This is a genomic window from Runella limosa DSM 17973 (assembly GCF_000482465.1).
GTDB classification, from domain to species: domain Bacteria; phylum Bacteroidota; class Bacteroidia; order Cytophagales; family Spirosomataceae; genus Runella; species Runella limosa.
In genome coordinates this window covers 1-100960 of record NZ_AXVJ01000055.1, presented here as the reverse complement: position 1 = coordinate 100960, position 100960 = coordinate 1, and the positions used below count along the sequence as shown (strand labels likewise).

Annotated in this window: 71 protein-coding genes and 1 rRNA gene; 27 read left to right on the top strand and 45 right to left on the bottom strand. The window is 45.4% G+C overall.

The window, feature by feature from the left end; all coding sequences use genetic code 11:
- Positions 1–276, top strand: a 276-nt coding sequence (locus K339_RS32655) for a transposase (protein ID WP_037299307.1), incomplete at its 5' end; no start/stop codon positions are given.
- 271 nt (positions 277–547) lie between these two features.
- On the opposite strand, the gene K339_RS37445 is transcribed toward K339_RS32655, so the two are convergent.
- The 10 genes from K339_RS37445 to K339_RS0105540 form a co-directional block, all read right to left on the bottom strand.
- Entirely contained in the window at positions 548–706 is a 159-nt protein-coding gene (locus K339_RS37445) for a hypothetical protein (RefSeq protein ID WP_169731816.1), read from the bottom strand.
- Between the two features lie 4 nt (positions 707–710).
- Positions 711–1238, bottom strand: a complete 528-nt coding sequence (locus K339_RS0105580; RefSeq protein WP_028522734.1) for a hypothetical protein — start codon at positions 1236–1238, stop codon at positions 711–713.
- 215 nt (positions 1239–1453) lie between these two features.
- Positions 1454–3076, bottom strand: coding sequence for a protein kinase domain-containing protein (locus tag K339_RS0105575; protein WP_157607480.1), 1623 nt, complete (start codon positions 3074–3076; stop codon positions 1454–1456).
- A 153-nt stretch (positions 3077–3229) separates the two neighbouring features.
- Complete coding sequence (locus tag K339_RS0105570) at positions 3230–4300, bottom strand: M42 family metallopeptidase (protein WP_028522732.1); 1071 nt, start codon at positions 4298–4300, stop codon at positions 3230–3232.
- A gap of 100 nt (positions 4301–4400) precedes the next feature.
- Positions 4401–5942 (bottom strand): hypothetical protein, encoded by a 1542-nt coding sequence (locus K339_RS0105565; RefSeq protein ID WP_028522731.1) that lies wholly within the window; start codon positions 5940–5942, stop codon positions 4401–4403.
- On the bottom strand, positions 5939–6709 hold the full coding sequence (locus K339_RS0105560) for a class I SAM-dependent DNA methyltransferase (protein WP_028522730.1): 771 nt from the start codon (positions 6707–6709) through the stop codon (positions 5939–5941). Before K339_RS0105560 ends, K339_RS0105565 begins: the two co-directional genes overlap by 4 nt.
- A gap of 20 nt (positions 6710–6729) precedes the next feature.
- Positions 6730–7662 carry a glycosyltransferase family 2 protein gene (locus K339_RS0105555; RefSeq protein WP_028522729.1) on the bottom strand — a complete coding sequence of 311 codons (933 nt, stop codon included), beginning with the start codon at positions 7660–7662 and terminating at the stop codon, positions 6730–6732.
- Entirely contained in the window at positions 7631–8758 is a 1128-nt protein-coding gene (locus K339_RS0105550; RefSeq protein WP_028522728.1) for a DegT/DnrJ/EryC1/StrS family aminotransferase, read from the bottom strand. The genes K339_RS0105555 and K339_RS0105550 overlap by 32 nt, the downstream gene beginning before the upstream one ends.
- Positions 8755–9120, bottom strand: coding sequence for a sugar 3,4-ketoisomerase (locus K339_RS0105545; RefSeq protein WP_028522727.1), 366 nt, complete (start codon positions 9118–9120; stop codon positions 8755–8757). Before K339_RS0105545 ends, K339_RS0105550 begins: the two co-directional genes overlap by 4 nt.
- A gap of 171 nt (positions 9121–9291) precedes the next feature.
- Positions 9292–10659, bottom strand: a complete 1368-nt coding sequence (locus K339_RS0105540) for a Gfo/Idh/MocA family protein (RefSeq protein ID WP_028522726.1) — start codon at positions 10657–10659, stop codon at positions 9292–9294.
- A gap of 78 nt (positions 10660–10737) precedes the next feature.
- On the opposite strand from K339_RS0105540, the gene K339_RS0105535 reads away from it, so the two are divergent.
- Positions 10738–11436, top strand: a complete 699-nt coding sequence (locus tag K339_RS0105535) for a class I SAM-dependent methyltransferase (protein WP_051397824.1) — start codon at positions 10738–10740, stop codon at positions 11434–11436.
- Here the strand turns inward: K339_RS0105535 and menD are convergent.
- Together menD and K339_RS0105525 are read right to left on the bottom strand one after the other, a co-directional pair.
- Positions 11433–13205, bottom strand: a complete 1773-nt coding sequence (gene menD, locus K339_RS0105530; protein WP_028522724.1) for a 2-succinyl-5-enolpyruvyl-6-hydroxy-3-cyclohexene-1-carboxylic-acid synthase — start codon at positions 13203–13205, stop codon at positions 11433–11435. The two genes, K339_RS0105535 and menD, sit on opposite strands and share 4 nt — an antisense overlap.
- Positions 13202–13663, bottom strand: coding sequence for an Lrp/AsnC family transcriptional regulator (locus K339_RS0105525; protein WP_028522723.1), 462 nt, complete (start codon positions 13661–13663; stop codon positions 13202–13204). Before K339_RS0105525 ends, menD begins: the two co-directional genes overlap by 4 nt.
- A 195-nt stretch (positions 13664–13858) precedes the next feature.
- Between K339_RS0105525 and ald the strand changes: the two genes are divergently transcribed.
- Entirely contained in the window at positions 13859–14974 is a 1116-nt protein-coding gene (gene ald, locus K339_RS0105520; protein ID WP_028522722.1) for an alanine dehydrogenase, read from the top strand.
- Between the two features lie 164 nt (positions 14975–15138).
- Positions 15139–17865 carry a M14 family zinc carboxypeptidase gene (locus K339_RS35755; protein WP_084332117.1) on the top strand — a complete coding sequence of 909 codons (2727 nt, stop codon included), beginning with the start codon at positions 15139–15141 and terminating at the stop codon, positions 17863–17865.
- 127 nt (positions 17866–17992) lie between these two features.
- Here the strand turns inward: K339_RS35755 and K339_RS0105510 are convergent, their stop codons facing one another.
- From K339_RS0105510 to K339_RS36955, 10 genes are all read right to left on the bottom strand, one after another.
- Complete coding sequence (locus tag K339_RS0105510; RefSeq protein ID WP_028522721.1) at positions 17993–18460, bottom strand: pyrophosphohydrolase domain-containing protein; 468 nt, start codon at positions 18458–18460, stop codon at positions 17993–17995.
- 81 nt (positions 18461–18541) lie between these two features.
- Positions 18542–19816 carry an HlyD family secretion protein gene (locus K339_RS0105505; RefSeq protein WP_028522720.1) on the bottom strand — a complete coding sequence of 425 codons (1275 nt, stop codon included), beginning with the start codon at positions 19814–19816 and terminating at the stop codon, positions 18542–18544.
- A gap of 12 nt (positions 19817–19828) precedes the next feature.
- Complete coding sequence (locus tag K339_RS0105500) at positions 19829–22063, bottom strand: peptidase domain-containing ABC transporter (protein WP_028522719.1); 2235 nt, start codon at positions 22061–22063, stop codon at positions 19829–19831.
- A complete protein-coding gene (locus tag K339_RS0105495; RefSeq protein ID WP_169731814.1) occupies positions 22060–25236 on the bottom strand; it encodes a lantibiotic dehydratase in 3177 nt (1058 codons plus the stop codon). The genes K339_RS0105500 and K339_RS0105495 overlap by 4 nt, the downstream gene beginning before the upstream one ends.
- Before the next feature lie 124 nt (positions 25237–25360).
- Entirely contained in the window at positions 25361–26575 is a 1215-nt protein-coding gene (locus K339_RS0105490; protein ID WP_028522717.1) for a lanthionine synthetase LanC family protein, read from the bottom strand.
- Positions 26576–26761: 186 nt separating this feature from the next.
- Positions 26762–26890 carry a class I lanthipeptide gene (locus K339_RS37675; protein WP_211243783.1) on the bottom strand — a complete coding sequence of 43 codons (129 nt, stop codon included), beginning with the start codon at positions 26888–26890 and terminating at the stop codon, positions 26762–26764.
- A 40-nt stretch (positions 26891–26930) separates the two neighbouring features.
- A complete protein-coding gene (locus K339_RS36965; RefSeq protein WP_157607479.1) occupies positions 26931–27098 on the bottom strand; it encodes a class I lanthipeptide in 168 nt (55 codons plus the stop codon).
- Between the two features lie 47 nt (positions 27099–27145).
- Positions 27146–27313, bottom strand: coding sequence for a class I lanthipeptide (locus K339_RS0105480; protein WP_157607478.1), 168 nt, complete (start codon positions 27311–27313; stop codon positions 27146–27148).
- A gap of 47 nt (positions 27314–27360) precedes the next feature.
- Positions 27361–27528 (bottom strand): class I lanthipeptide, encoded by a 168-nt coding sequence (locus tag K339_RS36960; RefSeq protein ID WP_157607478.1) that lies wholly within the window; start codon positions 27526–27528, stop codon positions 27361–27363.
- A gap of 67 nt (positions 27529–27595) precedes the next feature.
- Positions 27596–27739, bottom strand: coding sequence for a class I lanthipeptide (locus tag K339_RS36955; RefSeq protein WP_157607477.1), 144 nt, complete (start codon positions 27737–27739; stop codon positions 27596–27598).
- A gap of 247 nt (positions 27740–27986) precedes the next feature.
- Here K339_RS36955 and K339_RS0105470 point away from each other — a divergent pair, with 247 nt between their 5' ends.
- From K339_RS0105470 to K339_RS0105455, 4 genes are all read left to right on the top strand, one after another.
- Positions 27987–31184, top strand: coding sequence for a ligand-binding sensor domain-containing protein (locus tag K339_RS0105470; RefSeq protein WP_028522714.1), 3198 nt, complete (start codon positions 27987–27989; stop codon positions 31182–31184).
- A gap of 136 nt (positions 31185–31320) precedes the next feature.
- Positions 31321–31737 carry a globin family protein gene (locus K339_RS0105465; RefSeq protein WP_028522713.1) on the top strand — a complete coding sequence of 139 codons (417 nt, stop codon included), beginning with the start codon at positions 31321–31323 and terminating at the stop codon, positions 31735–31737.
- Between the two features lie 3 nt (positions 31738–31740).
- On the top strand, positions 31741–32379 hold the full coding sequence (locus K339_RS32645) for a sensor histidine kinase (RefSeq protein WP_084332116.1): 639 nt from the start codon (positions 31741–31743) through the stop codon (positions 32377–32379).
- Positions 32380–32458: 79 nt separating this feature from the next.
- Positions 32459–33220, top strand: a complete 762-nt coding sequence (locus K339_RS0105455; protein ID WP_028522712.1) for a LytR/AlgR family response regulator transcription factor — start codon at positions 32459–32461, stop codon at positions 33218–33220.
- A gap of 324 nt (positions 33221–33544) precedes the next feature.
- On the opposite strand, the gene K339_RS0105450 is transcribed toward K339_RS0105455, so the two are convergent.
- Positions 33545–34267: a head GIN domain-containing protein gene (locus K339_RS0105450; RefSeq protein WP_051397821.1), complete on the bottom strand. Its 723-nt coding sequence runs from the start codon at positions 34265–34267 to the stop codon at positions 33545–33547.
- Between the two features lie 288 nt (positions 34268–34555).
- Between K339_RS0105450 and K339_RS0105445 the strand changes: the two genes are divergently transcribed.
- On the top strand, positions 34556–35422 hold the full coding sequence (locus tag K339_RS0105445) for a TIM barrel protein (protein ID WP_028522710.1): 867 nt from the start codon (positions 34556–34558) through the stop codon (positions 35420–35422).
- Positions 35423–35663: 241 nt separating this feature from the next.
- On the opposite strand, the gene K339_RS0105440 is transcribed toward K339_RS0105445, so the two are convergent.
- The 3 genes from K339_RS0105440 to rsmH are packed head-to-tail and all read right to left on the bottom strand — an operon-like array spanning position 35664 to position 39209.
- Positions 35664–37862 carry a PASTA domain-containing penicillin-binding protein gene (locus tag K339_RS0105440; RefSeq protein WP_028522709.1) on the bottom strand — a complete coding sequence of 733 codons (2199 nt, stop codon included), beginning with the start codon at positions 37860–37862 and terminating at the stop codon, positions 35664–35666.
- A gap of 30 nt (positions 37863–37892) precedes the next feature.
- On the bottom strand, positions 37893–38285 hold the full coding sequence (locus tag K339_RS32640) for an FtsL-like putative cell division protein (RefSeq protein WP_051397820.1): 393 nt from the start codon (positions 38283–38285) through the stop codon (positions 37893–37895).
- Between the two features lie 21 nt (positions 38286–38306).
- The gene (gene rsmH, locus K339_RS0105430; RefSeq protein ID WP_028522708.1) at positions 38307–39209 is read right to left on the bottom strand and encodes a 16S rRNA (cytosine(1402)-N(4))-methyltransferase RsmH; all 903 of its coding nucleotides are present in this window, start codon (positions 39207–39209) and stop codon (positions 38307–38309) included.
- A gap of 244 nt (positions 39210–39453) precedes the next feature.
- Here rsmH and K339_RS0105425 point away from each other — a divergent pair, with 244 nt between their 5' ends.
- Entirely contained in the window at positions 39454–40575 is a 1122-nt protein-coding gene (locus tag K339_RS0105425; protein ID WP_028522707.1) for a sensor histidine kinase, read from the top strand.
- Complete coding sequence (locus tag K339_RS0105420; RefSeq protein WP_028522706.1) at positions 40550–41308, top strand: LytR/AlgR family response regulator transcription factor; 759 nt, start codon at positions 40550–40552, stop codon at positions 41306–41308. The genes K339_RS0105425 and K339_RS0105420 overlap by 26 nt, the downstream gene beginning before the upstream one ends.
- A gap of 182 nt (positions 41309–41490) precedes the next feature.
- On the opposite strand, the gene K339_RS0105415 is transcribed toward K339_RS0105420, so the two are convergent.
- From K339_RS0105415 to K339_RS0105405, 3 genes are all read right to left on the bottom strand, one after another.
- Positions 41491–43008 carry a RagB/SusD family nutrient uptake outer membrane protein gene (locus K339_RS0105415; protein WP_028522705.1) on the bottom strand — a complete coding sequence of 506 codons (1518 nt, stop codon included), beginning with the start codon at positions 43006–43008 and terminating at the stop codon, positions 41491–41493.
- A 42-nt stretch (positions 43009–43050) separates the two neighbouring features.
- A complete protein-coding gene (locus K339_RS0105410; protein WP_229598697.1) occupies positions 43051–46209 on the bottom strand; it encodes a SusC/RagA family TonB-linked outer membrane protein in 3159 nt (1052 codons plus the stop codon).
- Between the two features lie 250 nt (positions 46210–46459).
- Positions 46460–48931: a glycoside hydrolase family 95 protein gene (locus K339_RS0105405; RefSeq protein WP_028522703.1), complete on the bottom strand. Its 2472-nt coding sequence runs from the start codon at positions 48929–48931 to the stop codon at positions 46460–46462.
- Positions 48932–49099: 168 nt separating this feature from the next.
- Here K339_RS0105405 and K339_RS0105400 point away from each other — a divergent pair, with 168 nt between their 5' ends.
- On the top strand, positions 49100–49972 hold the full coding sequence (locus tag K339_RS0105400; protein ID WP_028522702.1) for an AraC family transcriptional regulator: 873 nt from the start codon (positions 49100–49102) through the stop codon (positions 49970–49972).
- 118 nt (positions 49973–50090) lie between these two features.
- Here K339_RS0105400 and K339_RS0105395 read toward each other — a convergent pair whose 3' ends face one another.
- From K339_RS0105395 to K339_RS0105365, 6 genes are all read right to left on the bottom strand, one after another.
- Positions 50091–51203, bottom strand: a complete 1113-nt coding sequence (locus tag K339_RS0105395) for a hypothetical protein (protein WP_028522701.1) — start codon at positions 51201–51203, stop codon at positions 50091–50093.
- Between the two features lie 15 nt (positions 51204–51218).
- Positions 51219–52016 carry a hypothetical protein gene (locus K339_RS0105390; protein ID WP_028522700.1) on the bottom strand — a complete coding sequence of 266 codons (798 nt, stop codon included), beginning with the start codon at positions 52014–52016 and terminating at the stop codon, positions 51219–51221.
- A complete protein-coding gene (locus K339_RS0105385; RefSeq protein ID WP_028522699.1) occupies positions 51991–52548 on the bottom strand; it encodes an RNA polymerase sigma factor in 558 nt (185 codons plus the stop codon). Before K339_RS0105385 ends, K339_RS0105390 begins: the two co-directional genes overlap by 26 nt.
- Positions 52549–52691: 143 nt before the next feature.
- Positions 52692–54143 carry a DUF1501 domain-containing protein gene (locus K339_RS0105375; protein ID WP_028522698.1) on the bottom strand — a complete coding sequence of 484 codons (1452 nt, stop codon included), beginning with the start codon at positions 54141–54143 and terminating at the stop codon, positions 52692–52694.
- 5 nt (positions 54144–54148) lie between these two features.
- Positions 54149–57403: a DUF1553 domain-containing protein gene (locus tag K339_RS0105370; protein ID WP_028522697.1), complete on the bottom strand. Its 3255-nt coding sequence runs from the start codon at positions 57401–57403 to the stop codon at positions 54149–54151.
- Between the two features lie 2 nt (positions 57404–57405).
- Positions 57406–58866, bottom strand: coding sequence for a c-type cytochrome domain-containing protein (locus K339_RS0105365; protein WP_229598696.1), 1461 nt, complete (start codon positions 58864–58866; stop codon positions 57406–57408).
- Between the two features lie 479 nt (positions 58867–59345).
- Here K339_RS0105365 and K339_RS0105360 point away from each other — a divergent pair, with 479 nt between their 5' ends.
- Positions 59346–60224 carry an AraC family transcriptional regulator gene (locus K339_RS0105360; RefSeq protein WP_028522695.1) on the top strand — a complete coding sequence of 293 codons (879 nt, stop codon included), beginning with the start codon at positions 59346–59348 and terminating at the stop codon, positions 60222–60224.
- A 245-nt stretch (positions 60225–60469) separates the two neighbouring features.
- Here K339_RS0105360 and K339_RS0105355 read toward each other — a convergent pair whose 3' ends face one another.
- The 3 genes from K339_RS0105355 to K339_RS32635 all read right to left on the bottom strand — a co-directional run bounded on the left by K339_RS0105355 (position 60470) and on the right by K339_RS32635 (position 63661).
- Positions 60470–61234: a LytR/AlgR family response regulator transcription factor gene (locus K339_RS0105355; protein WP_028522694.1), complete on the bottom strand. Its 765-nt coding sequence runs from the start codon at positions 61232–61234 to the stop codon at positions 60470–60472.
- Positions 61231–62349, bottom strand: a complete 1119-nt coding sequence (locus tag K339_RS0105350; protein WP_028522693.1) for a sensor histidine kinase — start codon at positions 62347–62349, stop codon at positions 61231–61233. Before K339_RS0105350 ends, K339_RS0105355 begins: the two co-directional genes overlap by 4 nt.
- Before the next feature lie 106 nt (positions 62350–62455).
- Entirely contained in the window at positions 62456–63661 is a 1206-nt protein-coding gene (locus K339_RS32635) for a DUF6600 domain-containing protein (protein WP_051397819.1), read from the bottom strand.
- A 285-nt stretch (positions 63662–63946) separates the two neighbouring features.
- On the opposite strand from K339_RS32635, the gene K339_RS0105340 reads away from it, so the two are divergent.
- Together K339_RS0105340 and K339_RS35750 are read left to right on the top strand one after the other, a co-directional pair.
- On the top strand, positions 63947–64318 hold the full coding sequence (locus K339_RS0105340) for a BlaI/MecI/CopY family transcriptional regulator (RefSeq protein WP_028522692.1): 372 nt from the start codon (positions 63947–63949) through the stop codon (positions 64316–64318).
- Positions 64315–65799 carry a M56 family metallopeptidase gene (locus K339_RS35750; RefSeq protein WP_028522691.1) on the top strand — a complete coding sequence of 495 codons (1485 nt, stop codon included), beginning with the start codon at positions 64315–64317 and terminating at the stop codon, positions 65797–65799. The genes K339_RS0105340 and K339_RS35750 overlap by 4 nt, the downstream gene beginning before the upstream one ends.
- A gap of 71 nt (positions 65800–65870) precedes the next feature.
- Here the strand turns inward: K339_RS35750 and rhaT are convergent, their stop codons facing one another.
- Complete coding sequence (gene rhaT / locus K339_RS0105330) at positions 65871–66923, bottom strand: L-rhamnose/proton symporter RhaT (RefSeq protein ID WP_028522690.1); 1053 nt, start codon at positions 66921–66923, stop codon at positions 65871–65873.
- 267 nt (positions 66924–67190) lie between these two features.
- On the opposite strand from rhaT, the gene thrC reads away from it, so the two are divergent.
- The 8 genes from thrC to K339_RS0105285 all read left to right on the top strand — a co-directional run bounded on the left by thrC (position 67191) and on the right by K339_RS0105285 (position 74023).
- Positions 67191–68492: a threonine synthase gene (gene thrC, locus K339_RS0105325; RefSeq protein WP_028522689.1), complete on the top strand. Its 1302-nt coding sequence runs from the start codon at positions 67191–67193 to the stop codon at positions 68490–68492.
- 3 nt (positions 68493–68495) lie between these two features.
- On the top strand, positions 68496–68963 hold the full coding sequence (locus tag K339_RS0105320) for a GNAT family N-acetyltransferase (protein ID WP_028522688.1): 468 nt from the start codon (positions 68496–68498) through the stop codon (positions 68961–68963).
- Positions 68964–69125: 162 nt separating this feature from the next.
- Positions 69126–69719 (top strand): PspC domain-containing protein, encoded by a 594-nt coding sequence (locus K339_RS36485; RefSeq protein WP_064750948.1) that lies wholly within the window; start codon positions 69126–69128, stop codon positions 69717–69719.
- A gap of 56 nt (positions 69720–69775) precedes the next feature.
- A complete protein-coding gene (locus K339_RS37440; protein WP_169731813.1) occupies positions 69776–69946 on the top strand; it encodes a LiaI-LiaF-like domain-containing protein in 171 nt (56 codons plus the stop codon).
- 12 nt (positions 69947–69958) lie between these two features.
- On the top strand, positions 69959–70975 hold the full coding sequence (locus K339_RS0105305; protein ID WP_028522687.1) for a toast rack family protein: 1017 nt from the start codon (positions 69959–69961) through the stop codon (positions 70973–70975).
- Between the two features lie 144 nt (positions 70976–71119).
- Complete coding sequence (locus K339_RS0105295) at positions 71120–72238, top strand: TlpA disulfide reductase family protein (RefSeq protein ID WP_028522686.1); 1119 nt, start codon at positions 71120–71122, stop codon at positions 72236–72238.
- A 126-nt stretch (positions 72239–72364) separates the two neighbouring features.
- Complete coding sequence (locus K339_RS0105290) at positions 72365–73261, top strand: SMP-30/gluconolactonase/LRE family protein (protein ID WP_028522685.1); 897 nt, start codon at positions 72365–72367, stop codon at positions 73259–73261.
- 18 nt (positions 73262–73279) lie between these two features.
- Positions 73280–74023 (top strand): M23 family metallopeptidase, encoded by a 744-nt coding sequence (locus K339_RS0105285; protein WP_028522684.1) that lies wholly within the window; start codon positions 73280–73282, stop codon positions 74021–74023.
- Positions 74024–74075: 52 nt separating this feature from the next.
- Here K339_RS0105285 and K339_RS32620 read toward each other — a convergent pair whose 3' ends face one another.
- The 4 genes from K339_RS32620 to K339_RS0105265 all read right to left on the bottom strand — a co-directional run bounded on the left by K339_RS32620 (position 74076) and on the right by K339_RS0105265 (position 82576).
- Positions 74076–75569: a TlpA family protein disulfide reductase gene (locus tag K339_RS32620; protein WP_051397818.1), complete on the bottom strand. Its 1494-nt coding sequence runs from the start codon at positions 75567–75569 to the stop codon at positions 74076–74078.
- Between the two features lie 48 nt (positions 75570–75617).
- Positions 75618–80579, bottom strand: coding sequence for a DNA polymerase III subunit alpha (gene dnaE / locus K339_RS36570; RefSeq protein ID WP_084332115.1), 4962 nt, complete (start codon positions 80577–80579; stop codon positions 75618–75620).
- A 216-nt stretch (positions 80580–80795) separates the two neighbouring features.
- Positions 80796–81251 carry a hypothetical protein gene (locus tag K339_RS0105270; protein ID WP_028522683.1) on the bottom strand — a complete coding sequence of 152 codons (456 nt, stop codon included), beginning with the start codon at positions 81249–81251 and terminating at the stop codon, positions 80796–80798.
- The gene (locus tag K339_RS0105265; protein ID WP_028522682.1) at positions 81248–82576 is read right to left on the bottom strand and encodes an AAA family ATPase; all 1329 of its coding nucleotides are present in this window, start codon (positions 82574–82576) and stop codon (positions 81248–81250) included. The genes K339_RS0105270 and K339_RS0105265 overlap by 4 nt, the downstream gene beginning before the upstream one ends.
- 264 nt (positions 82577–82840) lie before the next feature.
- Here K339_RS0105265 and K339_RS0105260 point away from each other — a divergent pair, with 264 nt between their 5' ends.
- From K339_RS0105260 to K339_RS0105245, 4 genes are all read left to right on the top strand, one after another.
- Entirely contained in the window at positions 82841–83830 is a 990-nt protein-coding gene (locus K339_RS0105260; protein ID WP_028522681.1) for a ScyD/ScyE family protein, read from the top strand.
- A gap of 32 nt (positions 83831–83862) precedes the next feature.
- Positions 83863–84450 (top strand): diheme cytochrome c-553, encoded by a 588-nt coding sequence (locus K339_RS32605; RefSeq protein WP_037299294.1) that lies wholly within the window; start codon positions 83863–83865, stop codon positions 84448–84450.
- A gap of 207 nt (positions 84451–84657) precedes the next feature.
- On the top strand, positions 84658–97428 hold the full coding sequence (locus K339_RS0105250; protein ID WP_028522680.1) for a choice-of-anchor D domain-containing protein: 12771 nt from the start codon (positions 84658–84660) through the stop codon (positions 97426–97428).
- Between the two features lie 181 nt (positions 97429–97609).
- On the top strand, positions 97610–99838 hold the full coding sequence (locus K339_RS0105245) for a sodium-translocating pyrophosphatase (protein WP_028522679.1): 2229 nt from the start codon (positions 97610–97612) through the stop codon (positions 99836–99838).
- Between the two features lie 495 nt (positions 99839–100333).
- On the opposite strand, the gene K339_RS38155 is transcribed toward K339_RS0105245, so the two are convergent.
- Positions 100334–100516, bottom strand: coding sequence for an ISAon1 family transposase N-terminal region protein (locus tag K339_RS38155; RefSeq protein ID WP_445508777.1), 183 nt, complete (start codon positions 100514–100516; stop codon positions 100334–100336).
- Between the two features lie 114 nt (positions 100517–100630).
- A 5S ribosomal RNA gene (gene rrf / locus K339_RS0105235) occupies positions 100631–100742 on the bottom strand.
- Positions 100743–100960 lie beyond the last annotated feature (218 nt).

Here is a 100960-nt window from a genome sequence, read left to right as displayed (position 1 = left end):
AAGCAGTCAGGAACTTCCCTAAAAAGTAGAGGCAGATTAGTTAACACTGCTTGCAAACAACTCAGGTCTATTCTCTTTTGTGCAGCTCAATCAGCAGCCAAATTTAACTTGGATTGTAAAGAACTTTATACAAGACTACTGGCTAAAGGGAAATCCAAAAAAGCCGCTAAAATGGCTGTTGCCCACAAATTGATTAGACAGGCTTTCGCTATCGTCAAAAACAATGCTGTATTTCAAAATGACTTTCAGGCTAGCAAAATTGCGCTCGCAAAATAATAGTTGCCTTGTGCTTTGTTTTTTAACACAGTTCATAACCGCAGCGGGGTTTCTCAAAACCCAGTTGCTGCAAAAAGACGCGTCAGAGACGCTGGGCCTTGTTGCCCCCGAATCACAGTTCGGGGGCAGTGCCCGTGCCTGCGGTTTCTCACAACCGCAGCGGGGTTTCTCAAAACCCAGTTGCTGCAAAAAGACGCGTCGGAGACGCTGGGCCTTGTTGCCCCCGAATCGTAGTTCGGGAGCAGCGGTGTTCGTTCTGAAGTTGTCTGTTTCAGGCTGGTTGTTTTGCTTTCGTTTTGACAACCAGCTTCTTAGCGTACTTCTCTTTATAATCTGCAATATGTTTACTGATATCTTGCCTGTCTTTCTCGGTCAGGGGTTTACTTTGAATAATAAAGTCAATACCCTTAGGTTCTTTTATAAATCCCATAGAATTATGATTTAAAATATTTTTCGACTAAAAATCTTGCTGCGTGGGTTTCAATAATCATTCGATGCCCCCCAATGTGATTAGCCCCCAAGGAAGCTTCATAATGGGCTATTAGTTTAGTCTTAGCAGTAAACGCCACGAACCCATCAAAACCGTATTGAAAAGAAAGTTTACAGGCATAAGCAACGAGGTTTCCTGCAACGCCCTCATAGAGTTTATTTTGTCCAATGTTAAAAGGTGCGTTCTCAAGCAAGTTCATGAAAATATGGTCACTTTCTTTACGAACACTCAAAACTCCCTGAATAATATCAGGATTATTTACAATCGTAAGTTTATAAACTTCATTAATATCGTCCTTCAATTCTGCTTTCCAATTGAAGTTCCAACCATTTTTCTTGGCAGTTCGTTTACTGTCTTTGAGCGTAAAGCGAGAGACTTCAGTAGGAAAACTATCTCCTGATATAGTATTTTGGATGGAGTTTGTCAGCCTATCCACAAAGAAGTCTAATAATATTTCTTCCCCTTTTTTCACTCTGTGAATTTACAAAAATTTTGAGAAACTACAAAGTCTTGAGGGGTCGTTACTTACGCCCCCGTGCCTGCGATTTCTCAAAACCCAGTTGCTGCAAAAAGACGCGTCGGAGACGCTAGGCCTTGTTGCCCCCGAATTGTAGTTCGGGGGCAGCGCCCGTGCCTGCGGTTTCTCAAAACCGCAGTTGGCATATCCAAGCAAATAGGACAGATATATTATAATCTCTTCCCGAATAATCTCCAGCACTTAGGATTTTGAAATTGCTCTATAGCATATTCTATAAAACCATCTATGGTATTTGCCTTGCGTGCGTGTATAAAAAATTGTTCATTATACAGTACCTGTATTTCACCTGTAGGCTTAAAACAAACATAATGAGGCCTAGTTAGACCATTTCTGCCAAAATAATCGCTGTCAGAGCCTTCAAACTCAAACCATAAATAGAAATTTAAATATTCATCAGAAATCGGATTATCATAGCGTTTACGATAGGAAGGTATCTCCATGCAGATAAAAGTCCTTAGCCAAAACGCAGGATCATTACCAAATTGGATTGTTAAACAGGGAAACATATAGCTTCCAAAACGGGGCCTTGTATTCTCAAATTTATACTCCAAATTTGAGAATATTTTATCAGCATATTCAGATAACCTTATATTTGTAGGTATGTGAATTTTTTCCATTAAGCTGGGAGCAAGAGAGTTTACTGCCTTGATGATAGATGTGTTTATTTTTTCTTCAAAAATTTTAATAAGCTCAAAATCAGCACCTAGCATCTCTATATTCTCCGCGCGTGCCTTTGTTTTACTAACACTCGAATCTTCCATTTCCTGCAAAATTCTTTTTGACGCTTCATCCATATTGTAATTCTCATAATTTGATGTCACTTGAATAAGTATATCTAAAAATTGTCCTGCATCTTTTGGGCTGGTCTCGGGAGTCCCTGCTATTGCAGTAACTGCTCTGATGATATTTTCATTATTTTTTGATAAACCTTTAGAATAGTTTACATATCTCCAGTGAAGAGGACGTCTCCAATAATGTTTAACATTTTTCTCAGCAACCATCCACATAAATAGCTGACTAAGATGAAAAATATCAATCCAAGTTAGTACTTTTTCTAACCAATTTCTTGCTACATCAGGACTATGCATTTCATTCCCAACAGCTTCACCCACTTCTGTGAGTCTTTCGTCTTCAGGGTCAAAAGATACTCCAAAATCAATTAGTACTGGCTCATCATCAATAACCACAATATTGGGTACTTTAATATCTCTATGTACTACTCCTTCCTTATGTAGCTTTACTAACCCATCAGCAAGATTATAGACTATTTCTTTTGCTTCGTCAAATATTCGATTGGGGTCATAATCTAATTTTTCTTTTCGCTTATGCCACCAAGTATCAAATGGCTGTCCTTGCTTTGATATGTACCAATAGTTATCACCTGAAGTAGAATGAGTCAAAATTTTGATGACATTTTTATGATAATATCTTTCGTCAGTCAAAATTTTTATTTCCCTCTTAAATCTTCTAATTTCATCTTCTGAAGGAGCATTCAAAAGTCTAAAAAAACCCAACTCTTTAGTAGCTATATTTCTTACAGCTATCCCGATGGCTTGCCCGCCACTTTTTGCATTACCTTGGGCTTTCCAGTCATCTAAACCTAATGCATCAAAATGGGCTGTTACTTTCTCTAGTAAATCTTCTTTTTTCTTATTTTCCTCATATTCCATAATAATAACTGATGTTACGCTCAGGTGTAGTATAAGCAAATAATAATAATTGTTTTTTCGTTCTTTGACAATTTGGTTTTCAAGGCTTGTAGTTGGATCCACCCTGTGCCTGCGGTTACTCACAACCGCAGCAGGGTTTCTCAAAACCCAGTTGCTGCAAAAAGACGCGTCGGAGACGCTAGGCCTTGTTGCCCCCGAATCGTAGTTCGGGGGCAGCGCCCGTGCCTGCGGTTTCTCAAAACTGCATTATATTCCTTATTTAATGTATCTAAAGTCCTCGTTTCCTTTGAGTTGAACGAGCACCTCATACATGAGGTTGATTACACTTTGCACGTCATCTTTGTGAACGGTTTCCACGGTGGTGTGCATGTATTTCAATGGCAATGAAATCAAAGCTGAGGCAACTCCTTCGGTCGCATACGCAAAAGCGTCGGTGTCCGTGCCCGTCGAGCGACTTACGGCTTGGCGTTGGAACGAAATCTTTTTGTCTTCGGCAACCCCGATTAACATGTCTAGCACGTTGTTTTGCACCGCAGGGCCGTAGCACAATACAGGCCCGCCGCCGCACTTCATGTCTCCTTGTTCTTTTTTCTTGTACATCGGCGACTGCGTATCGTGTGTTACGTCGGTACAAATCGCTAAATCTGGTTTCAAACGACGCACAATCATCTCAGCACCGCGTAAACCAATCTCTTCCTGAACCGCATTGACGATATAAAGCGTAAATGGCAACGTAATGTTGTTTTCTTTCAAACGACGCGCTACTTCCGCAATCATAAACCCACCCATGCGGTTGTCCAACGCACGCCCTACGTAGTAGCGATTGTTCATTTCAAACAAGCCATCCGAAAACGTAGCAACCGTACCCACGTGGATGCCCATTTCTTCTACTTCTTTTTTACTACTCGCTCCCACGTCGATGGTTAAGTCCGCCACTTTGGGGGCAGCTTCTTTCGCGAGGTCTCGCACGTGAATGGCAGGCCACCCAAAAACACCTTTGACAGTACCCTTTTTTGTATGAAGATTAACCCGCATTGAAGGAGCGATAAGAGCATCAGAACCTCCATTACGAATCACGTAGATGTAGCCATCTTCTGAGATGTAATTGACAAACCAAGAAATCTCGTCCGAGTGCGCTTCAATCACCACTTTATACGGCTGGTCGGGGTTGATGATACCCACGGCAGTTCCGTACGTGTCCACGAGGTAATCATCGATGTAAGGCTTCAAGTAATCAAGCCAAATTTGTTGTCCCGACGATTCAAAACCCGTCGGAGAAGCGTTGTTTAAGTAATTATAAAGGAATTCGGTGCTTTTGTCTGACATGATGTTTTATTTGCTATTTAACTCACTACTCATTTTTATAAATACAAATTTAATGAAGCGCTTGACACTCTCTCGCTGATAGGCCACTTCGATTCAAATTTCACTCTTTTTTTCGTCGGTAAAAGCGAGCGCCTTTCACTACATCTACCAACGTATAATGCTCCCTAACATATTTTGCAATGATTGGAAATTTTTCGTGGCGGTAGTTCACATTGGCAGGAACATAAATGGTTGACACGGGAGCCACCATGGCATCCATAAATAACGCGGGTTTATTTTGGTCTAAATCATCAATTAATTCGCGTTGACGGTGGGTTTGCAAGGGGCTTTCGGTATAAATCCAGTACGAGTGTGGAAGGCGATTGCCCGCTGGCAAGTGTTCATATACAAAAAAACGGTCGGCATAGCCCCAAATTGTCATTGTTTCATTGGGAAAAATATTCGCTTGTATTGCCTTGCGTATCATTGTATCTGACTTAGGCAGCTTAGGAATCGTTCCCAAAGGAAACACAACCACATTTCTGATACCTTCCAAGGCGATTGCCAAAAGGGCAACTGTCCACAAGCTAGAAAACGTTTTGGGCGAAAAGTACAGAGAGCAAAAACTCGCCAGCACGACCGAAGGAACAAACAAAAACAATAAGTAATGGTCAAACGGATTTCCTGCTTGTAAAACGGCGTACAAACTTACCAAGGCCATTCCCACCGCAAGGCCCATCACGGAGCGGGAAACGACCACGTGCCGCGAAGGAAATCGTAAAAACTGAATAACCCCTGTCGAAATTAATACAAGTTGAACTCCCCAAAAAACGCGGGTAGCGGCAGGCTGAAACACAAATCGCCCGATGGTAAGTGGACTGAAACGGTTGCTGGTTTCTAGTTTTGAATGTACGGTAGAAAATGAGTAGTAATAATAACTCCAGAAATAATCATTCCAGAATGTTTCCAGTTGGTCGTAATGATAATAATACCCGTTTACTAACAAAACAGGCAAAATTCCGCCTCCCACCAACGCCAAAAGGCGTTTCCATTGTTGGGTTTTGAGTAGAAAAAAAAGGAGAAAAAGTGCCAAAATCAACCCCATCGGAATGGTTTGAAACTTGGCAAACGGCAAAAGCCCCAGCCACACCCCCAAGAGGAAATAACACCACGAAGGATAAGTGCTGTTTTTCAGTTTAATAACCGCCCAAAAACCTACCGTCAACATCAGAATACAAACGTGTTCTGAATTGTAGGTCATAAAACCAGGCCATAAATGAAACGCTTGGAAGAGCAGCAGAGGAGCGGTAAACAAAAATGACCGTGCCGAAGAAAACCAATGTTTAAACATCAGAAAAACAAACGTCAGCGTCGCGACCCAGAGCATGACCCCAATCCCGTCGGCCAGCGCCCAATCGACTTTGATTCCTGCCATTTCGGCCACCGCCAAAGGAAGTACCGTGAGTGGGCGGCTGTCGGAATAATTGAGTAAGGTCCAAAGCGGGCGGTCAGCGTGCGCTGTACTGATGGCCGAGCTAATCCACGTACTCGTATCCACATCCAGTTCGGTTGGAATTTGATAACACCACCTAATGGCTATCAACACGAGTAAACTACTGACGAATAGGGCATTCCACCAAGTATCAGCGCGTTTTATTGTCATACTTTCTTAGGAGCCATGGTCACAAAAACCGAACTTCCGAAAGGGCCTTTACCAATGATACTTTCTTCGATTTTTACCAACCAATACAGCGTATTATTGATGAAAGACGGCGGAACTGCCACATCAGACGACTCTTTACTGAGGTCAATCCACCCCCGTTTCATCTGAAACCGTTGCCATGCCCGTACTGCCATGATAAGTGGCGATAAAAAGAAACTCCAATAGGTTGCGTAGGTCACTTCTAAATTGGCGGCTTTTGCCAACCTTTGCATGTCCTCTTTGACAAATCTTTTTTGTCCTCCCACCACCACATCGTGTACTCCCGCAAAAGCAGCGTGGGCATTGTTATTGGTAATAAAAATGCCGTTTGGGGCCAGTTTAGCCTTAATAGCGGCTAAAACATCCACAATAACTTCATCCGAAAAATACGTAAAAACGTCATTGCAGATAATAACGTCAAACTTTTTTTCGGGTTTATAAGCCGCAATTTTGGTTAGGTCAAAATACGTCACGTCCAAGCCTCTCGACTGCGAAAACTTGACGCCATCTTCCGAATAATCAAACCCTTCGATGGCCTTAAAACCTTGTTCTTTTAAATGAATCAACATTCCGCCCGTTCCGCATCCTGCATCCAAAATCGTAAGGTTTGTTGGATTCGTAAAATGTTGTTTGATACGCTCGGTTGCCTTCTGGTGCAGCACTTTGTACCACCACAATTGGCGTTCAGCGTTGAACATCCGTTCGTATTCGTCCTGTTTACCTATCATCGCAATCGCGTTAAAAATTCTTATTTTTTTATTTGCGGCTCCTTTGTAATCACCATTTTCTCCACGTACTGTGGCAAGCCGCTTTGGGCCATAAAAATACGGCCGATGTATTCCCCCACAATCCCTAAGCAGGTCAAAATCAATCCACTAAAAAAAGTAAGCAGAATGAGTACCGAATTCAAAATAAAGAACTCAGAATGAATGGCGTACAACACCAAGTCTATCAGTACTGCCAGTAGTGAGAAACCCGAAAAGGCCAAACCCGTGGCTGTCAACAACCGCAAAGGTTTGAGCGAATACCCAAACAAAATGGTCATAAAGAGCGAAGTGAGCTTACGCAAAGTATATCCCGATTCACCTTCCTCGCGGGCATTGTGCGACACCTGCACGCGTCCTACGTTACGGGTGGCTCTAAAAATCAGGCCGTCGAGGTACGGATATGGGCCTTTGTATTTGATAATTTCTTGAACGACAGCTTGATTAATCAACTTAAAACTCGACAAGTACAAATCGTTGGGTTTTTCGAGTAACCATGTAGTCACCCGATTGACCAACCAACTGCCAAAATTTCGAAACCACGAGTGTTTTTTGGTGGCATAAAATGAATATACCACGTCGTAATCGCCCTGTTGAGCCGTTTCAACGAGTTTTAAAATTTCGGTAGGAGGATTCTGGAAATCGTCGTCAATCATCACACAATAATCGCCCGAAGCATGATTCAAACCGCACATGACGGCATTGAACTCCCCTGAATTACGACGCAATGAAATAAATTTCACTTCCGAAAAACGCTTTGCTAATTCCGTACAAACTTGCTCCGAACGGTCGCGACTACCGTCGTTGACCAACACGATTTCGAGGGTAGTTCGGTCCAGCGTTTCCAGTACATGCTCAACGAGTCGATTAATCGTCTGTTCGCTGTTATAGACGGGAATGATAACCGACAGCAGCATGAGGTTGATAGACAGATTGGTTAATGACTTGAACGATATGGCGCGCCTCTTCGTCGGTTAGCGAAGGGTTCAAAGGAAGGCTAATCACTTCATTATGAATTTGTTCCGAAATGGGCAAACTCAAATGATTATATTCCGAATAGGCTTTTTGTTTGTGCGGAGGTACTGGATAATGCACCGTGGCTTGAATGCCATTCTCCATCAAATAATCAATGAATTGTTCCCGTTTGGGATGACGTACCACAAACAAATGCCACGCATCCTCGTAAAGCGTTTTGAGACTCGGAAGTACCAAATCAGGATGCTTTATTTCAGACAAATAAAAACGCGCTAGTTCGCGGCGGCGTTGGTTTTCCGTTTCTAAATACTTCAATTTCACGTTCAAAATCGCCGCTTGTAGTTCGTCCAAACGACTATTGGTTCCTACGTGGTCGTTGTAATATTTGATAGTAGAACCATAATTTCGTAAGCTAGCTATTTTACGTGCCAAGTCAGAATCGTTGGTTGTGATGGCTCCTGCATCTCCCAAAGCACCCAAGTTTTTGGTTGGGTAGAAACTAAAGGCTGCCGCATCCGACAAATTACCTGCTTTGTGACCCTGGTAAATAGCGCCATGGGCTTGGGCAGCATCTTCCACGATTTTGAGGCCGTATTTGCGCGCAATGTCCCAAATGGGTTTCATATCACAGCATTTTCCGTAGAGGTGTACGGCTAAAATGGCTTTGGTACGAGGCGTAATTTTTTCTTCAATCTTACGTGGGTCAATGTTGAATGTTTTGGGGTCTGGTTCTACCCAAATCGGAGTTAACCCTAAAGTAGTAACCGAAAGAATGGAAGCGATGTAGGTATTGGCAGGAACAATCACTTCACTTCCTGCGGGAAAATCAAAGGCTTTAAAAATCAATTCTAAGGCATTAAGTCCATTGGCAACTCCCAAACAATGAGACGTTCCACAGTACTCCGCCCAATTTTCTTCAAACGATGCCACTTCTTTTCCCAACACATACCATCCTGACTCCGCCACGCGTTGCATCGCTTCCGCTATTTCAGCCTGATACGGCTGATTTGTACGTTTAAGGTCGAGGTGAAGTATCATGGTTTTTCAAAGAAATAGTCGTTCTTATCATAGTATTGATTTGACATCACCAACAGCACCGCATCTGGCGTAAACTGATCCATAATGTGCCAATCTCCTGGATGTAAAATGAGTGCTTGCGAAGGCGAATCAAGAATATACGTATCTTCTTGTCCACTGTGACTAACCTGAACCCGACAATTTCCTGCGACCATTATTAACGCATTTGTCGCCGTAAAATGGCCATGTTTTGCACGCTCTTGGTCATCAGGCACGCCGTAGATATAAAAAACTCGTTTTATATCTCCTGGTAAAATTTTCTCAAAAACGGTCAATTTCCCTTCCTCTTCTCCGAAGGTACTTAAATCTATCAATTGGGGCATAATGGGGTAAAGTAATGCTGCTAGATTAAAAGGGCATTAAAATTCCCCTAAATAAACACAAAATTTTTGAATCTACCTTCCTGCTACCGTCGAGTGGCTAAATTTTTACCCTTGACGTAAAAAACAAAAAAGGAGCATTACTGCCCCTAAAACCATTTTTTACCTGTGTTTTTAAACCCGATTTGGGTCTGGATGCACCCACGAGCCTCGGTAGGGTCGAACCAATTTTTTTGTTGCTTCGGTATCACCTACGACCACCCGTTTTTTAGGGTCATATACCAAAGGACGCCCTAATTCCATTGACATATTGGCGAGAATACAACTAGCCGTCGAAATATGCCCTTCTTCAATATCTGCTATCGGGCGGGAATTATTCTCAATAGCGGCAATAAAATCAAGCATGTGCAGGCGCGTCGCAGGGGCGGCATTTAGCTCAATGCGCTCTTCGGTCAAATCTTCGGGATATTTTTCTTTTTCATAAATCACATCTTTATGAATTTTTTCACCCTTCCCTTGTGGAATAAAATCATACGCCATCGTACTGGCCCAAAGCGTTCCTTTTTCGCCGTAGAGCGTAAATGACCACGGATAGTCGGGATTCGCGGGGGTTCCCCACGTGCGATGTTGCCATACGCAGTTCAATTCGTCATACTCAAAAATCGCTGACTGCGTATCTGAAATATTTGATTTACCTTCTTTTTGCACATAAATCCCTCCCGACGATGTAATACGCTTAGGCCAACCCAAATGCAACATCCATCGCACGGTATCAAACATGTGAATACACATATCGCCCATGATGCCATTTCCATATTCTTTAAACGTCCGCCACCAACGAATGTGCGGCAAACCATCGTACGGACGCATTGGCGCGGGGCCTGTCCACATTTCATAGTCAAAGAAGTCGGGAACAGCTTGCACAGGTGGATTTCCGTTGTTGCGCATGTGATAATAGCAGCACATTTCTACGTGCGATATTTTCCCTAACAAACCTGCATCAACAATGTTCTTTTTGGCCTCAATCAAGTGCGGCGTACTTTTTCGCTGGGTACCTACTTGTACTACCTTCTTGTACTTACGGGCAGCCGCTACCATCGCTTCGCCTTCCATTACATCGACACTAATCGGCTTTTGTACATATACGTGCGCTCCTGCCTTAACGGCGTCAATCGCTTGCATGGCATGCCAATGGTCAGGACTGCCAATCAGCACAATATCGAGTTTGTTTTCGGCGAGCATCTTGCGGTAGTCTCCATACAAAGCAGGTGCTTTTCCTGATTTTTGGCGTTGGCTTACCAGCTTACCCGCCGCTTCTAGCATGTTTTTGTCCACATCACAAAGGGCTACTACTTCTACCGAAGCCACTTGAATAAGGCGGAACAAATCACTTTTTCCGTACCAGCCCGTACCAATCAAGGCCACACGGTACGTTTTGGCAAGATTATTCACATTCAAACCACTGGCATCTAGGGTGGATAATGCTATGGAAGCAGAAGTCCCTTGAAGAAATCGACGACGATTGAGCGTAAAATTATTCATTTGTGGAAAAGGAGCGGTTTTTTATTGGATTGCTTGTTTATTGAAATAAAGTACCGCAGGTTTTGCAATTACTGCAATATGCGTCATTTATTTGTCTATTATACCCACAACCTCCCCAAATTGATGCCCACAACCTACATCCCAGCCCTCAAATATCATTTTCTGACTCCTATCTACGACTGGTTTATCCGAGTAACCATGCCTGAAATGGAAGTCAAAAATCGTTTGATTCACCAAGCACAACTTCAGCCTAGTGACAAAGTATTAGACTTTGGCTGCGGTACTGCCACCCTGACGCTACTCATCGAAGAGCAGTGTAACAGTGGCACAGTTATTGGCTTAGATACCGACCCGCAGATATTGGCTATTGCGCGAAAGAAAATCAGTCAAAAAAAGTCAGCAATTACGTTGCTGGCATACGGAGGAACCACCTTCCCTTTCCCCGATTGTGTCTTTGATAAAGTTTTATCTTCTTGGGTATTTCATCATTTGACTACCACCCAGAAAATAACGGCTTTTAAAGAAATCAATCGGGTACTGAAACCACAGGGAGAATTGCACATTGCTGATTGGGGAAAATCAGAAACCGCACTGATGAGGTTTTTATTTTTTGTGTTACAGGTGTTTGATAATTTTTATACTACCAACGATAACGTCGAAGGAAAACTCCCCGATTTAATGCAAAAATCAGGTTTTCAAGAGGTGGAAATTCTTGGGAATCAATCCACCCTGTTTGGGACATTATCTTATTTCAAAACAGTTAAGTGCTCAAGCTAGCTCATTTTTCGATACGCCTCAAAAACGTTTCCATTCATCACGGGGTCGGTAAAAATTTCTAACAATTTGGCTTTGCCATTTTGAACCAAAAATTGCTTCCAAATGGATTCCAATGCGTCTTCCTTGACAGTGCCCGTCAAAACAGCAGCCATCATGTCTTGGTGAGTATTCGTATTATTATCCAAAGCAAAATAGGTCACGCCTGCATCTTCTGCCGCATTACGTGCCGATGTATGGTGACGCGTTTCAAAATATTGTTCCAATTCAGGTTGTGCCGATGGCCCATCAATCAATCTAAAAATATTTCCACCGTTATTATTAAAAAGTACAATGCGTAGGTTTTCAGGAAGATGTGGATGCCAAAGCGCGTTGCGATCGTAAAAAAACGAGACATCGCCCGTCAGCAAAAACACCAACTTATCGGTCATCATCGCCGAACCGACGGCCGTACTTGTGCAACCATCAATCCCACTCGTACCACGATTGGCAAACACTTCAACTTGCGTGCTTGTCCCCACTAAGTTTGCGTAACGCACGGGCATACTATTGGCCAAATGCAAGACGCAATTTTCGGGCAACGAACGCATGATAGAATCAACCAACGTAAATTCATTCCAACGCTTTTCTTGACGGAAAAACTGTGCAAGTTTCCGTTGGGCATTACGGTCGGCTTGCAACCACTTTTCGCGGTATTGAGCACGCTCCTCGCTGTCATCATCTTGATGCACAAACTGCTGGTAATCAATATCCTCCAGCAATTTTTGAAAGAAATAAACTGGCTCTACGGGCACCTGCAACGACAGGGTTTGAAAGGTATCTATCAGCTGCTCAGTGGGTTTGATGTGCCAATGGCGCGCGGGAGCAAACTTACGCAGGAACAGTTTCAGGTTTTTAGAAATAAACGAATCCCCCACGGTGATTAACAAATCAGGCTGTAAATCAGCCAATTGTTCGTGATTTTTTGGCCGCAAACACACATCATGGTGGCGAACAAAAGCATCGTCGGCAGGAATGTTTGAAATAATATCTCCCAACACGGGCACGCCCATTTCTTCGCTAAATTCTTTCAAAACCTTCCATAAAGCCGATTGGGGTGGAAGCTGTCCCACCGCAATCAGTACGCGAGATGTGTTTTCAAACTCCTCTTGCAAACGATGCCACGTTTCGGGAGAAAGGGTCGGTTGCGTTGAAAGTCGCTCGATCAATCGAACGTTGCGGTCGTAGGTAATTTTTTCATTGGCTGTGGGGTAAAACGGCTCCCGAATCGGCACATTGACGTGTACTGGCCCTTTGGGATACGTTTGAGAAAGATTTATGGCCTCGTTGAGTACGCGTTCGATGTACCAATTTGTATCGGGATGGGCATAATCCGCAGGTAATTCAAACGATTTTTTGACGTGCTTACCGTAGAGTTCATTTTGATAAATGGTTTGCCCGTCTTGTTGGTGTATCCATTCTTTGGGGCGGTCGGCGGTCAAAACCAGCAACGGTATTTCTTGAAAAAACGCCTCCACTATCGCAGGAGCAAGGTTATAAGCTGCACTGCCTGAGGTACACACCAAAGCAACCGTCTGGCCGCTGTACTGTGCCATGCCCATACCGACAAAACCCGCCACTCGTTCGTCAGGAATTACTTTTGTTTTTATGTCACGATGACGCGCAAACGCCAAGGTAAGCGCCGCACTCCTCGACCCTGGCGAAATGACTACTTGTTGAACACCTTTACGGGCGCAGAGTTCGGCAATGTTATTGATGGATTGAAGTATCATATCGGTATAGCCGTCGTACTTTTCACTTCCGACATCACAAAAAAACTGCTTATGTGCGAAATGGCTTTAAAACTGGCTAATTTTTCTTGGTAAAAGGCGTGGTAACTCTCCACGTCGGTCGCCACGATTTTAATGAGGTAATCAAACGTCCCTGACACCACACAGCACTCGACTACCTCGGGCATTTGAAGCATGGCTTCGTTAAACTCGCGAAAGTTTTCGTGCTGTTGTTTATCGAGCGTTACGTTACAATAAACCACCAAGCCCTTGTTTAGTTTTTTGCGGTTCAGAATCGTCACGTATTTTTCGATGATTCCTTCCCGTTCCAGTTTTTTGATACGGTCGTGGACGGGTGTAATAGAGAGATTGATTTGTGCCGCAATCTCTTTGATTGTCAGCTGGGCGTTGGTTTGCAGTAGCTTCAAAATTTGCAAATCGGTATCGTCGAGATGAACCATAATAAGGTGGGCGAATATTTTTCGTCTTTCAATCAAAATTCAATTCAATAATAGAAATTATTTATCTTTTTTTCGATAAATAAGTTTTATTTTCTTATTTATTTTTCAATAACAGAAAATATTTTCGTTCGCCGTAATTTTGTATCGTATTCCAAAAATCAACATTCTGACACTTATTCTAAACCAATTACGACAATGATTATCGGCGTACCTAAGGAAATCAAAAACAACGAAAACCGCGTAGCGTTGACTCCCGCAGGAGTAGCAGAATTTCGTAAAAATGGCCATCCCGTTTACATACAGTCAACGGCAGGGGTAGGTAGCGGATTTGAAGATTCGGAATACGAAAAAGCAGGAGCGATTATCCTTCCAACCATTGAAGCGGTGTACGAAATCGCCGAAATGATTGTGAAAGTAAAAGAGCCGATTGCGTCGGAATACGCCTTAATCAAAGAAAATCAATTGTTGTTTACGTACTTTCACTTTGCGTCGTCGGAGCCTCTAACGCACGCAATGATTGAACGTAACGCCGTATGTTTGGCCTACGAAACCGTAGAAAAAGCGGACCGCTCGTTACCACTTCTTGTACCTATGTCGGAAGTAGCAGGTCGGATGGCGATTCAGGAAGGTGCCAAATATTTGGAAAAACCAATGGGCGGACGCGGTATTTTGCTCGGCGGTGTAGCAGGCGTAAAACCTGCCAATGTATTGATTTTGGGCGGTGGAATTGTAGGAACTCAGGCGGCCAAAATGGCGACAGGCTTGGGCGCTAACGTGACGATTGTGGACGTAAACTTGAATCGCTTGCGTTATTTGGAAGATGTCCTTCCTGCCAATGCCGACACTGTGATGTCGAACGAGTACAACATTCGTCAATTGGTTTCACAGTCGGACCTTATCGTAGGAGCGGTATTGATTCCTGGCGCGAAGGCACCACACCTCATCACGCGCGACATGCTTTCGTTGATGAAAAAAGGAACAGTATTGGTGGACGTAGCCGTTGACCAAGGTGGATGTATTGAAACATGTACGCCGACTACGCACGAAAATCCAACGTACGAAATCGACGGTATTGTTCACTACTGCGTAGCCAACATGCCAGGTGCCGTACCTTATACTTCTACCCTTGCATTGACCAACGCGACCTTGCCGTACGCAATCCAATTGGCAAACAAAGGTTGGCAAAAAGCTTGTGCCCAAAACGAAGAATTGAAAAAAGGTCTAAACGTCGTAAACGGCAAGATTGTTTACAAAGCCGTTGCCGATGCGTGGGGCTTGGCATATACTCCCCTTGAGGAGGTACTAAATTAAGAACTGGTGGGTTAATTTTTTATAAATTGAGATTGATGTCTGAAAAGGTCGAACACAGGTTCGGCCTTTTTTATTTTATATGAATATGTATTTGGAAAAGTCATTTTTTATGACAATATTATCATCGTTTTTTACAACGTTATAAACCAAATATCTTGTCCGTTATGAAATCATTTTTATGCTTCGCCATGCTGTTTTTAGCAGCTTTCTGCACTTCTTTTGGGCAAAATCGCCTTAAATTTCACCGCATACAGGTCAACATTGACCCTTATCAATTGGAGAAACTGTTTAACGACGGTCTGGAAATTGACCACTTTAGTTTTGACAAAAAAACGCTAGTGGCCGAAATCTCCGACAACGACCTGCAGGTCTTTCGAAAACATGGAGTAAAAGTAAAGTACTTGATTGAAGACCTTGAAAAATCGTATCAAGCTTTCAATCTTAAAATGGATGAACAAAACCGCAAAATTGGCCAAATGGCCCGAACAAGTGCCGTACCAACTCCCGCTAACTTTGGTACGGGAAGTATGGGTGGTTTTTACACTTTTCAGCAGTTAGAGGCCATTCTTGACAACATGCGGGCACTCTATCCTAACCTGATTTCCTCCAAAGTTTCGATAGGAAATTCTGTGCAGAGCCGCCCCATTTACATGATCAAAATCAGTGACAATCCCGACGTAGATGAAAACGAGCCTGAGCTCATGATGAATGCCCTCCACCATGCCCGTGAACCCATGAGCCTTACCCAGCTCGTATTTTTTATGTGGCACTTACTTGAAAATTACAATACCGACCCCGAAGTCAAGACGTTACTCAATAGCTCAGAACTCTACATTTTGCCTTGCCTCAATCCCGACGGTTACGTCTATAACCAAACCACCAACCCCAACGGTGGAGGAATGTGGCGCAAAAACCGTCGGCTCAATTCGGGTGGCTCGTATGGGGTTGACCTAAACCGCAATTACGGCTATAATTATGCGCTAAACAATACAGGTTCCTCTCCCACCCAAACCTCCGAAACCTACCGAGGTACCGCCGCTTTTTCGGAACCCGAAACCAATGCCGTCAACCTGTTTTGTCAACAACATCCGTTTGTGACTACCATCAATTTTCACTCTTACGGCAATTATTTAATCTATCCTTTTGAGAGTCTCAACCCCAACAATAACCCCGAACAAGCGCTTTTTCAGCAAATTAGCACCTATTTTACCCAAGAAAATGGCTTTGTAGCAGGCAATGCCTACCAAACGGTGGGTTATACGGCCAACGGCACCGCCCCCGACTGGGAATATGGCCAGCAAACAAGCAAAGTAAAAATGTTTGGATTTACCCCCGAAGTGGGTAGTTCGTCTGACGGGTTTTGGCCTGCTTCCACGCGCATTGTTCCGTTGTGCAACAGCACCATTGACATGAACAAGAAAATTTTGCGCGTTTCAACATTCTATGCTACTGCTACCGACAATGGCCCCGCCACTTTTGCAAGTACCAGTAGTACCCTTCAGTATGCGTTCAAAAACTTTAGTCTCAAAAATGCGAGTTATACCGTTAGTGTATCGTCAACGAGCCCCTATGTTACCTCGGTAGCTGCTCCTAAAACCTATACAAACACTACCGTTGGATTTTTACAAACCCTCAATGATGGCATTGGTTTTACCATAGACCCCGCCACGCCGCTCGGCACAGCCATTACTTTCACCATTAGTGTTGATAACGGAATGCACGTTCAGCAACAAACCGTTACCAAAACTTACAACACGCCAAGCTGCTCTACTCCTTCTAGCGTCTCAGTGACTAACCTCAGTAGCTCCACCGCAACGGTTGCTTGGGCGAGTGTCAGTGGCGCCTCTTCTTATACCTTCGACTATCGCCCCGTGGGAAGCAGCACTTGGCAAAGTTCAACTTCGACCAATCTTTCTCGTGCTTTAGCGGGATTGACGTCATTTACGAATTACGAATACAGCGTCAAGGCCAATTGCCCTTCGCTTTCAAGCACAGCTGCGACCTCTACCTTTCAAACTTACTGTCCAGGCAGTAGCAGTGCTTCTAGCACCTGTTTTCCCGCCAAATGTTATTCTGACGCAGGAGGCATTGTAACGGTTGAAGCTGAAAACTACAACACGGCCGCCGCAGGGACAGGTTCGGCAGCCTCACGCTCTTGGTCGTCGTTTTCCAACTCAAGTGCTTCGGGTGGGGTAGCTATGCGCGTAACGGGAACAGGCGTAAACACAGGCACAAGCCTAAACGGCCCTCGCCTCGACTACGTACTCAATATCAGTACGCCAGGCACTTATTACATCTGGGTTCGGATGTCGGCAGGAAATAGTACCACATCCGACGACGCATTTTATGTAGGTCTCAACGGTGTTTCTGTGTCTTCTAACTTTACCAATGGTATCAATAATAATGGAGGTACGTCTTGGACGTGGGTAGGAGCCGTCAGTGCCGTTCGGGTTACGGCCAATGTCACTACCCCAGGCTACAACGTGCTCAACATCTGGATGCGCGAAGATGGCATACGCATTGATAAAATTGTGGTGACCAACAGCAGCAGTTTTACGCCCACAGGAACTGGACCTTCACAGAGCACTCCTTGCTACTCGGCCACAACTCGCTTGGCTGCCGAGGCATTGGATATAAGCACAGACGAAGATGTAAAAGCGTTTCCAAACCCTTTCCAACATACTTTAAAAGTGCAATGGAATCATGCCCCTGAGCCTGTAAAGGAACTTATACTGTATGGTATTGATGGCCGTACTATATACCAAAATGCCACACTCGATGGCCTCTCTGAACTTGAAATTGCGACTTCGCATTTGGCCGAAGGGAGTTATTTACTGCAAGTACAATTTCCGAGTCGGCGGCGCACCATTAAATTGATTAAGAAGAATTAGTTACCCCCTATAAAAAAACATGGCCCCGTTCCAATGGAACGGGGCTAATGCCAAATTACCCTACTCTATTATTATACTTAATTTGACATCAAACTCCATGCCAAACAAGTTTCTTAAACGACATAATTTATTTTTTTAATACACCTTCCAAATCAGCAGGTGAATAAAAAATAGATTTGAGCGTTTTGTTATCGGCGGTACGATACACCAAATACTTTCCTGCATCTTCGACATAATAACATTCCGTACCTTTGTCTTGGAAGTGTTTGACGGTTGCTTGGGCTTCCTCTTCGGTGTTGCAAGCTTTGCTCATATTGGAGCGCTGCACTTCATCAAACAACGCTTTGAACTGTTCTCCCAAACCAAATTCAAGCACTGCTCCCGATAATACATACTGAATATCGGCAAGTGCATCGGCCACCCCAACAATATCCTTTTCTAAAATAGCTACTTCCAATTCTTTTAACTCTTCAGCAATGAGCGCTACCCGCAGGTTGCAACGGTCTTCAGAGGGGATTTGGGGGATAGATAAGATGGGATGCTTGAAGGTACGGTGAAACTCAGCGACTTGATTGAGACAGTCTAATTTTTCCATGCTTGGGGCTCGTGTGTTGTTGACTAACGTTGCCCAAAAGTAACATTTTTTTGAGTAAGGTGGCTAACTTCTCTAAAATACCTACTCAACTAACTCGGACGTTGTTTTTTGAAACTTGCGGAACAAGTACCCAAAAATGGTACGTTCATCCGTAACAATATTGGCTTTACCTAGCATACCAATGTTGAGACGGCCGCGCAGTTTTTGTAAGTCTTCGACTTGTACCCGCACGTTGAACATCCCTTTTTCGTCGGGCGTCAGCGATACCTCTGATACGCTGCCCGTCGCTCCTCCCCACTCATACACAGGATAAGCGTCAAGCTTCATCACCACTTCTTGACCTACTTTTACTTTGCCAATTTGCGATGAATTTACCTGGGCATAGGCGTAAAGCGGCGCTTCTTCGTAAATCATTTTCAGTAAAATCGTGCTCGGTGCTACTTCTTTGTCACCCTCAAAAACAAAGGAAACTGTACCGTTGTGCTTTGCTTTTAACAATAAATGGTTGTCGGACGTCATTTCAAACGTTCCGTAGGTTCCTTTCAATCGCTGCTGTGCCGTCGAGAAACTTCCTTTGAGGCGGTCACCTTCCAGTAAATGGTCGTTGTTGTTTTTGGAAATTTGTTTTTCCAAACCACTTATTTCCAATTCTTTTGAGGCAATGTCGCGCTGGAGTAGGTTACGGTTTTCCAAATAACTTTGGTACGCTATTTCCTGGGCATTTTTGGCACGCAAGGCGTTGGTTTCGTGCTGATTAAGCTCGTTTTTACTCACATCTCCGTTTTTGTATAGTTCCTGATTTACTACAAAAAGGCGCTTCATCTCTTGGGCTTCATGGACCAATTTCTGAAAGTCAGAAGCCCACTTTTGCTCGGCGATGGCTAACTGCGATTTTTTCAACGCAATTTCTTCTCGAATCCGTTGAATATTGACTTCGATAATCTGCCGTTCATTTTGCGTTGCCACTGATTTAAACTGCTCAAAACTTTTCAAATTGGCTTGGGCAGAAGTCAGTTCTGCCGTTAGTGCGGCAATATCAGGAGCACTGATTTCGAGAATCACATCGCCTGCCTTTACTTTTTGTCCACTACGAACGTGTATGCGCTCCACATAGACCGCCGATGGAAAACGATAAATATCTTCGGTCACTTCTGATTTTAGCACAAACGGGGTTTGGATGGTATCGGGCAAAATAATCAGTGCGCCCGCCAACACGCCCGTCAGGGCAAAAATAACGACCCACCAGCCCATTCGGCTGAGGGCTTTGACGCGCAAATCGGCCACGGGCGCGTCGTCAACGTGGTACAAATCTTCGTATTGCGTGGCTTGTAAGTCTTGGAATGCAGGATTGTTCATGGCTGATGCTAATTAATAATCAATGTAGGTTTTCATAAAATCGTAGTAAATACCGCGCTGCGAAATGAGGTCTTCGTGCTGGCCTTGTTCGGAAATCGTTCCGTCGTCAAACACCAAGATACGGTCGGCTTTTTTGAGTGTATGCAGGCGGTGCGCAATCGAAATGATGGTTTTTCCCTCAAAACGTTTGTAGATATTTTCCAGAATGGTACGCTCGGTTTCTACGTCCAACGCACTACTCGCTTCATCCAAAATAATAATGTCGGGGTCGGGACAAATAAACAAGCGGGCAAAACCAATTTTGAGCACTTGTCCGCCCGAGAGGTTGCCCCCAAAATTGCCCACCATTTGGTTGTATCCAAGGTGATTGCCCTTGACAAAATTGTGCAAATCGGCCAACTTAGCCGCTTCTACTACTTCTTCGGTAGAAGCAGCGAGATTGGCGCAGCGGATATTTTCTTTGATGGTATCGTTGAAAATGTACGTATCCTGCGGGAACATGTGTACGTGACTCCGCAGCACTTTGGGATTAATTTCTCGTAATTCAACGCCGTCAAAGCGAATTTTACCTTCGTATTCGGGATAAAGCCCCACCAACAACTTAACAAATGTTGATTTTCCTGCCCCATTTCGCCCCACAATACCGATACGCTCTCCTTTTTTGATTTCGCAATTGATGTTTCGTAGCTGGTATTTTTCTTCGCGTTGACTATACCGAAAGGATACATTTTCAAACTTCACAACTTTGCTCGAACAGGCATTGATTTGTTCTTGGTAATTACTCGTTTCGCGCTCTTCTAAGAAAATTTCATTGACTTTTTCAAAACTCACCGTCAACTGCGTCATCATCATCCAAAGCGTACTGACGCTATTGACGGAGTTCATCAAGGTCATAAAAATTGAAGAAAACGCCATGTATTGACCAATACTCAACTGCCCCGTAAACACTTGGTAAGCTCCCACCCAAAACACCGCGATTTGGCTAAAAATGAAGATAAGGCGCTGAAGAGAGTTGATTAGGATTTGTTTTTGTTCGTCCTGCATCACCGAATTGATAGACTCCCGATGCAAGTGTTTCCACTTTACTAATTTGTATTTTTCGAGGGATAATAACTTGACCGTCTTAATCCCCAAAAGGGTATCCAAGAAGCCTCCCAACGATGCTTGGTTTTTGTGATACACTTTCGAACGAAGGTTTTTGACAATAGGAATGAAGAAAACAGTAGTAACACAGTATGCCAAAAAACATACCAAAGAAATAAGTCCCAGCGAGCCACTAAAGGCAAACAATACGGGGAAATAAATAAGCATGAAAAAGATGTCGAGGAAATTTTGAATAATCATGGGATTCGTGAGCTGACGTATTCCGATTCCCTCCTGAAACCGTGACATGAACTCTTCCCGCTTGCGGCTATCGTAGTATTTTTGTTTGAGCGAGATAAGGCGGTCAAAAAATTTCGTCATAAAATCGACCTCAAACCGAAACCGATAATGCACCATGAGCATACTGCGCGTGTAAGTGAGAACAACTTGCACGACAAACACTAGCCCTAAACCTACTAACAACCCTAACATCAACTTTTTATTTTGGTTGACCAGTACGTCGTCGAGCATGGTTTGGGTAAAAAGCGGCATCACCAACCCGACCAATTCGAGTAATAATGAAAACAATAAGATTTCCCCCAAAACTCGCTTGTTTTCTTTGATAATGGGCCAATAAATCTGGCGAAAAACGGAGGTAGTTTCTGTTTTGTGTTTTTTACCCGCTTCTTCTAATTCTTTGTTTTGAAAAAATGCTTCGGTGGGTTTAAGCTCAAGAACAATACCGCTCCACTTGTTGGTAAACTCTTCTTTGGAATATCGAACTTTGCCAAAAGCAGGGTCCGAAATACGCACGTAGTTATCGTTGGCTTCGTAAATCACCACAAAATGCTGTCCTTCGTAATGGGCGATGCAAGGCAACTGAATCTGCTGTAAATAGTCGTAATCTAGCTCATAACCCTCGGCCTTGAAACCGTAATTTTCGGCGATTTCTAGCAAGGCGTACAAACTCGTCCCTTCTTGGTTTATTTCGGCCAACTGCGTAAACAAATGCTTGACATTATCGACGCCGTAGTGCCGAAAAATGATGGCCAGCGACGTAGGGCCACAGTCCATCGAGGCACCTTGCTGAATATGGGGAAAGCGATCGACTAATCCGTAAGGGCTCATTTTCCCGCCAAAAATGGTTTTTGTGAAGTCTTTCATTGGGCTATTACGTTGGAATCGGCTGTTTTTTTGGCTAATACGTTACGTCCGTAGTTGATGCGATAATATTTATGAAGGTGGTAAAAAACCATGTATTCCACCAAGCGTTGTTGGCTACGAAACAGGCGATTGACATTCATGTGAACCAAGCTCGCCAGCAAGTCTTCCAACGAAATTTGTAACTCCGACTGCGCGTGCAACATCCGAACGTACTCAATCATCAACTGCAAGTTTTCGGTGCGTTGGTTTGACAATTCGTAAAAAAACTCATGTTCGGGATTCGCCAACGCAAATAGTTCTTGGAGGGCAGGTTCCACGTCTTTGTAGCGAGCATCCAGCTGTTTTTTCAACCCAGCATTGTACCCAAACTCACGACCAAAATCGGCGGCGCGTTTTTCAGTAAATTCCATTTTTTGCTTCATATCAAACCCGAATGCCGTCAGTAGGTCGTCGGTAAGTTTCATACCAAAACGCCAGCGACATTCTTCTCCTTCGGAGCCTTCAATCATGGTTAAAAAGCGTAGTACGGTATCGCTATCGAGGTGAAAATAATCTTCGATGGCATCAATCGAATTACTCCCATAACGCTCCAACTCGCGGTTGTACGTATCATTTACGACCGAGGTAATGGTCTTGTTGGCAATGTACGGTGCGAGCGCATCGTGCAACTCTTGCACTACTTGCCCAATATGCGCGGGGTTGGCCAAGTGAAAACGCAAGCGGAAATGCAAGTTCGGGTCGGCGTAGCGAATGAAGAAGAATTTATCAGTCCAACCGTTGGCCTTAAAGCGCTCAGTCAGCGGGTATAGCACCTCGGTCAAAAGGCGGTCGGCGGTTTTAATGCCCGTATAAACCTTATAATAAAGCCATTCTGAGCCTGTAATAAACTTACGGGTGGCTTGATTGGCCTTGGGGAAGCGCAAAGCAGGTGCGGCGAGCCCCTCGGTTTTGTATGATGCGGTATTGTCAAACGCAACCACAAACTGATTGGTATGCCAGCCCCGCCCCGACTGCACCACCGACGAATCGGCACGGTGCAAAAATTCTTTGATATTGAACTGTTCCAGTGATTTTATTTCGTTCAGGAAGGTTTCGGCCAACCATTGGTTTTCTAAATCAACGTACAGTTCATTGTCAAACTGCGTCAAACAGATATGTCTCGGCACCGAATACTGCGCTCTCCACGCCTCAATTTCGGCTTTTAGCGCAGGCCAATGGTTATTTTTAAACGCCGTTACCAACGACTTCACATGTTGTTCTTTGAAATTCCACTGGGCTTCGGCCAACACAATATTGTCGAGTACCAAACGCGGAATAAACATAAACAACGACGAAAAACTACCCGTAAAATTACTGAGTCCTGAGCGCACGTGCTGCGACTGCAAAGCACACAAAAAGTGATACGTATCCAATGACTGAGTACCCGAAAAATTGTGGGCATTGGACAAACGCGGAATGATGATTTTATTCAGTGATTTTGACCGTAAAAAAATTGTTCCGCCCCGTACGCTCAACATCAAATCCGAAAGCGCGATTTCAAATTCAGGCGCCGTGGACGCTTTGCTCAAAAACGGAATTTGGTATTTTTTTAACTGAGGGCGAATGATGACGTTGCCCGTCCGAGCTTCGGGAAGGTGGACAATGTCCGCAAAAATCACCTCGGGCGCGCTGCGGTCTTCGGCGGCGCTAATTTCTTGCAGCAATGCCAACACCGACGCATCTGTATGCCCAAAGCGCCCGACTAAAAAAGTACCCGTTGTACCGCCAAAGGTGTCGAGTACAATTTTCTCCCGCCCTTCCTCACGAATCACCGAAAACATGGCCGTGTTGGTGAGCGGCAACTGCGGCTGACGTACTTCTACCGCACGCAGGTCTTCTTCTTTGAGGCAAATTTCGTACGCACCTGTCAGTTGAGCTTCGGCTACTTTTTGCAGCAAATAGCTGTGTTCTGGCGGAATAGTGAGGGTTTGATTGGATGGCTGGTTACTTCCCACCCACACGCCTTCCACCAAAGGTGAAATATCGTTTTTGGCTTGTCCTCCAGGATACCCAATGCCCACTTCGGGGTCGAGGGCCAATACGAAAGGAACTTCTTCGTCTTCGTATTTTTCATAAAACCGATTACGAAATTCGTCGAGCATCGGGTTTCCTGCGGGCGATAGTTTTAATAAAGTAGGGATTTTGGAAGCTAATTTATTCAGCAAACCACGGTTCAATTGGCCTGAGAGCTCGGGTAAATAGGTATCAATTTGGAACAACACTTTACGGTCAAACGGCGTCGGAAGTTGGCTCAGTAAGGCTTCAACTTTTTCAAATTTGGCGCTACCATAATCGCTCCCCGATTGTTCAATGACCAACAATGCCTGCTGAACCTCGCCCAGAAGGCTCAAAATTGCCGCTAAGTGTTCCGAAGTTTCAATGTCCGCAATCTTTTGAAGCGTCCCGATGATTTGTGCCAAAAAGTCACCGCCTGTAAGTGCAGGTTCTAGCTCGCTCACCAGTAGCTGCGAAGCCACCACCTCTTCCACGTATTCGAGGGCTTCTTGGAGCGTAATCTCTTCCGAAACAAGCACTTCGGCCAGGGCATATAACGGCGCTCCTTTTTGAGCCCGTGCCAGCACCGCCTCCAAATACTCCGACTGCTCGGCACTACTCAAGTGATGAACGCGCATTCCGCCGCCGTTGTACCGATACTCCACGTAGCGGTATTGGCCGTTGATGCTGTACAAACTGGTATTGGGATAAAACCGAAGAAAAGGCTTAATATCAGGGTGTTTTTCAAGGTCTTGGGTGAGCGCACAGAGGTAGTTCATGTCGAGGCGCGTCACTTTGCGAGAAGTGCCGATATTATCTATACGCACAGCTGTGGAGGCAGTGGAAATGGGTAGTGTGGCAAATCCCCCAAACAACCCAAAAGGCGTACAGCGGGTTGAATAGCGAGCCAAGTATTTGATGAGGGAATAAATGATTCGCTTCGATTTTTCGTCTGGTTGCTGCGTTACATCCAATTTTTGTACTTCCTCGTATAGGGCAGGTGAAGCAATGTACAACGCTTCTAAAAAAGCTGGCTGGGTGAGCTGGCGGCTGAGTTTTTCCCAATCAATGTTTTCAATTGCTTCGCTCCCCGCGAGAGGCACTCGTACAAAGGCCGTTGAAAAATAGGTAGTTGACATGACTGTGGCTGATTTTTTAGTAAAATTAGCGGGACTGTCTGCCTGACTCAAAAAAAGGGGAGCGAAGCGTGGTTTTTTGCTTTTAAGCAGTGGCATTTTGCTACGGAAGCGATTTTGCCTGTTTTTACGACAACAACAAAAAGCGTTCCCACGCCCGTGATGCGCCCAAATACGTCAAAAGCGCCATGCCAATGCTCGCCTCTCCGTCGAGCAATGATAAGTTTGATTCGTATCTCTCGCCGTTGTAACTCAAAAAAACGTCGCTGCTTTCAGTCGGTTGGACGTAGTCAAATGTCTTTGAAAGCCAATAGGTTTCCGTTGGTTCCAGCAGGTGTTGTGGAAAAGCTTCAGCAAATTTTCCAAAGAGATACGCCGCCCCCAAAGTTCCATGGCAAAGTGCGGCGTCTTTCATCGCTACACCGCGACCCAGCCGTGCCGATGCTCGAATAATCGTTTGTTCGGCAATTTCAATCCAGAAATCATTTTTGAGTTTTTGCCCCGCCAACAAAAACGTATTGGCAATGCCCAAATCTCCATAACACCAAGCAAGGCGGCTCTCTTGGTCGGTCGCATTGGCCTGAATCACACTCGGAAACACTGATTGCGCACTTTTGTTTCGAACATTCCACATCCACCGAAGCGTCCCCGCAATCAGTTCTTTACAAGGAGCTGGCGCATGACCTTTTTCATAAAGAAGTGTTAAAATGGCCACAATACTGGCGGTTCCGTGCGACAACCCCAAATTGTACAAAGGAGGCGAAGAAGCGCCTCGACGGCCAAAATCATCAAACTCCCAAGTAATGCTACCACTAGGAAAACGAACGGCTACCAGCGATAGCTGTTCGACAATTTGGTCGATGTACGAAGTTATTTTAGGACTGGGGGTTCGTTCTAAAAAATACAAACACACCCCAAGCGCTCCGTGCAAATAGTCAAAATTGCCGTCGGCCAACAACAACATTGCACTTTCAAACAACCCTTCGTCGAGGTCTTCGACAATCGACTGCGGGTCTATTTCATCGTCTTGCAATAAGCCTTCATTGAACAAATGTAAAAAGCCCCACGCTACGCCTGCGATTCCACCCGCAAATGAATGAATGAGCTTTCCTTCTTGAATATCGTTAAGGCTGGATGATACCCGTTCCCAAATGCGGCCATCGTCCTTGATTCCAAAATGGCGGTGATAATACGCCTCAAACAGCGCATACCCCATTTGCCCCCCCAACAGCGACGCGTGCCCGTCGGTTGGTTGGCTCGCAATATGGTGATAGATTCGATCCAAAATAGTTCTACAGTCGGTGGAGAAATCCTCCGAAGTAAGCATATAAACACTTGTCATGGTTAACTTAGATGAGTAAGGCTTAAAATTCATTGAACTTTTTCAGGGTCTAAAATCAATCTTGCTAAACCGTCATAAATCTCTCTTGAAGCGTAGGCAAGCCACCATAAGAACGAATCGTGGTTATAAAAAAGCAGCCATCCCAGAGAAGGATGGCTGCCACATAAGACCGCTAAAAGATAGCTACTACAAGCAAAAACAAGTTTTTTTCTGCGTAAAAGGCACCGCGCCTCCTTGAGCATCTTGAAGTTGGGCCTTTGAAAGCGATACGACTTTGTCGGTTTTCAGGCTGAGTTTTGACAACTGCTTTTTCATTGTTATTGATTTTTTGGCTGTAAGTGAATGGAAAGAAAAATTAGCAGCTCCAAGATGCGCAAGTAAATGAGCACAAATCTGAGTGGCAGTAATGCTTTGACGTAGGGTTTGATTGCGGACGGCCACCTACGACGCCTTGGCTGTTGTCTTTTGACAAGTTTACTACTTTGTCTGTCTTCAAGTTCAATTTTGAAAGTTGCTTTTTCATTGTTGTGTTTGTTTTGTTTTTTGTGTTTAAATGAATGGAAAGAAAAATTAGCAAGAGAACGTTGCTCCAGTGAACGTACATAAGTCACTCAAACAATACACTTTTGAATTAGGGTTTGATTGCGGACGGCCACCTACGACGCCTTGGCTGTTGTCTTTTGACAAGTTTACTACTTTGTCTGTCTTCAAGTTCAATTTTGAAAGTTGCTTTTTCATTGTTGTGTTTGTTTTGTTTTTTGTGTTTAAATAAATGGAAAGAAAAATTAGCAAGAGAACGTTGCTCCAGTGAACGTACATAAGTCACTCAAACAGTACACTTTTGAATTAGGGTTCGATTGTGGACGGCCACCTACGACGCCTTGGCTGTTGTCTTTTGACAAGTTTACTACTTTGTCAGTCTTCAAGTTCAATTTTGAAAGTTGCTTTTTCATTGTTTTGTTTGTTTTGTTTTTTGTGTTTAGATGAATGGAAAAATGAGACACTGTTTCAATAGAACGACTAACCATTTGGCCAGCAGCGACCTACTTGGCAAGAGAGCGTTTTGACCGCAGGCGCACCTCCTTTAATAGCTAGGGTATCGTTTTTAGAGAGCACAACGATGCTATCCGTTTTTAAATGAAGTTTTGAAAGTTGCTTTTTCATTGTTGTGTTTGTTTTGTTTGATTTGCTTGTCGTGATTGACATTGCAAAGGTGGTGGGTAAAACGACGCTGGGAAAAATCAAAAAAGTAAAGCGGTTAAATTCTCCATTGAAACGTTTTAACTCTCTTTCCAACGGTTCATTTGTCGTTTCAATACGGTTTAATTCCCAAAACCCACGACTCGCTTTCTCTTTTTGGGTTTTTACTTCGTAACATTTTAGCTTTAACCCTCTAAAATTGGTCGCATTTATGCCGTTTCGCCTGTCGTCCCTGCTCTTTTTGGTTTTCTTCTGCTGGGGGCAGCATAGGAGTCATGCCCAATTCTCGAACGTCTCGTTTCAGCACCTCGGCCCCGAGCAGGGTCTTCCCATCCACTACATCACGTCAGCAGTGCAAGATACCTCGGGCTTTATGTGGGTGGGCACCATGATGGGAATGGTTAGGTACGATGGAAAACAATGCCGCATTTTTGACCACGAACGGCTCAACCCTCATTCCTTGTCGGATATGCTGGTTCGTGCCGTTTTTATGTCCAAAAACGGTACGCTATGGGTCGGCACCCAATATGGATTTAATCGCTTTGACTTCCGAACCCAGCAATTTGAACGATTTTACTTTAGCCAACACGGCAAGCGCTGCAATTACATTCGCTGCGTTGCCGAAGATACCCAAGGGAAACTTTGGCTAGGCACGGCTTCTGGGCTCCTTGTTTTTGACCCTATTTCCAAAAAATCGGAACTCATCAAACTTCCCACCGACGAATCTTCCAAAACCCAGGTCTATTCCATCAGGAGTATCATGGCCGACGGCGAGACGATTTGGGTGGGTACCGACATGGGGCTGTATCGTTATCATCGTTCGTCTAAGTCGTTTCAGGTATTTTGTAAAAGCGACGAGCTTGGCAGCATCCCCGACAATTCGCTTTCGGCCTTGGCCAAGCACCCCCAAACGGGAGATATTCTGGTAGGATCGCGGAGCGGAATGGTGGCTTCGCTCAGTTTATCCAGTGAGCTTTTTCGGATCATCAAGCTCCCCCTCAAAGAACCCCAAGAAATCAGCCGTATTTTCTTTGACCGTGACCAAACCTTATGGATTTCGACCTTGGGCGAAGGCGTTTTTTATTTTATCAAAAATTCGGACAAAGTAGGGCAGTTTTTATCTGACATCAATACCCCAAGCAGCCTCGGCTCCAACTACGTCAAATCCGTTTTTCAAGACCGTGCGGGGGTTATTTGGTTTTCTACTTCTTACAAAGGGCTGAGTCGGTTCAACCCTTATAACCAGTCGTTTCGCTCGTTGCTCAAAGATGCCAACGTTCCTCAACCCAATGCCAACGCCAGCACCATTAATCGGATTGCGGTCGATAGCAAAGACAACCTTTGGCTGGCCACAAGCGAAGGTTTGCTCTGGATTGATGCAAAAAAAACGACCCACAAACGCTATTTACACGACCCCAACAACCCTTATAGCCTGACCGACAATTACATCAACAGTGTGTTGGTGGACCGCAACGACGGTGTGTGGGTAGGAACTCGTTCGTATCTGCACTATTTTGATACCAAAACGGGCAGATTTACGCACTTCGACCACCTGCCAAACGAAACCAATCCCTCCCCTGCGGAGAATATTACGCGTACCGATTTTGTGGCAGGCAAACTAATTTACGACCTTGCCGAAAGTGCCGACGGGCGCATTTTTATTGGGACAGAAGAAGGTTTGACCATTTACAATCCTAAAACGCGCATTTTCACCAACCATTTTAATGATGCACTGATTCGAAAAGTGCCCCTCAACCGTTTTAACTCCCTTTATTTTGACAGCAAAAACTACCTGTGGATAGGCTGCGGGGTCGATGAAGTCCTTTGTATTAGCCCCGATTTGACCAAAACTGTTTCATACCGTTACGAAGAAAGTAACCCCAAAGGACTACCCGACAATGGCGTCATGGCTTTTGCCGAAGATTCAAAAGGAAATATCTGGATGGGCACCGACAACGGATTGGGTTGTTTAAACCGACAAACGCAGCAATTTACCAACTTCACTACCCGCAACGGGCTGGCCAACAATTATATATCGGCCCTGATTCGCGTAGGAAGCACCCTGTGGATGGGAACGGCCAATGGCTTAACTCGTTTTGAAGAAAATGGCAAGCGCTTTACCTCTTTTGGCTCGGCCGACAACCTGCAAGTATTGTCGGTAGAAACCGAATGCGTCGCCAAAGACAGCCAAGGAAATTTGCTTTTTGGTGGTTTGTACGGGCTGGTGAGTTTTCATCCCGACCAAGTCAAGACCAATTCGTTTATCCCGCCCGTAGCAGTAACGTCGGTCAAAGTGTATGGCAAAGAAGTGTTGCCAACGCTCTACCGTCAGGCCAACATTCCGATTGAGCTAGACTACGACCAAAACGACCTGACGATTGAGGTCGCAGCCCTGAGCTATGACCATTCCGAAAACAATCTATTTTCGTTTTGGCTCGAAGGCATTGAAAAAACTTGGGGAGCGCCCACCCATCAAACCACCCTCAATTACCTCAATTTACAGCCCAACGAGTATATTTTGCACGTACGAGCGGCCAACAACGACGGTGTCTGGAACCCTGTCCCGTACCACCTGCACATCATCATTCATCCCCCCTTCTGGCAGCGTTGGTGGTTTCGGTTGTTGGTCCTTGCTACCCTGATTGGTTCGGGCGTGTATTTGTACCGTTGGCGGGTCAAAGTGATTGAACACGAACACGCCACCGAAGTAAAACTGTTGGAAGAACAACAAACGCTTCAAAATCAATTGAACCAAGAATTGACCGAAAAATTGGATTACCAACAGAAGTTTGAAATAGCCCAAAAACAACAAGCCGAGACGGAACGTAAAACGATTTTACTGGAACGAGAAAAGTTTTTATCCAAATACCAAAACCTTGTTAATCAGCTCAATCCTCACTTTTTGTTCAATAGTTTGGCCGTGCTCGACAGTTTGATTTACAAAGACCACAAACTGGCCTCGAAGTACCTGCGTCAGCTCACAAAGGTATATCGCTACCTCATCGAAAACGACGACCACGAAACCGTGACGCTGGAACAAGAATTACGTTTTGCCCGCGATTTTGTCAGCCTGCTTCACATGCGTTATAGCGACGGGCTACAGATTGACATCCACCTTTCGGAAACTTTAAACCAAAAACGAATTGTCCCAGTAACGTTCCAAAACCTGATTGAAAACGCCATCAAACACAACATTACCGCTTTGGAATCACCGCTGAAAGTGCTGATATATGAAGACAATGATTACCTAATTTTTGAAAACAACTTACAAAAACGAGGAACCGTTGCGACCTCCAACAAACGGGGTCTCAGTGATTTTAAGGCATTGTACAGCTATCTAACCAACCGACCACTGTTTATCGAAGAAACAAACACGCATTTTGTCGTGCGGGTACCCTTATTGGATTAACGGTTCGCCCAAGTTTTTGGGGCAGATTAAGTCGCGAAACCCACGACTCAACTGCTTTTTTTGTAAAGTCCCCATTGAATTTATATAATTTCAGCCACCTGATTAGTACATCAACCCTTGCTCAATTGTTAAAACCATGAATGACCAACAGAAAAGACTCGTCCAAACAAGCTTTGCGCGTATTGTTCCTAAATCTGAATATGCCGCCAAAGTTTTTTATGGTCGCTTATTTGAAATTATCCCCGAAGTACAACCTTTGTTTAAAAGCGACCTTAAAACCCAAGGTATTAAGTTGTTTCAAGTCATAAGTTTTGCGGTTTGCTCGTTAGATAATATGGACGAGTTGCTCCCTTTGCTTCATGATTTGGGGCGCCGCCACGTAAAATATGGCACCAAAAACGAACATTATGTCTTTATTGGAGAATCACTGATTTGGACACTTGATAAAGTACTTAAAGACGATTTCACGCCCGAAATTCGGCAAGCGTGGCTCGATGTTTACAGCCTAATGGCTGCTGCTATGGCCGAGGCAGCCAGCCAAGAAATCACCTAATCTATGAAACCACTCGCTAACCAACCTAACCAATCCTCCCAAATCCCCGCAACACCAGCGAGTGAAGTACCCAACTATGACAGTACCCAATCCGACGTCAGGTACCAGAGTTTAGTGAGCCAGCTAAATCCGCACTTTCTCTTTAATAGCCTTGCTACGTTGGAAAGCCTCATTTACAGCGATCAGCGCCTCGCCGTCAAGTTTCTGAGCCAGCTTACGCGGGTGTATCGCTACTTACTTTCGACCCGCAGCACACCGCTCGTCCCACTCAGCGATGAGCTAAATTTTATTAAAGATTATGCCGACTTGCTCCAAACTCGCTTTGGCAAAGGCCTTACGGTGCTCATCGACGTGCCACCTCAATACCTCGAACGAAAGCTTGTTCCTGCTGTTTTACAAATTTTAGTAGAAAACGCGACCCGTCACAACATCACCGACCCCGATAGTCCATTGACAATATCCATAAAATCAATTGATAACCACTTAATCATAGAAAACAACCTTCAAAAGAAGCAAATTTTAGAACCAAAACGCAACGAAGCCCTCCAAAGCCTCACCGACTTGTATGCTTATTTTTCGAGTGTACCCATGGTCGTAGAGCAAACCCCCGAAACCTTCCGAGTCACCCTGCCTTTGCTGTGATTTTGGTTATTGGTTAACTGGTTGATTGGTTACTGGTTTTTCCTAATTCTCAATTCGTAATTCCCAAGTCCTAACTTATATGAAAGTCCTAATCGTAGAAGATGAAATTTTGATTGCTGAACAGCTCCAACGGATGCTAAAAGACATAGCTCCCCAAACGGAAGTCCTTGACGTACTCCACAGCGTCAAAACCGCCCGTCGTTGGTTTATGCAAAATCCAGAACCTGATTTGCTGTTTATGGACATCCAACTTTCGGATGGCATCAGCTTCGACTTGTTCAATTATTTCGACATCAAATGTCCCATTATTTTTGCCACCGCCTACGACGAATACGCCATCAAAGCCTTCAAAGTTAACGGTATCGACTATTTGCTCAAGCCCATTGACGAAGAAGACCTCATTCGGGCTTTGGAAAAATACAAAGCGCTGAAAAAGAATGCCCAGATGCCAACGGAGCTGCTCCAGACGTTGGTCAATCACCCAGCGCAAAAAGGGAAGTTGTACAAAGAAAAACTCATTGTGCAGCACCGCAATGCCTCCATTCCTATTTCTATCTCCGACATCGCCGCTTTTTACCTCGACCAAGTCATCTATGTCGTTACGCACGACGGGCAAAAATACATTGCCGAACAAAACACGCTTGATGAAGTAGAAGATATTCTGAATCCAATTGAGTTTTTCAGAACGGGCCGCCGACAAATTATCAATCAGCAAGCCATTGAAAGTTATAAAGGAGACGCGGCGGGAAAATTATACCTAAAACTCAAAACCAATCACCTCTCCGAAGTAGAAATTAGCCGCGAAAAAGCCCCCGTTTTCAAGCGCTGGATAGATAGGTAAATAAAAATGTCGAGTGCAGAATGTAGAGTGTCGAACAGGTTAAACGCATTAAAAAAGTAGCCTCAGCGAGGCGAAATCTTAGTAGAAAAAAGGGATAAAGGCCATCCAAAAGCCCCATGGGGGTGACATCTTTCACCGAACGTCAGCCGCCCCGATGGGGATTTGGGGGGATTGGATTCATTTTTCTACTAAGATGTAGCTCCTCTGGAGCAATCAATAGCCATTCTACATTTTAATGCGTTCAACCTGAATGTCGAATAAGAAAATATAAAGTTTAAAGAATAACAAATATTCGACACTCTGCATTCTGCACTCGACACTCAACTATGATTCGCTTTTGACGGAGCTGGCGCCTGAGGTGTTTGAACGAACCGAGGCAGTTCCACGGTAACGCACACTGCTGGCTCCACTCGCTTCTACCTCCATTTTACCATTGACACTCACGCGTACGTTGCTCGCGCCCGATACGTCCAAAAATGCTTCTTTTACGGGAAAATCGTACGCTCTAATTGAGGTAGCACCCGAAACTTCACCTTCGATACGGTTGGCATTACCTGTCAATGTAATGCTAGAAGCACCCGAGGCGTCCATGATTATTTTTTGTGCTTTTACTTGAATATCCGACTTAGAAGCCCCCGAAATATCCAAGTCGAGTGTCCCTAAATCGTTGAAACCCGACACCCTTGAGGTCGTTGCGCCCGACAAGTCCAATCCTTTAAGCGTAGGCATCGAAACCGTTACGGTCACTCGCTTGCGGTTTCTTCCCCAGCCCAATGAGTCCTTGTAGCGAATCCGAAGTTTTCCCGCCGAAACGCCTGCTTCCAAATCGTCAATATCCTGTTTACGGCCTTCCACTTTGACCGAATAATTGCCTTTTGTTACCGAAATTTCAAACGCACTTCCCAACGACAAACGGTCAAAACCTTTTAAATCGTAGGTGCGCGAAATGCGGCTGTCGTCTTGTTTTGGAGTAAATGAACTGGTTACTACGACCAATGCGCTTGCCAACATCGCAAGCATTAACTGACTTCTGAAGATTGTTTTCATGTGGTTACTATTGTTAAAACGGTTGTATTTGGTATTTATCTATAAGATGCACCTAAAACGGCTAACGTTGCATTTTTCTCAAAGTTATTTTTTAATCGTCATACTACTAAGTCGTTTTGGGCGTTTTTAGCACGCTAACGTCTTTGTTTTAGCACAAATTTCTTTTTTTTAATTCATAACACATTGAAATACAACTTAGTATCAAATTGATAAATACTTTTCAAGTAATTATCCAATTATGATTACTTTTGTACGAAGTTCAACCTATCAAATCACCTTTTGTACCAAATGAACCGTAGAACCTTTCTTCAAAGCACAGCGGGTCTTAGTGCTCTCGCCATGCTCGGGTTAGAAGCCCGCCCCAATGCCAAATCTGTAGGATTACAGTTGTACACCCTTCGCAGCGACATCCAAAAGCAGGGAATCGAGAAAATTTTGGCCGAAGTTGCCAAACTTGGATATAAAAAAGTAGAAAACTTTGGGTATAACCAAGGCAAGTTTTTTGGAAAAACACCTACCGAATACAGTAAGATTCTTGCCGATAATGGCCTCAAAGCCATCAGCGGCCATTACATGACAGCCCGCTCTAAGGCATTTGGAGACTCAGATGGCTTGACCAAAAACTGGGATAAAATAGTTGAAGATGCCGCAGCGATTGGGCAAGAATACGCAGTTATCGCCTATTTGATTGACAACGAACGCAAGCCTGAAGATTACAAACAACTTTTTGACCTGTTGAACAAAGGCTCAGAAGTAGCAAAAAAAGCAGGTCTTACGCTCGGCTACCATAACCACGATTTTGAATTTACCCAAAAAATTGACGGCGAAAAACCATACGACTTGTTGTTGAAAAACACCAACGTCATCATGGAAGTTGATTTGTATTGGGTAGCTAAAGCAGGTGAAAATGCCAACGAATACTTCAAAAAATTCCCAGGCCGTTTCCCGCTTTGGCACGTAAAAGACATGGCCAATACCGAAAAGAAAGAGTTTGCGGAAGTAGGCGTAGGCACCATTGATTTTGGCGCGTTGTTCAAGGATGCCAAAAAAGCAGGCTTAAAACACTATTTTGTAGAGCAAGACGTGTGTCAACGTCCACCGCTAGAAAGCATCAAAATCAGCATCGACAACATCCAAGCCGCTAAGTGGGGGTAGTTTTGGTTGCCTGTTTTCAGTTGCCTGTTTCCGTGTTTTTGGTTTCCTGTTTTTGGTTTCGGGTTTCTCTCCGTGCTTTCGGTTTTTCTCCGTGCTTTCGGTTTTTCTCCGTGTTTTCGGTTTCTCAAAACCGAAAGTCGAGGTTTCTCAAAACCTCGTTAATCTAGGCAAATCATACAAAAAAGGCTTGGTAAGGAATCTCCTACCAAGCCTTTTTATTGATGACAGTTCGTCATTTTTTTCACCTCAGCACCAGCGCATACACGCCCCCCTGATTGGTATAAGAAGCCACTTTTCCCCGCCCCGAATATTTGACTTTGAAGCCGTGATTTTCGAGCAGATACAAGGCATCACGTAGCGACATCCCTTTCAAATTAGGCACTTTCGTAGGATCCGTATCGCGGTTGGCCCATGCAACTTTATCTCCCTCTTTTTTAGCTTCCACCCAACCATCTACGTTCACAGGCGCCTCGATGTCCATTTCTTCGGCCACAATCCGAATATCATCCGAATGTCCCGCCCGCAGTTGCTTCTGCATTTCCAATGTTTTATTTTTTTGCTTCGTCAACGGCGGGTGCATTTTTATGTCGTACCCAATGATACGATCAGCCACTTCCTTAAACACGGGCGCGGCTACACTTCCCGCGTACAATTGCTCCATGCTAAACCCGCGCGGACTGTCAACGACAATCAAACAAGTGTAACGCGGCTCGTCGGCAGGGAAATAACCAATAAACGACGTGTTGTATAGCCCTTGCAGGTATCGTCCATTGACCAATTTCTGCGCCGTTCCTGTTTTACCCGCAATTTTATAATGGTCATTTCTAATGTTCGTAGCTGTTCCGTGATCTACCACCCCTTCCAGAATCGTACGCGCTTTTTTGATTGAATTTTCCGACGCAATGCGTTCTTCACTTTTAAACACAGGATATTCCTGAATTACCTTATCAGCATCTTTTACTTGCTTCACAATCATGGGACGCACCCAATACCCGTCGTTGGCAATGGCATTGTAAAAAGCCAACATCTGCAAAGGCGTCAGCTCCGACTCATATCCGTAGCTCATGTAGGTCAGCGAGGTTTTGCTCCAACGCTTGTCCGACGGCGTCCGAACCTTTGGTACAGGCTCGCCTTTCATGTGAATCCCCGTAGGTTCGCGCAAATGAAAACGTTTCAGGTATCCCACGTACTTGTCTCCGTGGGCGTAGAAATAATCTTTCATAATCAAATGCACCCCTACGTTCGACGATTTCTCAAATACCTGCTGTGCCGTAATGCTGCCATGCCCCGTTTTTTTGGTATCTCGAATTATCGCCGAACGGTATTTGGCGATGCCATTACCCGTATGATACATCTTGCTCAACGGTAGTCCTTCTTCAAAAGCCGCCAACATCGTAGGCAACTTAAACGTAGAACCTGGGTTACTCAATCCAGCCAAAGCGTGATTGTAGGTTTCGCTGTAGGTAGAATCTGAGGAGCGCGACAAGTTGGCAATGGCCCTAATTTCACCCGTTTGTACTTCCATCACAATCACCGAACCGTACGAAGCATTGTAGCGTTCGAGCGTATTGCGCAGGGCTGTTTCGGCAATGTCCTGAAAATTCACGTCAATGGTTGTATGTAAATCGTAACCATTCACAGGCTGTATTTTTTCGTCATCGTCGTTTGGCATAAATGTTTGATCGTCCAAGACGCGGTATAAGCCAATACCAGGCGTCCCCGCCAATCGATGATCAAAACTAGCCTCTATCCCAAAAGAGCCATGCCGTGTTTTTTTGTCTAAATCGCCAATGGTACGCTCGGCCAGCGACCCAAACGGGTTATAGCGCTCATAAACCACCGTCAGTTTTCCGCCACGGCTTCGGCCAGTTGTGGCAAATCGGCGAAAAAACGGCCAGCCTTTCCAAGTCCCTTTTACTTTTTTCTTTGCTTTTTTATCATAAACAACCCCCGTAAAAGACTGGTTAAGAATAATATTGTACTCACGATACGTTATTCTTCGTTTCACCAGCCGAATGTTGCGATTTCCTTTTTTCTTATTTTTTTCAAATTCATGGCGTGCAAAAACCATCTCACGGCGGTAGTCTTCAGCCGTTCTTTGTTTAAATAAAGTAGAAAGAAGCGTCGCCACGGAATCAACGCGACTGTAGAAATACGTACTATCCGTGACAGTAGGGTCCAGAGATACTTCAAAGTACGGCAGCGACGTTGCCATCAAACTCCCGTCATTAGAATAAATGTTTCCACGCATTGCCTCAATGGTATCAATGTGCATCGTGGTTGACATGTGCTCAATCCAAGGCTTATTTTTATGAAGGGCAAAATGCTGGATATAAAAAATACGGTAAATTACCACTGCACCGAGGACAATCAGGCCAATAGCCACTATCCACGAGCGGCGAGATATATCTTCACGAATATTTTTGGGTCGGGAAAGCATCGTCTAATTTTTTTTAATGGAAACCTCAAACTACTCTTCCACCACAATCCGCTGTGGTGTTTTACGGCTCTCTTTTATACCAAACACTTCCACCTTGGGGGCCAATTCCGATTGTTTTCCCATCTTCATATAGTTGGCTTTCAGGATGGTGTATTCGGCCCGTAAGTTATTTACCTCTTCATTTGACTTGCGCAATTGGCGCATTTGGCGCTCGGCGTTGATTCGACAAAAGACCATAATTAACCCTAGACATAGCAAAAAAAGGGAGCCGTCGATGTACTTGACGGGAAACTGCTTCCCTCCCATTACATTTTCTACGTTAAACCATGGGCTCAACCATCCCAAGACTTTACTATTGCCCGTTTTGTTTTTTTTATTTGGGCGACCATTTGCATTCGGCCCACCTACTACGTTAACAGCCATAACAGTTTTAATGGTTTGGGTTTATAACTTTTCAGCTACCCGTAATTTGGCACTACGAGCACGAGAATTTTCAGCGATTTCCTCAGGACTGGCTTCGATGGGCTTGCGGGTGATGGCTTGCAATGGTTTGAGGTCGTTTCCAAAAAAATCTTTTTCGACTTCCCCAAAAAATTTCCCCTTGGCAATGAAGTTTTTAACAAGGCGATCTTCTAACGAATGATACGACATCACCACCAAACGCCCCTGAGGCTTGAGCACTTCGGCCGACTGCGTCAGAAACTCTTGTAAAACGGCCATTTCTTCGTTTACCTCAATCCGCAGCGCCTGAAACACCTGCGCAAAGTATTTGTTCTCTTTTCCACGGGGCGCAAACCGTTGCAGGGCCATCTTGAGGTCGGTCACTGTTTCAATCGAGCGATTGGCACGGGCCGCCACAATGGCCTGCGCCGCAGTTTTGGCATTTTGGAGTTCGCCGTACATCCCAAAAATACGGTGTAATTCCTCCACGGTATAGTTGTCGATAATATCGCGGGCCGTTTTGCCAATTCGGGGGTTCATGCGCATGTCAAGCGATGCTTCAAAACGCGTAGAAAAACCCCGTTCTGGGGTATCAAATTGGTGCGAAGACACGCCCAAGTCACCCAAAATCCCATTGACTTGCTTGACACCGTACAGGCGAAGGTACTTTTGAAGGTAACGAAAATTGGCATCCACAAACGTCAGGCGCTTGTCGTTGATGGCTTCGGCATTGGCCCGCGCGTCGGGGTCTTGGTCGAAGGCAAACAAACGACCTTTTTCACCCAAGCACGCCAAAATCGCTTTTGAGTGACCACCGCCGCCAAACGTCACGTCCACATACACGCCATCGGGCTGTATATCTAATCCTTCCAAACACTCTTTCAATAATACTGGGTTATGATACATTGTGGTTTTTAGCTGTTGGGATTCGTTTTTACGAATCAATATACGAACCGCCACAAATTTAACAACTTGTTGAGAAGAGGGACAGTTATTAAACTTTCTTTTTTACAGACACTTAACCAATTCACTGATTGCCAAAAGAATCTGACTTGTATTTTATCGGTAAATTTCCATAAACTGCCGATTATAGCAACCATCATTTTTGTTTTTTAAGTAAGATTGTCCCGTCATACTGTATAAGAAACACATGTTACTCAATCCGAATAGAAAAAACCTACCGCTTGTCATTCATCTTTTGGCATGGTCCCTCATCTCAGGGCTAGTTTTAATGCCTCCCTTTGGTGGACGGCTGGCTGTTCCCGATGAATACTGGGTCAAACAATGGATACTTTTGGTGCTGCTTATCAGTAGTTTTTATTTAAACGCCAAGGTACTCATTCCCAAATTGCTTTTTAAAAACCATACCTTGTGGTACCTTGCCTCCATCGCCGCCGCCGTAATAGCCATTTATTGGACCATCCAGGGTGTGGAATCGTGGTTGAACTTACCTGAGCTTTGGCACAAGGCCGTTCGTCCCGACAAAAAATGGGACGGATTAGCTAGGGGCCGCCGCTTTGACTCATTTACGTTGTTGTACTCGTTGTTGTCGCTAGGAGCAAGTACCAGCTTGACAATGGTTCAAAAATGGCAAAAAGACGCCCGCATCCGCGAACAACTTGAACAAGAAAAAGTGACTTCCGAATTGTCTTTTTTGAAGGCGCAAATCAACCCGCATTTTTTCTTCAATACCCTCAACAATATCTACGCGTTGACGATGCTCGATGTAGAACACGCCCGTGAGGCACTTCATCGGCTTTCGCGCATGATGCGGTATGTGTTGTACGAAACCAAAGAAGGCATGGTAAGCCTGAGCCACGAGATTGCATTTTTACAGGACTACATTCAGCTCATGCAACTGCGCCTGACGGATAAAGTAAAAATAACCTTCGACAAACCCGAGCCTTACCACGATGTGTCGATTGCGCCCATGCTTTTGTTGCCGTTTTTGGAAAATGCCTTCAAACATGGCGTCAGTGCCACACAACCTAGCGAAATTTTTGTAGGTTTGAAACAAGAAGGCGCTACCCTCAGAGTAGAAGTTAGAAATACCCTCTTTTCGGGAAAAGGGCCTACTTTGGACGAGAGCAATGGCATTGGTTTGGTAAATACCCGCCGTCGGTTGGATTTACTTTATCCCAATCGCTATCGCCTCGACATCACCGAGCATACCCCCACCAACGAATACTTGGTGATATTGGTGATTCAAACGCCTAATGTAACGCAATCGCCCCAAACTCCTTCCTATGAACCTAACTTGCATAGCCGTTGATGACGAACCCCTCGCTTTGGGATTGGTCAGTGTATTTATCGAAAAAACGCCTTTTCTGACGTTAGTTGGCAAATACTCCAGTGCCGTAGAAGCACTACAAGGGCTGCATGACCAAAAAGTTGACCTCATTTTTTTGGACATCCAAATGCCTGATTTGACGGGTATCGAGCTTGCTAGGGTTTTGGGACAAGCCCAACAAAATGGCGTTGGCCCGCGCATTATCTTCACGACCGCCTTCAATAATTTTGCCATTGAGGGCTACAAAGTCGATGCCTTAGACTATTTGTTGAAACCTTTCAATTACGAAGAGTTTCTTCGGGCTGCCAACAAAGCCAAGGCGTATTTTGAGTTAATCAACCGCCCCGCACCAGCCCCTGCCGTTGCAGCAGCGCCCGTTGCCGCCGAACCCGAAGAAGATTCGCTCTTTTTGAAGGTTGAATATCAGCTTGTTCGGGTAGCCTTCAAAGATATTTTGTACATCGAAGGGCTAAAGGATTACGTCAAAGTTCACCTTCAGGGAAGCAACAAGCCTATTTTGTCGTTGACGAGCCTAAAAGCTTTGGAAGACAAACTTCCTGCCCGCAAGTTTATGCGGGTGCATCGGTCGTTTATCGTTTCGTTGGATAAAATCGCCAGTCTCACCCGAAATAGCATTCAAATTGGCACGATGACGATTCCCGTCAGCGATCAATACAAAGATGCCTTCAGCGTTTTTTTGAGTAAATGGACGTAGTGCTTTAGAGCTTTGTCAAAGTTTGAAAGAAGACTAAAAAATACCCGTTGAACGGGCGAAAGCAGTACGATAAAAGTTCATCTACCGAGATGATGATTGATTACTGCAAAGTTACGTCAGAGACGTTAAACCACACTGGCCCCGACATGATGTCGGGGCCAGTAATAGTAAACAATCAACAATTAATATCCTGTATTCTGCGTCAAGCTTTTATTTCTATCTACTTCCGACTGAGGGAACGGCAACACGTTGTTTTTCTCCCCAAACACCAAGGTTTGTCCCGCAGGATTTTTTACCGCAGTTAGTCTCGAAGCCATCGCGTTCCAGCGTTTCAAATCAAAATAACGGTGTCCTTCCAAGGCCAATTCCACGCGGCGCTCGTGGCGAATAAACTCCCGCAATGACTCTTTGGTGTTGTATTTTGCTTGGTCAACTGCGGGGAGCTTCACACTCGTCCGAGTGCGAATGGCGTTGAGCGCGTCGTAAATACTCGCATCAGGCCCCGACACTTCGTTTTTGGCTTCGGCGTATGCCAACAATACTTCGGCATAACGCATGTGTACCACGTTCATGTCAGTCAATGGAATCTTGGTTCTATCGTACGGCAATTTCGACAAATCCATGTATTTTTTCTGGGCAAATCCCGTCAGAAGTGGATCGGTATGACTATAATTGGTCGTTTCAGAATCTCCAGGCGCTTTGATTGTCATGCGCAGACGCGGGTCACGGTTGGTGTACGGATTGGCCGCATCGTAGCCAGAACCTGCGTCCGAAATCATTTTCCCGTTCGTCATTTCGTATTCATCCACCAAGTTTTGATAAGGAGCAATGGCGCCGTACCAACCAATTTCCACCAACATTCCTTCGTTTCCTTGGGGGTTGTTAGGGGCCAAATATTTGGTCGAAAACAATATCTCGTTGTTGTTTTGTTGGGTTGTTGTCAAAAAGAGATTGGCATATCCACCTTGATAAATCGAGAACAACTTTGAGTTGATGATTTCGTTGGTGATGGTCGCGGCCTCCGCCCAGTTTTGTTGGTAGAGCCGCACGCGGGCCTTCAAAAATTGCGCACTGGCTTTTACAACGCGTCCCGTGTAAGCCGTGGCGGGCAGTTTTGAAATGGCATAATCCAAGTCTTCCAACACAAAGGTGAGTACTTCCTCTTTGGTGCTTTGTTTGATTTTGGCTTCTTCGGCAGTCTTGGGAGCTACTTTATACAACACGACCCCGCCAAACATTTGTACCAAATCGAAATAGTACATCGCTCGCAAGAACCGTACTTCGGCCGAGTAAATATCTTTGTTGGCTTGCGACACCGCACTGACCGACCCTACATTTTCTAAGAAATAATTACACGCCGCAATTCCCTGATACGGCTGGTTGTAAAGCCCCGAATTGACGTTACTCGGGTTCACAACCCCCAACGTTACGGCCTGATAGCCAAAGTAATTGTGTCGATCGTAGGCATTGTCTGAATAGGCATCAAAAAATGGTTTTCGGTGGCCATAAATCCCATTTTGAAGCGTGCGGTACACCCCCGCCAACGCCATAGTGACGTCGGTTTCGGTTTTCCAGAACGTCGCACCCGAGATGGCATTCAGTGGGTTTTTATCCAAAAAGTCTTTGTCGCAAGAACTCAACGTGCTGAAGCACATCAAAGCTGCGAGGCATTGGGTCATGTATTTTTTATAAAATTTCATTGTTGTCGAACGTTTAAAATGAGTACTAAAGCACGGTATCACCTAAAATTTGATGTTCAATCCTCCCGTAAAAATTTTCAACTGAGGGAATTGCGCAAATCGTCCTGAACCTGCTCTTTCGGGATCGTTTCCTTCGTATTTTGTCCACGTCATTAAGTTATCACCCGAGAAATACACAATCAACCCTTTGGCTCCTACTTTGCTGAGGATGTCTTGATTGAAAGTGTAAGAGAGGTACAAGTTTTTCAAACGCAAATACGACGCATCTTGCAAGAAATAAGTAGAAGTATAACCTGACACCCCTGGGTAGCCCACTTGATACACGGCAGGAACGGTGGTGCTAGGGTTGGTAGGTGACCAAGCGTTTAGGAAGCGCAACGGAGGCGCCGAACCTTGTTGGAATGGCTCGTATCCCCAACCGCTCACTTGGGTCTTGATTCCCTGTACCCCTTGGAAAAACGCCGTTAGGTTAAAGCCTTTCCAGCCTGCATTGAGGTTAAACGAATAGTTGTACGAAGGGAAACGGCTAATGCGTACTCGGTCTTCTGGGCCAACGGTGCCGTTTCCATTCAAGTCTCTGATTTTCAAATCACCTGGCTTGAGCGTACCTGAATTAGGTTGCTTAGGCGAACTGTTGATTTCGTCTTGGCTTTGGAAAATTCCCGCCCACTCATACATAAAGAAGTTGTTGTACGGCTGTCCTATTTCGATTGTCCCTAGGGTCTCGGCCAACAAATTGGTTACTTTGTTGCGATAGCGGTGGAAAAGCACACCCACCCCGTAATTGAACTCATTGATGGTTTTGTTGTGTCTCAATTCCAACTCAATCCCTGTGTTTTGCATTGCTCCTGCATTGACAATAGGCGCGGTAAGTCCTACACTGTTTGGCAAATCTTGGCGCTGCGTGAGGATGTCGCGGGTATCGCGTTTGTACCAGTCGATGGTAGCGCCAAAGAGCCCTTTGAACAAGTCAACGTCTAGCCCAAAATCCAACATCGACGTTTTTTCCCACCGCAAATCTTTGGTCACCAAGCGAGTCAACTGCGCTCCCGTTGTGAGCGAAGAACTCCAAGGATAGGCCGTTAAGTTAAGTACGTCTTGGTAAGGGTAGTTCCCGATTTCTTGGTTTCCAAGCGTACCGTACGAAGCGCGGAGTTTTAGGTTATCAATCCACGACACGTTGTTTTTAATAAAGTTTTCTTCGGAGAGCTTCCATGCACCCGAGCCTCCACCAAAAATCCCCCAACGGTTGTCGATTCCCACGCGCGACGTTCCGTCGTAGCGAATGTTACCTTCGAGGAAATATTTGTTTTTGAAATCATAATTGGCTCTTCCAAACAACGACTGCAAGGCCCATTCGGAAGCACCACCGTTGGTTGTTTGGTTGGTCGGGCCGCTACCGTCAAGCACCATGATGGACGTAGTTGGGAAGTCGTATCTAGCCCCGCCTACGTTTTCGGTGAAATTGTTTTGTTGCTCATAACCCGCCAGTAAGTTCAGGTTATGGTCGGTACCAAATTGGGTGCTGTAATTGAGCGTACTGAAAAACGTTTTCGTAATAGCGCGGGTTTCATTTTGTCGAAGCCCATTGAAATCGGGATTACCGTTGGCCACTTGCACGTAATTTCCTGAGGCATCTGGCTGGTACGCAAACGACTGCGATGGATACTGACGGTTTTTGTATTGTTCATCAAAATACGTAATGGCTCCCTTACTCATCCATTTTAAGTTTTTCAAAATGCTTACTTCAGCAAACGCCTGGGCGTTGACGTTGTACGTTTTGGTGAATTGCCCACCCGTCGCGTACACTTCTTCTACGCTGCGGTTTCCTGTTCCGTTGGTCGTAAAATCGCGGTTAGTCGCTCTTCCACTTCCGTCGGGCAAAAACGGCATCATTGTCGGTGCCGAGGCATAGGCGAGCAGCAACAGGTTGTCGTTGGTCAACCAAGGCGCTTTTGCATCCTGAAACGACAAGTTGATGTTTGTACCAACGCGCACCCGCTTGTGTACTTGCGACGAAAAGTCAATTAACCCGTTGTATCGCTTGTACTTATACCCTTTGGTGATACTTTGTTGGTCTAAGTAATTAAAAGAAGCATTGTAAATCGTCTGTTCGTTTCCACCCGAAAACCCGATGTGGTGATTTTGAATCGGGCCTTTGCCTAGCACATGGTCTAGCCAATTAAAATTGGGGTACTTGTCGCTGTTGGGATTGTTTTTGTACAAATCAATTTGGGCTTGGGTATAAAGCACAGGTTGTCCGCTGCGAAGGCGCGCCGAATTGTACATTTCCATATACGTCGCCGAGTTAGTAATGAGCTCGGGGTATTTCGTAGCTTCACTCACGCCCATGCTTCCGTTGTATTCAATCTGGGTTTTGCCTGCTTTTCCCTTTTTGGTCGTAATCAAAATAACCCCGTTGGCTGCCCTCGCTCCGTAGATAGAAGCCGACGCAGCATCTTTCAGAACGGTCACACTTTCAATGTCTTGCGGCGAAAGGTTCTTGATGGAAGCAATGACCCCATCTACCAAGACCAAAGGAGCTGAAGATGCACCAAACGACCCAAATCCCCTGAGCTGGAAAGAGGCATCGTCGCGGCCTGGCTCGCCCGTACTTTGGATAATGTCCAAACCTGCTACTCGTCCTTGAAGTAAGTTTTGCATGTTAGGCACGGGGCGCTGTGTCAGTTCCACGCCCGATACCGTCGCTACCGACCCCGACAAGTTTACTTTTTTCTGCGTGCCATAACCCACCACTACCACTTCCGAAAGAGCGGAGGCGTCGGCTTGGAGGGTTACATCATAAACGCTTCGGTTATCGGTCAGTACTTCCTGCGAAATATACCCAATGTAACTAAACACCAACGTGGCATTGTTGGCAGCTTGAACACTGTATTTGCCGTTGGCATCGGAGATGGTACCTGTCACCGTGCCCTTTATTTTCACGCTCGTACCTGGCAGAGGCACGCCGCTGGCGTCAAAGACCGTCCCTGAGATTTGTCGGTTTTGTGCAAAAGCCCCTTGCACCATGCCTGCCAACAACACCAGCAGTGCCAATACACTGGCCTTAAAGCCAATGCGTAACCGACGTGTTAGGGTGAAAAAATTTTGTTTGTTACTGTCTTGCGTTGCGTACATCACCCGTTTTTGGGGCAAAGGGGTGCCTGTACTCCTTTCAAAAGGCGTAGAATGAATTGCCATAAGTTAAAATGATTAAAGGTTAAAAATTGGTAAAAGAACAGATGTTAGGGTTGTTTTGCATAGGAAGATTCGGCGAAATGGTTAGACAAATTTAAGACTCACGGGGGAGCGAAAGAATGGAGAAAACCGTAAAATATTTGTACAAATCCGACTTATTTATAGCCTGTTTTTCGTATTTTAGGCATAGTGATAGCAAAAGAGTTGCTATTTGCCATCATAGCAACTCCTTATTTTTTTAATGCTTCGAGCCTTATTTTACAGTCAGTAAATAGGTTTTATTTTTTTGCGTTTTTAATTGCAAAACGTACCCATCGGCCGTCTTTACGGAAGTGGTATTTGTTCCTTGGACAGTCACGGGTTTATGGGTGAGAAGGCGCAATTCTTCGCCGTTTATTGACTTCACTTGGGCTTGGGTCAGGGTATTTTTTTCCCATTGCATCGACACTCCAAACCCTCCGCGCCCACGCAAACCACTGACCTTGCCCGATGGCCAATTGGTAGGTATCGCAGGCAATAAGTGCAGTTTATCTTGGTGACTTTGGAGGAGCATTTCGGCCATACCTGCCGTTCCTGCAAAGTTCCCATCTATCTGAAAAGGTGGGTGAGCGTCGAATAAGTTAGGGTACGTTCCTCCGCCACGGCTCATGATGGTTCCTGTTTCGTTGGTATATTTCAACAACTCCCGAATGAGGGTGTAAGCGTGATTACCGTCCAGCAATCGGGTCCAAAAGTTGATTTTCCAACCTTTGCTCCAGCCCGTTCCTTCATCACCTCGTAGTTCCAAGGTCTTTTTGGCCGCATTAAAAAAGGCAGGTGTTTCTTTCGTAATCTGACGCCCTGGGTGCAAACCAAACAAGTGCGAAACGTGGCGGTGGCGTGGGTCGGTTTCGGGAAAATCTTTCGACCATTCCAACAATTGACCTTTGCCGCCAATTTGCAACGGCAACAGCTTGTTTCGTTTGGCAATCAGCAACTCTCTAAATTCTTTGTCTTGGCCCAACACCGTCGAAGCATCAATGAGATTGGTAAACAAATCCCAGATAATCGACATGTCCATCGTGGTCGCTACCGATACGCCTTGCTGCTTGCCCGCCGCGTCAAAAAACTTATTTTCAGGCGTGGTTGATGGGGCCGTTACGAGGTAGCCATCTTTGTTTGTCACCAACCAATCGAGGGTAAAGAGCGCGGCTTCTTTCATTACAGGGTAGGCTTTTTGGGCCAAAAACGTTTTGTCGCCCGTAAACCGATAATGTTCCCACAAATGTTGGCACAACCAGTTGCCACCCATATACCAGTTGGCCCACACGGGGTCACCCGCACCTACGTCGCCTACGGCATTGCTCAACGCCCAAATGTCGGAGTTGTGGTGCGCTACCCATCCTTTGGCGCGGTAATAATCGTGGGCTGTTTCGTGACCCGTTTTGGCCAAATGCTGAATCCAATCAAGCAGTGGTTGGTGCATTTCCGAAAGGTTGGTCACTTCGGCAGGCCAGTAGTTCATTTCGGTATTGATATTGATGGTATAATTGGAACTCCACGGGGCACGAAGCTCTTTGTTCCAGATTCCTTGCAAGTTGGCAGGCGGCCCACCTGGGCGCGACGACGAAATCAACAAATAACGACCGTACTGAAAATAAAGCACTTCCAAATCAGGATTGTAACGGCCTGCCGTATATGCTTTTAGCTGTTCGTCGGTTGGGACAGGGGTTGTATTGGCATTCAGGGTATCTTTAATCGTCAGTTGACAACGGTTAAAATACGATTGATATTCGCCCTGGTGCTGTTTCAATAAGGTCGCGTATGGCTGCGCGATGGCTTTGGTAAGGAAACCAGCCGCCAGTTGTTTTTCGTCCTTCCCGTCTTTATCGGGGCATTTGTCGTACCCATTGAAACTGGTAGCAGCCACAATGTACAAAACTACTTCGCTGGCCTTCTCAATGTGGATACCTGCGGTGTCAGTTTTTACCGAACCGTCTTTGGCAACCGCTTTGATTCGGTACTGAAAACGCATTCCATTGCAGCCTTCGGTATCTTCGTAAATGACTGGTTGACGGTCTTTGGGGTTATAATAGGATGGGTCCACTTTCGCAGGAGCTTTGCCATTAACGACCAGTTCGGTGTTACTCAACGGTTGTTTTTCAATCCGTAGTTTGGAACGCGTACTAATGTCAAGGTTGAGTTGCTTCGACTTATCGGCACTCAAACGTACCACAAATACATTGGCAGGTGCCGAAACGAAACCTTCCCGAACGTAAGTAACTCCGTCAAGCGTGAAACGGGTAGTGGAAACGGCTTTTGAAATGTCAAGGTCGCGGTAATAGGCAGTTGGCGTGCCATTTGCCAAACGGTGTTTAATCATCAAATCGGCCAACGGCAAGTACGACTCCGTATAAAACCCTTGCATTTTTTTGGTGAGTTCGTTGGCCTTTGAATAATCTTCTTTTTCCAACAACGCCTCGCGAATCGCACTGAGGTACTGGTGCGATTCGGGGTTGACGTTCTTTTTGAGCGGCCCACCCGACCACAGCGTTGATTCGTTCAACTGTATCAATTCTTCATTGACACCGCCAAACACCATCGCCCCAATGCGACCATTGCCCAATGGCAATGCTTCCACCCACCGTTCGGCGGGCTTGGCATACCATAGTTTTTGGCTCGATTGGCCAAAGGTTTGAAAATAACATAAAAAGAGGAAGGCAAAAGATTTCAATAAGTGCTTCATAATGCGTGTAGAGACTTATAGAGTTAGGGCTATGATTAGAAATAGAACTATTGGTTTTACAAAGTACGTGTATTTCTAATCCAGTATAAATTTGGAAATTATCAAGATTATAAGTTATTTTAACTACAAAACAGACATAAATGAGTATTTTCTGCTAACTTTTCTACTATGAAGCCACAGCTTTTACAGGTTGCGATTAGTCCTAATCGCTCCTTTAGCCTTCGTCGCGACACGATTCCAAACATCAACAACCGTTGGCATTGCCATAAAGAAGTAGAATTGGTTTGGTTTCGCCGAGGCAGCGGAACGCAGTTTATTGGCGACAGTATCCGACGCTTCAAACCTGGAGATGTAGTGCTGGTGGGGGCTAATTTGCCACATTACTGGCACTTTGACCACGAAGAGAAAGTTAATTGCCCCAAGGGTAGTGAGTTTTATTCTTCAGTGATTCATTTTACCGAAGATTTCTGGGGAAGCCAATTTCTACAACTCCCCGAGAATAAAATGCTGAAAAATGTGCTTGAGAAAGCCAAAAGGGGTATCTCGTTTTCGGAAGAATTGAGCCAACAAATGGCCCAACAAATAGAAGTCATTTTCTCCACGGAAGGCACCTACCAACTCATCGCTCTGATTCAGTGTTTGTTATTGGCACAACACTGCGACGAGAATGACCTATTATCTTCCCTTAGTTTTCAATACGACGCCTCCGACCTTGAAAATGAACGACTGCACGGTATTTATAAATATACCCTCCAGAACTTTCATAACAAGATAAAACTGCAAGAAATTGCGTCGCTGGCGGGGCTCACGCCTAACTCTTTTTGCCGCTATTTTAAACACCGAACGGGCAAATCGTACTCTCAATTTTTGCTCGAAATACGGGTAGGAAATGCCTGTAAGTTGCTCATTAACACGCCCATGACCATCAAGCAAATTTGTTTTGAAAGTGGTTTCAACAACTTCACTTGTTTCTATAAGCAGTTCAAAGCCATTACAGGCATGAGTCCCTTTTCGTACCAAAAAGCCCACGCAGAACGGTAGAGGGAATGACGAGGGACGAATGACGTATTTAGGCGAGTCCTACGGACTCGCTGGACTCGCTGGTCCCAATTTAAAATTGGGACCCACACGGCCCAGCGTCTCCGACGCAAATCTGGAACTAACGTCCAATTTTTACGCCAAAATTGATAAAGCCGAGTGTACCACTTTGCTGATTGTAGTATTGGGCATTGCTGGTGGCGAACCTAGTTAAGCTAGGTGTAATTTGGGTAAATGAAGGCGTATAATTAAAAAAGAGCGACACACTTCGGTAACCCACTTCTGCCATGTAAGTGAAGTTTTTTAGGCCGCCCTCTTTGACAGCATAATACATATCTCTAGAAGCAATAACGGGGCCGCTAGTGGCCGTAACCCGACTTCCCAAAACTCCATCTGAATCTATGGAGTATCCACCCCAGCCACTCATCATACTGCCAGCATCCAATGGCTGTTTCATCCTACTAACATTGTAACGAACCCCTACACCCAACGAGAAAGTTTCTTTTCCTTTTTTGTTTTTGAGGAACACTTTTGGCATTAATTGAAAATTATAACTGAACGCGCGCACATCAGTTTGCTGGGGCATAAGCATCAACGTATTGCGGTAATAATCGTATTTGGCAGAAGATATTCGATTGTCAGAGAACATTTCTGGTTCCATTTTTTCAACATTGGAATATTGGTACCTCAGCCCCAACGCTTCTATCCCTACTCCGTACCTAAATTTCATTCCCATTCGTTTTCCATTCCACCAATAAGCGTCGTGTACCAAACTCACCCCTACCACCGAACGGGTTCGTAACCAAAGCGAATTAAAAACCGTATATCTTTTGCTCGGTGGGTTGTCCATAAAAACTGAAGGGTCATTGAGTCTAAAGTATTCGTACCGACCAATGGGCTGGTTGAAAAAAGTGTAACTACCCATTCCCAAATGCAAATTAAAAAACGTGTTTTTCTTATACTCTTGCCAGTATTGCTGCCATTTGGGAAGTGGTTTGACCGTTGCACGATAAGGCGCCGAACTCAGCTGAATGTGCCCCAAAGTAGAGTCCTTGGTTTGATTCAGGTCACGCAGGAGCTTGTTCAAGTCCAAACGCTCTAATTTTTGTAAATCTGCGGGTGTTTTCCCGTAAAAAATAACACGGCTCGCGGAACCCGCATTCACAATGAGAGAGTCGGCAGCGAAGGTCAGGTGCGTAGCTGCCAAAAGGCTAAATAGAACGATTGTTTTCATGGTTGTAATAGATTATTATTTGGATCCTGGAACGACAAGGCTGTGCGCCATCAACGACCACACGCCTTTGCCAGCGCGACGATCTAAGGCTCTTAAATCAAATTTTCGCTCCGTACGAAAACGGCGAGTTTCTCGGCTAAACCGCTCTAAAAACGAGGTTTTTAACAAATCATTGACCGAAGGTTTTTCGGGCAATTCGGGTAAATCAATATCGACAATGAGCACCCGTTCTTTGGGTTTGACCTCCCCCCCTGAATCTCCGTCTTCTTTCAGCACAAGGGGACTTTTTTGGGCTTCGCCTTCTTCCTTTTGGGCACGGGAAAACGCTTCACCCTTCTCCAACAAAGAGAGAGACGGGGGTGAGGTGATTACATCGGTTTGAACAGCAACCTCTACAAGCCTACTTGAATCCGCTGGCTCAACGGCCCAAGTATCCTCCACAACTAACTGTCTTTCAATGTATCCGTAGCTTTTATTTTTCTTCAAAAAAGCCTTATTCCGTTGAGTGGCTGCTACTTTTAATGGCTCTACGGGAGGATTAGAAAGACTAGGTTGCGGAGTAATTTTGGTCAAGCTTGGAGGTAATTGGGTCGAAGAATGGGGATTTAACAACCATTTACCCAACAATACTATCCCAATGAAAGCAGCAGCCACCGCCGCCCATCTACCAAAAGCAAAACCACGGCGGGGCGAATTTCGCGTTTCGATACGCTCCCACACGGCATTTTTATCCCAGTCGAGGGGGGCAAAATCTTGCGGCGTTTCTTCGGCGAGCGTATCTCGGATTTTATCGAATAGTTTTTGATTGTGCATAGTCTTTCTCTAATTCAATGACCTTTTTTTGCAGCAATGACTTGGCTTTACTCAACTGAGATTTGGATGTTCCTTCCGAGATGTTCAGCATTTTAGCAATCTCGGCATGGCTGTAGCCTTCGATTTCGTACAGGTTAAAAACCGTTCGGTAGCCAACGGGAAGCTGCGAAACGATTTCCCAAATTTGCGCGGCCGAAAGCTTCTCAATGGTGTTGTCACTAATGGCTTCAATTTCAAACTCAGAATCGGACAACAAGTGAAAATTGGCGCGCTTACGAAGCGATTTCAACGCCTCATTGACCGTGATACGTTTCAACCAAGCTTCAAAAAATGGCACGCTCTGAAAAGTCGCCTTGGCCATATTTTCAAAAGCCAAGCAAAACGCTTCCGAAACTACATCTTCTGCATCGGTTCGCTCCCGCAAGTACCTAAAAGCCAAGCGATAAATAACCGTTGCATAGCCTTCAAAAAGTTGTTTTTGAGCGACTTTATCGTGGTGCTGTGCTTTTTGTATGGTAGCAAGTGTGATCAAATGGCGTGAATTTTGGGCTTATAATAAAAAACGCAGGCGAAAGGTTGCCTGCGTTTTCAAAAAAATATAAAAGTTTTTTCCCGCGCGCGCTGGTCCCAATTTCCAATTGGGACCCACACGGCCCAGCGTCTCCGACGCAACCATCAACTCAAAATTCCCTTCACCAACTTCCCGTGTACATCCGTAAGTCGGAAACGGCGGCCTTGGTATTTATAGGTCAGCTGCTCGTGGTCAACGCCCATCAAATGCAGCAAAGTCGCCTGAAAATCATGGACGTGGACGGGGTCTTTAACGATGTTATAGCTAAAATCATCAGTTTGTCCGTACGAAAACCCTGACTTCACGCCAGCCCCTGCCATCCACATCGTAAAGCAGCGCGGGTGGTGGTCACGACCGTAATCGTTGGCCGCTAATTTTCCTTGGGAATACACCGTACGTCCAAATTCGCCCCCCCAAACGACCAACGTATCTTCGAGCAAGCCTCGGCGCTTGAGGTCAATCAACAACCCTGCCGTGGCTTGGTCAATTTGTTTGCACTGCTTGGCCATGCCTTTGGGCAATGAACCGTGGTGATCCCACCCTTGGTGATAGAGCTGCACAAAACGAACATCTTTTTCCAGTAACTTACGCGCCAGCAGACAGTTGGCCGCATAGCTTCCCTTGTCACGGCTGCCAGGGCCGTACAGGTCAAATACCTCGTCGGGTTCTTGGCTGGTATCCATCACTTCAGGCACGGAAGTCTGCATCCGATACGCCATTTCGTACTGCGCAATGCGGGCGTTCACTTCGGGATCGCCCCACGTATCGTTTTGCAAGCGGTTGAGTTGACTCAAATACCCCAACATCTGCTCGCGGTCGTTTCCGTCGTAACCTTCGGGGTTGTTGAGGAACAACACGGGGTCTTTGCCCGACCGAAACTGTACGCCTTGGTATTCCGACGGCAGAAAGCCATTGCCCCACAGTCGCGCGTACAAAGGCTGGTCTTTGGAAGCATCTTTTGAAACCAACACAATAAACGACGGTAAATTCTGATTTTCAGACCCTAATCCGTAGCTTACCCACGACCCAATCGAAGGTCGCCCAGGCAGTTGATGCCCCGTTTGGAAAAACGTAATAGCAGGGTCATGGTTGATTTGTTCGGTGTAAACCGACTTTATCAAGCACAGGTCATCCACCACCTGCGCCGTGTAAGGCAGCAACTCACTGACCCATGTGCGCGTGGTGCCGTGCTGTTTGAATCCATATACACTCGGCGCAATCGGCAGCGACGCTTGGTTGGCGCTCATGCCCGTCAGGCGTTGCCCCTTCCGAACCGAATCGGGCAAGGCCGCCCCCAGCATCGACTGCAATTTGGGTTTATAATCAAAGGTTTCAAACTGCGAAGGCCCGCCTGCCATAAACAAGTAAACCACCCGTTTGGCTTTGGGCAAAATCGGCGTTGCCCCAAAACTTGGCGTTCCTAACAAGCTACCCAGCGCCATCGCTCCCAAACCTGACGCCGTTCTTTTTAAAAAATCGCGACGGTCGAGTTGTTGGTTCAAGCCCGAAAATTCGGGGGTATGCAATCGAAAAGGTTCATCGTGATGCGGTGTCATGGGCATTAGCGTTTGGTGATGGTAGCATCGGAATTTAAAATGGTATTGGCCACGACGGCGTAGGCTGCCACTTGGGCAGGCTCGAGCGTGGTATCTATTTTTTTCAAGCCTGTTTTTAACCAACCTTTGGTTTTGGTAGAATTGGCTCTAAAGGTTTCGTATTGCGTTGTGTATAATTTATCCAACAACTTCACTTCATTTTCGTTGGGTCTTTTTCCCGTCAACTGTCGGTACGCCCATTCAATCGCTTCGGAAGCCTGTTTTTGGCGAGCCATTTGCTCACCCATCACCCGTGAGGCTTCCACGTAGGTAGGGTCGTTGAGCGTGACCAAGGCTTGCAATGGCGTGTTGGTGCGTTGTCGGCGAACGATGCAACTGCTCCGCGTGGGGGCATCAAACGTCCCCAACGTTGGGTTAGGAACGGAGCGTTTGACAATCACGTACAAACTTCGGCGATAAATGGCATCGGTGGTATCCATTTTGTAGGTCATGCTATTGATTTCCCACAAGCCATCGGGCTGGTACGGTTTTACACTTTTACCCCCAACTTTATTATTCAACAACCCACTGGCTACCAAAGCGTTGTCACGTAGCATTTCAGCCGTTAAGCGGGTCGCAGGGCCTCGTGCCAATAAGCGATTTTCGGGGTCACGCTCGCGCAATTCAGCGGACGTCCGCGAATCTTGGCGGTACGTTGCCGACATCACCATCAATTTCACCAACCGTTTCACATCCCAGCCGTACTCCTGACGAAACGTAACCGCCAACCAGTCGAGCAGTTCGGGATGCGAAGGCAGTTCCCCTTGGTTTCCAAAGTCTTCGGTGGTTTTTACTAACCCCGTTCCGAAGAAATTTTGCCAATACCGATTCACCGCTACCCGCGCCGTTAGCGGATGATTGGCGTCGGTCAACCACTGCGCCAAGCCAAGGCGGTTTTTGGGTAAAGTGGCAGAAAAAGGCAACACCGACGCTGGCGTAGCTGGAAACACTTCGGCGCCAGGCGCGTCGTATTGGCCGCGTTGCAGCAAGTACGAGCGTTTAGGGGTTGGCATTTCTTGCATGACCATGATTTCGGCAATGTGACGCGTGGAATCGCTGAAAGCCGTTCGTTGTTGTTGGAGAACCGCCCGTTCGGCAGCTACTGCCGCATCAACGGCCGACACATAATAGTCTTTCAGCACTGCCCGTTCTTCTTGCGACAGCGAGGCAACAGGTTTATCCACAATGGCTTGCCACGTAGCTTTGTTGGCCAAAATCTCTATTTCAAATGGCGTCAGCGTTCGGTTATAAACCACGACGTCGTCCACTTTTCCCCCTTTAAAACCCAAACCACGCCACCAGCCACCGATTTGTAGCCCCGTTTCGTTTTTGGCATCGTAAAAAATAATGTCTTTGTACAACTGGTCCATCACCGTTTCCATCGCCAGTTCAGTCCCGTCCATGAACAATTTAAAACCATTGGCTTTGGACGAACCGTCGTACGTCATGGTCAACTGCACCCAGCGCTCACGCGGAATGGGTTGATTGCTTTGCCGCGTGATGGCATTGGACGGCGCCGTGTGCGCCATGCAGATTTCGAAGCGGTTGTTTTTGGCGTGCAAATGAAATCCTTTGAAATTGTACAATCGCTCGGCATTGCTTTTGTGAAAAATCACTCCTTCTTTAAAATCTTTGGGAAACCACGCCCAAATCCCGACGGAAAAAGGGTCAGACTTACGAAAAACGCCGACAGGACGCAAGTCGGCGTACGAATCGCCGTTGAGTTCCAGTACTTGACCGCGGGCGGTTTTAGAAAAAACAGGCTTGTCGGCATCGCCCGCGTCGCGTTTCATTTTTCCTTTGTGCGAAGGATTCACGGTATTTCTCAACGAATCTTCAAAGGTGAAAAAACCTTGTAATCCTACCTGCGGCACGGCTTGGGTTTTGAGTTTTTGTGGCTCTCCCGTTCCCAACCACGTCTGAAAAGAAGCGTCGGAAGCATCCACGGTTTTGGCCAATTTGGTTTCCTGCTCTTTCATCGACGACTGCATAAAACGGATTAACTCTTCTTGCTTTTCGGTCGGCAGCAGCAGTGTAGGCGTGGGTAAGTCGTCGTTCCAAGAAATCTGCCCCGCTTCTCGCACATTGTTGAAAAAGCTGTAAAGTTCATAGTAGTTTTTCTGAGAAATGGGGTCGTATTTATGGTCGTGGCAACGCGCGCAGCCCAGCGACAAAGCCATAAACGCATCACCAAAGGTATTGGCTCGGTCCATGACGTATTCCGTTTGAAACTCTTCTTCGACAATCCCACCTTCCATGTTTTGTTGGTGGTTTCGATTGAAAGCCGTCGCAATCAGCATGTCGCGACTTGGGGTATTGCCCGTAGGCCCTTTCATCAAATCGCCCGCCAATTGCTGGTGTATAAACGCATCGTAGCGCATGTTTTGGTTAAACGCATTGATGACCCAGTCGCGGTAAGGCGACATATCACGCAACCGATCAACGGTATAGCCGTGGGAGTCGGCATAGCGGGCAACATCCAGCCAATCGGTGGCCATTCGTTCCCCAAAATGCGGCGACGCCAGCAACCTATCGACTTGTTTTTCGTAGGCATTGGGGCTTTTATCAGCCAAAAAAGCGTCGATTTCGGCAGTTGTCGGCGGCAACCCTGTTACATCCAACGACAAACGCCGCAGCAACAGCTCCTTAGGCGCTTCGACTGAGGGCGTTAGCCCTTCACGCACCAAACGCTGTCCAACAAAATAATCAATTTCATTCACGGGCGAGTAGCCACTCAACCCGTTCAGCGTCGGTACGGCTTTCTTCTCGGGCTTTACAAACGCCCAATGCGGCTTATACACCGCTCCCGTTTTTACCCATTTCAAAAGAATGGCTTTTTCTTCGGCAGTCAGCGTGAGGTGCGACTGCGGCGTGGGCATTTGGTAGTCGGGGTCATTGGATAAAATACGGTGTACCAACTCACTTTTTGCCAAATTACCAGGTTTGACGGCTACTTTACCAGGATTTTCGGGCAAAGAACCGTAGGCGGCTTGGGCCACATCGAGGCGTAGCCCCGCCTTTTGTTTGGCTTTGTCGGGGCCGTGACAGGCAAAACATTTATCCGAAAGCACAGGCTTTACGTGTTGGTTATAATCCAGTTCGGCGGGGAGTTTGTCATAGGCACTCGCCACCTCCTCGGGCACTTTTACCCCGTCAATGGTTTTGGTAGTGGGGAACCAGAAAGGTACGCTGGCAAAGAAAAAAAGGAGTAACCTCATCATAACTATGATTGCGTTTTCGTGGTTTTATTGGTATCGGGCAACGTGAATCGTTGCTGTCCATCTTCTATTTTCAACGTTGGTTTGGCGCGTTTAAGCCGTTCAATTCCTTGCGAAGTTACCTTGGTTTTCCACAAATAGACTACTTTCAATTGTGGATAAGTCGCTAACTGTTGAATACCTTCGTCGGTCACGGCCGTACCGTATAAATTTAGCTGCTCCAATTTCGGCAATTGCTTCAATTCAGCCAACGCCGCATCCGTGATTTGCGTATTTTCGAGGTTGAGTCGATTGAGATTCGTCAAAGCACTCAAGGGCTTTAATTCTTCGTCGCGTACGGGCTGGTTGGTAAGACGCAGACGCACCAGCTGATTTTTTACCCGCTCCAATTCGGTCAATAACGCAGGCTGATACGACTTTACATTCACAAAATTGGCTGAGACATAACCCGCCCCTTGTTGAACAGGCACCACGGTAATCTGTCGTTGCTGAAAATAAGCCACCGTCGAAGCATCGGGAGCTTGGGTTGCTTTGGACAAAATTGTTTGTTCGACACTGACCGAAGTCGGAGCAGGTGGCGCGGCACTATCTGCGGAAGGCATAGGAAAGGTAAGCGGCAAAATCGCCGTTGCTTCCACCTCCGTAGGCTGTTGGGGAGTCAGTACTTCTACTTCTTCCTTAAACGATGCCCCTTTTTTAATCCAATGATGTAAAATCGCTACTTCTTGGCTGGTCAGTTGGCGCTTCCCCTTGGGCGGCATGTGCATTTCGTCGTCGTGCGGCAGCAGCAGGTAACTAAACAGCTTGCTTTTCTGCGGATTTCCCGCCACCAATACTCCCCCGTTTTTTCCTCCTTTTTGAATAAAAGCCTCAGTATCGAGCCGCAGCCCTCCCTTCTTTTTCTTGGCCGAATGACAACTGTAACAGTTCTTTTCTAGGATCGGCACCACTTGGTCGCGGTAAAAAAATGTGCGCCGTACTTGGGGCTGATTGGCCGCCACCAACGAATCTTGTTTTATTACCTCAGGTACTAAAACTGCCGCCGTTGTATCAGATGCCTCCGTAGGTCGATTCCCAAACGACAAGTAGCCTTCGCCGTGCGTGAGGTTTCCGCCGTAATGCCCCGCAACGGTCAACAAAATCACCGTTGCCGACGCCAATAGCCAGCGGTATTTTGCAAAAGCGTAGGTCAAAAAACTCAACGCCGCCGTCGCCAGCCCCGTCCATTGGTGTACCTGCACGGCCTCCGCTTCGTAGTCGCCCGACTGTGCCAATAGCCAGCCAGCCCCGCACGACAACAATGCAGCTACCGCCCCAGCCAACCATGCCAGCGAAATCGCTTCCGTTACGTCCACTTTTCGGACTTTTTGGTACAACATCAACGCAAACCCGAACAGTAAAATACCGATGGGTAGGTGCACTAAAAGTGGGTGAAAACGGCCTATGTATTCGGCAATGGTCATCATGCAAGTTCTTCTGGTTTAGGATACACAAAAGTAAGGCGAAGTTTGCCTTACAAAAATGAATAAAAGTGTCAGCTATTTGTACAAATCCGACTTTTTCAAAGCCATCCGTGTGCCACAATCGTTGATAATAGCCCACGGATACCATCGATTTAACAAGTTTAGAGGAATGAAAGCATCAATCTTCGGGTACAGTACACATATTTCCAGAATCAAAATTTAGAAATACTGTAATCCTACTCTTTACCAAATAAATATTCCCAACAGAATCTATTTTATGCGAATTAGAGGTTAAAATACCTGATAATTTTGGTAAATTTCAAAGACAAAATTGAATTAAAATACGTTTTCTTTGTAACACTTAAAGCGCCCGACACCCATTATAACGTAGCGTTTTTATAAATAGATAGATAGGTTAAAATCACAAAAAGCTCATTGTTCCTTTTATACATGAGCTTTTTTCTTATCTAATCCATACTACAATGATTGACACACTCTACACCTTAAAATTTAGCCTTTTGCACGTTGGCTACGCCTCGCTAGGCACCGATTGGCAATTTGACGGCGTATTAAGCCCTTTTTCTCGGTTGTATTTTATTACCGAAGGCGAAGCTTGGGTTTACCATAATCAGCAAAAGTACCTGCTAAAGCCTGGGTACATGTATCTGATTCCCAAGTTTTCGGTCAGTCGTTATCATTGCGACACCAACATGGAGCAGTATTATATTTCCTTTTTAGATGATTCCGAATCGGGCCTTTCGGTGTTCGACATGCTGCCGTTTGTCTATGAAACCCAAGCGTCGCATTTTGACAAGGAGCTATTCCAGCGCATATTGGATTTGTACCCAGGCCGCGCCATTCTCAAGAGTGACCCAAAAACCTACGATAACCGCGCGGATTTGCTCAGTTTTAATCAAAAATACCCTCCTACCAACGAGCACCATCTTATCGAAACGCAGGGAATTTTACTTCAATTGGTATCCCGATTTATCCGTCCTACCACTGCCTTCGGCCATACCAGCGAAAAACACCGCCGCAGTGACATTGGTTTTGTGCTTCGGTTCATTCACACGCATTTGGACAAAAAGCTAACGGTAGAACAATTGGCTAATCTTCAAGGACTTAATTGCGATTATTTTTCGCGACAATTCCAAAAGGTCTTGGGAGTTCGCCCGTTGGATTACATCATCAATAAACGGCTAGAACGGGCCAAATTATTGATAACGACATCTTCGCTGTCGTTGCAAGAAATTGCCGACCGAGTAGGTGTATTTGACATCTACTATTTCTCGAAACTGTTTAAAAGTCGTTTTGGAATAGCGCCAAGTCAGTATCGGAAACAGGTTCCTGAGCTCGACTAAAACCGTGACTTTGAAGAATGCTAAAAGCAAGCACGGGGGAAGCAAAGCCTCCCCCGTCGCCCATTCACTCATTCTATCTAAAAAGTCTTTAAGTGCATTTGGAAGTAAAGTCTCCCCTATCGGAGGAGATTTAGAGGGGGCTGCCTAAAAATAGAACGGAGAGCGCGACAGAAAAAATAAAAAAGCACCAATGCCCGTTTTGGGTGCTTAAATGGGGCATCTCAGGTGCTGAAAGCGGCTTTGGTTTATTTGCCCAACCATTCCTTAAAATCAGCAATGCGGTCGCCACTCACAAAGACTTCTTGTTTAAAAGCGGGAGCCAATTCTAGCTTTATTTTACCGCCCGAATACGCATGGGCGACTTGAATCGCCGACAAAGAAACGAGTAGTGAGCGATTGACTCGAAAAAAATCATGCGGATTGAGCAACTGCGTAAGTTTGTCGAGGCTGTAATCGACGCTGAGGCGAAGGTTGTCGTGCGTGGTAAGAATTGTAGCTCGGTCTTCAAACGAAAAATAAGCGATTTCACTCGTTTGGATACTCCTTAATTTTGCCCCCACCGTTACCATAAAACGGTCTTTGTAAGTCACTTGGTTTTGCCCAAAAAGTTGGAGCATTGCATTGAGATTTACTTCAGGAACAAGCGGTTGTCGCAGCAGTTTAAATTTATCAATTGCAGCTTTTAGCTCCTCAAAATCAATGGGTTTCAACAAATAATCAATACTATTGGCTTTAAAAGCCCGCAAGGTATATTCGTGGTAAGCGGTGGTAAAAATGACGGGAATCGTCAGCTGAAGTTTTTCGATAATCCGAAACCCTAAATCGTCTTCCAAGTGGATGTCCAGAAATAACAAGTCGGGCTTGGGATGCTGGGGGTTTTCGAACCAATTAATCGCATTTTTCACCGAGGGAATTTGCGCTAACACCCGAATTTCAGGATCGTAACGATGCAGCAAATGAGCCAACCGCTGGGCCGTCAGTTTTTCATCTTCAATAATTAATACGTTCATGTAAGCAATGGTATGGTGGCCCGAAACACCCCGTCTTTTTGGGTGATCAAAACGGGACTTGAGGTTAGTAATTTGTAACGATTGACGATATTGTTCAGCCCTAAGCCCGTTGAAGGTTCGCTTTGGGGACGGGGCTGGATTGGATTCACCACACTCAAATACGTCTCGTCGCAGTGAATAGAAACCAGCAGCGGCTCTTCGGCCGACATTCGGTTGTGTTTGACGGCGTTTTCAACCAGCAATTGCAGCGTCAGCGGGGCAATCGAATACCGATTCGCGACCGATTCAGGAATGTCAATTTTCACGTTCAGTTTTTCATCAAAACGCATTTTCAACAAAAATAAATACGTTTCGATAAACTCAAGTTCTACCTTTAGGCTAACTCGTTCGTTGTCACTTTGTTCTAAAATATACCGATAGGCTTTTGACAACTGCTGCAAAAACTTCCCTGCCAATTCACTGTCAATTTCTACCAAAGAAGACAAAATACTGAAGTTGTTAAACAAAAAATGAGGGCTTACCTGATTTTTCAAAGCATTAAATTGCGCTTTCACGTTTTCCTTTTCTAATCGCTCGGCTTTTAATTGAATATTCTCAAGTTGTTGATAAGCCCGTCGGTTAGAGGCCAAATAAAAGGCTGATAACATCGCCAAAATGGTCAGGCCCATGTTGGCTTTTTTCTTTTGCTGCTTCGTAAAATGATGCGCAACACTGTTTTCGGGCGAGTGATTTGGGGCAAGACCAAAACGTTGTTCGAGCGAATCTTCGGCAAAACTCCACAAACCCCGAAAGCCGATATTGAACATAATCGCCAACACGGTAGCCATCGAAAACATGGCCAATTGGGCAGGAATTTTGAATTCCATCAGAAACCCCCTCCCAAACCAGCTAAAAAAACGCTGCTGCACCCACTCAATGACGTTAATCCACAGAAAGAAAAACAGCACATTGACCGTCACTTCCATCATCCAAAGCGGTAAGCGTTGTAAAATCGGGACTTGGCTAAGGTCATGAATGTTGATATAGACCCGAATTGGTAAATAAACAACTACCACACTCCAAGCGAGTTGGAGTTGTTGGCGTTTGCTGAGAAAGTCAGAAGGAGCTAGATTCATCAAAGTAAAAATACGGAATTAGCTCATAGTAAGGCAACAAAAACGGGCTGAATGTCTATTTCAGCCCGTCGAATGACTCATATCAAGTTGTGAATGCCTTTTTTACTCAATCTCTTATTCTTCGCCCTCCTCCTCGTTCACCTTGGTGCTCTCCCGAAGGCGACGACTGGGTTGAGCCGCGTCCTTGCCATCCTCCACGGTCATTGCGGGGCGTTTCGCTCCGTTCTGTCGAACGGCTAGGACTTTGTCCTTCGCTTCGGCGTTGCGGGCTACTGTCTCTTTCTCCCCCACCCTGCCAAGTACGTTCGGCACCACCGCGCGGCTGTGGTTGGTAACCTCCGCCACGCTCCTGAGGCGCATTTTGCGGTTGTTCATAGCGTTGCTGTGGTTGTTCCTGACGTTGCTGCGGCGGTTCGTAACGAGGTTGTGGTTGTTGATATCGCCCGTCGTCTCTGCGGCTATCGTTTCGCTGTCCCTGTGAGTTACGGTCGTCATAACGAGGGTTATTTTGATAACGATCATTGTAGCGTGGGTTATTTTGCCCCATGCGATTGTCGTACTGCCGTTGGGGGTACGAGCGGTTATTTTGTGAATAACGGTCGTTACGGTTATAATCGTTGCGGCGGTAATTGCGGTACAAGTCATCGGCCCGATACACATTCACGCGGTTACGAGTGATGCGTTCTAAATCGTGGCGGTGAGGGCCAAACACGTACGCGCGGTTGTTGTAACGGTAATAATTATTGAGGTACGACGTTCCACCCCACAAACCAGAGATGCGGTTTCGTGGCACACAGTAGCTATAAACCCGAGGGTTACGGATATAGATGTCGGGAACAAACACCCAGTAGTTGTACGGGATGTTGATGTTAATATTGATGTCCAGCCCCATCCCTGGGCCTAATGGTGCCCAACCGTAGTAACCACCACCCGAGCGCCACGTTACCCAAGCAGGCCCCCATTCATAACCAGGAATCCATACCCATCCATAGTAGCTATCAAACGTCCAGCGTCCGTAGTGAAATGGTGCCCAGCCCCACGGATAATCCGACACCCACGTATTGCCGTATTCAGTCATTTCCCAACGGCCATTGGTACCATAAGGCTGAAAATCAGTATCTACGCGCGGGCGCCATACCCGTCCATACGAAGGATAGTCCATCCAATCGCCATAAGGAGAAAGTTCATCGTAAAACTCATCGTACGATGGTTCGTAGTCGTAGTTTTGAGCCCAGCTTTTTTGGGAAGCGAAGAGCGTCACGACAATACCCAAAGCCAAAAACAGAGCGCGGAAGTTATTGAAAGTCATCATTGTTTTCAATTGTTAAAGGAAGCTGTTGCTTTTGTAATGATAACGAAAAGGTACAGCTTTTCATTTCAATCGACAAGTCTGTTAACAATCATTAAGCAAAATGACGCCATAAATTCTACAAAGAGGTGACCCTCTTACGGGGTCAATGAAATAAGGGCATAGAAATAGAGTTTTTTGTTCAGATGTTCCTCGTGTTTTTAATCTATTTCAAAAAAATTAAAAAATTTAGTTGACAGTCCATTTTTTTATTCTACATTTGTAGAAGAAAATACACATCCATAGAATATGCAACTTTCTAAAGCCGAAGAACAACTCATGGAACACCTCTGGCGGCAAGGCCCCATTTTCATGAAAGACCTGATTGAGGCTCATCCAGACCCCAAACCCGCCGCTACCACCGTTGCTACCTTGCTCAAAAGGATGCAGGACAAAGGCTTTGTGGGCTACGAAACTTTTGGAAACTCTCGACAATATCATGCCCTTGTCACCAAAGAGGATTATTTCGGGAAGCACGTCAAGGGCTTGATTCAGCAATTTTTCGGCAACTCTGCCTCTCAATTTGCCTCCTTTTTTACCACGGCTACCAACCTCTCCGAAACTGAGTTAGAAGACTTAAAAAGTGTGATTGAACAACAAATCAAAAACAAACAACAATGATACTCTACGTGCTCAAATTCACCGTTGTATCGGCTGTGTTGCTGATGGTTTATCATTTTTTGCTGCGCAAAGAAAAAGTCTATGTCTTTAGTCGTTTTTTCTTGGTATTTGGGCTGGCGTTCGCTGCCCTGGTACCCTTCATCCCCATCCAACTTCCTTCTACGGTCGCGCCCGTGCCTACCTACCTCAGCCATGAAACAGCCATTATTTCGCCCAACCTTGCCCCAAAAGCCGCAACAACTTCCCCTGTTGTGCAGCAGACGGTTGAAAAAACAACCACTATTTTCCCTTCTTTGGAGCAACTCATTGGCGGATTATACCTGCTGGTAGCTAGCTTATTATTAGTACGTTTTGTTAAAAATCTTTGGCTTATGCGAAAGAGCATTGGGCAACATCCCGTCGTTCGGCAAGGCCAATTAAGGATTGTTCTTCTTCCCCAAGCCATTACTCCTTACAGTTTTTGGAATTACGTTTTTGTCAACGAAACCGAATATTACCAAGGCAGCATTGAACCCGAAATTTGGCAGCACGAAGAAGCGCACATTCGTCAGAAACACACTTTTGATATTCTTTGGAGCGAGTTCTTCAAAATTATTGGCTGGTTCAACCCCGCCGTGTGGTACTACCGCCACGCGATTGCGCTCAACCACGAGTTTTTGGCCGACGAATGGGTACTTCGCGCCCATCCCAATCCGCCCGTTTACCAATACTTGCTACTCCACCGCCTTTGTCACCACACGCACCTTGCCTTGTCGAGTTCATTTAATTATAAAATCACCAAAACCCGTTTCGCCATGATGCAAAAAAACACAACCCCTCTCCGCGCATTTGGTCTTCAAGCTGCTGCCTTTGTCACCATCTTGGGCGTAGGCATTGCTTTTGCCGACCTTAGTTGGGCGCAAACACCTGCTCCTCCAACTATTCAACCTGCTTCTGGTGCTAAAGCCATCTCTACCCCCGATGGAGCCTCTCCCGAAGTGATTGCCGAATATCAAAAACTGGTCAACAAATACCTCACAAAAGGGGTACACAATGGCAAAGAATGGAGCCGATTAGACCTCCCTAACGAAACCGACCGTGCCCGTTTGGAAGTGCTTTTTAAGTCGATGAGTGAAACCCAGCAGCTACAGCAGCAGTATGCCATGAATCCACCTTTAAAACCATTGCCAAGAATTACGCCTACGGAAAAAGAGTTTGAATCCTACAAAAATCCAAAAATTTACGGACTCTGGCTTGATGGCAAAAAAGTGCCTAATTCGGTGTTGGACAACTACAAAGCGTCTGATTTTTCGCAAGTATTTATCAGTCGCCTTTACAAAAACGCCCAAGCCACGATTGGTTACAAATACAAGTTTCAGCTGGACTTAGAGACCACAGCCTACTACGAAAAAAACCGAGCAGAAACCTTGGCAGATAAGCGTTACTACTTGGGTTTTAACATGGAAAAATGGAAGAAAGAAAACGCCGAGAAAGGAAAATAAACATAACCTCTCAAACAAAAAGTGGCTGTCCCTTAGGTTGGAGACAGCCACTTTTTTTATAAAAACGAGCATTACAAGCTATTCCCAATCCCCACAATAACCACCGAAACGAGCATGGTGAGAATCCCTAGCACAATCGTGCGGAAAGTACGGGGAGAAACGGCTTTCCACTCCTTAAAATACAATCCCCATAAGTTGGCCGTTAGGATGATGGTTGCCATGTGGAGAATCCACGAACTAGCCCCGTTACCCAATTTGCTTTCACCCATTCCGTAGAAGAAAAATTGCAAAAACCAGGTAGTTCCCGCAATTGCTGAGAACAAATAGTTTTTGACGAGGGGCGTGGTGGGATTGAGGTAGTCGCCAAACGATTTGTTGCGGCTGTTAAGAATCATACACCAAATAAAATTGGTCGTCAGTCCACCCCAGAGTAACACCACATAAATCACGTTGTTTTGGTAAAGCGGATTCATCCCCGCAGCTACGGCAGCATCAGCCATGGGTTTTCCAGCTTCGATGCCAAAATTAAAACACGCGCTCAACGTGCCCGAAATAATGGCCACCACCAATCCTTTTCCCACGTTAAACTCCGCCACACTCTTTTGTTTTTCTTCGGTAGAAAGTTCGTTTTCTTTCATCATTCCTGCTTTTCCACAAATAAAAATACCAAGCAAGCACACCGCAATTCCCAGCAACACCACTTGGCCACTGCGCGAATTAATCATATCAATGATAGACACTTTTCCTTCGGTTGGATACACTGCGTAGAAAATAGCAGGAAGCAATGACCCAAACGCCGAACAGAACCCTAAAGTCACGGAGTTGCCAAGCGACATGCCCAAATAACGAACTCCCAACCCATACGTAAGTCCACCGATTCCCCATAAAAGTCCAAAGAAAATGGTCAGTTTAATAACGTCAGAGGAGGTCGCTTTGATGATTTCGGAAAAACCTGGAATGGTTAACCAAGCGGCCAGGGGCGGCATAATGAGCCACGAGAATAGCCCCCCGATAATCCAATAACTTTCCCAAGACCATCCTTTTACTTTTTTGTAGGGCATATAAAAACTACCCGAGGCAAATCCCCCTATTGAGTGAAAAATAACGCCTAAAATAGACTCCATGAGAAAACGGTTTTTGAGTTAGTAAAGAGTTGAAAATTGTATTAATACAACAAATTGTACAAACTTAGATAGCTGCATACCCTCAACTGTCCTTGACTGTCATGTAAAAAGATTTTTTTTACTCCGTTTTACGCACCATGTATTGTAGCTTTTTTGAAGTGCATCAAAACGCAAAAATGAGGAAGTTCTTGCATGAGGGGGATGAGCGGCGTAATTTTGGATTCTCAATTTTGTAAAAAATTAACACGCATCGCGTACCACCTTCCAATGATTTTATACAGTACCAAAAATACACAGCTCAAAGCCTCCTTAGAAGAAGCTGTTTTTCGTAGCCTTCCTGCCGATAATGGGTTGTATATGCCCGAACATATTCCCAGCATTTCACCCGATTTTTTAGCGAATATCGAGCAACGTTCGTTCAACGAAATTGCGTTTGAAGTATCAAAAACACTTTTGAGCGACGACATTCCCGAAGCCGATATTCTGCAAATTGTGGAGCGGGCCTTTGATTTCGATGCGCCAGTGGTACCAATTGAAGATAAAACGTACTGTTTGGAGCTTTTTCACGGGCCGTCGATGGCATTCAAGGATTTTGGGGCGCGCTTTATGGCGTCGTTGATGTCTTATTTTTTGGTACGTTCGCAGCAAGAAATACGCATTTTGGTGGCTACTTCGGGAGATACAGGTGGCGCAGTGGCCCAAGGATTTCACAATGTACCGGGCATCAACGTAACGATTTTGTACCCCAGCGGAAAGGTCAGCGATATTCAAGAAAAACAATTGACCACCTTGGGTGGAAATGTAACCGCGCTGGAAGTGGACGGTACATTTGATGACTGTCAGGCGTTGGTAAAGCAAGCTTTTTTGGACGACGAACTCAATAAAAAGTACAACCTAGCCTCGGCCAATTCCATCAATATTTCACGCCTTATCCCGCAGTCGTTCTATTATTTCAGAGCGTATGCGCAAGTAAAGCATTTAGGCCTGCCAGTCGTTTTTTCGGTGCCAAGCGGAAACTTTGGCAACTTGAGCGCTGGACTTTTGGCGTATCGGATGGGTTTACCCGTGGCGCATTTTATTGCCACCACCAACCGTAACAACGTCGTTCCGAACTATTTGTCGAACGGAAATTATGCGCCTGTACCGTCGGTTGAAACCATTTCCAACGCCATGGACGTTGGAAATCCAAGCAATTTTGTGCGGATGACTCGCTTTTTTGGTGATGAATGGGCAAAAGTAAAACAAGACATTTCGGGTTTTTGGTTTAATGATGACCAAACCAAAGCCGCCATGCGCGAGGTATATGACCGCACGGGCTATTTGATGTGCCCACATACGGCCGTGGCTTATTTAGGTTTAAAAGAATACACTAACCTAACCCAAAAAGAAGTGGCGGGGGTATTTTTGTCAACGGCGCATTATGCCAAATTCTTAAACGTCGTTGAAGATGCGTTGGGCACTGGCGAGGTCGAGATTCCGACACGTTTGTCTGATTTGCTCAGTAAAGAAAAAGTAGCCACCCCAATGACCAAACAGTTTGCTGATTTCAAAGCCTATTTGTTGGGATAAAATATGAACATCATCGTTGCTCGAACTTCTGAACACTACCTTGAGGCGGTCGAACTCTTCAAAGAGTACGCCACCAGCCTTGGCATTGATTTGCAGTTTCAGAAGTTCGACAACGAACTTCAAATCCTTCCGACCATGTACGGCCCGCCTGTGGGCGAGTTGTGGTTGTTGGAAGAAGACAACAGTTTTGTAGGCTGCGCCGCCTTGCGAAAACTAGAAGAAGGTGTCTGTGAATTAAAACGAATGTATATCCGCCCTATCTACAGAGGTAAGCGCTGGGGGCGGGAATTGATGGACGTGGCGCTCCAAACCGCTCAATCGTTGGGCTACCATACCATGCGTTTAGACAGCCTACAACGCTTGGAAGCCGCCGTAAAACTATATGCCTCCTACGGCTTTCAGCCAATCTCTCCTTATAATTTCAATCCAGAGGCGGATGTGGTCTATTTTGAGAAAAATCTCCTTTCCTAGACTTCCACCTCATCCCCAAAATTCTCCATTCATTTTGTCCTTTAACCGTTGGTCGTAAAAAATATTTTATTACCTTGCATTGCATAGTACCTTTGAATCAACAATAAAGCCCCACGGCATACAAACCAACTTTTCACAATCACTTATAAATCAACCATCGCCATGAACAATAAGCCCTTACGTCGAATACAAAGTGAAGCCGTTTTAGGCGGTGTCGCTGCTGGTCTTGCCGATTATTTCGGAATGGACAAAGCCTTGATGCGTGTCATCCTTATCGTCTTAATGATTTTTGCCAAAGGCGTCCCCATTGTTTTACTCTACATCATTTTGTGGGTAGCGTTGCCTGTCGGTGGCCCTTCCACACCCGCTGTGGGACTAGAAAACAACTGGCAATACCCCGATGACATGGCTCCTAAAAAGACCACCAATCGTGGCATCGAGATTGTAGGTTATGGTTTATTGTTGATTGGCGGATTTATGCTTTTCGACCGTCTTTTCCACTGGATGCACCTACAGAAGTTTATTCCAGCGGCTATTTTAATCGGAATAGGCTTGTTTTTGATTTTGAGAAACAATAACACTCAAAATGAAACACCAACTTCCTCAGCAGACAGCGACCGTGCTACGCCTTCGTGGACTGATTCGGCACCGATTTCGTCGTGGCAGCCTCCTGCCTCTAACGAACCGACCGAACCAACAACGCCATCTTCGGACGAATCCAAAGAGGACAAAAGCCCCGATGAGCCAAAAGCCTAATACAGCATTACTCACTAAAAAAGTTTACTTCTTTACACCTTTAAATCTTGATTGCCATGAATTATCGAAGCACTTTCTGGGGAATCATCCTCGTATTAATCGGCGGCCTCTTGCTCATGCGTGAGTTGTTTGATTGGTTTGATTTCGAGCGTTATTTTTTACCTGTTGTGTTGATTGTGGGAGGAGCGTTGCTCATTTTTAAAGATAAAATCAAAAATCTTTCTTAACCCCACTTCGCCATGAAACAATCCTCTAATACCCTCGTTTGGGGTTCTATACTTCTGGCCTTTGGGTTGGTGCTTTTGGCCAAAACCCTCGGTTGGTTCCACATTGACTGGGGTTTTACACTTCGCTTTTGGCCTGTTTTATTGATATTGGCAGGAGGCGTTTTGTTACTTAAACAATCATGGTCTGGGGTAGTAACCGCCATTTTGATTGCCTTAGCAATTCCATCAGCCATCATTAATGGTGCCAATAAAAAGTTTCACGACTGGGACGACCGTGGTTTTGAGTTTAACATCGACGATTTTGATGACGATGATGACGACCACCATAACCACCACAAGGACTACGAAGAACGCTCCGATACCTACTCAAAAGACGGGAAAACCCACTTTTCTGAGCCATTTACCGAAAATATTGCCGATGCAACTTTGAAGTTTGGCGCTGGCGCAGGTGAATTTACCATTGAAGGCACTACCTCTCAACTGGTAGAAGCAGATGCTGAAACGGAGTTTGGTAACTACATCATGACGGCAAAACGAAACGAAAGCACCAAAACTAGCGTGGTGGACTTTGAAATGGAAAGCAAAGACAGCACAGGTCGCAAGAAAATCCGTATTCGTGATTTTGACAATATGGATAACCGCGTAGAAATGCGTTTGAGCGATAAACCTACTTGGACCTTCGATTTGGGGCTTGGTGCTGGAAAAGGAAATTTCGACTTGTCGGCTTATCGGGTGAAAAAAGTAAAACTCGGTGCAGGTGCTGCCGAAGTTGACCTCAAACTTGGTGATAATGTTGAAAACGACGCCCAAATCGACATCGAAGCTGGCGTAGCCTCCATCGAAATTAACATCCCCGAATCGGTAGGGTGTGAATTTAAAATCGACGGGGCGCTAAATTCAAAAGACCTCGACAATTTTGAAAAAATCAGCAGCGGTTTGTATCGCACATCTAACTATAACTCGGCGAAGAAAAAAATCAAAATTTCGTACGAGGGTGGCATCTCTTCTTTGGAAGTGAATCGTTACTAGGCTGGCACAGTGCCGTTGTTAATAAATAGTCTCAAAAATGCTGCTGGTCAGAATGACTGGCAGCATTTTTGTTTTTTGTACCTTTGTAACACACGCAACAAAAGCGGCCTTTTTTCGTTCACTATTGGCAAACATCGCACAACAATGAAACAACTACTGACTGCCTCGGCATTATTGGCAAGCATAACCCTCTTTGCACAAAGCACGCCCAAAGATTTCACCATATCGGGCACGGCTAAAACATTGCAACCCAAGGAAAAAGTGTATCTCGAAATCCCTGGAACTCAGCCGTTGGTTGTGCTAGACTCAGTGACGGTGGGTAACGATAAACGTTTTACATTTAAGCGTAAAGAGCTTGACGAAGGAACTGTTTATCAGGTGAACATCGCTAAAAAACAGCGCTTCATTGTGTTGATTGAAGGCGGCGAAAATATTGAAGTTACGGCGGATGGAACGGAAAATGGCGCTGCGCAAATCAAAGGTTCGGCCAACAACGATAATTACCAGAAATTGATAGGGATGTACAAGGTAATGTCAGAAAAATCGGCCAAATGGCAAGATGAATACGCCAAAGCTGAACAAAAGAAAGACAGCAAGAAAATAGCCGAAATTCAGCAGGCATTTGAAGCAGAAAGCAAGGACTTTACAGCCAAAGTGAAGGCAATGATTCCAGAAATGGGCACATCCCTTTCGGCATTGTTTGCGACCAATTTCCTCAACCCAGAGGTAGAAATGAGTACTATTATCGAACTGGCCCAGAAGTTTGAAAAAGAGCGCCCTAACATGAAGCAAGGACAGATTTTTGTCGGTAATGCCAAACGTATGCGCGGGATTCAAATTGGTGACAGCGCTCCAGAGATTACTTTAAATACAACCCAAGAAAAACCCCTGAGCCTTTCATCCCTTCGTGGAAAAGTAGTTTTGATTGACTTTTGGGCGTCGTGGTGCGGGCCTTGTCGCCAAGAAAACCCTAATGTGGTGAAAGCCTACAATCGCTTCAAGGACAAAGGCTTCGAGATTTTTAGCGTGTCGCTCGACAAAGACAAAACTGCATGGGTTAAAGCCATTGAAAAAGACGGTTTGTTATGGCCAAGTCACGTATCTGATTTGAAATATTGGCAATCGGCTGCTGCCCAAACGTACGGGGTGAACGGTATTCCTGCAACGTTTTTGTTGGACAAAGACGGAAAAATTATCGGTAAAAACCTTCGCGGTGAAGCACTTGAGAAAAAATTAGAAGAAGTATTGAAAGTAAATAATTAAGTCATTTTCTCGCTTCCTACTTCTAAAAAATAAAACATGAAAACTTTTCAGGTGTTCGTCACTTGGAAAGTTTTTTTATTTTGAGTCAAACCTTAATCTTTACAGTATTCTAAAACCAGCGAAACCATGCGCCATTTTTACCTCTCAACTATTCTTACTGCGTTATCTGGACTCGGAGCCCTTGCCCAAACCTCCGACTTTACCCGTGAACATGAGTTTACCAACAACTGCGAAGGGCCATCGGTGGATGGTGAAGGCAATGTCTATGCCGTCAACTACGCCATGGATGGCACCATTGCCCAAATCCCCAAACGCAATAAAACGTCGATTTTTTTGACCTTACCCAAAGGAAGCACAGGAAATGGGATACGTTTTGGCAATGCCAACACTTTTTATGTCGCCGACTTTACAGGCCATAATGTACTGAAAGTCAACCTAGTGACAAAGCAAGTGAGTGTTCACTGTCACGAACCAAGCATGAATCAACCCAATGATTTGGCGATTACGAGCAAAGGGCACATTTTTTGTTCAGATCCCAACTGGAAAGCTGGGACGGGACAAATCTGGCACGTGTCGCCCGAAGGAAAAGCCAAAATTGTAGCTCCCTCAATGGGAACAACCAACGGGATTGATGTCAGTCCTGACGAACGGACATTGTACGTCAATGAAAGCGTGCAACGTAACGTCTGGGCTTTCGACATTGGTGCGGATGGAAGCTTGTCAAACAAACGTTTGTTGATACAATTTGCCGACGGAGGCATGGACGGAATGCGCTGCGACGCCAACGGAAACCTGTACATCACCCGCCATGGAAAGGGTGAAATAGCCGTTGTAGCACCCGATGGAAAAATCGTTAAGACCATCAAAACCAAAGGCAAAAGTGTGTCTAATATTTGTTTTGGAGGCAAAAAAGGGCGAACTTGCTACATCACTTTACAAGACAGAGGCTGTATGGAAACTTTTACCGCCGATGCTCCTGGTAGAGAGTGGACAATGATGCAAGCTTTTTTAGGAAAGAAATAACCCCATTAATACGTTTAAATGCAGAAGTTTAACGCTCTTATCATTCTGATTTTAGGCTTACTGGCAGCTCGTTCGGATGCCCCGCGCGAACAAATGATAACGTTGGGAATGGCTTTTCAAGATTTGAATTCGCAGATTCGGGAGCAGACCCTGACGCCTGATTCCGCTCAATTGCGCTTTCAGGCTATTTTGCGAGAATTGCGCCAAGTAACTCAGCCGTATCGTCAGCAAAACTGCACGGACTCGGTTCGATTTGTGTTTCCATTGCGCGATTACGATTCCAACAACATCGGAGGACATGGATCAGGTTTTCGCCCAAAAGGCTTCAATTTATTTGACCATAAAGTACAAGGAAGCCATCCCGCACACGATATTTTTGTCTATGACCGTAACCAAGATAGCGTTGATGACCAGACAGATAAGCCCGTGGATGTGTTGGCGATGCGCCCTGGTATTGTTGTAGCAACAGAAACTAATTGGTCACCCGAAAGCTTGTACCGAGGCGGAAATTTTGTGTGGATTTATGACCCTTGCCTCGATGGCTTATTTTATTACGCCCACCACAGCAAAGTAATGGTAGAAGCAGGCGATGAAATAACGCTTGGACAAAAAATAGCGGAAGTAGGCCGTACGGGACTCAACGCCGCCAAGGCACGCTCAGGTACCCACCTCCACATGATGTATCTTCAGCTGACTCCCGAAGCGCTTCCTCATCCTGTAAATACCTACGATTGGCTAGCGAGCGCTGAAATAATACGATAAAAAAAAATCGCCGCATGGTGACCCATAGCGGCGATTCTCTTCACGAAACCAATCACTTCTTTACCAATCCACTTAACTCTTTTTGAAGCGTTTTGTTATCAGGAAATTCTTGCGGAATCCAGCGTTCTACAATCTTTCCTTGCGCATCTATCAATACGAACGGATAACCCATGGTGGTTGCGTAGGTTTCTTTTAATTTTTGGGCGTCTTCGTCGGAAGCCCAAAGATGGACAACACTCGGACGGTTTTCGGTCAACGAATGCCAAAGCTCAAAAGACGTATTGGGTGTAACGTTGAGATAAACAAACGTTAAACGACCTTTGTAAGCTTCTTCGAGCGGCTTAAAAATAAGCTCGTGCTGTTTTAAATTAAAGCAAAAAGCAATGCAGATGGGCTTACCTTGAAGACTTTGGAGGGTTACTTCTTTGCCATCGCGGTCTTTGAGTAAAAAGTTGGGGGCGCCCTTTCCTACGTACATGCCTTCTTTGGCCGTAATGCTTTGTTTAAAATACGGAAGGAGCTCGGAAGATGGGTACGCACGTTCAAATTTTTCTAATAAACTATGTGCCGCAGTCATGTCGCTTCTAAATGCCACCGCATAATCAACCCAATGCGTGAGCAAATAAGCACGTTGTTTGGAATACGCCCTCAGCTGTTCGTCGCTTTCTTGATAAGCTAGTTGTAATGCCTCACCCGACAAAATGTAGCGTTGCGCCGAATCTGTTGGGTACTTTTTGGTAATTGGAATCAGGATATGATTTACCAATTCGCGGCGGTATGGCTCACTCATAAGGGCGGCATCGGGCAAGATTTTGAAGTTTTGAAGCGTAAAATTTTCTACCTCTTGGCGCTGCGTAGCTTTGAGTTGAACTCCCTGACTTTCACGGATTTTTTTATCCAATACCAACTGACGGGTTAAATACGCTTCGGTGTTGATGGTCGCTGTGATGTACGCATCAAACGCTTCGCTGATGGGCTGTTGGCTTTTCAATGTTTGAAAACGCTGTAAACGAGCTTGTTGCAGGCTGTCCACCTTTGGCAAGATAATACTGTTGTCGTTTTTGGTAGGTTTATAGCCAAATACGGGCAAGTATTCGTATAAGTTTTCTTTGAAATAATCCCGCAAAAACTCTTGGTAATAGGCATTTGTTCCCTCAAAAGTCAACGATTTGTTGGGATGAATCGTTACCGTTAGCTTATCGTTGGGACTAATAAACAATACCCGATTAAAGCTTTGACTAACAGGCTGGTAGGCCGAAGCCCCCGCAGCAGTTGGGACAATTTGAAGCCGTACCAACTGAGGTTCGGTAAGCTCCACTTCCGCATTGGCTATTTTTTGGTTAGTAATTTCAAAATAACCAATATTTAGAAACTCAACATCGGCCAAACCAATGGCTGGAGAGGGCTGGAATTTTACTTTTTCCGTTACCAGCGACACCGAAAAATTGGTGGCCTCAGGGGCCATTTTGAGGGTAATTTGGGCATTTTGTGCCTTCAGGACTTGTGCAAACAAAAGCGCAAAAAGGCCATAGAGAGGATATTTCATAATGCGTTATTTTCTAGTAAACGAAAAACGGCGGAACTAATTGTCGATTTAATTGACCGAAAAATTCACCCCTCCCATTGATTCTATCAGTTTAAAGAACTCGTTGGTAGGTGCAACTCGGTGCGTTCGTGATTGAAGTTTCACCTCCGTCCGACTTTGATGATCCACCACCGACACCGTGAGCGCGCAGTGGCCAGGGTAGGCTTGGACGGCTTCGTTGAGCTTGGTCACGAGTACACCATCTAGCATATCCAAATCCAGTTGTAGCTTGATTTCTTTGGTGAGTTTTTCACGAACTTCATTCAAAAGCTGCATCGACGTGATTTTAAATTCGTATTGGTCTTCTTGTTTCCAGCGGTTTTGAATTTTCCCTTTGACAAACAAAAAGTGTCCCATTTGGACGTAAGCCGAAAACTTCACAAAATCTTCGCCAAAAAGCGCCATTTCCATCGAGCCCGCGTAATCTTCGAGTTTAAAAATACAGAAAGGATTCCCCGTTTTGGTGGTTCTGACTTGGCTGCTACTCACAATACCCGCTACCGTAATGTCTTTGCCAAACAAGAGCGGGCGGCCACCGATTTCTACGTTGGCCACGGCAGGCATATCTCCTTCTTCGGTATCACTGGTTTCAGTAACTTCGGAAGTGAGCATCACTTTATCAAGGGTACAAGTACAGAAGTTGGTCAACTCCAAGCGATACATATCAAGCGGGTGGCCCGAAATGTAGAAACCAACCACGTCTTTTTCAAAACGTAACCGCTCAATGTCGCTCCACTGCTCTACAATAGGCGCTTTAGGTTTGGCAATATCGGCGCCGCTTCCACCAAAACCACCAAACAACGATGCCTGCGCATTGGACTTATCAGCTTGAACGGCGTTGGCGTATTTGATTAATTTTTCGATTAAGTTTTGTTGTTCGCCGTCGGCAGCCGTAAAATACTGAGCGCGGTGGTATTCCTCAAACAAGTCAAACGCCCCCGCATACGCCAACGATTCGATGGTTTTCTTGTTGACAGTTCGTAAGTTGACCCGAGTCATAAAGTCAAAAAGGTCTTTGAAAGGGCCGTTATTGGTTCTTTCTTCGATGATGCTTTCTACGGCAGCATCACCAGTTCCTTTGATACCTCCCAATCCAAAGCGAATTTCTCCACGTTTGTTTACCCCGAAACGCCGTTCCGATTCGTTGACATCAGGGCCCAGTACAGGGATTCCGAGGGCTTTACACTCTTCGAGGAAGAACGTAATTTTTTCAATGTTACCCAGCGAACTCGTCAAGACCGCCGCCATGTATTCGGCGGGATAATGGGCTTTGAGATAAGCCGTTTGGTACGCCACAAAAGCGTAGCACGTTGAGTGCGATTTATTGAAGGCGTACGACGCAAAGGCTTCCCAGTCGGTCCATACTTTATCGAGTTTTTTCTCATCAAGACCCTTGTTTTTACCGCCGTCGATGAATTTACTCTTCATTTTGTTCAAAACCTCAATCTGCTTTTTCCCCATGGCCTTACGCAAAACGTCTGCATCACCTTTGGTAAAGCCCGCCATTTTCTGCGAAAGGAGCATAATTTGCTCTTGATAAGTACAGTTATGAAGAATAATGTTGTTTCCAACAAAATTATGGATGCCTTCTACGGTAATATCATATACTTTTTCTTTGCCAATCGCCTTGATTTCAACAACTTCATCCCACCGTATTTTAGCGAGGCGAGCTGACTGGTTGAGGGGCAGGTGTTCGATTAATGGCAGTACTGCTTTTAACGAAATACGAGGGCACGTTCGGAGTTTGTTAGGCAAAAGATGCTGTCGGTCAAATCCGTATTTATCCATAAGCCCGCGACCTGAGCCTTTCCAAACTTGTCCTAGTTCATCTAAAAATAACGTGCGTGAAATATTATCGTGTACCTCATGCCCTGATAAGAGGGTTTCTTGGATTTTTTTAGAAACTAAATGGGGTCCTATCAATTCAGCAAACGCTTTGAGGTTGTAAACGCTTACTTGGTAGGCCGTCATTTCTTGGTTACGGCGGTTGTTGTGATAGGTTGATTGATAAGTGACGGAGTAAATTCCCAAACGCAGAAGCAGGGTTTTAACGTCATTGGCCAACCTGGGTGAAATCGTTTTGAAATGATTCAAGTCTTTGCCAATGTGCCCATCACAGTCCCACAGCGAAGCCAAAAAGAAGGCAATGGTCTCTTCGGTTAGGCCAAATACAAACTCAGGAACAAATTTTTCGTCTGAACGGCAGCCACCTTTCATGGTTTTTAGGCCCCATTCTCTCAATTGAGCCACCAATGAATTCGTCTCGTGGTAATGCGTTTTGTCCGTTCCTGCCACCATGATTCTTGTTACGTCCCGAACTTGTTGTAAGGTTCGAGTTTCCAAACGTTCAAACGTGCTGATACTCTCAGTGTAAGCATCCAACAGTTGAGGGTCTTTAGAGACAAAGTCTGCCGTAGCGCCACAGCCACTCAAAGAACCATCGGCAAGAATATAGGCTAAGACACGCAATTTGTCACGGTCATATTCTTGTTCATTTTCAACGAATAATTTTCGGGGAGTAGCAATCACACTTCCTACTTGCAAACTTCCCGCCTGTTGCCAACCTGTTTCGGTCAGAACCTGATGGTCAGGGGTTAGTTTAACTCGACTTCCATTGCGAAGTCGTACTTCAAGCACTTCTTTTTCACCATTGCACACCCAATGAGTAATAGGGGCAGAGGCAGGTAATAAATCGTCGTTTACTCCTTGCACCCAAAACTCGCCGACGCGGTTAGCTAGACTATCAATGCGTACTCGCTCGCCAGTTTTAGCGTCGTGAATGAGGGTGTCGCCAGTGACACAAATTCCGTACGTATCGGCCAAATATTCCTCCATTTCGGGGAGGTCATACTCTACTTTTTCGCGTCCATGTTTACGGTTAATAAAGTTAGGAATGTAGGCAATTGGCCCAGGGCGGTACAGGGCGTTCATGGCGATAAGGTCCTCAAAACGGTCAGGTTTGAGTTCGCGCATGTACTTTTTCATCCCGTCGGATTCAAACTGGAAAACGGCGTTGGTCTCACCTCGTTGGAAAAGTTCAAACACCTTGATGTCATCGAGCGGAATGTAATCAATGTCAATTTTAACCCCGTGGTTGGCTTCAATCATCCTAAGGGCTTCCTTGATAATGGTCAAGTTTCGTAGCCCTAAGAAGTCCATCTTGATTACCCCCGCATCTTCAATGATTTTCCCTTCGTACTGCGTAATCAGCAAATTCGATTCTTTGGAGGTACTCACAGGAATCAAATCCGTCAGGTCGGAAGGGGCAATGATAATACCCGCTGCGTGAATCCCCACGTTGCGGACGGTTCCTTCCAATTTCTGCGCTTCTTTAAGAACTTTGGCCGTTAGGTCATTTCCTTTCAGCATTTCACGCAATTTCTTCAAATTCTCTACCTCGTCGGGCGTCACCACGTCGGCCATTTTTTCAAGGGGTACTTTAAACACCTTGTCCAAGTTCATGTTGTACGTCGGCTTATCAGGCACGAGTTTTACCACGGCGTTGGCTTCTTGCAATGGCAAATCCATCACCCGCGCTACGTCCTTAATCGACGACTTGGCGGCCATGGTACCGTAGGTAATGATTTGGGCCACTTGGTTTTTACCGTATTTCTGTACCACGTAATCAATCACCCGTTGGCGGCCTTCGTCGTCGAAGTCCGTATCAATATCGGGCATGGAGATACGGTCGGGATTCAAGAAACGCTCAAAAAGGAGGTCGTACTTGATTGGGTCAATGTTGGTGATTCCGATGGCATACGCTACGGCGCTTCCCGCTGCCGATCCCCGCCCTGGGCCGATGAGCACGCCCATGTCGCGCCCCGCTTGGATAAAGTCAGCAACGATGAGAAAGTAGCCAGGAAAACCCATGTTTTTGATGGTATTCAGTTCAAAGTTGAGTCGTTCCTCAACCTCTGGCGTAATTTCCTTGTATTTTTTCCGAGCCCCTTCAAACGTCCAATGCTTGAGGTACTCCCACTGATTGAGTACATCGGCGGTGAGTTCTTTCATCTTACCGTTGAACTCAATCATTTGCGAAATACTGTGCTTCCTAAACTCTTCAGGAATCGGGAAATTGGGCAATAAAATGTCTCGATTGAGCTTTAACAGCTCTACTTTATCAACGATTTCTTGCGTATTGTCCAGCGATTCGGGTAAGTCGCTAAACGTTTTGAGCATTTCATCTTTGGTTTTGAAATAAAACTCATCGTTGAAAAACGCAAAGCGCGTGCCTTTGGGCATTGGATTTTCGTCGTCAAAGTCCTTGTTGGTAGGCGTTGACTGTTTATCACCCGTATTGACGCACAGCAAAATGTCGTGCGCGTTGGCGTCGTCTTGCTCTACGTAATGACTATCATTGGAACATATCACCTTGACATTGAACTCTTTGGCGTATTTAAGCAGGGCATCGTTGGCAATAATTTGGTCGCGGATACCGTGCCGTTGAATTTCGACGTAATAATCTTCTCCAAACAAATCGAGCCACCACTTAAACTCCTGACGCCCCGCCTCTTCGCCTTTTTTGATGATGGCTTGCGGCACACTTGCCCCAATGCAACAAGTCGTGGCAATGAGTCCTTTGTGGTATTTTACGAGAAGTTCTTTGTCGATACGTGGGTATTTGCCGTACATGCCTTCGATGAATCCCAGCGAACAGAGTTTGGCCAAATTTCGGTAGCCTTCGGCATTTTTGGCCAATAGCAGTTGGTGGCGGCGAACGTCTTTTTGTTCTTTGGTAAACTGTTTTTTATGGCGGTCTTCCACCAAATAAAACTCACAGCCCACGATGGGTTTGATACCTTGTTTGTGCCCTTCGGCGACAAACTCAAATACGCCAAACATATTACCGTGGTCGGTAATGGCAATGGCGGGCATGTCGTCGGCTTTGGCCTTTTTAAACAGTTTTTTTATATCTGCGGCCCCATCGAGTAGCGAGTATTGGGTATGGCAGTGGAGGTGGGAGAATTGCATATCAACTACATTAAAGTCTTTGTCCTTGGATAGTGTTAGTGCGTTACAAATGCGCGCTTTTTAGGAGTTTGCTTGACAAATATGAACTAGCAAATTCAACACTTATCCAAAGTTACGGTTTTCTGCTAGAAAGCAGAAGGAGGCCCTCGCGAAAATTGTGGTGGGGGAGATTAGCGTGAGGGGTTAGCTACTTGCCATAGGCAAAGAAGAACGACATTAAAATTCATATCGGGAGCCAGTACTATGTTTTAATTCCAGACCAATGCTACGTTTGAACTTTTCCTTCAATCGATTCATTTCTTGCGTATCTTTTCCACCAACAATAAACCCTCTAATGTGTTTCTGTGGGATCTGACCCACCTTCTTTTTTATAAACTCAATCGCTTGACAAATTTGCTCGAAAGCATAGGAAGCTTCTTTGGCATTGCCTTTTAGTTCAACAAAGAGGTATTCGAGCTCGTCATTTTCTCTCACCTTTACAAACAAATAATCACACTGTTTTTGGTGAGGAACCTCAGGAATCAAACATTTGTCTAATTTGATGCGACAAACCCTTGGATGCTTTTTTGAATTGATGACAAATGTTTTCCCCTGTTCGGAAGCGCTTTTTTCTGATGAATAACATTGTTGATTGCCTCCTAATTTTTGATAAATGCCTTTACAATCACTCACGGGTATTGAATATTTAGGAGTTCATCAAATTCGTTGCTAATTTGTGATGATACATCATCAAATAGTACAGCATCCACACCCTTAAATTCGTAATTGAGGGCATCTATTATTTCACCGTTTATGAGATTGTATGCCGAAAAATCTTCAAACTTTACCCATGCACTACGGTCTATCAATTGCTCGGCAGCAGTATTGTCCAATTCAGCAGCTTTTAAGAGGTTATCCAAAACGCGTAAAATAAAAGTACTGTGGGTAGTAATAAGCAGCTGATTTTGAGGATTTTTATTGGCAAGTATGGCTAAAGCCTCGATTAATTCTTTTTGGGCCGAGGCAAAAAGGTGAGACTCAGGTTCTTCGATAACCCTAAAAACAGGGTCGCCATAAAGTAAATTGATGAAAATATCTTGCAGTGTACGAATGCTTTCTTGCTGGCCCGAAGAAGCGTTTTGCAAGAAAATAGACTGATTGTTTCCTAGAACTAACTTTTCTCCTTCTTGATCGTTGATATAGTTGCCTTTTAAAATATTTTGAATTTTGTTAAGAATTTTCTGGGCATCAGTGGTGTCAAGAGTAGGGTTAAGGTCGAGTTCGTCTTGCATAAACCCAGCGAAATTTCCTGATTGTTGAAATTTGTTCCTCAAGAAGCGATTGTATTGGATAAATTTTAACAATATGATGTCGTTTTCGGACGTATAGCGATGCGCTTCAGCCTCATTATAGGCAAATTGATTACTGTCTAACTTCGCATAAATTTCTAGCAAATGATTTCCTAAAGACACGACAGCGTTTCTACTAGCTGGTAAGTATAAATTCAATTGGGTACTCCCAAAAAGGGTATTTACAATTTTGGCAATAGCGTTAATAAATCTCTCTCTCTCTTTTCTCTCAAGTTCACTAAAGGCATTTTCTAACCGCTTGAGCTCTTTATTGAGTGCGACTACTTTCTGTAATTTGGGGAGCCAATGAGCAAAATCTATTTCTAAACTCCCTGCTTCGCTGTTACGAATGGCAATTATCTCTCCATTTGCGTACGTATAGGTGATTTCAAAAGAAGTAAGCCGTCGAGGCGAACCAAAGAGCTTAGTAAAATGGGAATGGATTTGGCCTTCTATAACTTGTTTTAGGTTATTGTCAGTAACCACGAAACTATTGGTAAAAGGTAGAATAATTTCCTCTCGAATGGTCTTAAAAAAATAGACAAGCTTCCCTATCGTACTTTTCCCACTCGCCTGCTCTCCCATCAAAACCGTCATTCGTTTTATCTTGATGGGAACTGCCTTTTGGTTAACAATGGCCTTAAAATTTTTTATCAGTAGTTGTTCCATGCCCAATAACTGCTTTTCTAAAATGTTTGGGGTTTCCCAAACTCAAAATTAACATAATCCCGCTGTAAATGGACTGAAAACGGCTTTTTGTTCAAAATGAGCAAAAGAATGTCAAAAATGAGTTAATAAAATTTGAAATTTTTTACATCAAAATTTTTCAAATGTCAAAAATGAGACAAAGAATGTCCATTTTCAGATAACACCCCTACTTCGTTCGATACGATATTTGTACAGACTTATCATTTACTCAAAACTCATTCTTTCATGAAAAATTCCCGCACATTTTGGTTATCTCTTTCGACTGTCGTATTGGTTGGTTGGCTCGTGGCTTGTAATGAAAAAGAAGAAGTCGTGCCTGAGCCAGAACAATTGACGGCGGCCAACTTTGTAGATCAATTACGCGCTCCCATCGGGCTCACCCTCGACACCAAAGGACAGCTTTGGGTCACCGAAGCTGGTACGGGTAAAAACGACGGAAGCATCGTCATGATTACCCCACAAGGAACAAAAACGACTGCCATGACCGGCTTTCCTTCAGTCATTGCCAACGGGGCGATTGAAGGCATGAGCCACCCTCTTTTCCACGACGGAAAACTATACGTGCTTCACGGTGTCAGTGGGATGCTTTATACCATTGACGTTGCTTCATTTAAGGCAGGAGATGCCGCACTTGCTTTGGCGACAGCCCAGAAAGAAGAGGTAGGAACGTACATCCGAAGCCTCAACCTGACCAACCCGATTAACTCAAACGTATTTGATTTGGTAGTGGGGCCTGATGGTAATTTATACATCGCCGATGCGGGTGCGAATGCCATCTTTAAACGCGACAAAGCCACGGGTAAATTGAGCTTGTTTGCCAAAATTCCTGATGCGGCAACCAAAGTAGAGGCCGTACCGACGGGGATTGTGTTTGACGGTACTCGTTTTTTGGTGACAACGCTCAGTGGTTTCCCATTCGCCCCAGGCAACGCTAAAATGTACCAAATCACCGCCGATGGTACCGTGAGTGAATACAAAACGGGTTTTACGACCTTGTCGCACCTAACGCTTTCAAAAAACAATAAACCGTTAGCGATTCAGATGGCCGAGTTTGGAGCGACGGGCTTCCAAGCACTTTCGGGCAAGGTTGTCAACGAAGAAGGCAAGGTGCTTTTGCCAAGCATCATGATGCCTACAGACATTGAGCGCAGCGGAAACCGCGAGTTTTACCTACTAAGCTACGCGCTTGGAACTATTCAGAAATTGAGCTACTAAAATTTCACTAATTAACCTTTTTCCCTACAACAATGAAAAACTATCCTATTTACGCATTTGCCCTACTTGTTTTATTATTTGCGGCTTGCCAATCGGCCGAAGAATCGAAAGATACGGCCAAAGCCGAGGTGGAGTTGTCGGATTCGGCGCTCATCAAACGTGGTGAATACTTGGTAGGCATTATGGGCTGCCAAGATTGCCACTCCCCCAAACAGCTGGGTCCCAAAGGCCCCGAAGTAGTTCCTGGTCGCCACTTGTCGGGTTATCCAGCCGACCGCCCCGTGGGAAAAGTTACCCCTGATGCGCTGAAAAACGGATGGATGCTGTTAGGTGGCGACGGAACATCGGCAGTGGGCCCGTGGGGAATGAGCTTTTCGGCCAACCTCACTTCCGACACTACGGGAATTGGGTCGTGGTCGTTTGAGCAGTTTAAAATTGCCCTTATGCAAGGCAAGTCAAAAGGGATTGCCACGGCTCGTCCGTTGTTGCCTCCGATGCCTTGGCCCAACTACGTAAACATGGCCGACGAAGACTTACGAGCGGTATTTGCCTACTTGAAAAGTACTCCGCCTGTTAACAACATCGTGCCGATGCCTATCGCGCCTGATAAGTTGCAATAATCATTTTTGACGTAATTCTCTCGCTTTGAGCCCTCCTTTTTGGGAGGGCTAGGCGATAGCCTTGCCCTGTTGGGGCAGTGATGGCTGACACTTTCGTGGTAGAAAGGGAAGGAGGATTACGGAAATATTTGACGAAATGTTTCTACCTCCTTTTTCTACTACCCATTTGTAAATTTTACTCTGTAACGTTTTTAAACTTTTCTACCCATGAAAAACTTTTCATCTCCACCAAAGGCTTTGACTAAAAGCCCTTACGGGTCGAAAGAACTAATAAACTCTCTCGTATTCCGTTTCTTATTTTGTTTATTGTTAAGCTTTTTTACACAGTTTGTACAGGCTCAAAGCGTAACCGCTGACATTATCCCTGACCACAGTGGAAGAGTAAGTGGCGTTAATATCAATCTCAACTGTGATACCTATTGTGTTGGGAATGCAGGGGGAGCAGGACAGGCAACTATCTATTTTGACCCTGCTCCCGAACATGCTCTAGTCAGTGTAGTAGGTTTTAGGAGAACCAATTCTCAGGGGGGGCAAATGCCCATCAATAATACCACTGATGGAAATCTTTATACGCAGGATTGGAATTATGGTGGGGAACTAACCGCTACCTTTACTCCTGCTGCTTCGGAGATAGACGTACGGAGCAATGATTTGACTATTTCTAGCGGTGACGTGACGCCAATAGTGAATGATAATTCTCATTTTGGCGTACAATTGCTATCGTCATCTACCACACGTTTTTTTCGAATTTACAACACGGGGGTAGGAGCTTTAGGGCTTACAGGGACATCACGAGTGGCAATTACTGGAACAAATGCGGGAGACTTTTCGGTATCGACGCAACCCAATACCGACAGAATACATGGAGGAAAAAATGCCTCTTTTATTATACGGTTTACTCCTTCAGCCTTAGGAACTCGTACTGCAACAGTCACTATTGTTAATAGTGATAGCAACGAGGGCACTTATACCTTCAACATTGCAGGAACGGGAGTAAGTGCGTTGCCTGATATAAATATAGTAGGAAATGGTCAGGATATTCCAGATACCTACAATGCTCCTTCAACGGATAATGATACAGACTTTGGCCCGCGGAGCATCGGTTCGGGGGCTGTTACGAAAACATTTACTATCGAAAACAAAGGTACTGGTTCATTAGACTTAAGTACAGGATCCGTAGTGTCGTTTATGGGAGATGCTGCTGCTGACTTTTCAGTAGTTACCCAACCTACTTCACCCGTTTCACCCAATAGTAGTAGAACGTTTCAGGTTGCATTTACTCCCTCAGTGGTTGGAACAAGAAATGCGACGCTGTATGTCAATAATTATTCCCCCACAGAAAATCCTTATACGTTTAGTGTCAGAGGAACAGGAACTGCTGGCTGTACCCAAGTAGCCACTTCCACCGATAATATGGGCTGGAATGGCTCGGTAAGCTCCGATTGGACAAACCCCTGCAACTGGACGCCCAATGGTGTGCCCACTCAAACCAATCCAGTTATAATTTCTTCGACAGGTGGAGCGGTGGTTATCCCTACGGGAACAAATGCTGCGGCCAAATCAATCAGCCTCAGTGGTGGTTTGGTCAATAAAGCTTCGCTGACCATCAGTCAAGGTTCCGAACTACGTATGGGCAGTACAGAATCTACGGTGACTAAGTTTAACATGGTGCAATATGCCACCGTGACCAACAATGGCCAACTTATACTCGAAACAAGCGGTGGCGGCGGTGTCAACAGTACGTTTGAAATGGGCCTTGATGACAACGTTTTCCATAACTACGGGGGAGTTGTGATCAATTCTACCAATGCAACTCCCATTCAAATTGGCAATAATAGTTCCAATCCCACCAATGCCATCTTCCACAATTACGCTTGTGCTTCTTTTACGAACTCCAGCGGGGCAATGTTACTCAATAGCGTAGGAACATCCTCTTTTAATAATGCTGGGCTGTTCAGAACATCAGGGAATTTAGGCGCGGTAGGAACATTTACGAATCAAAGCGGCGGTGTAGTATTTGTCGGAGGGACGTTAACTCATAATCCAATCACCACCAATAGCGGCTCAGTGCGAGTAAATTCAAACCCCACTGCTACCACGATGTTTACCTATAATGGTACTTATAATGGTTCAATCGGGGTTTTTACAGATGCAGGAGTCTCTAACTCCGCAGGTACGTACAATCAGGCTACTAATACGTTTACTCCTTCAAGTGGTCTTCCAGCAGGGTCTGTTCCTCTTTATATAAAAGTAACATCGACCGCTAATAATTGCAGCTACGTTGTACCTATTGTTTATCAAAACGGCTGCACCCAAATCGCCACTTCTACTGCTAATATGACTTGGAATGGCTCGGTAAGCTCCGATTGGACAAACCCCTGTAACTGGACACCCAATGGCGTGCCGGGGGCTGGTAATGGAGTTGTCATCCCGACTTCTAGTACTTACCCAACAATTGCGACGGGAGTCAATGCTTCGGTAAAGCAAGTACGTATATCCACAAATGGCAGATTGACGGTAGAAACCGGGGCTAATTTAACAATCCAAAACAATGATATTGCTGTCATTGTAGAAGACAATGCACTCTTTACCAATAGAGGTACTACTACCGTAACTAACACCAATTCCGACGCCCAAAGTCAATTCACGGTTTATTTGACTGCATCTACTGCGATTTTCGATAATTACGGTACCTTGAACGCAAACGGCAACCAAAATTATGGGATATATACTTTTGGTACCTTCAATAATAAAACGGGAGCCACGCTAACTGCTTCGGGTTACAGAGGTGTTTACATAGGAGCAGGAGGTAAAATTATCAACGAGAGTAACGCGACTATCAATGCAACAGGTTCAAATATTGGTTTGGTGCTAGACGGCCAAAATACAACCAGTAGCAATAGCGGTACTATCAACGGCAGTAAAATTGAAATCGTAAATGCAACCACGTTTACGAATCAGAACTGTGGCGTTATTAAAACTACGGGTGATTTTTCCATGTCAGGTAACTCTGTCTTTAATAATTACGGATATGCCAACGTAGGAGCAGAGCTAGGACATTATACAGCAACGACCAATAACTATGGGGTGCTCAAGTACAATAGTCTATTCGGGAGTGTGAATAACACGACAAACTCAGTTGTTGTTAACAACTCTACTCCCATTTTTACGCTCGGCGCTTCGTATAACGGTACCGTAAATGGCATCTTTACCAATGAAGCGGCTACTACTTCTGCGGGCACGTATAATCAAACAAACAATACATTCACTCCGTCGGGGGGATTACCTACGGGTTCACAAACGTTATACGCCAAAATTACTCCCAATACGGGAGAGTGTTTTTATGTCGTTCCGTTTACCTATACGAATGCGGGCCAACCCGACTATAGCATCAGCACGTCAGGCAATAACCTAGTCATCACAGACCTAACAGGCACAGGGGAGACACTGGATATTAGTCAAAATGGTAGTAACATTCGTTTCAATGTGGCTGGCAAGAAGTTTAGTTTAAACAACGGTACTACCACCAACTTCCCTGCCGATGTACCCCTGAGTAATTTGGGAAGCATCACCGTAAACACGGCGAATGGCAATGATATTATCGACGTGGGAGCATTTAGCAACGAGGTTCTTCCCTCGCTGACCATCAACGGCGGCACGGGCGACGACCAAGTGAATTTTAAAGGAGATATTACCTTTATTACAAACGCCAACCTGGATGTGGACTTACAAAACGATGATGCCAACCCAGGAGTAGATGCCGTTACGTTTGCGATTAATGCTAACATTGGGCTTCAAGGGACAGGGGCAGCAACCCTCAAAGTGAGCAAAAATGTAACGTTTAATAACGGTAGCACCCTCGGAACCAATAATGGGAACCTCACCATAGAAGCAAACCAACAAGCAAGTCCTACCGTTGGCAACTTTAAAGGTATTTCCATGAACGGTAATACACAAGTGCAAGTGCTAGGTTCGGGCCTTCTGACGGTCAAAGGAAAAGGAGGAAATGACGCATTGGGTGGTCAGGCAGGTATTTTTCTGGACTTTGGAGGAATAATCTATGGAGGTAGTAATACTGTCACAGTAGTGGGTAATGGCGGTGCTTCGAGTGGCGCTTTGAACTATGGTATTGTTATTCAGGGGAGTACTGCTAAAATCACCTCTTTAGGGGGAGCGGTAACCGTAGAAGGAACTGGTGGAGGAACAGGAAGCAGTATTGGCAATGGAGGAGTACGAGTTTCCTTGTCTGGGCAAATTACGTCTGCCGGAACGGGCGCAGTGACGATTACTGGGCGAGGCGGAAACCTTTCGACGGGAGACAGTAATATAGGTATTGATTTACAAAATTCGGGTAAAATCACTTCCGTAGGCGGCTCGGTCACTGTCAATGCCTACGGCGGAGGCAGTGGCACTAGCCAAGTAAACTACGGGCTTTCGATGAGTCAAAGCGCCGAAATCTCGGCGGGAGGAACTGGAAGTGTGACCATCACGGGAGAAGGAGGAACGGCTACGGGTTTTTCAAACCACGGAATCGCATTGGAAGGGTTGATTACCTCTGCGGGAGGAAATATCGCGCTTACGGGCAAAGCAGGTGGTGGAAGTTCAGGTACCAATGGTATTTATATGTCAAAACAGAGTCTTGCGCCCGTCTCTAGCATCACGACGGAAGTAAATGGCGGTAACATTACCATCACGACCAACAGTTTACGCATTGTTGACTCCCCCGATATTCGTACCAATGCCGCAGGTACCGTAACCCTAAAACCCTTCACAGCGGGTGCGGCTATTGATATTTCTTTTGCTCCAGATGGAGCAAACGCTCCCCTTATCTTGTCCGACTCTGAACTGGACAGAATTAGCACGGGAGCACTCATCATAGGCGATGGTACCGCAGGAGACATCACCGTTGGCATTGGGGTAACTCGCCCTACTTCTACCAATATGCAGCTTATCAGCAATGGAGATGTGACCATCAGCGGCGGCAACATAAACACAGGAGGTGGCACGCTTTTACTTGACCCAGGCGCTTCGACCAAAGCGGTAAAACCTACTTTCAACGGTACCGACGTAACCGCAAGTACCCTTTCGTTTGCTACTGGTGATTTGCAAATTACCCTCAATGGTACGACCCTTGGCGATGGAACGGGAAGTACCTATTCACAGCTCAACGTGGCAGGGGCGGTCAATTTGACGGGGCTGAACCTTACCTTTGCTGGTAGCTACACCCCCGTAGGCGGCGAAACCTTCACCATTGTGAGCAACGACGGTACGGATGCTATCGTGGGCACCTTCAATGGCCTAGCCCAAGGAGCAACGATTCCTAACTTTAGAGGAAGTAGCTTAACGGCAACGATTTCCTACATGGAAGGTTCGGACAATAACGATGTGGTGATAACGGTGGCATCACCAACGTTAGCCGACATCAATATCCAAGGGAATGGATTTGACATAGCGAACGGAGATACATCGCCAAGAACCGAGGATGGTACCAATTTTGGTGACATTGATATTTCCTTAACAGAACCAGTTGTTCGTTCCTTCACCATTCAGAATACGGGAACGGTTGATTTGATCATTCCCTTAAATGGCATTACGAAGTCAGGAGCTTCGGATTTTGGCATCGGACATGTGTCATTGCCTCTCACCATCGCTCCTAGCGGTACTGCTACTTTTCCTGTCATAATAGACGCTAGTGGTAACGGGCAACGAACTGCAACAATCAGTATTCAAAGTAATGATTCCGACGAATCCCCTTACACGTTTAACGTGCGGGCAGTTGGTGTTTCCCCCGAAATAAATATTACAGGGCTTGGTCAAAACATTCTGGATGGTGACATAACGCCATCGGGATTGGATGATACCGACTTTGGTATGTTAGATGTAGCATCAGGGTCGGTGAGTCATACCTTTACAATTCAAAACGTAACTGGTGCTTCTGGAAACCTCCAACTAAATGCAGGGGCAATCAGCATAACAGGAACTCATTCCAGCGATTTTACGGTAAGTGCTATTACGTTGCCTGCTACAATCAGCGCGGGGCAATCTACCATTTTTGTCGTTACATTTAACCCTTCCGCACTTGGACTACGAACGGCTACGGTGAGGATTCAGAACAATGATTTGGGAGAGGGGACTTACGATTTTACCGTTCAAGGTTACGGAGGAAAGCCTTTTATCACCACGTGGAAAACCGACCAAGGAACGGTGGGAAACACTATCACCATTCCGACCAAAGGTACTGGCTACAATTACGACGTTGATTGGAACAACGATGGTATTTTTGATCAGTTTGGTGTGACAGGTAACGTTACGCACAATTATGATACTCCAGGTACTTATACCGTGGCCATCAGAGGGCTTTTTCCACACATCTACTTTGAAAACGATGGGGATAATAATTTAAGAATCCTGACTGTAAATCAATGGGGAGATATTGACTGGAAAAGCTTTGAGAAAGCATTTTTGGGCTGTGGGAACTTACAAATTAACGCTTCGGATACCCCTGACTTGAATGATGTGGCGGATATGAGTGATATGTTCACGGCGATTGCTGCTATCAATCAAGATATATCGGGTTGGGATGTCAGTAACGTGACCAACATGGCGTCAATGTTTAGCGGAGTATATTCTTTCAATCAAAACATCAGTGGTTGGAACGTGAGTAAGGTAACCAACATGATTGGTATGTTTGGGGCTACAGCTTTTAATCAAAACATTGGCAGTTGGGATGTGAGTAAGGTAACCAGTATGCAATTTATGTTTTTTGGAGCTACCGCCTTCGACCAGAGCTTGGCGGCTTGGGGAACGAAGCTGAAGTCTGATGTGAATTTGGAAAATATGCTCGACAATTGTGGTATGAGTGTAGCCAATTACGATGCGACGTTGATTGGGTTTAACCAAGGTACCGTAACGGGTAGAAGTTTGGGAGCCGTGGGGTTGAAATACTGTGAGTCTCAATCGGCACGCACCAATCTGATTACCAATAAAGGTTGGACTATCACAGGAGATGCACTCGCTAGTACGTGCCTTCCCGACATCAACGTCAAAGGCAACAGCCAAACCATCGTCAATGGTGACAATACGCCTGTGAGTACTGACCACACCGATTTTGGGCCAGTAACAGTAGCGAGTGGCTCGGTAACTCGGACATTTACGATTGAAAACCCGAACACCGCCACTGGAAATCTGATTTTGGGTACAATAACGGGAGGAACTACCGATTTTGTCATTACCCAGCCTAGCCTGACGACCATTCCTGCGGGCAGCTCTACCACGTTTACGGTGACATTCGACCCTACCGTAGCGGGTAAACGTACGACTACGATTAGTATTCCAAGTAATGACCCAGATGAGAATCCTTACACCTTTGCCCTCGAAGGTCACGGAGGAAAACCTTTTATCACGACGTGGAAGACCGACAATGTTGGTACTTCTAACAGCACGTCGATTACCATCCCAACCATAGTTACAGGTTACAATTATGATGTTGACTGGAACAACGACGGCATTTTTGACGAATTTGGAATCACAGGCAATGTGACCCATGACTATGGTACAGCGGGTACATATACAGTAGCCATTCGAGGTGATTTTCCACGGATTCATTTTAACTCAGTAGGGGATGCTTCTAAATTAGTAACGATTAGCCAATGGGGTGACATTGCATGGACTTCTATGGCTAGTGCTTTTAATGGTTGTAATAACCTGACGGTAAGCGCGACAGACGTTCCCAATTTGTCAGGGGTAAGTTCGCTTTCGTCCATGTTTACTAATTGCACGACCCTCAATGGCCCTGCGAATATTGGTAGTTGGAACACAAGTACCATCACGAGTATGTCACGAATGTTTCAGGAAGCAACTTCATTTAACCAAAACATCAGCAATTGGGACGTGAGTAACGTGACTAACATGTCGTTGATGTTTCAAAATGCTACGGCCTTCGACCAAAGCTTGGCGGCTTGGGGAACGAAGCTGAAGTCTGATGTGAATTTGGCCAATATGCTCGATAATTGTGGCATGAGTGTAGCCAATTACGATGCGACATTAATTGGGTTTAACCAAAGTACCGCAACGGGTAGAAGTTTAGGCGCTGCTGGTCTCAAATATTGCACTGCCGTGGCTGATAGAAACAGTTTATTGACTACTAAAAACTGGACAATCACAGGCGATGCACAAGATATTACCTGCTCATCTCCCGATTACACCATCACTACTACGAGCAATGCCATTGTAGTTACGGATGCCAAAGGGGCAGGTGAAACGTTGGAAATAAGTGAAAACAGCGGTAAAATCCGTTTTAATGTAACGGGTAAAACGTATAGCATCGACGGTGGCCTCACCACGGCATTTACTACGCCTGCCGAAGTGGCGCTTGCGAGTAAAACTAGCATTGTGATTAATGCTGCCGTGGGTAATGACATCATCAACGTGGGGGCATTTACCACACCACTTCCATCTTTAACCATCAACGGTGGTATGGGTGATGACGCGGTGAATTTCAACGGAAGCATCACCTTTGCCAGCAACGCCAACTTGGACTTAGACCTCCAAAATGACGACGCCAATGCGGGTACAGATGCGGTTTTGGTGGCTAATAATGTCGCTCTAACCCTCTCAGGAACGGGTACAGCTACGGTAAAAGTGAGCAAAAACGTGACCGTCAATACAGGGGCGAGCCTTCTTACCCAAAACGGTAATCTTACCGTTGAGGCCAATCAACAGGCGACGCCCACAACGGGAGATTTTTTTGGAATTAATGTCAATGGTGGCACGCTCAAAGTAACGGGCAACGGGCAAGCCAATTTAAAAGGAAAAAACGGCACAGAGGGTTTCAAATCGGGGATTTTGGTCAATAACGGAGGCCTTATTGAAGGAGGAACCGCGCAACTGTCGGTAGTAGGTACGGGTGGAATGGCCAATGGAAACCGAGGCGTGGTGGTAGCGGGTGCCAATTCTAAAATTACCTCGTCGGGAGGAAATGTAAACGTAACGGGGCAAGGCGGAGATTTCGTTGGTGCTCCTGAAAGTGGCAGCAATAACCAAAGCGGCGTAGAAGTGAGAAACTCGGGCATGATTACCGCTGGTGGAACTGGTAACGTAACGGTGCAAGGAACTGGCGCAAACTTATCCAAAGGCTTTGCTATTGGCGTTCATATCAATGGCGGAACGATTACCTCATCAGGTGGTAACGTAAACCTGACAGGACAAGGTGGAGGAAGCGGCGTGTCTCGTAGCAACTACGGAGTACAGCTCGAAGGTTCGGGATTGCTCTCCGCAGGGGGAACTGGTACAGTGACAGTCCGTGGTACTGGAGGCAATGGAATAGAGGGGAATAATGAAGGCATTAAACTAATAGAAAGTGCCATTACTTCTACCAATGGTAACATCAACCTCATAGGGCAATCTGGAGGTGCGAGTGATAATGCTACCAATAGAGGAATTGTATTGGACGAAGCCAGTCGTGTAGCCGCAGGTGGTACAGGGTCTGTAAGCATAGAAGGAACGGGAACCAGCAGTACTCAGGGCTTTAATTATGGGGTTCAACTCGATGGTTCCAATTGTGAAATCACGACCAATAACGGCAATATTCGAATCATTGGTCGTGGTGGCCAAGGAATTGCTAGTCCTTTTTCAAATGCGACAGGAAATACGGGAGTAGGGCTTGGTGGAAATGTTATCGCGGGAGGAACAGGCACTATTTACATCGAAGGAACGGGCGCAAGTCAGTCGTTTAGTGACGGAGTAGAGGTAGGTAGAGGGGTCAGTACCAACGACGGAACAATAACAATTGTGGGTGTAGGTGGCGCCAATGCTACCGCCCAACACGGTAGTACAGGAGTGGACATAAACGGAACCATTACGGCAGGCAATGGAAAAGCAATTACTATTCAGGGAACGGCGGGTAGTTCAACAGGTGTTAGCAACTTAGGGGTGCATATAAAAGGAAGTATCACGAGCACTACGGGGGGAAGCATTAACGTAACGGGTATTGAAGGCGGTAGCGGAGTTGGTATTACAGTTGGGTCACTCTTTGGAGGACAGATTACTACGGCCACCGCAGGAGGTGATATTACCTTCATTGCCAACAGCATAAACTTGCAAAACACAGCAAACATTAATACCAACGCTTCGAGCACAGTGACGTTACGCCCTTACACCAATGGCGTGAGCATTGACTTGGGAGGGGCAACCGACGTATTGGGTGGCCCACTCAGCCTTTCGGATGAAGAACTCGACCGCATTACGGCAGGAAAACTCCAAATCGGCGATGTCAACAGCGGCGCCATTACCGTCAGCACGGCCATCAGTCGTGCAGCTGCGACCAACGTCAACTTAACTACAGCAGGGGCGGTTAATTTGAACACTTCTGCGCTTCACCTTGACGGCGGCAACTTGGTTATCAATGCACTGGGTGGGGTAAATCCAACCGCTGTAGGAACAGACGTCAACGTTGGCACAGTTTCATTTACCTCAGGCAATGACTTAGCTATTGCCATCAATGGCACCACGCCTGATACCGATTATCGTCAGTTAAAAGTCGAAGGTTCGGTCAATCTTTCAGGACTTGATTTGGTGCTTAGTGGTAGTCATGTACCTACGTTGGGACAAAGTTTTGTAATCGTGAACAATGATGGAAGTGATGCGATTCAAGGAACATTCAACGGCTTACCAGAAGGCGCAACGATAGCTCCTTTCTTGGGAAGTCAATTAAATGCTCGCATTAGTTACTCAGGCGGAGATGGAAATGATGCCGTATTGACCGTAATCGCGTCAGTTGAACTACCAACGAATACCGCCAATGCCACGATTTGCAAAAACGCAACGGCTTCTTTGAATGCCACTTGCCGTGTAGGTCAAGAAACATGGTACAATTCGGCGGGTACGACTCAGTTGTTTGTGGGTTCATCTTTTGTAACACCAATGCTTTCTGCGAATACGGGTTATAAAGTTCGTTGTGAACTGGCACCCCAATTGAGCGGTTTTGTAGATGTGATGGTAACAGTAGTGGGCCCGCCAACTATCTCGTTGACCACCCTCCAACAAACGCTTAACGAAGGCAACAACCCTGTTTTGTGTGATACAGATGCGAATCCTGTTAACGGTTTGCAGTTTAATGTTTTGGGTTTGTGTGTTTCAGGTAATCCTGTTTGGCGAGTACAAGTAGGCAGTGGAGCATGGAGTGCGTGGTCAGTAACTGCCCCAGTTTCCCAATCATCCAATAACCAACCCCACCGCTACCAAGCGGCTTGTGATGCCAATTGTACTTCGACTTACTCAGGTGTGATTGAGTTGACGATTAATAACCGCGCCACTGTTCCACAAAACGTGTCGTTGGTGGTAGATGGTGTGACGGTAGCCGTAGGCGAAAGCAAAGAAGTGTGTAGTTTGGTTACAATTCCGCTGACGTTTAATGCCAATTGCGCCGCTGGTGAAATCGTACTTTACTCAGTGGACGGCGGCGAGTATTCATCGGGAGTCCCAACGGGCTTGGTTGATAATCAATTCCATAATTACCGCGTACGCTGCCGCAAATCAGACGGAACACCATCTTGCGTGGAATCTGAATCGGGCGTCATGCGATTAAAATTGGTAACTATTCCAAGTGCTCCTACGGTGTCGTTGTCGTCAACAACCAGTTGTGATGCTTCTGCCAGTTTCAGTGGCCAATCATCTTGCGGAAGTTTGCGAACAGTTTGGTACAATGCAGCTACGAATGTAGCCTTGCCCAATTTGCCTGCCACTGTTCCAAGCCAGACGACGTCTTACTACGCTCGTTGTCAGACCGAGAACGGCTGCGTGAGTGAAAAAAGTAATGTGGTAACCTTTACGCTAACACCGACACAAGTAGCACCAGTAATTACGGCTTCGCAAGAGATAGTATGTACAGGAACGACGGTAACGGTTTCGGCCAACTGCCCCGCAGGTAGTCAAACGTTCTGGAATACAGGGGTGACGACGCCAAGTTTTCAGGTAGCATTTAATAACGTCACCAAGCAGACTTATTGGGCGAAGTGTATCTTTGAAGGTGGCTGTCAGAGTTCAGAAAGTGTTCGCAAGGATATTTATTGGAATGCCTTTGTAGTGACATTGATTAACGTGGGAGAAACCAAATCGGCGGTGAAACCTGCGAATGACAAGTCGTTGTGGAATAGCCAGTTCATCACGCGGGACGGTGGCCCAGAGTTGGAACAAAGTACACAGCAAAACCCAACGCTATATTTTGTAGAAAACGCCAACAAAATAGCCCCTCGTTACTGGACAATCAACGTAGAAGCCTGCGGATTAAGCACTGATGGTTCATTAACTTTTGACATGTTGGCAACGCCAGAAATGGGTGTGATTCGCTCATTCAACACCCACGAGAACAACGCGCCGTATTTTATGTATGCCAACCGCGAAGGCTGGACGGAGTTATACGCCCAGAATCACCCAGCGTATGGTTTCTACCAAGACAACGGTGCGGGCGGCAATGTATATGACGCAGGTTTACCGAAAGGATTGTACAAATTAGGCATTCGTTATTGGGATATGAAGGGTTGGGGTAGTATCTATCCTTCAACGCGTCAGCCGCAAGGGAATGTGTTGGCCTACCAAGAATACTGGTTCAGAATCCAGTCGCGAGATGGAGTAGGCGTGGGCGCTGCGCGTACAGCGGCGAGCGGCGAGCAAGGGGAAACAAATTTGTCACCCTGGCGGTTCGCCGATGCGAAGGGTCTAAATCCGAACAGCTTCGTCACGGTCCTCCCCAACCCCGTCACTAACATCCTCCGCCTTCAAGTGCAAGACAGCAAAGAGCAAGTAGTGCAAACTACCTTAACCGATGCTTCAGGTCGGGAAGTCTTGCGTCGCCAATTTGTGCCCGAAACCAACACGCACCAAGAGGAGTTTGGGGTGAGTGAGTTACCGACGGGAATGTATTTCTTGAAAGTTTCGACCTCCGAAAAACAAACTACTTTGAAAGTGGTGAAGGTAAATTAAGGATTGATTATCAATTTTGGCCCCTGTTTTAGTGACACTCACTCAAAACAGGGGCCAAAATTGTACAATAACGATATAAAATAAGCAATTAACTAAGATTTGGGTTGGGTAAATGAATCACGTTCTGCTATATTTGCCCGACATTTTATATAAATATTCAACTAAATCTTTTAACCTACGCATGAATAGTATCGTTTACCTTGTCCCAGCTTTTGGGGCTATTGGGCTTCTGTACACCGCTTGGCGTTTCAACTGGGTTGCCAGCCAGCCAGCTGGAGACGACAACATGAAAAAGCTATCAGGCTATATTGCCGATGGCGCCATCGCTTTCTTGAAAGCTGAATGGAAAATTTTGGCCTATTTCGCCATTCCCACTGCCTTAATTTTGGCATATCTGGGTAGCCAAACCGAAGCCAATGGCATCGAAATTCACTCTTCTCCACTTATCGCGGTTGCGTTTTTGATTGGAGCGGTGTTCTCAGCTACGGCGGGTTACATCGGTATGAAAGTGGCTACCAAAGCCAACGTTCGTACGGCACAAGCGGCGCGTACGTCCCTCGCCAAAGCCCTCAACGTATCTTTTACGGGTGGCTCAGTAATGGGGATGGGAGTTGCAGGCTTGGCCGTTTTAGGGTTAAGTGGTCTGTTTATCGTATTTTACCAAATGTTTGCCGCTGGCCAACCGCTTACTTCGATCGAAATGAAAAAAGTAATCGAAGTCTTGGCTGGTTTCTCGTTAGGCGCTGAATCTATCGCGTTGTTTGCACGGGTAGGCGGCGGTATTTACACCAAAGCTGCCGACGTAGGTGCTGACCTTGTAGGAAAAGTAGAAGCAGGTATTCCTGAAGACGACGTTCGTAACCCAGCAACCATCGCCGACAACGTAGGTGACAACGTGGGTGACGTAGCAGGTATGGGTGCTGACTTGTTTGGTTCGTACGTGGCAACGATTTTAGCTACCATGGTATTGGGACAAGAAATCAACGTTACTGATAACTACGGCGGCTTCTCCCCTGTTCTTCTTCCCATGTTGATTGCAGGTGTAGGTTTATTAGCCTCTTTGGTTTCTACATTTTTTGTACGTATCAGCAACGAAAACGCCTCTGTTCAAAATGCCTTAAACATTGGCAACTGGGCCTCGATTGGTATTACGTTTGTTGCTTCTTATTTCCTTGTAAAGAATATTTTACCCGAAAGCCTTCTTCTCCGTGGATTTGAGTTCACTTCTGATGGCGTATTTTACTCTATTGTGGTAGGCTTAATTGTAGGCGCATTGATGTCGTATATTACCGAATATTATACAGCTATGGGCAAACGTCCTGTTAACTCAATCATCGAAAAATCAGGCACAGGACACGCTACCAACATCATCGGGGGATTGGCCGTTGGGATGGAATCTACGGTATTGCCTATTATCGTTTTGGCTGCGGGTATCATTTTGTCTTATAAATTCGCTGGTTTGTACGGTGTGTCTATTGCAGCAGCAGGTATGATGGCAACCACGGCGATGCAATTGGCGATTGATGCTTTCGGGCCTATCGCTGACAACGCGGGTGGTATTGCTGAAATGTCTCAATTGCCTTCGGAAGTACGTGGCCGTACCGACAACTTGGATGCAGTAGGTAACACTACCGCAGCTACAGGGAAAGGCTTTGCGATTGCTTCTGCCGCCTTGACTTCGTTGGCATTGTTTGCTGCTTTTGTAGGAATTGCAGGCATTTCCCAAATTGATATTTACAAAGCAGACGTACTAGCAGGCTTGTTTGTAGGCGGCATGATTCCGTTCATTTTCAGCGCATTGTGTATTTCGGCCGTGGGAAAAGCTGCCATGGAAATGGTAAACGAAGTACGCCGTCAGTTCCGCGAAATCCCTGGTATTATGGAGTACAAAACAGAGCCAGAGTACGAAAAATGCGTAGCCATTTCAACTGAAGCTTCAATTAGACAAATGATTTTACCAGGAGCGATTGCTTTGATTACACCCGTGCTTGTAGGTTTCACTATGGGACCTGAAGTATTAGGAGGTTTATTGGCAGGTGTGACAGTTTCAGGCGTATTGATGGGAATGTTCCAATCAAACGCAGGTGGTGCCTGGGACAATGCAAAAAAATCGTTTGAAAAAGGTGTAGTAATCAACGGAGAAACTTTCTATAAAAAGTCAGAACCTCACAAAGCATCAGTGACAGGAGACACTGTAGGTGATCCATTCAAAGATACTTCTGGCCCTTCGATGAACATCTTGATTAAGTTAATGTCTATCGTATCACTGGTCATTGCTCCGTACATTGCCGTGAATGGCGGCCACGAGCATAGCGCAACGAAAGAAACGAACAAAATAAGTTCAGTACAAACTACAAAAGTAAGCACATTCACCAAAGCATCGGCAGTTGGTCAAATTGCTGCAAAATAGTTAGAATAATACTCCTGTAATTAAGAATAGCCGCCTCAAAAGCAATTTTGGGGCGGCTATTCTTATATTCTCAATAGTGGTTTTATAGTTTTGTGGAATCAAAGCCAAAGTTGGAGCAAGTGTAAACTTTGTGGAGCAACTTAGATTATTGATATAATTGAGTTAGCCGATACAGGAAGAATTCTACATTTCTTAGCCCCTGAATTGAGTTCTGAGAGCTTTAATCTTGGTACAGTCAACGCAACTCCGCTAAGGCATTCGTACTTCAGTTATCAAAATAGCTGTCCGCAGCCGCGGTTTAAAATCGTTTCGTAATGATTTTGGATAGAACGTGCTACCGTGTTGAAGGCTTTAAACCTGCCTGTCGCACCTTTCGCTTCGGTCTTTAAATTTGTGCAATGCAAAAAATCGATCCGATAAAAAATCGCAAATTCCTGTGTCATTCGCGACTGGGCGTCCTCGTGCCTTGACCTACCTGATTCCAATTCCGTTGTTCTACTTTTCCTGTAGTGGCGTTGCGTTCAGCCAGCGACGGCGCTTGATATGAAGAAATACCCGTTTATCTCGAATGGGGAAGTTTTGAATGGTAATTTCAGGCAGAAGACCTTTCGATAAAGGGTGCTTCCCAAATAGCTCTGATTCTTCATAATTCTTCTCTTGAAGATAAATATGAAGCACATTTGATACAGGTTCAACACTTGGTCCATCCAAACGGCACTCGCGGCACTGGTGGTGAGTAAAATATAGCACAAAAAAAGAGGAGCTCGTTTCTGAGCTCCTCTCGGATTAATATTGTGGCGGCTACCTACTTTCCCACATTTTATTGCAGTATCATCGGCGGAGTGGGGCTTAACTTCTCTGTTCGGAATGGGAAGAGGTGAACACCCACCCTGTAACCACCATCAAGGCTTTCTGATTCGGATTTACAAGAGGTGAAGTCGTTCGCGACTCCGAACCCAACCTGTAACCTTCATCAATATCTTTAGCTATTTTCGTCTTTCCAATAAGCAATTGACATTGGCAGAGAATTATTCATAAAAACTGTATTTACAAAGAAGCTATTGGGCAATTAGTACTGCTCAGCTTTGATGTCACCACCTTTACACTTGCAGCCTATCAACG

Bases quoted from the DNA above. Each gene is read 5' to 3' on its own strand.
- K339_RS37445 (WP_169731816.1), bottom strand. From the start codon at position 706: ATGGGATTTATAAAAGAACCTAAGGGTATTGACTTTATTATTCAAAGT.
- K339_RS0105570 (WP_028522732.1), bottom strand. From the start codon at position 4,300: ATGTCAGACAAAAGCACCGAATTCCTTTATAATTACTTAAACAACGCT.
- K339_RS0105565 (WP_028522731.1), bottom strand. From the start codon at position 5,942: ATGACAATAAAACGCGCTGATACTTGGTGGAATGCCCTATTCGTCAGT.
- K339_RS0105560 (WP_028522730.1), bottom strand. From the start codon at position 6,709: ATGATAGGTAAACAGGACGAATACGAACGGATGTTCAACGCTGAACGC.
- K339_RS0105555 (WP_028522729.1), bottom strand. From the start codon at position 7,662: ATGCTGCTGTCGGTTATCATTCCCGTCTATAACAGCGAACAGACGATT.
- K339_RS0105550 (WP_028522728.1), bottom strand. From the start codon at position 8,758: ATGATACTTCACCTCGACCTTAAACGTACAAATCAGCCGTATCAGGCT.
- K339_RS0105545 (WP_028522727.1), bottom strand. From the start codon at position 9,120: ATGCCCCAATTGATAGATTTAAGTACCTTCGGAGAAGAGGAAGGGAAA.
- K339_RS0105540 (WP_028522726.1), bottom strand. From the start codon at position 10,659: ATGAATAATTTTACGCTCAATCGTCGTCGATTTCTTCAAGGGACTTCT.
- K339_RS0105535 (WP_051397824.1), top strand. From the start codon at position 10,738: ATGCGTCATTTATTTGTCTATTATACCCACAACCTCCCCAAATTGATG.
- menD (WP_028522724.1), bottom strand. From the start codon at position 13,205: ATGATACTTCAATCCATCAATAACATTGCCGAACTCTGCGCCCGTAAA.
- K339_RS0105525 (WP_028522723.1), bottom strand. From the start codon at position 13,663: ATGGTTCATCTCGACGATACCGATTTGCAAATTTTGAAGCTACTGCAA.
- ald (WP_028522722.1), top strand. From the start codon at position 13,859: ATGATTATCGGCGTACCTAAGGAAATCAAAAACAACGAAAACCGCGTA.
- K339_RS35755 (WP_084332117.1), top strand. From the start codon at position 15,139: ATGAAATCATTTTTATGCTTCGCCATGCTGTTTTTAGCAGCTTTCTGC.
- K339_RS0105510 (WP_028522721.1), bottom strand. From the start codon at position 18,460: ATGGAAAAATTAGACTGTCTCAATCAAGTCGCTGAGTTTCACCGTACC.
- K339_RS0105505 (WP_028522720.1), bottom strand. From the start codon at position 19,816: ATGAACAATCCTGCATTCCAAGACTTACAAGCCACGCAATACGAAGAT.
- K339_RS0105500 (WP_028522719.1), bottom strand. From the start codon at position 22,063: ATGAAAGACTTCACAAAAACCATTTTTGGCGGGAAAATGAGCCCTTAC.
- K339_RS0105495 (WP_169731814.1), bottom strand. From the start codon at position 25,236: ATGTCAACTACCTATTTTTCAACGGCCTTTGTACGAGTGCCTCTCGCG.
- K339_RS0105490 (WP_028522717.1), bottom strand. From the start codon at position 26,575: ATGACAAGTGTTTATATGCTTACTTCGGAGGATTTCTCCACCGACTGT.
- K339_RS37675 (WP_211243783.1), bottom strand. From the start codon at position 26,890: ATGAAAAAGCAGTTGTCAAAACTCAGCCTGAAAACCGACAAAGTCGTA.
- K339_RS36965 (WP_157607479.1), bottom strand. From the start codon at position 27,098: ATGAAAAAGCAACTTTCAAAATTGAACTTGAAGACAGACAAAGTAGTA.
- K339_RS0105480 (WP_157607478.1), bottom strand. From the start codon at position 27,313: ATGAAAAAGCAACTTTCAAAATTGAACTTGAAGACAGACAAAGTAGTA.
- K339_RS36960 (WP_157607478.1), bottom strand. From the start codon at position 27,528: ATGAAAAAGCAACTTTCAAAATTGAACTTGAAGACTGACAAAGTAGTA.
- K339_RS36955 (WP_157607477.1), bottom strand. From the start codon at position 27,739: ATGAAAAAGCAACTTTCAAAACTTCATTTAAAAACGGATAGCATCGTT.
- K339_RS0105470 (WP_028522714.1), top strand. From the start codon at position 27,987: ATGCCGTTTCGCCTGTCGTCCCTGCTCTTTTTGGTTTTCTTCTGCTGG.
- K339_RS0105465 (WP_028522713.1), top strand. From the start codon at position 31,321: ATGAATGACCAACAGAAAAGACTCGTCCAAACAAGCTTTGCGCGTATT.
- K339_RS32645 (WP_084332116.1), top strand. From the start codon at position 31,741: ATGAAACCACTCGCTAACCAACCTAACCAATCCTCCCAAATCCCCGCA.
- K339_RS0105455 (WP_028522712.1), top strand. From the start codon at position 32,459: ATGAAAGTCCTAATCGTAGAAGATGAAATTTTGATTGCTGAACAGCTC.
- K339_RS0105450 (WP_051397821.1), bottom strand. From the start codon at position 34,267: ATGAAAACAATCTTCAGAAGTCAGTTAATGCTTGCGATGTTGGCAAGC.
- K339_RS0105445 (WP_028522710.1), top strand. From the start codon at position 34,556: ATGAACCGTAGAACCTTTCTTCAAAGCACAGCGGGTCTTAGTGCTCTC.
- K339_RS0105440 (WP_028522709.1), bottom strand. From the start codon at position 37,862: ATGCTTTCCCGACCCAAAAATATTCGTGAAGATATATCTCGCCGCTCG.
- K339_RS32640 (WP_051397820.1), bottom strand. From the start codon at position 38,285: ATGGCTGTTAACGTAGTAGGTGGGCCGAATGCAAATGGTCGCCCAAAT.
- rsmH (WP_028522708.1), bottom strand. From the start codon at position 39,209: ATGTATCATAACCCAGTATTATTGAAAGAGTGTTTGGAAGGATTAGAT.
- K339_RS0105425 (WP_028522707.1), top strand. From the start codon at position 39,454: ATGTTACTCAATCCGAATAGAAAAAACCTACCGCTTGTCATTCATCTT.
- K339_RS0105420 (WP_028522706.1), top strand. From the start codon at position 40,550: ATGAACCTAACTTGCATAGCCGTTGATGACGAACCCCTCGCTTTGGGA.
- K339_RS0105415 (WP_028522705.1), bottom strand. From the start codon at position 43,008: ATGAAATTTTATAAAAAATACATGACCCAATGCCTCGCAGCTTTGATG.
- K339_RS0105410 (WP_229598697.1), bottom strand. From the start codon at position 46,209: ATGGCAATTCATTCTACGCCTTTTGAAAGGAGTACAGGCACCCCTTTG.
- K339_RS0105405 (WP_028522703.1), bottom strand. From the start codon at position 48,931: ATGAAGCACTTATTGAAATCTTTTGCCTTCCTCTTTTTATGTTATTTT.
- K339_RS0105400 (WP_028522702.1), top strand. From the start codon at position 49,100: ATGAAGCCACAGCTTTTACAGGTTGCGATTAGTCCTAATCGCTCCTTT.
- K339_RS0105395 (WP_028522701.1), bottom strand. From the start codon at position 51,203: ATGAAAACAATCGTTCTATTTAGCCTTTTGGCAGCTACGCACCTGACC.
- K339_RS0105390 (WP_028522700.1), bottom strand. From the start codon at position 52,016: ATGCACAATCAAAAACTATTCGATAAAATCCGAGATACGCTCGCCGAA.
- K339_RS0105375 (WP_028522698.1), bottom strand. From the start codon at position 54,143: ATGACACCGCATCACGATGAACCTTTTCGATTGCATACCCCCGAATTT.
- K339_RS0105370 (WP_028522697.1), bottom strand. From the start codon at position 57,403: ATGATGAGGTTACTCCTTTTTTTCTTTGCCAGCGTACCTTTCTGGTTC.
- K339_RS0105365 (WP_229598696.1), bottom strand. From the start codon at position 58,866: ATGATGACCATTGCCGAATACATAGGCCGTTTTCACCCACTTTTAGTG.
- K339_RS0105360 (WP_028522695.1), top strand. From the start codon at position 59,346: ATGATTGACACACTCTACACCTTAAAATTTAGCCTTTTGCACGTTGGC.
- K339_RS0105355 (WP_028522694.1), bottom strand. From the start codon at position 61,234: ATGAACGTATTAATTATTGAAGATGAAAAACTGACGGCCCAGCGGTTG.
- K339_RS0105350 (WP_028522693.1), bottom strand. From the start codon at position 62,349: ATGAATCTAGCTCCTTCTGACTTTCTCAGCAAACGCCAACAACTCCAA.
- K339_RS32635 (WP_051397819.1), bottom strand. From the start codon at position 63,661: ATGATGACTTTCAATAACTTCCGCGCTCTGTTTTTGGCTTTGGGTATT.
- K339_RS0105340 (WP_028522692.1), top strand. From the start codon at position 63,947: ATGCAACTTTCTAAAGCCGAAGAACAACTCATGGAACACCTCTGGCGG.
- K339_RS35750 (WP_028522691.1), top strand. From the start codon at position 64,315: ATGATACTCTACGTGCTCAAATTCACCGTTGTATCGGCTGTGTTGCTG.
- rhaT (WP_028522690.1), bottom strand. From the start codon at position 66,923: ATGGAGTCTATTTTAGGCGTTATTTTTCACTCAATAGGGGGATTTGCC.
- thrC (WP_028522689.1), top strand. From the start codon at position 67,191: ATGATTTTATACAGTACCAAAAATACACAGCTCAAAGCCTCCTTAGAA.
- K339_RS0105320 (WP_028522688.1), top strand. From the start codon at position 68,496: ATGAACATCATCGTTGCTCGAACTTCTGAACACTACCTTGAGGCGGTC.
- K339_RS36485 (WP_064750948.1), top strand. From the start codon at position 69,126: ATGAACAATAAGCCCTTACGTCGAATACAAAGTGAAGCCGTTTTAGGC.
- K339_RS37440 (WP_169731813.1), top strand. From the start codon at position 69,776: ATGAATTATCGAAGCACTTTCTGGGGAATCATCCTCGTATTAATCGGC.
- K339_RS0105305 (WP_028522687.1), top strand. From the start codon at position 69,959: ATGAAACAATCCTCTAATACCCTCGTTTGGGGTTCTATACTTCTGGCC.
- K339_RS0105295 (WP_028522686.1), top strand. From the start codon at position 71,120: ATGAAACAACTACTGACTGCCTCGGCATTATTGGCAAGCATAACCCTC.
- K339_RS0105290 (WP_028522685.1), top strand. From the start codon at position 72,365: ATGCGCCATTTTTACCTCTCAACTATTCTTACTGCGTTATCTGGACTC.
- K339_RS0105285 (WP_028522684.1), top strand. From the start codon at position 73,280: ATGCAGAAGTTTAACGCTCTTATCATTCTGATTTTAGGCTTACTGGCA.
- K339_RS32620 (WP_051397818.1), bottom strand. From the start codon at position 75,569: ATGAAATATCCTCTCTATGGCCTTTTTGCGCTTTTGTTTGCACAAGTC.
- dnaE (WP_084332115.1), bottom strand. From the start codon at position 80,579: ATGCAATTCTCCCACCTCCACTGCCATACCCAATACTCGCTACTCGAT.
- K339_RS0105265 (WP_028522682.1), bottom strand. From the start codon at position 82,576: ATGGAACAACTACTGATAAAAAATTTTAAGGCCATTGTTAACCAAAAG.
- K339_RS0105260 (WP_028522681.1), top strand. From the start codon at position 82,841: ATGAAAAATTCCCGCACATTTTGGTTATCTCTTTCGACTGTCGTATTG.
- K339_RS32605 (WP_037299294.1), top strand. From the start codon at position 83,863: ATGAAAAACTATCCTATTTACGCATTTGCCCTACTTGTTTTATTATTT.
- K339_RS0105250 (WP_028522680.1), top strand. From the start codon at position 84,658: ATGAAAAACTTTTCATCTCCACCAAAGGCTTTGACTAAAAGCCCTTAC.
- K339_RS0105245 (WP_028522679.1), top strand. From the start codon at position 97,610: ATGAATAGTATCGTTTACCTTGTCCCAGCTTTTGGGGCTATTGGGCTT.